This window comes from Pseudomonas sp. Z1-14 (assembly GCF_051132005.1).
Taxonomy (GTDB): Bacteria; Pseudomonadota; Gammaproteobacteria; order Pseudomonadales; family Pseudomonadaceae; genus Aquipseudomonas.
In genome coordinates this window covers 4,431,861-4,543,642 of record NZ_CP071646.1, presented here as the reverse complement: position 1 = coordinate 4,543,642, position 111,782 = coordinate 4,431,861, and the positions used below count along the sequence as shown (strand labels likewise).

The following is a 111,782-nucleotide window of genomic DNA, read 5'->3' as shown; positions in this document are numbered from 1 at the left end:
CGCTCACGTCGATCCAGTCGTTGCGCCGGTTCCAGTGGTTCCAACCTGCCACTATATGATGGGCGGCGTTGCCACCAACATTCATGGCCAGGCAATCACCCAGAACGCCGAAGGCGTGGACGAAATCATCCCTGGCCTGTTCGCAGTGGGTGAAGTGGCGTGCGTATCGGTGCACGGTGCCAACCGCCTGGGCGGCAACTCGCTGCTCGACCTGGTGGTATTCGGCCGCGCTGCCGGTCTGCACCTGGAAAAAGCGCTGACCGACGGTATCGAATACCGCGACGCCAGCGACACCGACATCGACGTGGCCCTCAAGCGTCTGGCCGGTCTCAACGAGCGTACCGAAGGCGAAGACGTCGCCACCCTGCGTCGCGAGCTGCAAAGCTGCATGCAGAACTACTTCGGTGTGTTCCGTACCGGCGAATACATGCAGAAGGGTATTGCCCAGCTGGCGCAATTGCGTGAACGAATCGCCAACGTGAAGATCAACGATAAGTCGCAGGCGTTCAACACTGCCCGTATCGAAGCGCTGGAACTGCAGAACCTGCTGGAAGTGGCCGAAGCCACCGCCATCGCGGCTGAAGTGCGTAAAGAGTCCCGTGGTGCCCATGCCCGCGAAGACTTCGAAGACCGTGACGACGAAAACTGGCTGTGCCACACCTTGTACTTCCCGGGTGAAAAACGCGTCGCCAAGCGTGCCGTGAACTTCTCGCCGAAGACTGTTCCGACTTTCGAACCTAAAGTCCGGACTTATTAAGGGTGACCGCTATGTTGCAAGTCAGTGTGTATCGCTACAACCCTGATCAGGACGCCGCGCCGTTCATGCAGGACTTCCAGGTCGATACCGGTGGTAAAGACCTGATGGTGCTGGACGTGCTGGCCTTGATCAAAGAGCAGGACGAAGGTTTTTCCTATCGTCGCTCGTGCCGCGAGGGCGTTTGCGGCTCCGACGGCATGAACATCAACGGCAAGAACGGCCTGGCCTGCATCACGCCGCTGTCGGCGGTAGTCAAGGGCAACAAGCTGATCGTTCGGCCGCTGCCAGGTCTGCCGGTCATCCGTGACCTGGTCGTCGATATGAGCATCTTCTACAAGCAATACGAGAAGGTGAAGCCATTCCTGCAGAACAACACGCCGGCTCCGGCCATCGAGCGTCTGCAGTCCCCTGAAGAGCGTGAAAAGCTCGACGGTCTGTACGAGTGCATCCTGTGCGCCTGCTGCTCGACCTCGTGCCCATCGTTCTGGTGGAACCCGGACAAATTCCTGGGCCCGGCCGCCCTGCTGCAAGCGTATCGCTTCCTGGCAGACAGCCGTGACACCAAGACGTCCGAGCGTCTGGCCGCACTGGATGACCCGTTCAGCGTATTCCGCTGCCGCGGGATCATGAACTGCGTCAACGTCTGCCCGAAAGGCCTGAACCCGACTAAGGCCATCGGTCACGTACGTAACATGCTGCTGCAAAACGGCGTGTGATTCAGCTGCTGTACCCGTAGAACCGCTGTACCCGTAAAGGCGAGGGCGTGGGCTTCAACCCACGTCCTGGCTATAACCAGAGCAGCCACTCACAAAGCGGCCGTTCTTATTTTGAAGAAATGAGACAAGCAGGGGCATCCGGGCTGGTACCCGGACTATCAGCGTGATCCTAAGTGGCTTGTTTTAGTCGCTGCACTCGGACTTCTGCAAGTTTGCTCGGTGTTTTCGCCGGTGGTGTTCCCCTAATCGAGGGTGACCAAGCATGCAAGAAAGCGTGATGCAGCGCATGTGGAACAGTGCCCACCTCTCCGGTGGTAACGCTGCCTATGTGGAAGAGCTCTACGAGCTCTACCTGCACGACCCTAACGCTGTGCCAGAAGAATGGCGCACCTACTTTCAGAAGTTGCCGGCTGACGGTAACTCTGCCACCGATGTTTCGCACTCGACGATTCGCGATCATTTCGTGCTGCTGGCAAAGAACCAGCGCCGCGCCCAACCGGTGTCTGCCGGCAGCGTGAGCTCCGAGCATGAGAAGAAGCAAGTTGAAGTACTGCGACTGATCCAGGCCTACCGGATGCGCGGCCACCAGGCAGCCCAGCTGGACCCGCTGGGGCTGTGGCAGCGTCCTGCACCTGCAGACCTGTCGATCACTCATTACGGCTTGACCAATGCCGATCTTGATACGACCTTCCGTGCCGGCGACCTGTTCATCGGCAAAGAGGAAGCGAGCCTACGCGAAATTCACGAAGCGTTGCAGCAGACATATTGCCGCACCATCGGCGCTGAATTCACGCACATCACCGATTCCGAGCAGCGCCAGTGGTTCCAGCAGCGTCTGGAAAGCGTTCGTGGCCGTCCGACGTACTCCGCCGACATCAAGAGCCACTTGCTCGAGCGCGTCACCGCCGGTGAAGGTCTGGAGAAATACCTGGGTACCAAATACCCGGGCACCAAACGTTTCGGCCTGGAAGGCGGCGAAAGCCTGATTCCGATGCTCGACGAGCTGATCCAGCGTTCCGGCTCCTACGGTACCAAGGAAGTCGTCATCGGCATGGCCCACCGTGGTCGCCTGAACGTACTGGTCAATACCTTCGGCAAGAACCCGCGCGAGCTGTTCGACGAGTTCGAAGGCAAGAAGAAGGTCGAGCTGGGTTCCGGTGACGTGAAATACCACCAGGGCTTCTCGTCCAACGTGATGACCACCGGTGGCGAAGTCCACCTGGCCATGGCCTTCAACCCGTCCCACCTGGAAATCGTTTCCCCGGTGGTCGAGGGTTCGGTCCGTGCCCGCCAGGATCGTCGCAACGACCCGACCGGTGAAAAGGTCCTGCCGATTTCCATCCACGGTGACGCGGCATTCGCCGGTCAGGGCGTGGTCATGGAAACCTTCCAGATGTCGCAGACCCGCGGCTTCAAGACTGGCGGTACGGTTCACATCGTCATCAACAACCAGGTCGGTTTCACCATCAGCAACCCGCTGGACTCGCGTTCCACCGAGTACGCTACCGACGTCGCGAAAATGATCCAGGCGCCGATTCTCCATGTGAATGGTGATGACCCGGAAGCCGTGCTCTTCGTGACCCAGCTGGCCATCGACTACCGCATGCAGTACAAGCGCGACGTGGTGATCGACCTGGTCTGCTACCGTCGTCGCGGCCACAACGAGGCCGACGAGCCAAGCGGTACCCAGCCACTGATGTACCAGCAGATCGCCAAGCAGCGCACCACCCGCGAGCTGTACGCCGATCGCCTGACCCAGAGCGGTGTTCTGGATGCCGCACGTATCCAGGAAAAAGTCGATGAATATCGCAACGCCCTGGATAACGGCCTGCACGTTGTAAAAAGCCTGGTCAAGGAACCGAACAAGGAACTGTTCGTGGACTGGCGTCCTTACCTGGGTCACGCCTGGACCGCGCGTCACGACACGCGCTTCGACCTCAAGACCTTGCAGGAACTGTCGGCCAAGCTGCTGGAAATCCCGGAAGGCTTCGTGGTCCAGCGCCAGGTTGCGAAGATCTACGAAGACCGCCAGAAGATGCAAGCCGGCGGCCTGCCGATCAACTGGGGTTACGCCGAAACCATGGCGTACGCGACCCTGGCGTTCGAAGGTCACCCGATTCGCATCACCGGCCAGGACGTAGGCCGCGGTACTTTCTCGCACCGCCACGCGGCGCTGCACAACCAGAAAGACGCCAGCACCTACATCCCGCTGCAACACCTGTACAAAGGCCAGCCACGTTTCGACCTGTACGATTCGCTGCTGTCCGAGGAAGCCGTCCTGGCGTTCGAATATGGCTATTCCACCACCGAGCCGAATGCGCTGGTGATCTGGGAAGCCCAGTTCGGCGACTTCGCCAACGGTGCCCAGGTGGTGGTCGACCAGTTCATCACCAGCGGCGAGCACAAGTGGGGTCGTCTCTGCGGCCTGACCATGCTGCTGCCACACGGTTATGAAGGGCAGGGGCCGGAGCACTCTTCGGCACGTCTGGAGCGTTACCTGCAACTGTGCGCCGAGCACAACGTCCAGGTTTGCGTACCGACGACCCCGGCGCAGATCTACCACCTGCTGCGTCGCCAGGTCATCCGTCCGCTGCGCAAGCCGCTGATCGTGCTGACGCCCAAGTCGCTGTTGCGCCACAAGCTGGCGATTTCCACGCTCGAAGACCTGGCCGAAGGCTCCTTCCAGACCGTTATCTCGGAAATCGATACCCTGGACGCGGCGAAGGTGACTCGCCTGATCCTGTGCAGCGGCAAGGTCTACTACGATCTGCTGGAAAAACGTCGTGCCGAAGGCCGCGAAGACATCGCCATCGTGCGTATCGAGCAGCTTTACCCGTTCCCGGAAGACGACCTGATGGAGGCCATTGCGCCTTACACCAACCTCACCCACGTGGTGTGGTGTCAGGAAGAACCGATGAACCAGGGCGCGTGGTACAGCAGCCAGCATCACCTGCGTCGCAGCATTGGCAACCATAACAAGGCCCTGGGCCTGGAGTACGCCGGTCGTGATGCTTCTGCCGCCCCTGCGTGTGGTTATGCGTCGATGCACGCCGAGCAGCAGGAAAAACTGCTGCAAGATGCCTTCACTGTTTAACGCCTTCGTGCTGACTGAAACCGAATTTTAAGGACCCACAGATAATGGCTATCGAAATCAAAGCCCCGTCATTCCCGGAATCGGTTGCCGATGGCACCGTTGCCACCTGGCACAAGAAACCAGGCGAGGCCGTCAAGCGTGACGACCTGATCGTCGACATCGAGACCGACAAGGTCGTGCTGGAAGTATTGGCCGAAGCCGACGGCGTGCTGGGCGCAATCATTGCCGAAGAGGGCGCCACCGTTCTGTCGAACCAGGTCCTGGGCTCGATCGAAGAGGGCGGCGCTGCCGCCGCCGCTCCAGCCGCTGCTGCTGCACCGGCTGCCGCTCAGGCCGCTGCTCCTGCTGCATCGGGCGAAGACGATCCAGTCGCTGCCCCTGCTGCTCGCAAGCTGGCTGAAGAGAACGGTATCAACATCGCTTCCGTTGCCGGCACCGGCAAGGGTGGTCGCGTGACCAAGGAAGACGTGGTTGCAGCTGTTGCCGCCAAGAAAGCCGCACCGGCCGCAGCACCAGCCAAGCCTGCCGCGCCTGCCGCTTCCGCACCAGTGTTCGCTGCCGGCGACCGTGTGGAAAAACGCGTTCCGATGACCCGCCTGCGTGCCAAGGTTGCCGAGCGTCTGGTCGAAGCCCAGTCGAACATGGCGATGCTGACCACTTTCAACGAAGTCGACATGACCGAAGTCATGGCCCTGCGTTCGAAGTACAAGGATCTGTTCGAGAAGTCCCACAACGGCGTACGCCTGGGCTTCATGTCGTTCTTCGTCAAGGCTGCCACCGAAGCGCTGAAACGCTTCCCGGCCGTCAACGCGTCGATCGACGGTTCCGACATCGTCTACCACGGCTACGCCGACATCGGTGTCGCGGTCTCCAGCGACCGTGGCCTGGTGGTTCCGGTACTGCGCAACGCCGAACTGATGAGCCTGGCCGAAATCGAAGGCGGCATCGCCACCTTCGGCAAGAAGGCCCGTGACGGCAAGCTGTCCATCGAAGAGATGACCGGCGGTACGTTCACCATCACCAACGGTGGTACATTCGGTTCGATGATGTCGACCCCGATCGTCAACCCGCCACAGGCGGCTATCCTCGGCATGCACAACATTCTGCAGCGTCCGATGGCGATCAATGGTCAAGTCGTGATTCGTCCGATGATGTACCTGGCACTGTCCTACGATCACCGCCTGATCGACGGCAAAGAAGCCGTGACGTTCCTGGTAACCATCAAGAACCTGCTTGAAGATCCGGCTCGTCTGCTGCTGGATATCTGATTTTCGCCGCGAGGGCCGGTCTGTTGACCGGCCTCTTGCTGAAACAACCGGTTTCGTCCCTCGACGGTCACCACAAGTGACCGTCCGGTTTGATTCGAAAAGGAATGACTCATGACTCAGAAATTCGACGTGGTAGTGATTGGTGCGGGCCCTGGCGGCTACGTAGCGGCCATCAAGGCTGCGCAACTGGGCCTTACCACTGCCTGCATCGAGAAATACACCGACAAGGAAGGCAAGCAAGCCTTGGGCGGTACTTGCCTGAACGTCGGTTGCATTCCTTCCAAGGCGCTGCTGGACAGCTCCTGGAAATACAAGGAAGCGAAAGAAAGCTTCAACGTTCACGGTATCTCTACCGGTGAAGTGAAAATGGACGTCGCCGCGATGGTTGGCCGCAAGGCCGGCATCGTCAAGAACCTGACCAGCGGTGTTGCCACCCTGTTCAAGGCCAACGGCGTGACTTCCATCGAAGGCCACGGCAAGCTGCTGCTGGGCAAGAAAGTCGAAGTGACCAAGCCGGACGGCTCGGTTGAAGTGATCGAAGCCGAAAACGTCATCCTGGCGCCAGGCTCGCGTCCGATCGACATCCCGCCGGCTCCGGTCGACCAGAATGTCACCGTCGACTCCACCGGTGCCCTGGAATTCCAGACCGTGCCAAAACGCCTGGGCGTGATCGGCGCTGGCGTGATCGGCCTGGAGCTGGGTTCGGTATGGTCGCGCCTGGGCGCTGAAGTGACCGTGCTCGAAGCCCTCGACACCTTCCTGATGGCCGCCGACACCGCGGTTTCCAAGGAAGCGCTGAAGACCCTGACCAAGCAAGGCCTGGACATCAAGCTGGGCGCTCGCGTGACCGGCTCCAAGGTCAACGGCGAAGAAGTCGTGGTCAACTACACCGACGCCAACGGCGAACAGACCATCACGTTCGACAAGCTGATCGTAGCGGTCGGCCGTCGTCCGGTGACGACTGACCTGCTGGCCGCCGATTGCGGCGTGGAAATCGACGAGCGCGGCTTCATCGCGGTCGATGACCATTGCGCAACCGCCGTACCGGGCGTCTTCGCCATCGGTGACGTGGTTCGCGGCATGATGCTTGCGCACAAGGCGTCCGAAGAAGGGATCATGGTTGTCGAGCGCATCAAGGGCCACAAGGCCCAGATGAACTACGACCTGATCCCATCGGTTATCTACACCCACCCGGAAATCGCATGGGTCGGTAAAACCGAGCAGGCCTTGAAAGCCGAAGGCGTTGAAGTTAACGTCGGCACCTTCCCGTTCGCCGCCAGCGGCCGCGCCATGGCAGCCAACGACACCGGCGGTTTCGTGAAAGTCATCGCCGACGCCAAGACCGACCGCGTATTGGGCGTTCACGTCATTGGCCCAAGCGCTGCCGAGCTGGTACAGCAAGGCGCGATCGGTATGGAATTCGGCACCAGCGCTGAAGACCTGGGCATGATGGTCTTCTCCCATCCGACCCTGTCCGAAGCCTTGCACGAAGCGGCCCTGGCCGTGAATGGCGGCGCCATCCACGTGGCCAACCGCAAGAAGCGTTAACGGATAATAAGAAACCACGGCGGTGCGGCCCGTCGCGAGCCTTGCGTGCAAGACTCACCGCGGAATGTCCGCTGGACGCAGTCTTGCGTAGCGGCACCGGTTAACCGGAACGCTACGCAAGCAGCAGTCACAGGTGGTGCGGCACCACAACGGTGCAGCACCGAATGCGCAGTACCTAACGAAGACGGTAATAAGCATGAATCTTCACGAGTATCAGGGTAAGCAGCTGTTCGCTGAGTACGGCCTGCCAGTATCCACCGGTTACGCGGTAGACACCCCGGAAGCGGCAGCAGAAGCTTGCGACAAGATCGGCGGCAGCGAATGGGTTGTCAAAGCCCAGGTTCACGCCGGTGGTCGCGGTAAAGCGGGCGGCGTCAAGCTGGTTCGCAGCAAAGAAGACGCCAAAGCCTTCGCGCAGCAGTGGCTGGGCAAGCGTCTGGTGACTTACCAGACTGACGCCAACGGTCAGCCAGTCACCAAGATCCTGGTTGAATCGTGCACTGATATCGCTAAAGAGCTGTACCTGGGCGCTGTCGTTGACCGTTCGAGCCGTCGTATCGTGTTCATGGCTTCCACCGAAGGTGGCGTGGACATCGAGAAAATCGCTCACGACACCCCTGAGAAAATCCTCAAGGCCACCATCGATCCACTGGTTGGCGCACAGCCATTCCAGGGTCGCGAGCTGGCTTTCCAGCTGGGCCTGGAAGGCAAGCAGGTTGCCCAGTTCGCCAAGATCTTCGTGGGTCTGGCCAAACTGTTCCAGGATCACGATCTGGCCCTGCTGGAAGTGAACCCGCTGGTGATCAAGGCCGACGGCGATCTGCACTGCCTCGATGCCAAGATCAACATCGACGCCAACGCCATGTACCGTCAGCCTAAGCTGAAGACTTTCCACGATCCGTCGCAGGACGATCCGCGCGAAGCGCACGCTGCCAAGTTCGAACTGAACTACGTAGCGCTGGAAGGCAACATCGGCTGCATGGTCAACGGTGCCGGCCTGGCCATGGGTACCATGGACATCGTCAACCTGCATGGCGGCAAGCCAGCCAACTTCCTCGACGTGGGCGGCGGTGCTACCAAGGAACGCGTTACCGAAGCGTTCAAGATCATCCTGTCCGACTCCAACGTCGCTGCAGTACTGGTCAACATCTTCGGCGGCATCGTTCGCTGCGACATGATTGCCGAAGGCATCATTGGCGCCGTGAAAGAAGTCGGCGTGAAAATCCCGGTTGTTGTGCGCCTTGAAGGCAACAACGCTGAACTGGGCGCTAAAGTACTGGCAGAAAGCGGTTTGAACATCATCGCTGCTACCAGCCTGACCGACGCTGCTCAACAAGTCGTCAAAGCTGCGGAGGGCAAATAATGAGCGTCCTGATCAACAAAGACACCAAGGTTATCTGCCAGGGCATTACCGGTTCGCAAGGTAGCTTCCACACCCAGCAAGCCATCGAATACGGCACCCAGATGGTCGGCGGTGTAACGCCGGGCAAAGGCGGTACCGAGCACCTGGGCCTGCCAGTGTTCAACACCGTGAAAGACGCTGTAGCTGCCACTGGCGCCACCGCCAGCGTGATCTACGTTCCAGCTCCTTTCTGCAAGGACTCCATCCTGGAAGCAGCATTCGGCGGCATCAAGCTGATCGTTTGCATCACCGAAGGCATTCCTACCCTGGACATGCTGGATGCCAAGGTCAAGTGCGACGAACTGGGTGTTACCCTGATCGGCCCTAACTGCCCAGGCGTGATCACTCCAGGCGAATGCAAGATCGGCATCATGCCAGGTCACATTCACTTGCCAGGCAAGGTCGGTATCGTTTCCCGTTCCGGCACCCTGACCTACGAAGCCGTGAAGCAGACCACTGACGCCGGTTTCGGTCAGTCCACTTGCGTCGGCATCGGCGGTGACCCGATCCCAGGCTCCAACTTCATCGACATCCTGAAGCTGTTCCAGGAAGACCCGAAGACCGAAGCGATCGTCATGATCGGTGAGATCGGCGGTTCCGCTGAAGAAGAAGCCGCTGCCTACATCAAGGCAAACGTGACCAAGCCGGTCGTTTCCTACATCGCTGGTGTGACTGCCCCTGCGGGCAAGCGCATGGGCCATGCGGGTGCAATCATCTCCGGCGGCAAAGGCACTGCGGACGAGAAGTTCGCTGCGCTGCAAGACGCAGGCGTGAAAACCGTGCGTTCGCTGGCAGACATCGGCAAGGCCCTGGCCGAGCTGACTGGCTGGGAAATGAAGAAGTAAGCTTCGGCTGACCCTTCGTTCCAGCAACAAAGGCCACCTTCGGGTGGCCTTTGTCGTTTCTGGTTCGCTCTTGTGGCGAGGGAGCTTGCTCCCGCTCGGCTGCGTAGCAGTCGTAAACTGGACAGCGCATTTTTGTCTGCATAAATACAGGCGCCTGAATGAGGGCTGCTGCGCAGCCCAGCGGGAGCAAGCTCCCTTGCCACGGGGTGCATTGCTGCGGCCTGTTGGAAAAATAGATACGTAAATGCGACACAGCAATGTCGTGTATCGGATAGTTCGCCCTGTAACAGTGCGTTTTATCGCTAAATTCGTTAGGCTAGCAGCCATTTTGCGACCGCTGCCCACAAGGAAGCGACGCGCTAAACGGGTCGGTCTCATACGGATCGGCAGCATTTCCCTCACCCATAAGGGAAATCCCTCTCTAAATTCCGATTCAGTAGTGTGGTTTCCTTAATGAAAGTGTTGAAAGGCCAGGACATCCTGGCGCTTGGTTTCATGACATTTGCCCTGTTCGTCGGGGCCGGCAACATCATCTTCCCGCCTATCGTCGGTTTGCAGTCCGGGCCTCATGTCTGGATGGCGGCGCTGGGCTTTCTCATCACGGCGGTCGGGCTGCCGGTGATCACGGTCGTTGCGCTGGCCAAGGTCGGTGGCGCGATGGACGCCTTGAGCAGCCCCATCGGCAAGATCGCCGGTGGTTTGCTGGCAGCGGTGTGCTACCTGGCGGTCGGCCCGCTATTCGCCACCCCGCGAACCGCCACCGTATCGTTCGAAGTCGGCCTGGCACCGCTGACCGGCGAGAGCCCGTTGGCGTTGTTCCTGTACAGCGCGGTGTACTTTCTGGTGGTGTTCTTCATCTCGCTTTATCCGGGCCGCTTGCTGGACACCGTCGGGCGCTTTCTCGCGCCGCTGAAAATCATCGCCCTGGCGGTGCTGGGCATCGCCGCGTTTGCCTTGCCGGCGGGCGATATCGGCGTGGCGACTCCCGAATACGTGGCGGCGCCGTTTTCCCAAGGCTTCATCAATGGCTACCTGACCATGGATACCCTCGGTGCCTTGGTGTTCGGCATCGTCATCGTCAACGCCATCCGTTCCCGAGGGGTCGAGTCTCCGGCCTTGATCACCCGCTACGCCATCATCGCCGGGCTTATCGCCGGGGTGGGGCTGGCGCTGGTCTATGTCAGCCTGTTCCGCCTGGGTTCGGGCAGCCATGAAGTCGCCGCGGGCGCGACCAACGGCGCGGCCGTCCTGCATGCCTACGTGCAACATACCTTCGGCAGCCTGGGCAGCGGCTTCCTTGCGGTACTGATCTCCCTGGCGTGCCTGGTGACGGCGGTTGGCCTGACCTGCGCCTGCGCCGAGTACTTTAGCCGCGTCCTGCCGCTGTCCTACAAGACGCTGGTGATCATCCTGGCGGCGTTTTCGCTGCTGGTGTCCAACCTCGGGCTGACCAAGCTGATCGCTTTCTCGATTCCGGTCCTCACCGCGATCTATCCACCTTGCATCGCATTGGTCGCCCTGAGCTTCTGCAAAGACTTCTGGCATGAGCAGGGGCGGATCGTCGGCCCGGTCATGCTGGTGTCGTTCCTGTTCGGCTTGATCGACGCCCTCAAGGGCGCCGGGCTGGCGGATTGGCTGCCGACGCAGTTGGCCCACCTGCCGTTGAGCGACCAGGGCCTGGCCTGGCTGGTCCCTTCGGTCATGACCCTGGTGGTCGCGGTGGTCTGCGATCGACTGCTGGGCAAGCGCAGCGAAGCGTTGGCGTAAGCGGCTTCCAGCAGGCCCATCGGTAAAACGAAATGCCCCGTATCAATCGATGCGGGGCATTTTTTATTGGGACAGTGTCTTTTTCCGTGGACCTGTGGGAGCGAGCCTGCTCGCGAAAGCGCCCGAATTGCTGACATAGAAGTGAAAGTTATATCGCTATCGCGAGCAGGCTCGCTCCCACAGGGTTCGCTGATATTATTGCCGCAGGTTTTGTTTCATCACAGGGAACTGCATGTCATTCATCCAAGCCAACCTGATCCATCTGCTCGCCGCCGTCTGGTTCATCATCTGCTGGGCCGGCTATACCCGTTACGCCTCCTGGAAGGCCCGCGACACGGCGTGCCTGGCCAGCGTGATGCACCTGTACCGCGAAGACTGGATGCGTCGCATGCTGCTGCGCGACAACCGCATTGCCGATGCCAGCGTGATCGGCAACCTGGAGCGCAACGCGTCCTTCTTCGCCTCCAGCACGCTGATCATCCTGGCCGGTATCCTGACCGTGCTCGGGGCGTCTGACCGCGCGGTATCGCTGCTTGCGGACCTGCCGCTGGTACAACAGGCCTCCCAGGGCATGGCGGAAGTGAAGCTGCTGTGTCTTGCGCTGGTGTTCGTCTACGCGTTCTTCACGTTCAGCTGGTGCATGCGCCAATACAACTTCGCCGCGGTCCTGGTAGGTTCTGCGCCGATGATCGGCGAGCGGCATGTGTCCGAGCTGGAGCGCAAGGCCTTTGCTTCGAGGGCGGCGCGGGTCATTTCGATGGCGGCCAACCAGTTCAACTTCGGCTTGCGTGCCTATTATTTCGGCATGACCATGCTGGCATGGTTCGTCAGCCCCTGGCTGTTCATGCTGATGAGCGCCGGCGTGGTGTTTGTGTTGTATCAACGCGAGTTTCATTCGGATGTGCTGGACGTGATGGTCTACACGCCTACCGAAGCGCCGGTGCCCGAAACCGGCAAGGAAGCGGCTTGATCGCAGCTTTCTCAAATCGCAGGCAAAAGAAAACCCGCACCAGGCGGGTTTTCTTTTACCACTGAAACCGTATCAGTTGGTTTTAGGCGCGGTAGCAGGGGCTTGTTCCTGCTGGGCGGCACTGTTCGATTCAGACTGAGCTTTGGCAGCTTCGGCGTTTTCTTTCGCCGCGTCGTTCACTTTATCCTGTGCTTTGTTCATGTCTTGCTGAGCTTGTTCAGCGTGTTGGTTGGCATCTTGAGCCTTGTCCTCGGATTTTTTATCGCAGGCAGCGAGACCGAGGGAGGCGGCCAACATCAAGGCAATAGCAAAAGTCTTACGCATGGGGTGTTTCTCCTTATGGATATAACTACTGGCCTTTTGAGCGCGCCCCCTCGGGTTAAGTTCCTCTTTTGCTCTAGATATATAACTTTGCAGCGCAGCGGAACTTTATGTCCCACGGTGGTTGTTGGGCTTCTTCATACATAAGGGCATTAACACAAATGGCTGAGGATTCCGTTTTTGAGCGTGCGACACGCTTCTTATCCGCGCTAAGGCATTGCCAGGTGCTGGGTCTGACATTGCACAGCGCCAGTTCCGAAGGTTTGACCGTGATGTTGCCCTACAGCCCATCTATCGTTGGTAATCCGCTGACAGGCATCGTCCATGGCGGAGCGCTGACCACGCTGATGGATACCGCTTGCGGCATGTCGACCTTGTGCGTGCTGCCGCAATTCGAGGTCTGCCCGACCCTGGATCTGCGCATCGATTACATGCACGCGGCCATGCCTGATAAAGCCATCTATGGTTTCGCACAGTGCTATAGGGTCACGCCGGACGTGATTTTCAGCCGGGGTTTTGCCTACCAGGATGATCCCGGGCAACCCATCGCCCATGTGGTGGGCACTTTCATGCGCCTGGGCGATAGCGCTCGGGGAATGGGAAAGGGTGGCCTGACGGCTGCGGTGCAAAAGCCATGACCGATATCACCGTGGAACAATTGCGCCAGGCCTGCGAGCATGGCGACTACGCGCTGCTGCTGGCCTCGATCCCCTATGCGCGCCTCATCGGCGTCGAATGTTCTCGTCAGGGCGACGAGTTGCTGTTTTGCCTGCCGGCCAACAAGGACAACATTGGTAACCCTTTACTGCCCGCGATCCATGGCGGGGTGATTGCCGGTTTCATGGAGCTGTCGGCCGCCGTTCATCTGCTGATTGCGACCCGTGCGACCGGGGTGCCGAAGATCATCGATTTTTCCCTGGATTACCTGCGCGCCGGGCAGTTTCGTGACACCTATGCCCGGTGTCAGGTCTGGCGCCAGGGCCGGCGCGTGGCCAATGTGGCGATCACCGCCTGGCAGGAATCCGAAGCCGAACCGATTGCCACGGCTAGGGCCCATTTCAAGATCCCTGCACCCTCCAGGCCGACCGCCCCTTGAAATCATCACCGGTGCCCCCACCTTGTGGACATCCCGCCGCCAATCTCAGCGAGGCGGACACCACCATCCACTTGGAGTTTGATGACCATGAGCGTGGAAACTCAAAAGGAAACCCTGGGCTTCCAGACCGAGGTGAAGCAGCTGCTGCACCTGATGATTCACTCGCTGTATTCGAATAAGGAAATTTTTCTTCGCGAGCTGATCTCGAACGCCTCTGACGCAGTCGACAAATTACGTTTCGAAGCGCTGTCCAAGCCAGAACTGCTGGAAGGCGGCGCGGAGCTGAAAATCCGTGTGAGCTTTGACAAGGACGCGAAAACCGTCACGCTCGAAGACAACGGCATCGGCATGAGCCGCGACGAGGTGATCACGCACCTGGGCACCATCGCCAAGTCCGGCACCGCCGATTTCATGAAAAACCTGTCGGGCGACCAGAAGAAGGATTCCCATCTGATCGGTCAGTTCGGCGTCGGTTTTTATTCCGCGTTCATCGTTGCCGATCAGGTCGAAGTGTTCAGCCGCCGTGCCGGCCTCGCAGCGAGCGAAGGCGTGCACTGGTCCTCCAAGGGCGAAGGCGAATTTGAAGTCGCGACCATCGACAAGGCTGAGCGCGGTACCCGCATCGTCTTGCACCTGAAGTCCGGTGAAGAAGAGTTCGCCGATGGCTGGCGCCTGCGCAACATCATCAAGAAATATTCTGACCATATCGCGCTGCCGATCGAGTTGCCGAAGGAAGTCACCGCTGCCGAAGGCGAAGAAAAACCTGAAGTGGAATGGGAAACCGTCAACCGCGCCAGTGCCCTGTGGACCCGTCCTCGTACCGAGATCAAGGACGAGGAATACCAGGAGTTCTACAAGCACATCGCCCACGACTACGAGAACCCGCTGAGCTGGAGCCATAACAAGGTCGAAGGCAAGCTGGAATACAGCTCGCTGCTGTACGTGCCGGCCCGTGCGCCATTCGACCTGTACCAGCGCGAAGCACCACGCGGGCTGAAGTTGTACGTGCAGCGCGTGTTCGTGATGGACCAGGCCGAATCGTTCCTGCCGCTGTACCTGCGCTTCATCAAGGGTGTGGTGGACTCCAATGACCTGTCGCTGAACGTTTCGCGGGAAATCCTGCAGAAAGATCCGATCATCGACTCCATGAAGTCGGCGCTGACCAAGCGCGTCCTCGACATGCTGGAAAAGCTGGCGAAGAGCGAGCCTGAGCAATACAAGAGCTTCTGGAAGAACTTCGGCCAGGTGATGAAAGAAGGCCCGGCCGAAGATTTCGCTAACAAAGAGAAGATCGCCGGCCTGCTGCGTTTTGCCTCGACCCAGAGTGACGACGGCGAGCAGAGCGTCAGCCTGGCCGATTACCTGGCCCGCGCCAAGGAAGGCCAGGACAAGATCTACTACCTGACCGGCGAAACTTATGCGCAGGTCAAGAACAGCCCGCACCTGGAAGTCTTCCGCAAGAAAGGCATCGAAGTGCTGCTGCTGACCGACCGCATCGACGAGTGGCTGATGAGCTACCTCAACGAGTTCGACGGCAAGAGCTTCGTCGATGTGGCCCGTGGCGACCTCGACCTTGGCAACCTGGATTCGGAAGAAGACAAGAAAGCCGCCGAAGAAGTCGCCAAGAGCAAGGAAGGCCTGGTCGAGCGGATCAAGACTGCGTTGGGCGATGCCGTCAGCGAAGTGCGTGTCTCGCACCGCCTGACCGACTCCCCGGCCATCCTGGCCATCGGCGAGCAGGACCTCGGCCTGCAGATGCGCCAGATCCTTGAGGCCAGCGGCCAGAAGGTTCCGGATTCCAAGCCGATCTTCGAATTCAACCCGGCTCACCCGCTGGTGGAAAAACTCGACAACGAGCAGAGCGAAGAGCGTTTTGGCGACCTCTCGCACATCCTGTTCGACCAGGCGGCCCTGGCGGCTGGCGACAGCCTGAAAGACCCGGCGGCCTATGTCCGGCGTTTGAACAAGCTGCTGGTTGAGCTGTCAGCTTGATCAAGTGAATACAAAACCCGCTCAGGCGGGTTTTGTCATTTCTGGTGTTCAGTCAATAAAGGAGTCCGTCATGAGTCAGGTTACGGTTCGTTCACTGGTGTATCAGATCGATGGGCAAAGCTATGAAGGTCGCCTGGCCTTCGACGTCAACCAGCAGGGCCCGCGTCCGGGGTTGCTGATGGCGCCGAACTGGATGGGCGTGGGGGTGGGGGCCGAGGACATTGCCAGGTTGGTGGCCGCCAACGGCTACGTGGTGCTGATCGCCGACCTGTACGGGCAGACGCTGCGCCCGAGCAACGCCGACGAGGCGGGAGCGGCAATGATGCCGCTCAAGAACGACCGGGCCTTGTTGCGCAAGCGCATGCAGGTAGCGCTGGAGCAATTGCAGAACCAGGGCGAAGCGCAGGTCGACACGGCGAAACTGGCCACGTTCGGCTTCTGCTTCGGTGGTTGCTGTTCACTGGAGCTGGCTCGCAGCGGCGCACCGCTCAAGGCTGCGATCTCGTTCCACGGGACCCTGGATACGCCGAACCCGGCCGATGCGCAGAATATCCAGGGCGCCGTCCTGGTGATGCATGGCGCCTCCGATCCGCTGGTGCCGAAAGAACAGTTGCCGGCCTTCGAGGAGGAGATGAACGCCGCTGGGGTGGACTGGCAATTGCTGAGTTATGGCGGCGCGGTGCATTCCTTCACCGATCCACAGGCCAATGTGCCGGGCAAGATGATGTACAACGCCAAGGTCGCCGGGCGGGCGTTCCGGTCGATGCATAATTTGCTGGATGAGGTGTTCAAGGGCTGATTGCCCTGGCTTCTGTCATATTGCTTTCGCGAGCAGGCTCGCTCCCACATTGAATCGAGTTGTACGCGAGACCTGCGAACCGCGCCGATCCAGTGTGGGAGCGAGCCTGCTCGCGATGGCTGCATATGAGACACCCCTGAAATCAGGGCAATTCGATCCGCTCGCTTTCCCCCGGCACAGTCGGCCAGTCCCCGGCCGCCCAGCGCCGGCGGGCTTCATCGATACGGGCCGGGTCGCTGGCGACGAAATTCCAGTTCATCCGCCGTGGCCCGTCCAGCGGTGCCCCGCCGAACAGCACGGCATGGCAGTCGCTGCTGGCGAACAGGGCCATCTCTTCTCCGGCCGGCAGGATGACCAGCGAGTGAGGCTCCAGCGGCTCACCGTCCAGTTGCGCCTCGCCGCTCAATACATACAGTGCACGCTCTTCATGCTCGGTGGGAATCAACAATGTCGTCGCGGTTTGCAGGTTCAGTTCGGCATACAACGTAGGCGAGAGCACCGGTACTGGCGACTCCAGGCAAAAGCCTGACCCGGCAATCATGCGGATGCTGACGCCCAGGTTCTCGCTGACCGGCAGGGTCGGTGCCGGATGATGGCTGTAGTGTCCGGGCCCCTGCTCATGAGGCTGGGGCGAGGCCAGCCAGACTTGCAGGCCATGCATCACAAAAGCGCTGCCCAGCAACGATTGCGGAGTGCGCTCGACATGGGCGATCGCGCTGCCCGCCGTCATCCAGCTGACATCCCCGGCATCCACTACCTGGTCGGAACCCAGGCTGTCCTTGTGCTGGAGTTTCCCTTCGAACAGGTAGGTGAGGGTGGATAACCCGATGTGCGGGTGCTGGCGGATGTTCATGCCTTTGCCTGCCGGGTAGGTGTTTTGCAACATATGGTCGAAAAACACGAAAGGCCCGACGCTGCGGCATTTGGCGGACGGCAGCGGGCGAAGAATCGGCTGGCCCTCCACGTCTTCTGCGCGGGGACGAACGATCAGGGGAGCGGTCATGGTGTCTTCCAGGTTGAACGACGAATGCGCAAAGCATAACCCGAGGCTACAGCGGACGGCAGCGCTGGCTGAACCCAGGCGGGACGGATGGGTCTATGCTGCTTATGGCTTTTCGGAGACTGCCTGTGCCCTTGACCCGTTTGATCTTCATTTGGCTGCTGGCTGTTTCGAGCACTGGCGCTGTGGCTCGCGAATACACCTACAGTGATGCGCACCTGCACTACGTCGACTTCTTCCAGGAATCGGCCGGCATGCCCAAGTTGCTCAAGGCCATGGCGGACAATCGCATCGAGCATGTGATGATCTCCGGCGTGCCGGTGGCCAAGAAATGGCATGAAGACGAACCCAAGCGCCCGCGCTATTACGCCGGTGACGATGCCGACGCCTATTGGTACAGCGCCACCGATGTGATTGTGGCCGCCGCGGTAAACAAACTGCCCGCCGAACAGCGGCAGTACTTCCATCCGTTCCTGTCCGGCTTCAATCCCAATGACAAGAACTCCGACGCTCATATCCAGCGCATGCTCGACCTGTATCCGGGGCTGTGGCAAGGCATCGGCGAAGTCTTCACCCGCCATGATGACCTGACGGCGCTGACCTCCGGCGACACACCGCGCGCCAACAACGAAGCGATGACGCGGATTTATCACCTCGCGGCGGAAAATGACCTGCCGGTGATGCTGCATTCCAACATCACCTCCAAGCGTGAGAAAAATCCGCTGTACCTGGCGGAGGTCGAAGAGCCGTTGCGCAATCATCCCCATACGCGATTCATCTGGGCTCATGCCGGCACCAGCATGGAAATCCATCGGCACCAGACTCGGCTGGATTTCCTGTTGCCCACCCTGACGCGGATGCTTGAGTCTTATCCCAATCTGTTCATCGACCTCTCCTGGAGCATGCTCACGCCGTATTTGCTCGACGAGGCGGGTAAGCCCCGCGAGGAATGGATAAAACTGGTGGAGCGCTTCCCGGAGCGCTTCATGCTCGGCTCTGACGTGGTCGGACGCTTCAACAAGCTGGGCAAGGAGCTGCACAGCTTCGACCCGTTCCTTGACGCCTTGCCGGAAGATGTCGCGAGGAAAGTGGCGCGGGATAACTTCCTTTCGGTATTGCCGCGCTCAGTGACCCGCTAAGTCCGTTTTTGTGGCGAGGGAGCTTGCTCCCGCTGGGCTACGCAGTAGCCCCAAAATCTGGCGACTGCTGCGCAGCCGAGCGGGAGCAAGCTCCCTCGCCACAGGTCTGCCAATCCCTGGGCTATCGGTGGCATGGCGAACATCGCTTTGTCATCAGGCTGTCACTCCCGCGTCATACCCTCGCGCTCATCTCAATCAAGGAGCGCACTATGCATCTCACCCGTTCAAGCGCACTGGTCGCGCTGTTGTTGACCTGCGGCCTGGCACAGGCCGAAGTCCGTGTCGAAGGTCCGGTGGAATACGGTGTCTTCGAAGGGCCGCAAGCCGAGTTGCAATCGGGCGAGCGGGTCTTGCGGCGCAGCAATGAGCAGATCCGCCAGACCGAGAGCGTACCGGCAAAGCTGGGCACCAAATTTGGCATGCGCTACCAGTTGGCCGGCAAGGTCGCGGATGACCAGCCGTTGACCCTGTTGTATTTCACCCCGGGCATCCGTACCCCCGATGGCGTGCGCCATGACAAATTCGAAGTCATCCAGAAGCTGGTGCCTGGCGCGCCGCAGGATGTGATGGCCTACGAATTCACCGAAAGCCACGAAGTGGTGCCGGGGGAGTGGCGATTCATGGTGTTCCAGGGTGATCGGTTGCTGACGCAGCAGCGGTTTGTCGTGCGCTGAACCTTCATTTGCGCAGATCGAAAATGTGGGAGCGAGCCTGCTCGCGAAGGCGGTGTGACAGTCAGGGAATCGTTGCCTGACACGCCGCTTTCGCGAGCAGGCTCGCTCCCACATTGTGAACCCAGGCATATTTGCCAGACAAAAAAACGCCCCGAACCAGTCGGGGCGTTTTTTTGTGCGGCGTAGCAGCGGGGCTTACTGGCCCTGCCAGCGCTTCATCACCAGGGTAGCGTTGGTGCCACCGAAGCCGAAGCTGTTGCTCATCACGGTGTTGATGGTGGCATTTTCGCGAGTCTTGGTCAGGATTGGCAGGTCGGCCACTTCCGGGTCCAGCTCGTCGATGTTGGCCGAACCGGCCATGAAGTTGCCTTCCATCATCAGCATGCAGTAGATCGCTTCATGAACGCCGGCGGCGCCCAGGGAGTGACCCGACAGGCTCTTGGTGGAGCTGATGGCCGGGGCCTTGTCGCCGAACACTTCACGTACGCCTTTCATCTCCGCGACGTCGCCGACCGGAGTCGAGGTGCCGTGGGTGTTCAGGTAGTCGATTGGCGTATCGACGGTGGACATGGCCATCTGCATGCAGCGCACGGCACCTTCGCCGCTTGGCGCGACCATGTCGTAGCCGTCGGAAGTGGCGCCGTAGCCGACGATTTCCGCATAGATTTTCGCGCCACGGGCGAGGGCGTGTTCCAGCTCCTCGACCACGACCATGCCGCCACCGCCGGCGATGACAAAACCGTCACGGTCGGCATCGTAGGCACGGGAAGCTGTCTGCGGAGAGTCGTTACGCTTGCTGGACAAGGCGCCCATCGCGTCGAACAGGAACGACTGGCTCCAATGTTCTTCTTCGCCGCCACCGGCGAAGACGATGTCCTGCTTGCCCATCTGGATCTGCTCGACCGCGGTGCCAATGCAGTGGGCACTGGTGGCGCAGGCGGAGGAGATCGAGTAGTTCAGGCCCTTGATCTTGAATGGCGTGGCCAGGCAGGCCGACACAGTGCTGCCCATGGTCCGCGTGACGCGGTACGGGCCGACGCGCTTGACGCCTTTCTCGCGCAGGATGTCCAGCGCTTCCATCTGGTTCAGGGTCGACGCGCCACCGGAACCGGCGATCAGGCCGGTGCGCACGTTGGAAACCTGCTCGTCGGTCAGGCCGGAGTCAGCGATGGCGTCCTTCATGGCCAGGTAGGCATAAGCTGCCGCGTGGCCGACGAAACGGTAGATCTTGCGATCGATCAGCTCTTCGAGATTGAGGTCAATGGAGCCGGAAACCTGGCTACGCAGACCCATTTCGGCGTATTCCGGGTTGTACCGGATGCCAGGGCGACTTGCACGCAGGTTAGCGGAGACGGTCTCTTTGTCATTGCCCAGGCACGAAACGATGCCCAGACCAGTGATAACGACGCGGCGCATGCGGATAACCCTTAGAAGTTGTCAGTGGAGGTGAAAACGCCGACCCGAAGGCCTTCGGCGGTGTAGATCTCGCGACCGTCGACAGCCACCGAACCATCGGCAATGGCCATGTTCAGCTTGCCCTTGAGGACGCGTTTGATATGGATGTTATAGGTAATCTTCTTCGCGGTCGGGAGCACCTGACCGAAGAACTTCACCTCGCCCGAACCCAGGGCGCGACCGCGACCCGGCAGGCCCTGCCAGCCAAGGAAGAAGCCGACCAGTTGCCACATGGCATCCAGGCCCAGGCAGCCCGGCATCACCGGGTCACCTTCGAAATGGCAGGCGAAGAACCACAGGTCCGGAGTGATATCCAGCTCGGCGACCAATTCACCTTTGCCGTACTTGCCACCCTCGTCGCTGATATGGGTGATGCGATCCACCATCAGCATGTTCGGGGCGGGCAGTTGCGCGTTACCTGGGCCGAACAGCTCACCGCGACTGCAGCGCAGCAGATCTTCCCGGGTAAAGGCGTTTTGTTTGGTCATGCGAGCTCCTCAATAGTCCCATGCGGCAGGGTGGGGCAAATCTTCCCGGCCGATCGAAGCGTTCATGCCTCGAGTCGGCAGCCTACTCATAGACTATTGCGTTGTAGTGAAAGTCACAGCACACGGGAAAATGAATGTACACCTGTGCACTGAAATTGTTATTCGTTTCCCGATCGAGTCTTGTCCGGGTGCTTAAGACTGCCGCACTTTCGCCTTTCACGCCAGTCACAGATGGTCCGGGGCCCCGGATCAACGTACCCAGCGCTGCAAAATCTGCTGCAGGTCAATTCTTTTGAATGGCTTGGCCAGGTAATCGTTCATGCCTGCGGCCAGGCAGGCTTCACGGTCGCCCTGCAACGCGTTGGCCGTCAGGGCGATGATGGGCACCTCGGCACAGCCCGGCAACTGACGGATCTGTCGCGTGGCTTCGTAGCCGTCGATCACCGGAAGCCGGCAGTCCATCAGGATCACTTCGAAAATCAGGCTTTCGGCGCTGCGCACGGCCTGGGCGCCATCGGTGGCGACGCTGACCGTGAAGCCCAGGCTGCGCAGCATGGCTTCGATCACGGTCTGGTTGACCGGATTGTCTTCCACCAGCAACACATTGCGGCCCTCGCCATCGCTGCTGCCACCGGGCGCGCGCGGGGCCAGGGTCGGTGGAGACTGCCGGGACAGCGCGAGCGGGATTTCCAGGGTGAACACCGAGCCTTGGCCTTCCACGCTCTGGGCCCGCAGTGTGCCGCCCATGCGTTCGGCCAGGGTACGCGCGATCGGCAGGCCCAGGCCCGTGCCGCCATAGCGCCTGGAAATCGAGCTGTCGGCCTGCTGGAACGCATCGAACATGCGCTCCAGGCTGTCCGCCGGGATGCCGATCCCGCTGTCGCGTACCGTGCAGGTGAACCACAGCAGTTCATGATCCAGCGCCTGCCACTGGCATTGCACGGTGACGCGCCCCTGGTCGGTGAACTTCAGTGCGTTGCCGATCAGGTTGACCAGGATCTGGCGGATCCGCGTCGGGTCGCCTTGCACTTGCAGGGCCCGCATGTCGTCGGGGATCAGCAGGTCCAGGCCCAGCTTGCGTTGCGCGGCGCTGTGCTGGAACGACTGGGCGCAGCTGCCGACCAGTTCCGCCAGGTTGAAAGCGATATGTTCCAGTTCCAGGGCCGAACGTTCGATGCGCGAGAAGTCGAGAATGTCGTTGATCACCTTCAGCAGGTGCTCGGTGGATTCCGAAGCCAGCGCGGTGTACTCGTGCTGCTCGTCGGTCATCTGGGTGGTTTCCAGCAACTGCAACATGCCCAGGACGCCATTCATGGGCGTGCGCAGTTCATGGCTCATCATCGCCAGGAATTCCGATTTGGCGCTGTTGGCCTTTTCCGCTTCCTCCCGGGTCTGGATCAACTGCGCCATGGCTTGCTGCTGTTCGCGGCTTGCCTGTTCGAGGCCGTCGGCCAGATTGTTGATGTGCCGCGACAGAGCGCCCAGTTCGCCGTCGTCGACGATTGGCAACGGGGTGCTGTAGTCGCCTTGCTGGATCGCCTTGACCGCATTGCCGATGTCGCGGATCGGCTGTGACAGGCTGGCGGCCAGTCGGCGCGCCACCAGGAAGGTAAAGAGCAGGGCGAACAACGCCAGGATCGCGGCCTTGAGCAGGATCTCCTGCTGGCGCTCGCTGAAGGCATCACTGGACATGCCGACGATCACGCGGCCCAGGTAGTCTTCACCGGGCGCCTCGGTGGACGGGCTGGTGCCTTGCAGGAAGTCATTGTTCAGCGCAATGCGTTGCAGGCGAACCGGAGCCTGGAACACTTCTACCTGCCGCGAGTGGTTGCGCGTCTGCGCCGGTTGCTCGACGTACACGAGGATCCGCTCCGTGCGGTCCTGGACTTCCAGGAAGCGTACATGAGGGGTGGCCAGGGTGGCGGTGAGCAAACTTTCCAGCACCTCGTTGTTGCCGGAAATCACCCCGTATTCCGCAGCCGGAGCCAGCTGGTTGGCGATCAGTTGCCCGGTGTGGTTGAGCTCCTGGCGCAAGTCCTGGATTCGCACGAAGGTAAAGAAGCTGATCAACAGCACGGTCAGCAACAATGCCGGGCCGAGGGCAATGAGCTGGGTGCGGGTATTGATATCCCAACGTCGACGCAAGGTCATGGGCGGTGTTCTCCTTCTGCCAGCTGCGCAGCGACGGCTTCGGCATCAATCGGTTCAATGCCCAGCGAGCGGGCGACCTGCTGGTTACTCATGACTTTGAAACGGACCGGATACAGCGTGCGCGGCCAGCTGGCGGTGGGACGGTCGAGCAATTCGTCGAGGATCGCCAGCCAGTCGTCCTGGTCGCTGTAGGTGCTGGCCAGGCTGCCGGCCCTGACAAACGCGGCGCTTGGCCCGATCAGCGCGCGTTGCCGGGCGTAGCTGCTGAGCAGCAGGTTTTTCACGGTCTTGGGGTTGTAAAGGTCGGGGTCATCGAGGCCCAGCAGTACGTCGCTGCGGCCCAGCAGGTTCTGCAAGGGACGGTTGTCACTGCTGTCGTCCCAGCGTTCGCTGACGATTTCCAGGCCCAGCGGCCTGGCTGCCTGCTGGATGTCCTTGAGCAGGAATTCGCTGTGCCGGTCGAACAGCACGCCGACCCGCCGCACTTGCGGCAGCACCCTGCGGATCAGTTGCAGTTGCCGCGCCATGGGCGGATCGCTCCACAGCAGGCTCAGACGCTCAGGCGTTGCCTCGCCCAGGCGTTCGTATGCCTGCAAGCGACTGATGCGCAGGACCAGCGTGGCCGGGCCGTGGTTTTTTTGCAGGCGCCAGTCGAGGCTTGGCGGATCAAGCAGGACCAGGCGCACATCGCCGGGCAGACGGTCCGGCGACGGCAGGCTGGCCAATGGCGCGAACCGCACGTTGTCTTGCGGGCGTCGGGCTTGCAGGGCCTGGGTGAACGATTGCACGCCGGGGCTATCCTGGGCGCCGGTCAAGAGAATCTCGGCGGCCCGGGCATCGAGGGTCGTCAGCAGACTGACAAACGCCAGGCACAGGAGTAGCGGCAGGCGGCCGCGGAGGGGCGTCTTGCGCGGTTGGTCCGCAGACATCTAGAACGACAGCTCCGCGCTGAAATACAGGACGTGACGGGCGTCGTAGCGATTGTCGGCGAACGTGGTCGGCTGGTTATCGAGGCGCTGCTGCACGATACCCGCCAGCTCCAGGCTGGCCTTGCCCAGGGGGATCCGCCTGGCGACGCGGGTATCGACCCGCTCGTAGCGGTAGCCATTGAGATCGTCGGCCCCGTAATAGAAAACCGCGCTGTTCCAGCCCTGGCCCCAGTCGTGCAGCCATCCGGCCGAGCCGCTGTTGCGGGCGGTCAGTTGTTCGTCGAGAGGATTGCTGGCCTGGGCATCGACGTAGGCATAGGTCAGGCGCAGGCGATCGGCGCTGGTCAGGCGCCAGTCGAGCTGGGTCTCGGCACCGTCGAACTGCGAGTCGTTGGCATTGCTGGCGATGTACTGGTTGTTGCGCAGCGGTTCGCTGATCATGCCGGTGATTTCGTCATGGAACAGCTTCACATCCACCGTCAGGCCCAGGTCCATGAAATAACCGTTGTAGCCCAGCTCTCGCGAGCGCATATGCTCCTGCTCGAGGTTCCCCGGGCCGCGAGTGCGGACGAAATAGCGCGCGCTGTCCTGGCCGAACGCGGCGGGCCGCAGGTTGGTGACCTGGTAGCTCCAGTTGACGTTGTTCTCGAACATGTCTGGCGAGCGCACCGCTTCGGAGTACACCGCCCGAAGCCCGTGTCGCGGGTTGATCAGGTAATTGACCGCGACTCGTGGGGTCAGTGAGCTGCCGGTCAGGCGGGTGTCTTCGAACATCGCCCCACCCTGTAGCAGCCAATGCTCGCTGGCGCGCCATTCGAGTTGGCCGAACAGACGCCAGGTGGTGTCGTCCAGCGTGCCGTTGAAGTACGTCTCGGAGTCGGCCCGGTCGTAGCGATAATTCGCCCCGGTGACCAGGCGCAGGCTATCGGACAGGCTCAGGGTGTCCTGGATTTCCAGGTCGTAACGTGACTCCCGGGCGCTCTGGTCGATGTCGCCGCACAGGGTTCGCGAGGCACCGTTGCGCCATTGATCGATCACCTGGTTGGCCAGCGCCTGCTCCTGCGCCGTGCCGGCAGGTGCCCCTGTGCCAAGGAAGCTTGGAATATTGCGCGCCAGCTTCTCGGCGTAATTCGGGTTGAGCTGCCAGAGGTCGGTCAGTTGCGGGCTGAAGGACACCTCGGCATCGCAGGCGCGCCAGGTCTGCTGGCGATCCCAATGCTGGATCGAGCCTTGTACATAAAGACTGTGGTTGGGGTCCAGGTCGAGGTTCCAGCGCAACGAACCGGCGTAGTCCTTGGCAATGACATCGGAGTTGTCCCCGGCCGCGGTTATCCCGGCGAAAACCGGGCGATAGGTATAGGGCCGCTGGTTGCTGCCCTCCTTGGCGCTCAGTTGCCAATCGATGCTCTGCCATTCGTCCAGGGCCTGGCTGACGGAGAGGTTGATGCGGTTCAGGCGCCGACTGTCGCGGTAGTCCGCGCCGTTGCGGTCACTGTCGAAACCGTCGTCTTCCTGGCCGGACAAGGACAGGCGCATATCGCCATTTTCCCAACCGCTGCCCTGGCTGGCGTACCAGTCGCTGATGCCACGCTGGCCCCGGGTCATTTTCAACCGGGTGCCGTGGCTACCCGCCGGGGCGCGGGTGATGATATTGACGACTGCCATCAGCGCGTTGGCGCCGTAGCTGACGGTGTTGGGGCCGCGGAAGACTTCGATCCGGTCGATGTCTTCCATGGCGACCGGAATGTCACTCCAGTCCACCGTGGCGAGGCCGGCGCGGTACACCGAGCGGCCGTCGATCAGCACTTGCATGCGTCGCGCTTCGCTGGCGTTGGTGCCGTGGTAGTTCACCGTGGCCTGGTTGCCGCTGAGGTTGCCGACCATCATGCCCGGCACCAGGCGCAACAGTTCGCTGATGTCCCGGGCACCGCTGGCCTTGATCAACTCGCTGTCAAGCACGGTCATGCTGCCCGGCACCGCCGCCGGCGACTGTTTCAGGCGCGTGGCGGTAAGTACCTGGGGCAGGGGCTGGTTGTCCACGAACAGATCATCGGCCACCACGGAGGGGCTGATGACCAGCGCCAACAGCAGTGATGAACCTGGACGGGAAGGGCCAACGAACACGGCACAGCCTTTGATTGAAGGAGGGATGGCGGGCATGTTAACCGAGCCGTGCGACTTTTCCATTCACGTTGGCAGCATTTTCCTCGCAATTGATTGTCAGCTTGCTACTGCCATCGGTAATTGCTGACGGGGCTGGTCGCGGTTCGGCTGCTCCGTATAATGCCGGGCATTGCCACTTGGTATGGAAGAGCGGATTGCATATGACTGAACAGCGCCCGATCGCGGTCCTGGGAGGCGGGAGTTTCGGCACCGCCGTGGCTAACCTGCTGGCGGAGAACGGCCACGCGGTGCGCCAGTGGATGCGTGACCCGGAGCAGGCCGAGGCCATCCGGCTCAACCGGGAGAATCCGCGTTACCTCAAAGGCATCAAGGTTCGCCCTGAAGTGGAGCCGGTCACCGATTTGCAGGCCACGCTCGAGGGCAGCGATCTGTTCTTCGTTGCCTTGCCTTCCAGCGCCCTGCGCTCGGTGCTGGCGTCCCACGCCGAACGCCTGAGCGGCAAGTTGCTGGTGAGCCTGACCAAAGGCATCGAGGCGCAGACCTTCAAGCTGATGAGCGAGATTCTTGAGGAAATCGCCCCCAAGGCGCGCATCGGCGTGATTTCCGGGCCGAACCTGGCGCGGGAAATCGCCGAGCATGCGCTGACCGCCACCGTGGTCGCCAGTGAAGACGAGGAGCTTTGCCAGCGGGTCCAGGCCGCCCTTCATGGCCGAACCTTCCGGGTCTATGCCAGCGCCGATCGTTTCGGCGTGGAGCTGGGCGGGGCGCTGAAGAACGTCTACGCGATCATCGCCGGCATGGCGGTCGCGCTGGGCATGGGCGAAAACACCAAGAGCATGCTGATCACCCGGGCGCTGGCGGAGATGACCCGTTTTGCCGTCAGCCAGGGTGCCAACCCGATGACATTCCTCGGGCTGGCCGGAGTGGGCGACCTGATTGTCACCTGCTCTTCGCCCAAGAGTCGCAACTACCAGGTCGGCTTCGCCCTCGGCCAGGGCCTAAGCCTGGACGAGGCCGTGTCGCGCCTGGGCGAAGTGGCCGAAGGGGTCAATACTCTCAAGGTCCTCAAGGCCAAGTCCCAGGAGACCGGGGTGTATATGCCGCTGGTCGCGGGACTGCACGCCATTCTGTTTGAAGGGCGCACGCTGGAGCAGGTCATCGAACTGTTGATGCGTGGCGAACCGAAGACCGATGTCGATTTCATTTCCACCAGCGGTTTCAACTGATTCCGATCGACCGCAAGCAGGAGCGAACCATGAACGATCCGAAAGGGCAGCCACAATACGAATCCATCCTGCTGCGTGTGCTGTGGATGGTGATTTACCTGCTGGTCTGGCAGGTGGCGCAATTCATCCTCGGCGCCGTGGTGCTGGTGCAATTGGTTTATCGACTGATCTACGGCGCACCCAGCGCCAGCCTGATGAATTTTGGCGACAGCCTGAGCCAGTTTCTCGCGCAGATCGGCCGCTTCGGCACTTTCCACAGCGACCAGAAACCCTGGCCCTTCGCTGACTGGCCGACCCCGCGGACACCGGAAGGCGAAGCGCCTCACACCGTGGCGCCGGCGCCGCACCCGGTCCGTGACGAGGAGCCGAAACTATGAAACTGTGGGTATTGCGTCACGGTGAAGCAGAGCCGCACGGGGCTCGTCCGGACCCTGAGCGGGTATTGACGGTCCATGGCCGCGAAGAGGTGCTGCGCAGCGCCGGGCAGTTGATGGCTGAGCCGTTGCGGGCCATTTATGCCAGTCCCTACGTGCGTGCCCAGCAGACCGCGCAACTGGTGCGTGAAGCCCTGGGGTTCGAGCCTGAGTTGATCACGGTCGACTGGCTCACCCCGGAGACCCGGCCGGCCGATGTGTTGAAACATCTGGAGGACCAGGACGACGTGCTGCTGGTCAGCCACAACCCGCTGGTGGGCAGCCTGTTGGGCTTGTTGCAGCACGGCCACCTGCAGCAACCTGAACAGGTGCAAACGGCTGGTCTGGCAGAGCTGGAAGGCGACCTGCCGTTGGCCGGCTCGATGAACCTCAAGAGCCTCAAGCATCCCTGAGAAACCGCTTCCGGGCGGGCAAAACAAAAAAATCACGAAGGAAGGGCACGATGAGTCTTTGGCGCACCACCCCCAACATCGAACAACTGAACGCCGCCGGTAAAAATACCATCAGCGAAGTGCTGGACATCCGTTTCGAATCCTTCGATGACGAATCCCTGACCGCGAGCATGGTGGTGGATCATCGCACCCACCAACCGTTCGGGTTGCTGCACGGCGGCGCTTCGGTGGTGCTGGCCGAAACGGTCGGGTCCATGGCCGCCTACCTGTGCGTGGACACCAGCAAGTTCTATTGCGTCGGCCTGGAAATCAACGCCAACCACCTGCGTGGCGTGCGCAGCGGGCGGGTCACCGCGACGGCTCGCGTGGTTCACCTGGGCCGCACCACGCAGGTCTGGGACATTCGCCTGGTCAACGATGACGGCAAGGTCAACTGTGTATCGCGCCTGACCATGGCGGTAGTGCCGCTGGGCGAGCAGCCGCCGGCGCGTTGATGCCTACGGGGACGTCTTCGTGGCGAGGGAGCTTGCTCCCGCTGGGCCGCAAAGCGGCCCCCGGTCAATTGACTCGCGCAGCCTGACATACCGCGTCGCCTGGCTTCGGGCCTGCTGTGCAGGCCAGCGGGAGCAAGCTCCCTCGCCACGGGTGCAGCGGGGCAGGGCGCCATATCCCAACCCCGACTGTCATCATTCCTGTCAGTTACGGTCATTGCCGGGCTATCGGGTTCTGCGGACAATCGGTGGCAGTTCTCGCAACGGATCGGCCAACATGTCGCAACAGGTGTTTTTCGCCCACGCCAATGGTTTCCCCTCGGCCACCTACGGCAAGCTGTTCGCCGCGCTGGCGCCGCAATATGAGGTTGCGCACCTCGAACTGCACGGTCACGACCCACGGTTTCCGGTGGACGACAACTGGAACAACCTGGTGGACGAGCTGATTCATCACCTGGAGCAGCAACCGGAACCGGTGTGGGGCGTCGGGCACTCCCTGGGCGGTGTGTTGCACCTGCACGCGGCGTTGCGTTGCCCTCGGTTGTATCGCGGCGTGGTCATGCTCGATTCCCCGGTGCTGACCCGCGCCGACCGATGGCTGATCCTGGCCGCCAAGCGCATGGGGTTCATTGATCGCCTGACCCCGGCCGGGCGGACCCTGGGACGGCGCGAGGAATTCAGCGACCTGGCGTCGGCGCGGGCCTATTTTGCCGGCAAAACGCTGTTTCGCGGTTTCGACCCGGAATGCTTTGAAGCTTATCTGCAACATGGCTTGCAACCCCTCGGTGACCGGTTGCGGCTGCGCTTCGACCCGGCCACGGAGATCAGCATCTACCGTGGCGTGCCCCATACCCGCCCCGCGAGGGCTGGAACACTCCAGGTTCCGCTGGCGGTAGTACGGGGCCGGCAGAGTCGCGTGGTGATGCGTCATCACACGCGTGTGGTGGGGCGCATGCCGCAGGGTGAATCCCTGACCATGCCCGGTGGCCACATGTTTCCCCTCGAATATCCCCAGGACACGGCGAACCTGCTCAAGGACCTGCTCCAGCGCTGGCAAGGGCCTGACGCATGAACGCCGTCGAAGAGGTTCGCCTGAGCTTGCCCCATATCGAACTCGCCGCCCACCTGTTCGGACCGGAGGATGGCCGGCCGGTGATCGCGCTGCATGGCTGGCTGGACAACGCCAACAGCTTCGCCCGGCTCGCCCCACGGCTGGAGGGTGTGCGGGTGATTGCCCTGGACATGGCCGGCCACGGTCATTCCGGACACCGCCCGCCCGGGGCCGGTTACGCCCTGTGGGACTACGCCCATGATGTGCTGCAAGTGGCCGAGCAATTGGGTTTGAAACGTTTCGCGCTGTTGGGGCACTCGATGGGCGCCATCGTTTCGCTGGTGCTGGCCGGCTCCCTGCCGGAGCGGATCACGCACCTGGGCCTGATCGACGGGGTGATTCCGCCTACAGCCAAGGGCGACAATGCGGCGGAGCGGATGGGCATGGCCCTGCAGGCGCAGCTGGATTTGCAGGAAAAGCGCAAACCGGTCTACACAACCCTCGACCGGGCCATCGAAGCGCGTATGAAAGGGTTGGTGGCGGTCAGTCGCGAGGCCGCCGAGTTGCTCGCCCAGCGCGGACTGATGCCAGTGTCGGGCGGCTATACTTGGCGCACCGACAACCGCCTGACCTTGCCATCGCCACTGCGCCTGACCGATGAACAGGCCATGGCGTTCGTGGCCCGAGTCGCCTGTCCAGCGCACCTGGTGGTGGCAGCTGACGGCATGCTGGCCCAGCATCCGGAGTTGCTGGAACGGCTACCCTTCAGTCATGAGCGGTTGCCTGGCGGTCATCATTTGCACCTGAACGATGAGGTCGGTGCGGCTCTTGTAGCAGACTGTTTCAATCGGTTCTTCAGCGTTTCTTGACTTGCGCCGGGCAACTGTCGAGGCTTGGCGGGTGGAAAGGGAGCCAACCATGACAGAAAACCGTACATTCGCCTTGCTGCGCATCAGCATTAAAAGACGCCTTCGCGTCGCGCGGGTCCAGGCACAGTCGATCCGATGAAACTATCCATGTATTCATTCGCCCTGCTGACGCTGGCCGCTTTCGGTCCGGCCGCCCTGGCCGCCGATGTGCCCGGCAGCCAGGACCTGGCGCGCGTGCCGCGGATGCCCGACGCGCAAATCGCCGATTACAAGCAAACCAGCGACCTTGAGCGTATCTACCCGATGGGCTCGATCCGCAGGATCAGCGGCCAGCTGCGCTTCGATGGGCAGGTCGACGCCCGTGGCAACGTCACGTCGGTCACCTATGAATTACCGCCGGAGCACACCGCCACCCAGGCTTTTACCGCTGCTCGCGAAGCACTGCAGAAGCAGGACGCCGAGCTGCTTTTCTGGTGCCAGGCGCGTGATTGCGGTGAGAGCAGCCTGTGGGCCAACCAGGTGTTTGGCAATGCCAAGCTCTATGGTGCCGACAGCGGCCAGGCCTATCTGCTGTTGCGCCTGGCGCCGCCGGCGGACAACACGCTGATCGCGCTGTATGCCATTACCCGCGGCAACCGCAAGGCCTACCTGCACGTCGAACAGTTCGAAGCGAACGCTCCCCTGGGGGATCTGCTGCCGACATCTGCGACGTTGCTGCGCCAGCTCAAGGACACCGGCGTGCTGGATCTGCCGCGTCTTGCCGGCGAACCGGACGACGCCTGGCTGCGTTTGCTCTCCCGGGCGCTGAACCTGGACACCGGCCTTCGGGTCAGCATCGCCGGCCCGCAGGCCGAGGTGTGGCGCCAGGCCCTCATTGGCCAGGGTGTGCGGGCCGCGCGCATGGAGACGGCCAGCGATGACGCGAAGGGTCTGCACCTTGAACTGTTGCGGTAAGCTGTTTCAGGGATGCACCCCACGCCGTTGACCGGCCCCGTTAATTTTTCGAGACCTTTCATGCTCAATAACGATCGGCTATTGGTGCAGATCCTGCTGTTGGTGTTGTTCGGCGCAAGCCTCTGGGTGATGGCGCCATTCTGGTCGGCGCTGTTCTGGGGCGCCGTGCTGGCTTTCGCCAGCTGGCCGCTGATGCGCTTGCTGACCCGCTGGGTCAACGGGCGTGACTCCCTCGCCGCGGCGTTGCTGACGGTCGGCTGGATGTTACTGGTGGCGGTGCCGCTGGTGTGGCTGGGGTTCAACCTGGCCGATCATGTGCGCGATGCCACGGCGTTCATCAGGGATGTCCAGGTCGACGGCCTGCCCGCAGCGCCGGAATGGCTGGCTGGTGTGCCGCTGGTAGGCGGGCGGCTGGTGACGCTCTGGGACAGCATCGACCAACAGGGCGCGGCGATGATGGTGTCCATCAAGCCATACCTCGGAAGGGTCGGCAATTGGTTGCTGGCCCGTAGCGCGCAAGTAGGCGGCGGTATTCTCGAACTGACGTTGAGCATCGTGTTCGTGTTCTTTTTCTACCGTGACGGCCCGCGCCTGGCGGCCTTTGTCCAAGGCTTGCTGGAGCGGTTGATTGGTGACCGTGCCGGGTACTACGTCGACCTGGTGGCCGGTACGGTGCAGCGGGTGGTCAACGGCGTGATCGGTACCGCGGCGGCCCAGGCCGTGCTCGCGCTGATCGGGTTCCTGATCGCGGGCGTGCCGGGAGCACTGGTGCTTGGTATTGTCACTTTCCTGCTCAGCCTGATTCCCATGGGCCCGCCGCTGGTCTGGATCCCCGCCACGGCCTGGCTGGCGTGGAAGGGCGAATACGGGATGGCGGTGTTCCTCGGTATATGGGGCACCTTCATCATCAGCGGCGTGGATAACGTGCTCAAGCCTTACCTGATCAGCCGCGGCGGAAACCTGCCGCTGGTCATCGTGCTGCTGGGGGTTTTCGGCGGGTTGATCGCCTTTGGTTTCATCGGCCTGTTCATCGGTCCGACGCTGTTGGCGGTGGCGTACAGCTTGCTGACGGATTGGAGTAAGAGCCACGCGCGTCAGGACTGAAGGTCACCTGTGGCGTGGGGCGGTTAATCAGCCCGTTGATGGAGAACAAAGCCGGGACCGGAGACGATTTACGATCATCGGGTCCCGCACAGGCGCTGGTTCCGCTACAATGCTCGCCGATTTCGACTTGCCTGAGAGCCCGCTCATGTCCGCCTGCCAGACGCCTATCATCGTCGCCCTGGATTTCCCTACCCGTGACGCCGCCCTGAAGCTGGCCGACCAGTTGGACCCCAAGCTCTGCCGGGTCAAAGTCGGCAAGGAACTGTTCACCAGTTGTGCTGCGGAAATCGTCGGTACCCTGCGGGACAAGGGCTTCGAGGTCTTCCTCGACCTGAAATTCCACGACATCCCCAACACCACCGCCATGGCCGTCAAGGCCGCTGCGGAGATGGGCGTGTGGATGGTCAACGTGCACTGCTCCGGTGGCCTGCGCATGATGGCGGCGTGCCGGGAAGTGCTGGACCAGCGCAGCGGTCCGAAACCGCTGCTGATCGGCGTGACCGTGCTGACCAGCATGGAGCGCGAGGACCTGGCGGGAATCGGCCTGGACATCGAGCCCCAGGAGCAGGTGTTGCGTCTGGCGGCGCTGGCGCAGAAGGCCGGCATGGACGGTCTGGTCTGTTCGGCCCTGGAAGCCGGCGCCCTGAAGACTGCCCATCCGTCGCTGCAACTGGTGACCCCGGGGATTCGTCCTGCGGGCAGCGCCCAGGACGACCAGCGTCGTATCCTGACGCCGCGCCAGGCACTGGATGCCGGTTCTGACTATCTGGTGATCGGCCGTCCGATCAGCCAGGCCGCCGATCCGGCCAAGGCCTTGGCGGCGGTGGTGGCCGAACTGGCCTGACGCCCACCTGTGGTTCAAATCTGCTCACCCCATCTGTGGGAGCGAGCCTGCTCGCGAAAGCGGTATGTCAGTCAAGCTGATATTGACTGACACGGCCCCTTCGCGAGCAGGCTCGCTCCCACAGTTGCTTCCTGTCAGACCTTCAACACCAACTTCCCGAAGTTCTCCCCGCTGAACAGCTTGGTCAGCGTCTCGGGGAAGGTCTCCAGCCCTTCGACGATGTCTTCCTTGCTCTTGAGCTGCCCCTTGGCCATCCAGCCGGCCATTTCCTGCCCGGCGGCGGCGAATTGCGAGGCGTAGTCCATGACCACGAAACCTTCCATGCGTGCGCGATTGACCAGTAGCGACAGGTAGTTGGCCGGTCCTTTCACCGCTTCCTTGTTGTTGTATTGGCTGATCGCGCCGCAAATCACCACGCGGGCCTTCATATTCAGGCGGCTGAGCACCGCGTCGAGGATGTCGCCGCCGACGTTGTCGAAATACACATCCACGCCTTTGGGGCATTCGCGCTTGAGGCCGGCATGGACGTCTTCGCTCTTGTAGTCGATGGCGCCGTCAAAACCCAGCTCATCAATGAGAAACCGGCATTTATCGGCACCGCCGGCAATGCCGACCACGCGGCAGCCTTTGATCTTGGCGATCTGCCCGGCGATGCTGCCCACCGCCCCGGCGGCTCCCGAGAGCACTACGGTTTCGCCGGCCTTGGGGGCGCCGACATCCAGCAGGGCGAAATAGGCGGTCATGCCGGTCATGCCCAGCGCGGACAAATAACGCGGCAGCGGCGCCAGTTTCGGATCTACCTTGTAGAAACCTCGTGGCTCGCCGAGAAAATAATCCTGCACGCCCAATGCACCGTTGACGTAGTCCCCGACCGCAAAGCCCGGATTATTCGACGCGACCACCTGGCCTACGCCCAAGGCTCGCATGACTTCACCGATGCCGACCGGCGGGATATAGGACTTACCCTCGTTCATCCAGCCACGCATGGCCGGGTCCAGAGACAGGTATTCGTTCTTCACCAGGATCTGACCGGCTGCCGGTTCGCCGACCGGCACTTGTTGATAAGTGAATGTCTCGCGGGTCGCGGCGCCTACCGGGCGTTTGGCGAGCAGGAACTGGCGATTGATCTGAGCAGTCATGGCTGGGACTCAAGATGAATGAAGCCTTGTTGATAGACCCTCGGCGGGTTGACCGCAAGGTTTGCCGACACAGCGAATGCACGTCGATCCAACCCGGTGATGATGCGGGCGGGGCTGTTATCACTGGCATCCATGGATATCCAACCGGCATTTGCATAGTGCTGCCGTAGTAGCGCGGACGATGACTATATTCAGTGACTCCCGTAATTCTTCGAGGCATTGACGATGAGCATGACGTTTTCCGGACAGGTTGCCGTGGTCACGGGCGCGGCAGCAGGCATTGGCCGCGCCACCGCCCAGGCGTTCGCGGCGCAAGGCCTGAAAGTGGTCGCGGCGGACCTGGACGTGGCGGGCGGCGAGGGTACGGTGCAGTTGATTCGCGATGCCGGTGGCGAGGCGGTTTTCGTGCGCTGTGACGTGACCGTAGAAAGCGATGTGCAACGTCTGATGGACGAGGTGATCAGTGCCTACGGTCGCCTGGATTACGCATTCAACAACGCCGGCATCGAGATCGAGAAGGGCAAGCTGGCCGATGGCACGCTGGACGAGTTCGACGCGATCATGGGGGTCAACGTCAAAGGCGTCTGGCTGTGCATGAAGTATCAATTGCCGTTGCTGCTGGCCCAAGGGGGCGGCGCTATCGTCAATACGGCCTCGGTGGCCGGGCTAGGGGCCGCGCCGAAAATGAGCATCTATGCAGCCTCCAAGCACGCGGTGATCGGGCTGACCAAGTCGGCTGCCATCGAATACGCCAAGAAGAAAATCCGTGTGAACGCGGTCTGCCCGGCGGTCATCGACACCGATATGTTCCGGCGCGCCTACGAGGCGGACCCGAAGAAAGGCGAATTCGCCAATGCGATGCATCCCGTGGGGCGTATTGGCAAGGTCGAGGAGATCGCCAGCGCGGTGCTGTACTTGTGCAGCGACGGGGCGGCATTCACTACAGGGCATTCGCTGGCCGTGGACGGTGGGGTCACGGCGTTCTGATCGTCATGGTTGCACCCTGCATGCAGGACGAAGCCCGCACTGGATGCGGGCTTCGTTTTTTTCGGAGGCAGGTGCGCTCGATTGACCGACCAATGTATTTCAAAGGATGAGAAACAGGCGTTTTCACGTCTTTGGCTTACATCGTCCGACTCGGCCCTGTGCTTAACTCTTTCGAACGTAAAACATTCGCTTAGGAGCTTGGTTACTCATGGAGTTGAGAATCGACCGGCAGGCCCTGGTGCCTGTCGTGCAGCAAATTGTCGACGCGCTGGCCAGCCGGATCCGCCAGGGTGTGGTGCCGCCAGGGGCCCGCCTGCCATCGATCCGGCGGCTCGCGCGGGAAAACCTGCTAAGCCAGGCGAGTGTCCACGAAGCCTGCCAGCGGCTGGTGGCCCAGGGGCTGCTGGCCTCTCGTCATGGCTCAGGTTTTCTGGTCGCCTCAGGCCCTTTGGCATGGCATGAGCCGGTCGATCAGTTTTGGCCGCCGGGCATTTCTTACCAGCAGGCGGGGTTGGGGGACGGTTCGCCAGGGGCTCTGGAACTGGGGGGCGGCGGGTTGCCCGAGAGCTGGCGTGAAAGCGACGACCTTGGTTATGCGATCCGCCAGGTTACCCGCACCGATATGGCGGGGTTGTTCAACTACAGCACGCCGATGGGGCTGCCGGCCTTGCGAGAGCAATTGTCCAGGCGCCTGAAACAGTTCGATATCGATGCCGATGAAAACCTGATCCTGACCACGACGGGGGTAAGCCACGGGCTGGACCTGATCGTGCGCACACTGCTGCAACCAGGGAGCTGCGTCGTGGTGGAAAGCCCGGGTTATTCGAAGCTGTTCGACCTGCTCAGGCTGCACAGGATCGACATGATAGAACTGCCGAGAACACCGCACGGCCCGGACATCGCTGCGCTCGAATGTCTGTTGGCGATGCATCGCCCCAACGCCCTGTTCATCAACAGTGCCTGCCACAACCCTACCGGCAGCAATCTTTCCCTGGCTGTAGCCCAGCGTTTGCTTGAGTTGGCGAAAGAGCACGCCATGCTGGTTATCGAGGACGATGTCTATGCCGATTTCCAGGGTTCGACGCGAGTTCGCCTGGCCGCTCTGGATGCCGATGTGATCTACCTCGGCAGTTTCTCGAAAACCCTCAGCAGTTCGTTACGAGTCGGCTTCGTGGTGGCCGGGCCCTGCGTTATCGCGCGATTGAGCGAGGTCAAGGGAATAACCAGCATGGGCGGGTCGCGATTCTCTGAAGCGGTACTGACCAATCTGTTGGCCAACGGTGCCTACCGAAAACTGGTCCAGCGCCAGCGGCAGCGGCTGAATGCCGATATGGCCATGACGTTGCAGTTGCTCGACGAGGCCGACTGGGAAGTTTTTGGCAAACCGGCAGGGGGGCTGTTCATTTGGGCGCGCCCGCCCATTTGCGACTACGGCAGGTTGCAGCGTCTGGCCAGGTACTCCGGCATCCAGCTGTCCTCGCGTACGGCGTTCAGTCCTTCAGGCACCGACACTGACTGGTTGCGGATCAACGTGGCCCATGCCCGAGACCCCAAGGCGTTGGCGTTTTTCCATGCCACGGCTCTGGATCGACCTCAAGTGTCCTGAAAACGACGCGGCTGTAGCTTTTTGCCATTATTCCGACGCAGGCATCTTGTGTTGCGAGGTGTCTCGTTGCGAATCTGCAAGCAACACACACTGGCAGAGGACTGGGCGCAATGATTACGGCCGTGCAAGGACGTTTCGCCAACCTCGGTATGGCGAAAAAACTGGGCATCGGGTTTTTCCTGGTGTTGCTGCTCACTGCGTTGGTGGCGGCCATCGGTGTCTGGTCGCTGCAAACCATCAGTCAGCGTTTCGATGGTTTGAAACAGATGTCGTCCCTCAACAGCGGGTTGCTCAAGGTCCGGTTGCTTGAGCAGGAATACGCCTCGCGCTCCGACCCCAAGACGGCCGATGCCTTGCGCCAGGGTGTCGATGCATTGGTTGCCCTGGCGAATGAGCTCAAGGCGCAATCGGCTGCCAATGTACCAGTGATGAATGAAGTGGAGCAGGCTCTGGCGACGTATCGCAAGGCATTCGATGAGTTTGTGGATCTGAGCCAGAGCAAGGACCTGGCCCTGGAAATGGCCAGTTGGTCTGTTTCCAGTGTCGCCAACAACCTGGATGTGTTGCAGGCGGGTCTGGCCGATGACGGCGCCTATACCTTGAAAGAGTCCGAAGGCAAGGACGGTGCGGAATTCATCGAGCAGGCCAACCAGGTCAGCGAGGTCTCGCGGCTGATGCTGCAGGCCATGAACGAAGCGCGGGTTCGCCTGGACCAGAGCCGTAAAGGCAGCGAGGAGAACGCCGGGCAAGGCAACATCGAACAGGCCGAGCAGGCCATGAAACTGGCCGAAGTACTCAAGGGCGCGGTCAAGGATCCGGGTTACCAGACCGTACTCAACGAAGTGGCCGGGCACATCGGCGGATTCAATCAGCAGTTGGCCGAATACACCGGTTTGCTGGCCAAGGAGAAAACCGTCTACCAGCAATTGCATGAGCGTGCCGACCAGGTTGTGGCGCGGGTCGACCAAGCCTACAACGCCGAAGACAGTGCAATGCAGGCGGAGCTGAAGAAAAATTCGCTGATGATCGTCGGTTCGTCGGCCCTGGCCCTGCTGGTGGGATTGATCGCTGCCTGGCTCATCACCCGGCTGATCGTTACGCCGCTGCGCAGTGTCATTCGCGTCGCCCAACAGATTGCTTCAGGTGACTTGAGTGCCAAGGTCGATGTGACCCGTAGGGATGAGATCGGCCAGTTGATGCTGGCCATGCAGCAGATGGCGGCCGGCCTGAGCAGCATCGTCAGCGGTTTGCAGGCCGGCATCGAGCAATTGGCCAGCTCGGCACAGTCGCTGTCGTCCGTGACCGAGCAGACCAACCTTGAAGTCAGCAGCCAGAAGGAGGAAACCGAGCAGGTGGCCACGGCCATGAACCAGATGACCGCCACCGTGCATGACGTGGCGCGCAACGCCGAAGAGGCCGCGCGAGCAGCCCAGACCGCCGACGACAAGGTTGAAAGCGGCCAGCGGGTGGTGCGCCAGAGCATGGTGCGTATCGAACAACTGGCTGATTCGGCGACGTCGGCCAGCACCAGCATCGAAAGCCTCAGCGCCGAGATACAGAACATCGGCACGGTGCTGAGCGTGATCAAGAGCGTCGCCGAACAAACCAACCTGCTGGCGCTCAACGCCGCTATCGAGGCGGCCAGGGCGGGCGAGCAGGGCAGGGGTTTTGCCGTGGTGGCCGATGAGGTACGAGCCCTGGCCAAGCGTACGCAACAGTCCACTGAGGAAATCGAGCGATTGGTCAGCGCCCTGCGCTCGGCCGCCCAGACCTCCGTACAACAGATCCAGAGCAGCGGCGAATTGGTCAAAATGGCCGTCAGCGATGCGCTGCAGACTGAAAGCGCATTGGGCAGCATCGCGGCGGCGGTGTCGTTGATCCAGCAGATGAACCAACAGATCGCGGCGGCAGCCGAGCAACAGAGTTCGGTGGCTGAAGAGATCAACCGCAGTGTTACCAGTATCCGTGCCAGCGCCGATCAATCGTCCATGGCCATGCAGGGCAATGCCGCTTCAAGCATCGAGCTGGCACAGCTGGGGAGCGAGTTGAAGGGGATGGTGGGGCATTTCAGGCTGTGAGTGTGGGGCTGCACTTAGCGCCTTCGCGAGCAGGCTCGCTCCTACATTGAATCTTCGGTATGCGCTGCATCATGTGCGACACCAGACCCTGTGGGAGCGAGCCTGCTCGCGAAGGCGGCGTGTCAGGCGCTGAGATGCTGGATGTGCTGGCCTCTTCGCGAGCAGGCTCGCTCCCACCCACCCACAGAGAAATGTGTTTGCACAAGAAACGGGCGGGCTATCAGTCCGAACTCAATCGTAGACTTTCTTTTTCTTCCACTCGTCGTTCGCTTCGTCTTCCTTCAACCCTTCAGTCAACTGGTTAACCTCGCCCTCGACCGGCTGGGTGCTGGCCAGGACCTGGGCATTGGCGCGGGCCAGAAGCTTCTCCAGATAAGCCAACTGTTCGGCATAGACCTGCGGCTCCTGCTGTTTGCGCAGGTATTGCACGCCTCGCTCGAATGCCAGGCGGGCCTGCCCCGGTTGCTCCTGTTGCAAGGCTTGCTGACCGAGATTGTTGAAGAACTCGATGTGCAGCAGCACCAGCAGGTGCCGCACTTCACGGATCCAGCGCTTGGCCTCGTTGGGCGGCAGGAAGCCATCCTGCGCGGCGCGGGTGATCTGGCCGTGCAACGCTTCGAGCAGAAACCGCACATCCTTGGCCTTGGCCTCGGTTTGTATCGGTGCCGGCGGGTTGCTTACCGGAATCGACTCACCCTGAGCAGCCAATGCGGACAGTTCATCCAGGCGAGCCTTGACCGCAGCGTTGGACTTTTCAAGATTGAGCAAGCGCTGGCAGACATTCATCTCCAGGCGCGTCATCAGCAACTTCAGCGCCGGGGTCATCAACTGGCCGGGGAAAGTTTCCGTGAGCTCGCCGCAACGCCGCAAGCGGTCGTTGAGTTCGACTTTGGTGCGGGCCTTTTCCAGCTTGTTGTTTTCCACCACATGGTTCATGTAGCCAATGGCGATCAACAGTGCGATCCCGGCTACGACGAGCAGGGTGATCATGAGTGGTGTCACCGGTAAGACCTCTTTATTAGCGTTCGCATGTCATGAGTGTAGTGGCTTGGCTTTTAAGCGCATAGGCCCGAGCGACGCGATTAGACGGGCGACGTACTGTTCACGCGGCGCGTAGCGGAGTAGATGCACATTGCCACTATTTGTCGGGCGCGACTATAACCCCTTGGCGGGCGACAGAATATAGGCGCCAGAGAGCGGACGGGGAAAATCCGAGAATCCTCCTCAAACCGGGCGAAGTCATTGATTTAAATAAATTTATATTCGGGGGTTGACGACCCTCCAATCCATCCATAGAATGCGCGCCACTTACAGCGTAAAGCACTCAGCCAAACGCGATAAGCAGTGAATGTTGTACGTGTGTCCCCTTCGTCTAGTGGCCTAGGACACCGCCCTTTCACGGCGGTAACAGGGGTTCGAGTCCCCTAGGGGACGCCAATGCGGGAATAGCTCAGTTGGTAGAGCACGACCTTGCCAAGGTCGGGGTCGCGAGTTCGAGTCTCGTTTCCCGCTCCAATTTAAACAGCGTTGCTTTCGGGCAGGGCTGAGTGAAACCAGAGCCGACATCTTCGGATGCGGATTTGGGCACTGGGATACACACCATGTGTTCCAGTTAGCGTGTCCCCTTCGTCTAGTGGCCTAGGACACCGCCCTTTCACGGCGGTAACAGGGGTTCGAGTCCCCTAGGGGACGCCATTTGCGGGAATAGCTCAGTTGGTAGAGCACGACCTTGCCAAGGTCGGGGTCGCGAGTTCGAGTCTCGTTTCCCGCTCCAAATTCAAAAAAACGCCGCTCATTGAGCGGCGTTTTTTTATGCGCGTGAAAAAAGTCTTTTTCAGCCCTCAAGGCTAAGTACCACGCGCGCACTGCCAGACCTGGCTCGATAAAAGATCAAAAAAAGACCCGCAGAGTTTTTAAGCCATGCGGGTCTTGGTCGTGCTGTTTGCAATCAGTGCTTGCTGTCCTGATCCGACATGGCCAGCAATTGTTTTTCCTGGTTCCAGTCGAACGGCTCGTCGTTTTGCTCGGCTTCGAAACGACGTTCCTCGAGGGCCTGGTACAGGGCGATCTCTTCGTCGGGCATGTAGTGCAGGCAATCGCCGCCGAAATACCACAGCAGGTCTCGGGGCACCAGGTGGGCGATCTGTGGATAACGCACGATCACCTGGCACAGCAGGTCCTGGCCCAGGTACTGGCTTTCGATCGGGTCGACTGGCAGTTGCGCGCGCAATTCGTCAAAGCGCTCCAGGAACAGCGCATGGCTTTCTTCGGGAACCTGTTCGGCCTCACCCACGGCGACCAGGATGCTGCGCAAGTGGTCAAGCAAGACGAGGTGATCGGCAACGACGTTGGACACGAGATAAGTCCTCAAGAGCAAAACGGGCGCAGGAGTATAAAGCTCCTGCGCCCGCTTTTACATGCTATCGATCAGATCGCTGCCAGCATCACCGCACCTTGGCCTCGGCGAGGGTCAGTTCCTCCTTGTCGAAATCATCCACATCAATGACCTTGCGGCGTGCCGCTTCGGCTGCGCGCAGGGTCTGCGCCTCACCGGCTTGCAGGACACCCGCCTCCAGGGCCGCATCGATGATAGGTTCGCCGGGCGCCGGGTTGAGTTGACCCTGCTTGAACGCTCCATGGAGCTTTTTGTGAAGCGGCTGGGCGGCGGCCAGCAGGTCGGCGGCATGTTGCAGCGCACCCACCGGGTCCTCTTCCGACTGCGGGCGATAACAGCCTTGGAGCAGCTCTTCCAGAGTCGGATCGCCCTTGGCGCGGCCGATAACGGCGGCCACCTCGGCGTCCAGCCTGTCGCTCGGTCCCTTGTGACGGCGGCCGAAAGGAAACACCACCACTCGCAAGAGGCCGCCCAGCAGCCGGTTCGGGAAGTTGACCAGCAGTTCGTCCAGTGCCCGCTCCGATTGTCCCAGGCTTTCCTCCATGGCCCAGCGAAACAGCGGCGCCATATGGTCTGGCGAGTCAAGGTCGTGATAGCGCTTGAGCGCCGCCGAGGCCAGGTAAAGGTTGCTCAATACATCCCCCAGGCGGGCCGACAGGCGTTCGCGACGTTTGAGTTCGCCACCCAGCAGCATCATGCTCAGGTCCGCCAGCAAGGCGAACGCCGCCGCCTGCCGGTTGAGGGCACGGAAATACCCTTGGCTCAGGGCATTGCCCGGCACGTTGTCGAAGTGCCCCAGGCCGAGGTTCAGGACCAGGGTGCTGGCGGCGTTGCCGATGGCAAAACCGATGTGCTTGAGCAGCAACTCGTCGAATTCGACCAATGCCTGGTCTTTGTCTTCTCGAGTTGCCAGGGCCATTTCCTTCAATACGAACGGATGGCAGCGAATCGCCCCCTGGCCGAAGATCATCAGGTTGCGCGAGAGGATATTCGCGCCTTCGACCGTGATGAAAATCGGCGCACCTTGCCAGCTGCGGCCCAGGTAATTGTTCGGCCCCATGATGATGCCCTTGCCGCCGTGCACGTCCATGGCGTGGCTGATGCACTCGCGGCCGCGCTCGGTCAGGTGGTACTTGAGGATGGCAGACAGTACCGAAGGCTTTTCGCCGAGGTCCACCGCGTTGGCGGTCAGCATGCGTGCGGCGTCCATCAACCAGGCATTGCCGCCGATACGTGCCATGGCTTCCTGGATGCCCTCGAAGGCGGACAACGGCACGTTGAATTGTTCCCTTACCTGGGCGTACTGGCCGGTGACCAGGCTGGTGAACTTCGCCGCGCCGGTCCCTACCGCTGGCAGGGAAATCGAGCGCCCGACCGACAGACAATTCATCAGCATCATCCAGCCCTTGCCGAGCATGGCCTGGCCGCCGATGAGGAAGTCCAGCGGGATGAACACGTCCTTGCCCCAGTTCGGTCCGTTCATGAAGGCGGCGCCAAGAGGCAGGTGACGGCGACCGATATTGACCCCGGGCGTATCCGTGGGGATCAGCGCCAGGCTGATCCCCAGGTCTTCTTCGTCACCTAGCAGATGGTCGGGATCATAGGCTTTGAAGGCCAGGCCGAGGAGGGTGGCGACGGGGCCGAGGGTGATGTAGCGTTTTTCCCAGTTCAAGCGCAGGCCGATGGTTTCCTGGCCTTGCCATTCGCCTTTGCAAATGATCCCGGTGTCGGGCATCGCCCCCGCATCGGAGCCAGCCAGCGGCCCGGTCAGGGCGAAGCAGGGAATATCGTCACCCCGGGCCAGTCGCGGCAGATAATGGTTGCGTTGTTCATCGGTGCCGTAGTGCAGCAGCAGTTCCGCCGGGCCGAGGGAGTTGGGGACCATCACGGTGGACGCCAGGTCGCCACTGCGGGTGGCAAGTTTCATCGCCACCTGGGAGTGGGCATAGGCGGAAAATCCCTTGCCGCCGTATTCCTTCGGAATGATCAGGGCGAAGAAACCATGTTCCTTGATATGGGCCCAGGCTTCGGGCGGCAGGTCCATGGCCTGGCCGATCTGCCAGTCGCTGACCATCGCGCAGAGTTCTTCGGTCGGACCGTCGAGAAATGCCTGCTCTTCGTCAGTCAGTTTCACTTTTGGGTAGGCCAGCAGCATGTCCCAGTCCGGCCGACCGCTGAATAATTCCCCGTCCCACCACACCGTGCCGGCATCAATGGCATCGCGCTCGGTCTCGGACATCGGTGGCAAGGTTTTCTGGAACCAGTCGAACATCGGCGCGCTGAAATATCTACGGCGCAGGTCAGGTAGCAACAGCGGGGCTGCAACGGCGGCGAGTACCAGCCATAGGACAAGCAGCAGCCACCCGGACGCATGGCTGAAGATCCCCATCGCCAACAGGTAGACCGCAACGATGCCCAGCGCTGGCAGTGGGGCGGTGCGGCGGTGTGCCAGCCAGGCTATCCCGACGACCAGAACCAGTATCCACAACAACAGCATAAATAATCCTCCGTGAACCAGGGCAAGACCGACCCTCAGAGCTTAGACGTCCTCTGTAAAACCGGCGGTCGGCGCGATGTGATTGATTTCGTGGGAAACCTTGGATGCATAACGCCAGTCTGGTTGGCAACACCGGTAGGAAATCGTTCGTTGGTCAGGTGAGAAAACGCCATTGTTTGGCTGAAACGCCGTTATTGCTCGGCGACGTGCAGGGTGATTTGAGTCGCGGTTGATCCGGCGTATGCTGCTGCGGCATTTATCCATTGAGGAAGCCGTGATGCTGAAGATCTGGGGTCGGAAGAATTCGTCGAACGTGCGCAAGGCGCTGTGGTGTGCCGAAGAGCTGGGGCTGGCCTACGAGGCCATCGACGCGGGCGGCGCGTTTGGCGTGGTGGATACGCCCGAGTACCGCGCGAAAAATCCCAACGGCCGGGTTCCGATGATAGAAGACGACGGCTTCGTGCTCTGGGAATCCAATACCATCGTGCGTTACCTGGCGGCTCGCCATGCCTCAGGCTCGGCCTGGTATCCCGATGACATACAGGCCCGCGCCAGCGCTGAAAAATGGATGGACTGGACCACGTCCAGCTTTGCCGCTCCGTTTCGCACGGTGTTCTGGGGCGTGCTGCGCACCCCGGCCGAGCAACAGGACTGGCCGGCCATCAATGCGGCAATCAAGGAGTGCGACCAGTTGCTGGCAATGGTGGAGCAAGCCCTGGGCGAACAGCCTTACCTCTGCGGTGACGAAATCGGCATGGGCGACATTCCCTTGGGCAGTTTCATTTATGCCTGGTTCGAGATGCCCATCGAGCGCGCCGCATTGCCTCGGCTGGAGGCCTGGTACGCGCGGCTCCAGCAGCGTCCGGCTTATCGCAAGGCCGTCATGACCGCGTTGACTTAATACTTACTATCGACACACTTCACTGTACTTGTGCGGCGACGCCACGCACCATTGCCTTCATGCGCCGTGGTTGTATTGCTCGCCGCCGGCCCTTATCTATTCTTCTTCCTCCCCTTCTTGGTGCGTAATCCGATATGAGTTCCGCTCTGTCCATACGGCAGCTAACCAAAACCTACGGCAACGGTTTCCAGGCCCTGAGTGGTATCGATCTGGATGTCGCCGAAGGTGATTTTTTTGCCTTGCTGGGCCCCAACGGTGCCGGCAAATCCACCACCATCGGCATTCTTTCCACGCTGGTGAACAAATCCGGCGGGACGGTGAACGTCTTCGGCCATGACCTGGACCGCGAGCCCGCCGCGCTCAAGCGCTGCATCGGCGTGGTGCCCCAGGAATTCAACTTCAACCAGTTCGAAAAGACCTTCGACATCGTCGTGACCCAGGCCGGCTACTACGGCATCCCGCCGAAGATCGCCAACGAGCGCGCCGAGCAGTATCTGACCCAGCTTGGCTTGTGGGACAAGCGCGATGTGCCGTCCCGTTCGTTGTCCGGCGGCATGAAGCGACGCCTGATGATTGCCCGCGCGCTGGTGCATGAACCGCGCCTGCTGATCCTCGACGAACCCACCGCCGGCGTGGACATCGAGCTGCGTCGTTCGATGTGGACCTTCCTCACCGAGCTGAACCAGAAAGGCATCACCATCATCCTCACCACGCACTACCTGGAAGAGGCCGAGCAGCTGTGCCGCAACATCGGCATCATCGACCACGGCACCATCGTCGAGAACACCAGCATGCGGCAGTTGCTGAGTCAGCTGCATGTAGAAACCTTCCTGCTGGATCTCAAGCATGACCTGAGCGCCGCGCCGCAGCTGGTGGGTTATCCGGCTCGCCTGCTCGACGGCCATACCCTGGAAGTCCAGGTCGACAAGTCCGCTGGTATCACCGGGCTGTTCACCCAGCTGGCCGTGCAAAACATCGAAGTGCTGAGCCTGCGCAACAAGACCAATCGCCTTGAGGAGTTGTTCGTGTCCCTGGTGGAAAAAAACCTGGCGAAGGTGGCGGTATGAGTATGAGTTCGGAACTGCGCCCCAACCTCATCGCCCTCAATACCATTGTTTATCGTGAAGTCCGACGCTTCATGCGGATCTGGCCGCAGACCCTGCTGCCCCCGGCGATCACCATGGTCCTGTACTTCGTGATTTTCGGTAACCTGATCGGCCGGCAGATCGGCGACATGGGCGGTTTCACGTACATGGACTACATTGTGCCGGGGCTGATCATGATGTCGGTGATCACCAACTCCTACGGCAACGTGGTATCGAGTTTCTTCGGCAGCAAGTTCCAGCGCTCCATCGAAGAGCTGATGGTTTCACCGGTTTCACCCCATACGATCCTGATCGGCTTCACCCTGGGTGGCGTGCTGCGCGGGCTGGCGGTCGGCCTGATCGTGACGCTGCTGTCGCTGTTCTTCACTAATCTGCAGGTGCATCACCTGGGGGTGACGATCCTGGTGGTGGTCCTGACGGCGACGATCTTTTCGCTGCTGGGCTTCATCAACGCGGTGTTCGCGCGAAACTTCGATGACATCTCCATCATCCCGACGTTCGTGCTCACGCCGCTGACGTATCTGGGCGGGGTGTTCTACTCGATTTCCCTGCTGCCACCGTTCTGGCAGACCGTATCGCTGGCCAACCCGGTGCTGCATATGGTCAATGCTTTCCGCTACGGGATCCTTGGCGTTTCGGACATTCGCATCAGTATTGCAATTACCTTCATGCTAGTGGCGACCGTGATGCTTTATGTGAGCTGTGCACGGTTGCTGGTGAGTGGGCGAGGGATGCGTACCTGACACTGTCCGTGTCTGAAGTGTCGTACCTGTGGGAGCGAGCCTGCTCGCGAAGGCTAAACATCATCCGATGCAGATGTCGGATGTGATGGTCTCTTCGCGAGCAGGCTCGCTCCCACAAGGACTTCGGATTACCCCCGAATGTCGTGTCTGGGGGTGAAACGCGGTCAGTCCAGCTTTTCTCTCATCCGGCTGCGCTTGCGCCGCCGCCACTGCCTGGCAACCCACCATCGCCAATACGCCATGGTGACGAAATAAGCCAAGACTCCAAGCACCAACCCAGTGACCACCGACCCCAGCAAAAACGGCTGCCACAACGTTGACAGCTGGTTGGTGATCCACTCCCAGGTCAATTCGTCCGGCAGCGTCCGGGCTGGAACGTCCATCAGCCAGGCGCCGGTCTGATAGGTGCAGAAGAATACCGCGGGCATGGTGATGGGGTTGGTCAGCCAGACCAGGCTTACCGCGATCGGGATGTTGCCGCGAACCGTGACGGCCAGCGCGGCGGCCAGGAGCATTTGCAGCGGTATCGGCAGAAAAGCGGCGAACAGGCCAACGGCCATCGCCCGCGCCACCGAATGACGATTGAGGTGCCAGAGGTTGGGATCGTGCAGCAGGGTGCCGAGAAAGCGTAAGGATTTATGTTCCCGAATGCTCGCGGGGTCAGGCATGTAACGTTTGAATAATCGCCGGGGCATAAGGCTTCTCGGTCGGGTCAAAGCTGTAAGGCCGCAAGTATGTCCGGATTCTACAACCGGGAGATTCAGACTTTGTGACAATTGTTAACGCCCACGGTGCCCCGCACCGGCTAAGCCTGGAGAGGGACTCTCAAGGATGGGCTTATGCGCACGGCAATGGTCGCGCTTGCACTGGGGCTGCTGGCTCCGGTTTTTCTACCGGTACTGCCGTCGCCATGGCTGATCGCAGCCATGGCGACGCTGGCGTTGATGGTACTGCCGTTTCGCCTGTACCCGGCGGGTTGCTTCCTCTTCGGGCTGGTCTGGGCGAGCCTCGCCGCACACCATGCACTGGACGGACGGTTGCCCTCCGCACTGGACGGCGAGACGCGCTGGGTCGAAGGGCGGGTCGTCGGTTTGCCGCAACACGGCGATGGAACGGTGCGTTTCGAATTGGCCGACATCCAGTCAAGGCGCACGCGCTTGCCAACGTCGATGCGCCTGGCCTGGTATGGTGGGCCGCCGGTCAGCAGCGGTGAGAAATGGCGCCTGGCGGTGAAGCTCAAGCGACCCGCGGGGCTGCTCAATCCCCATGGCTTCGACTATGAGGCGTGGCTGTTGAGCCGCGGCATTGGCGCGACCGGCAGCGTCAAGCAAGGGCGACGCCTGCAACCGGCCCAGGGCGCCTGGCGCGACGGGGTGCGCCAGGCATTGGCGAAAGTCGATGCCCAAGGGCGTTCCGGGGCGCTGATGGCATTGGTCCTTGGCGATGGCTCCGGGTTGAGTCGCGAAGATTGGCAGGTGCTGCAAGACACCGGCACGATCCATCTGCTGGTCATTTCCGGGCAGCACATCGGCCTGTTCGCCGGCCTCGTATACCTGCTGGTCGCCGGCGCGGCGCGTCATGGTGTCTGGCCGGCGTGGTTGCCATGGCTGCCCTGGGCGTGCGTGCTGGCGTTCACCGCGGCGCTGGGTTACGGCCTGCTCGCCGGTTTCGAAGTGCCGGTGCGGCGGGCCTGTGTGATGATCGGACTGGTGCTGCTGTGGCGCTTGCGCTTTCGCCAGGCCGATCCTTGGAAAGCCTGGCTGTTGGCGCTCCTGGCAGTGCTGCTGCTCAATCCGCTGGCGAGCCTGCGGCCGGGGTTCTGGTTGTCGTTCGCCGCGGTGGCCGTTCTGATGTTTACCTTCGGCGGTCGCCTGGGCCCCTGGCGCTGGTGGCAGACCTGGACCCGCGCCCAGTGGCTGATTGCTCTCGGGCTGTGCCCGCTCCTCTTGATCCTCGGGCTGCCGGTCAGCCTCAGCGGTCCGTTGGTCAATCTGCTGGCGGTGCCCTGGGTCAGTCTGCTGGTGTTGCCTTCGGCCTTGCTTGGCACCGCGTTGCTACCGATACCGTTCATAGGCGAGAGCCTTCTCTGGATTGCCGGCGGCTTGCTCGATCTGCTGTTCAAGGCGCTCGCGCTGGCAGCCGGGCAGATGCCAGCCTGGGTGCCTCCCGCGGTGCCGCTGTGGGCCTGGTGCGTGGCGGCGCTCGGCACTGCGCTGCTGTTGCTGCCCAAGGGCGTACCGCTGCGGATCCTCGGCTGGCCGATGCTGATGCTGATGGTTTTTCCTCCACGGGAAGAAGTACCCCACGGGCAAGCCGAAATCTGGCAACTGGACGTCGGCCAGGGGCTGGCGATCCTCGTGCGTACCCAGCGGCACGTCTTGCTTTATGACGCGGGGCCGCGTTTTGGCGACGCCGATGCGGGCGAGCGCGTGGTGGTGCCGACCTTGCACAGGCTCGGTGTGCGTACCTTGGACATGCTGCTGCTCAGTCACGCCGATGCCGATCACGCCGGCGGTGCACAAGCCGTACGCAACGGATTGCCGACCCGTCGGGTGGTCAGCGGCGATCCCGAGGCGCTGCCCGTCGATCTGCAGGCAGGTGCGTGCGATAGCGGCGAAAGCTGGGAATGGGACGGGGTGAGGTTCGAACTGTGGCGCTGGGCATCGGCTGTCGAGAGCAACCAGAAATCCTGTGTCTTGCTGGTCGAGGCCGGTGGCGAGCGGTTGCTGCTGACCGGCGATATCGATACCCATGCCGAACGGGCCTTGCTTGACAGTCCCTTGGCGATGCCGACCCAGTGGCTGGCAGCGCCGCACCATGGCAGCCGCAGCTCATCGTCGATGGCGCTGCTGGCTCGCCTCGAGCCCCATTCGGTATTGATTTCCCGGGGGCGCAACAATGCGTTCGGCCATCCCCATCCGTGGGTGATGGAGCGTTATCGACGCTTGGGCATGGCGATCTACGACAGTGCCGAACAAGGTGCCATTCGTCTGCAACTCGGCGCCTTTATACCTGCGCTTGGCCAGGCGGGCATTCGCCGTTACTGGCGTGATCCGCCGCCCGCCGGGCCAGCGTCGGAGCATTGATCTGGCGCAGCGTTCTTGCCGGGTTGTCGGCAGGGCGGGCCTGCACAGCGAGTCTGTATGATAAAGTGGCGCACTTTTTCGAGGGGGCTGTCACTGTGTGGGAATTGGTCAAATCCGGCGGCTGGATGATGTTGCCGATCATTCTGAGTTCCATCGCGGCACTGGGTATCGTTGCCGAACGCCTGTGGACCCTGCGGGCCAGCCGCGTGACCCCGGAGCATCTGCTCGGGCAGGTCTGGGTCTGGATCAAGGACAAGCAGCTGAACAAGGACAAGCTCAAGGAACTGCGAGCCAGCTCGCCGCTGGGGGAGATCCTCGCGGCAGGCCTGGCGAATTCCAAGCATGGTCGCGAGATCATGAAGGAGTGCATCGAGGAGGCCGCCGCGCGCGTCATCCATGACCTGGAACGCTACATCAATGCCCTTGGGACCATCGCGGCCATGTCGCCATTGCTGGGCCTGTTGGGCACGGTCCTGGGCATGATCGACATTTTCAGCGCGTTCACCGGTTCCGGCATGACGACCAATGCCGCCGTGCTGGCGGGCGGTATTTCCAAGGCACTGATCACTACCGCCGCGGGCCTGATGGTGGGCATCCCGGCCGTGTTCTTCCATCGCTTCCTGCAGCGCCGCGTCGACGAGCTGGTGGTGGGCATGGAGCAGGAAGCCATCAAGCTGGTCGAGGTGGTGCAGGGCGACCGTGACGTGGACCTGGCCGGGGGCAAGAAGTGAAATTCCGCCGCAAACCACGGGAAAATATCGAGATCAACCTGGCGTCGCTGATCGACGTGGTGTTCATCCTGCTGCTGTTTTTCGTCGTGACCACCACCTTCACCCGGGAAACCCAGTTGAAGGTTGAGCTGCCGCAAGCGGTGAGTGGCTCGCCGGCCGAGGACCAGCAGTTGAAAAACCTGGAAGTCACCATCAGCGCCGAGGGCGCGTTCTCGGTGAACAACCAGTTGTTGCCCAAGAGCGACCTGGCGAGCCTGATCGAGGCCCTGCAAAGGGAGTCGGGCGGTGATACCAACCTGCCGCTAGCTATCAGCGCCGACGGCAAGACGCCTCATCAATCGGTCATCACCGCCATGGACGCGGCTGGCAAGCTCGGCTTCAGCCACCTGCGCATGACCACGATCGAGGCGGCGCCGGCACCTTGATGGCCATGTCCGATCGATTGCTTGCCGCGTGGTACAAGGGGCATCCCGCCCTGGTGCTGCTGCGCCCGCTTGAATGGCTGTACCGACGCGTAGTGATCGGCAAGCGCGAGCGCTTCCTGGCGGGCGAGGGCGAGATCTACCAGCCGCCGGTGCCGCTGATTGTGGTGGGTAACATTACCGTCGGCGGCACCGGCAAGACGCCGTTGATCCTCTGGATGATCGAGCATTGCCAGCGCAGTGGCCTGCGGGTCGGCGTGGTCAGCCGGGGTTACGGCGCCAGGCCGCCGCAATTGCCATGGCGAGTCGAGGCCGAGCAGGGCGCCGACATCGCGGGCGACGAACCGCTGCTCATCGTCCAGCGCAGCGGCGTGCCGTTGATGATCGATCCTGATCGCAGTCGCGCAGTCCGGGCACTGGTGGACGCCGAGCCACTGGACCTGATCCTGTCCGACGACGGTATGCAGCATTACCGCCTGGCCCGTGACCTCGAACTGGTATTGATCGACAGTGCCCGTGGCCTGGGCAATCGCCGTTGCCTGCCGGCCGGCCCGTTGCGCGAGCCGGTGGAGCGCCTGCGCTCGGTCGACGCCGTGCTGTTCAACGGCGCCAGCGCTGATCGCGAGGACGGCTTCGCGTTCGAGTTGCGGCCCACCGCGCTGATCAACCTGGCCAGCGGCGAGCGGCGCCCCCTCGACCATTTTCCTCCCGGCCAGGCCCTGCATGCCGTGGCCGGCATCGGCAACCCCCAGCGTTTCTTCAATACCCTTGAAACGCTACACTGGCGGCCTGTACCGCACGGGTTTGCCGATCATGCCGAATACAGTGCCCAGGCCTTCGATTTCGAACCGTCATTGCCAGTGGTCATGACGGAAAAGGACGCGGTCAAATGCCGTGCCTTCGCCGCGCCCGACTGGTGGTACCTCGCGGTTGACGCAGCGCCTTCGCCAGCCTTCGCGGCCTGGTTCGATACGCAGCTGATGCGCCTGTTGCCGGATCGGCTCTTGCCTTAAACGTTATACCCAGGGGAATTTCATGGACACCAAACTGCTCGATATCCTGGCTTGCCCGGTCTGCAAAGGCCCGCTCAAGCTCAGTGCCGACAAGACCGAGCTGATCAGCAAGGGCGCCGGCCTGGCCTATCCGATTCGCGACGGCATCCCGGTGATGCTCGAAAGCGAAGCCCGTACCCTGACCACTGACGAGCGCCTGGATAAATGAGTACAGCTTTTACCGTTGTCATTCCGTCGCGCTTTGCCTCCACGCGCTTGCCCGGTAAACCGTTGCTGCTGATCGCCGGCAAGCCGATGATCCAGCATGTCTGGGAGCAGGCTTGCAAGAGCAGCGCCCAGCGTGTGGTGGTGGCAACGGACGATGCGCGCATCGTAGAGGCCTGCCAGGGCTTTGGCGCCGAAGTGGTGATGACTCGCGAGGATCACAACTCCGGTACTGACCGCCTGGCGGAAGTGGCTGGGAAACTCGGTCTGGCGCCCGACGCAATCGTCGTCAACGTGCAGGGCGACGAGCCGCTGATCCCGCCGAGCGTGATTGATCAGGTCGCGGCGAACCTGGCGGCGCACCCAGAGGCGCGCATGGCCACCCTGGCCGAGCCGATCGAGGACGTGCAGACGCTGTTCAATCCCAACGTGGTCAAAGTGGTCAGCGACCTCGACGGCCTGGCGCTGACGTTCAGTCGTGCCACTTTGCCTTGGGCCCGAGAGGCATTCGCTCAGGACCGCGACGTGTTGCCCGAAGGCGTGCCGTACCGTCGCCATATCGGTATCTATGCCTACCGCGCCGGTTTCCTTCAGGACTTCGTCGCTTGGGGCCCGTGCTGGCTGGAAAACACCGAAGCCCTCGAGCAACTTCGGGCGTTGTGGCATGGCGTGCGGATCCATGTCGCCGATGCGCTGATCGCGCCGCCGACCGGTGTAGACACTCCCGAAGACCTCGAGCGCGTTCGTCGCCTGCTGGAGGCTTGATGCGGGTTCTGTTCGTCTGCCTTGGCAACATTTGTCGCTCGCCCACCGCCGAAGGCATTTTGCGCCATAAGCTGCGCGAGGCCGGGCTGGAGGGGCAAGTGGAAGTCGCCTCTGCCGGTACCGGTGACTGGCACGTCGGCAAGGCCCCGGATAAACGCAGCATGGCCGCGGCCCTGCGACGTGGCTACGATCTGTCGGCCCAGCGGGCCCGGCAAGTCACCCGCGCCGATTTCGCCGCCTATGACCTGATCCTGGCGATGGACAGCAACAACCTGCGCAACCTCAAGGCACTGCAACCGGCCAGTGGCAAGGCCGAGCTCGATCTGTTCCTGCGTCGCTACGAGGCTGAGCTCGATGATGTCCCAGATCCGTACTACGACGGCGAACAGGGTTTCGAGCAGGTGCTCGACCTGATCGAACAGGCCACGGATCGCCTGCTCATCGAAGTGAAGGGGCGGTTATGACCTTGCATGTCCAGGCCGGCGTCAGCCTCAAGCCATTCAACAGCTTTGGCGTGGACGTCGCCGCACGGTTGTTCGCCGAGGCCCACAGCGATGCCGATGTCCGCGAGGCGCTGGCCTATGCCGCCGGGCATGATCTGCCGTTGCTGGTGATCGGCGGCGGCAGCAACCTGCTGTTGACCGATGACATCGACGCGCTGGTGTTGCGCATGGCCAGTCGGGGGATCCGCCTGCTCAGCGACGACGGCGAACGCGTGGTGATCGAGGCCGAGGCCGGGGAGCCCTGGCATCCTTTTGTCCAGCACACGCTGGCGCAAGGTTGGTCGGGGCTGGAGAACCTCAGCCTGATTCCCGGTACGGTAGGGGCGGCACCGATGCAGAATATCGGTGCCTATGGCGTGGAGATAAAGGATGTCTTTGCCGGCCTTACCGCGCTGGATCGCCATACCGGCGAGTTGCGCGACTTCACCCTTGAAGAGTGCGCCTTCGCCTACCGCGACAGCCTGTTCAAGCAGCAGGCGGGGCGCTGGCTGATCCTGCGGGTACGTTTTGCCCTCAGTCGCGTCGCGCATCTGCACCTGGAATACGGCCCGGTCCGCCAGCGCCTGACCGAGCAAGGCATCGATCAGGCAACGCCTTCGGATGTCAGCCGGGCGATTTGCAGCATCCGCAGCGAAAAACTTCCGGACCCCGCCGTACTCGGCAACGCCGGCAGCTTCTTCAAGAACCCGTTGGTGCACGCCACCCACGTGGCCCATCTCAAGCTGCAATACCCCGACCTGGTGGCTTATCCACAGCCTGGGGGGCAGATGAAAATCGCTGCCGGCTGGCTGATCGAACGGGCCGGCTGGAAGGGCTTTCGCGAGGGCGACGCTGGCGTGCACAAGTTGCAGGCACTGGTGCTGGTCAATTATGGCAACGCCACGGGCCTGCAATTGCTGGACCTGGCTCAACGGATCCAGAAGGACATTGTCGAACGTTTCCAGGTCGATCTGGAGATGGAGCCGAATCGATACTGACCTGCGCTTGGCACCCGCGTGAAGAAAAACGCCCTGCATAACCTGCACACGCTCATTCGTGCAGGATTGTGCAGGGCGTTTTGCTTGTTCCTGGGTTAATTTAATTGGCTGACGATGCGAGCATACGCATCCCCAAGGCCCGGTGCAGACGCTGTTGACGTGTGCACAAGAGAGCCGGATCAGCCTGAGCCAGTCTGCGACACCGAACCGATCACCCAACGGCAGATTGCTCGACCCCCATAACTCGAAACGAATGCGGGCGTGCCCATGATTACCCTGAAACTCAATGGAACAGATCATCAACTGGATGTCACCGAGGACATGCCGCTGCTGTGGGCAATCCGCGATGTGGCCGGTTACAACGGCACCAAGTTCGGCTGCGGCATGGGCCTGTGCGGCGCGTGCACGATCCACATCGATGGCGCCCCGGCGCGCAGTTGCATCACGCCGATCGGCTCGGTGAAAGGCCAGAACGTCAGCACGATTGATGCGCTGCACGTCGACCCGGTCGGCCAGGTTGTACAGAAGGCCTGGCTGGACACCGCCGTGGCCCAGTGTGGTTTTTGCCAGGGCGGGCAGATCATGTCCGCCACGGCATTGCTCAAGACCAATCCCAACCCGACGGATGAACAGATCGAGGAGGCCATGGTCGGCAACCTCTGCCGTTGCGGCACCTACAACCGGATCAAGACCGCGATCCGTCAGGCCTCTACTCACCTGAAGGAGGCCAAGGCATGAGCCGCTTGCCGAATGATTTTGTGCTGAGCAACCTCAGTCGTCGGGGTTTCCTCAAGGGCGCCAGCGCCACGGGCGTGCTGGTGCTGGCCGCCAGCTGGGGGCTGCCGGAGGCCTTTGCCGAAGAGAAGAAGTTTGGCGCCGAGGGCATGCCCCATGGTGCAGTCGACGACCCCAAGGTCTACGTGAGCATTGCCGCCGACGGCAGCGTCACGGTGATCTGCAACCGTTCGGAAATGGGCCAGGGGGTGCGCACCAGCCTGAGCATGGTGGTGGCCGACGAACTCGACGCCGACTGGGCGCTCGTCAAGGTCAGGCAGGCGCCGGCTGATGAGGCGCGCTTCGGCAACCAGGACACCGACGGCTCGCGCAGCATGCGTCACTGGTACGAGCCGATGCGCCGCTGCGGTGCCGCCGCCCGGACCATGCTTGAATTGGCCGCCGCTGCCCAGTGGAAAGTGCCGGTGGGCGAATGCCGTGCGCAACTGCATAAAGTGGTGCATCAGCCTTCAGGGCGCGAACTGGGTTATGGCGAGTTGGCCGCCGCCGCCGCGGCCTTGCCGGTTCCGGCCCGCGACAGCCTGCGCCTCAAGCAGCCGTCGGAGTTTCGTTACATTGGCAAGGAAGCGAGCCGTGCCATCGACGGTGCGGACATCGTCAACGGCCGAGCGGTGTTCGGTGCCGACGTGCATTTCGACGGCATGCTCTACGCCGTCGTGGCCCGCCCACGGGTCTATGGTGGCAAGGTCAGGAGCGTGGACAGCAGCGCGGCGTTGAAGGTGCCGGGCGTGATCAAGGTGGTGCAGATCGAAGGACGCCCTTTGCCCTCCGAATTCCAGCCGCTGGGCGGCGTGGCGGTGGTAGCGAAAAACACCTGGGCGGCGATCAAGGGCCGCGAAGCGTTGAAAATCGAATGGGACGATGGCCCGAACGCCGGCTATGACTCCATCGCCTACCGCAAGGAACTGCAAGCGGCTGCGCTGAAGCCGGGCAAAGTCCTGCACAGTACCGGCGACCTTGACGACGCATTGGCCAAGGCCGATTCAACGTTGGAGGCTGCCTACTACCTGCCGCACCTGTCCCAGTCACCGATGGAGCCGATGGTCGCGGCCGCCCGCTTCAAGGACGGTCAATGCGAAGCCTGGGCACCGAGCCAGGCACCCCAGGTCACCCGCGAGCGCGTCGCCGAACGCCTGGGCATCCCTTTCGACAAAGTCACGATAAACATCACATTGCTGGGCGGCGGTTTCGGACGCAAGTCCAAACCCGATTTCGTCGTCGAGGCGGCGGTGCTCGCCAAGGAATTCCCCGGCCAGGCGGTTCGGGTGCAATGGACCCGCGAGGACGACATTCATCACTCGTATTTCCATACCGTATCGGCCGAATACCTGAAGGCCGGCCTGAACAAGGACGGGCTGCCCTCCGGTTGGCTGCATCGCACCGTGGCCCCGACCATCACCGCGCTGTTCGCGCCGGGCATGACCCACGAAGCGCCGTTCGAAGTGGGCATGGGCGTGACCAACATGGCCTATGCCATTCCCAACCTGCGCCTGGAGAACCCCGAGGCGGTGGCCCATACCCGGGTTGGCTGGTACCGCTCGGTGTCGAACATTCCCCATGGTTTTGCGATCCAGAGCTTCATCGACGAACTGGCCCACAAGGCCGGCCAGGACCCGCTCAAGTACCATCTGAAGTTGCTGGGCCCGGACCGCAAGATCAACCCCAACAGCCAGAATGACAGCTGGAACTACGGTGAATCGCCCGAGCGTTATCCCATCGATACGGCGCGGATCCGCACCGTGCTGGAGACTGCGGCGAAGGCCGCTGGCTGGGGCCGTGAATTGCCCAAGGGCCGGGGCTTGGGGCTGGCGGTGCACTACAGCTTCGTCACCTATGTGGCCGCGGCAATTGAAGTCGAGGTCAAGGATGACGGCACGATAATCGTGCACAAGGCGGACATTGCCGTGGACTGTGGGCCGCAGATCAATCCCGAGCGTATCCGCTCGCAGTTCGAAGGCGCCTGCGTGATGGGCCTGGGCAACGCGATGGTTGGGGAGATCAGCTTCAAGGACGGCAAGGTCCAGCAGGACAATTTCCACATGTATGAAGTGGCGCGCATGTCCCTGGCACCCAAGGAAGTAGCCGTGCACCTGGTCACTCCGCCGGGCGAAGTGCCGCTGGGGGGCGTTGGTGAACCGGGCGTGCCGCCGATCGCGCCGGCATTGTGCAACGCAATCTTCGCCGCCACCGGCAAGCGCATCCGTGATCTGCCTGTGCGTTACCAGTTGCAAGGCTGGCAGCAGGCCAAAGCCTGATGGACAGCGTTGATCTGAACGTGCTGCGCAGCGTGCTGGAATGGCGTCGCGCCGGGCAGCGGGTGGTGCTGTTCACCGTGGTCCAGACTTGGGGCACCGCGCCGAGACCTCCGGGGGCCATGCTGGCCCTGCGCGAAGACGGCGTAGTGATCGGTTCGGTATCGGGCGGTTGTGTCGAGGATGACCTGATCGCCCGGCTGCACGACGGCCGGATTCCGGCGGATGGCCCGCCCGTGCAGCTCATCACCTACGGTGTCACCCGCGAGGAAGCGGCGCGTTTCGGCTTGCCGTGCGGCGGCACCTTGCGCCTGACGGAGGAACGAGTCGGCGATCCAGGCTGGATCGCCGAGTTGCTGGCGCGGTGCGAGGCCCACGAAATTGTTGCCCGGGAATTGACCATCGCGACCGGCGCTGTGGTGCTGACACCGGCGAGCAAAAGCGATGCCTTGGTGTTCGATGGCGAAACGCTGCGGGCGATTTATGGCCCGCGCTGGCGGCTGTTGCTGATCGGCGCCGGACAGCTGTCGCGTTACGTGGCGGAAATGGCCCGGTTGCTGGATTTCGAGGTGTTGATCTGTGACCCGCGCAAGGAATTCGTCTACGGTTGGGAAGAGCAGCATGGCCGCTTTGTTCCGGGCATGCCCGACGAGGCGGTGCTGAGCATCGAGACCGATGAGCGCACCGCGATCGTTGCCCTGACCCATGACCCGCGCCTGGACGACATGGCCTTGCTCACCGCCCTGGATTCCAAGGCTTTTTATGTGGGCGCCCTCGGCTCACGGGTCAACAGTCAGAAGCGCCGGGACAACCTCGCTCAGCTAGGCTTGTCAGCACAAGCCATCGAGCGGCTGCACGGGCCCATCGGCTTGCACATCGGCAGCCACACCCCGGCGGAAATCGCCTTGTCGCTGCTGGCGGAAATCGTCGCGATCAAAAATGGCGTCGAATTGCGCCAAAAGAAACCGCTGTAGTCCAGGAGGGAAGGGTATGTCTGAGTCCATTGGCGTGATCATCCTCGCGGCGGGCTCGGGCCGCCGTTTCCGGCAGGCCGCCGGGGCCGACAAGGACAAGCTGCTGGCGGATTGCATAGGCCGTGACGGCGCGGTGCGCTCGGTGATCGAGCACGTGCTGGTCAATCTGCCGGCCTCGCTGGACAAGCGCGTGCTGGTCACCCGCAATGACCGTCCGCAAGCCATTCGCATGGCCCAGGCCTACGGATGCGATTTCGTCGAGCTGGATTCGCCTGGCCTGGGCGACAGCATTGCCGCCGGTGTCCGGGCCTGTCCGGAGGTGGCTGGGTGGATGATCGTGCTGGGCGACATGCCGTTTGTCCTGCCGTCGAGCATCGAAAAGGTGGCGGCAGGGATTCGCGAGGATGGCATCAGCGTGCCGGTTCTTGCCGGGGAGTATGGGCATCCGGTGGGATTTGGTCGTGGGTTTGGCCCCCAGTTGATGGCGTTGTCCGGTGACCGTGGTGCGAAGGTGTTATTCGCCGGGGCGCAAGTCGTCGAGGTGCCGGTGGACGATCCTGGTGTGACCTGGGACATTGATGTGCCGGAGGCATTGATCTTCGGATAGATTTCTTGATGGATTGTAAATTTATGGTGGTTGCAATTCCCCTGTGGGAGCGAGCTTGCTCGCGAAAGCGGTCTGATATTCAACAGTGATGCAAGCTGATCCACCGCCTTCGCGAGCAAGCTCGCTCCCACATGGGTTCTTCAGCGGATATAAATCTCGTGCCAGGCTCTCATAGGGACCTGCAAATCGAAGGCATAAAAAAGCCCCGCCTGGCATCACCAGGCGGGGCTTTTTACTGGGCGGTGGAATCAGGCGTGAGGTTTAGGCTCGTGCTCTTTTTCCAAGGCTTCAGTGTGACGCGGAGCGACTTCTTCTTCAGCACCGTGCTGAGGTTCGTCGATCACCGGGGCCGATTCAGTCGGGGCTTCAGCTACCGGGGCAGGGGCTGCCTCGGCGACTTCTTCCACGACCGGAGCCGGTTCGGCGGCAGGCGCTTGAGTGGCAGCTGCGGCGGCCAGTTCAGCTTCTTTCTGCAGACGCTCGGCTTCACGCTTGCGACGACGCACTTCGCGTGGATCGTTCGGGGCGCGGCCGTTAGGGGTCAGGGCACTGCCCGGTGCAGGCGCTTCAACCGGGGCTGGGGCTTCGGCAACCACTGCTTCGGCAACCACAGGCGCTTCGACCATTGGCGCAGGCTCGACCACTTGCGGTTCGACGGTTACTACCGGCTCAGGTTCAGCAACCGGCGCTGGTGCGGCTGGCTCTGCGTTCCAGTTGAAAGCGGTCTGCTCTTCGCGTACTGGCTCTGGTGCGGTTTCCTCGGTAGGCATTTCAGCGGCAGAAACTTCAACGGCAGGTTCGGCGGCTACCACCGGCTGCTCGACGACCGGGGCAGGCTCGGCGGCGGCTTCGGCTTGCGGCTCGGCTTCACGAACCGGTGCGAGTTCCACTTCTGGCGAAGCAGTGATTTCTACCGGAGTGGTCGCTTCGACAACTGGCGCTTCGACCGCTGCCTCTTCCACCGCAGCGGTGGCCCGTTCGGCCTGCTCGTGTGCCTGGGCCTCGGCTGGGGCGCTGATCGCGCTGCTGGCAACTGCCGCGGTGACGGCCAGGCCGGCGGCCAGGTCGGCAGCGCTAGGCGCTTCGGCGTTCTCGCCGGCTTCGGACTCTTCCGAGCCTTCGATCACGTTGCCGTTGGCATCGCGTTGACGCTCGCGACGGTTGCTGCGACGACGCTGGCCGCGGGAGCGACGACGTGGACGATCGCCCTCGGCGCTGTCCTGACCGTCTTCCTGCAACTGCTCCTCGGTGTTCAGTACTTCCTCTTCGCTGGCTTCGGCGGCTGCCTGCTCGGCGCGCGGCTGACGCTCTTCACGCGGCGGACGCGGTGCACGCTCTTCGCGAGGCTGGCGAGCCGGGCGTTCTGCTGCCGGAGTCGCAGGCGTCGCTGCAACAGCCGGTGCGGCGTCCAGAGGCTCGCGCAATTCGCGAACACGTTCTTCACGCTCGCCACGCGGCTTGCGATCTTCACGTGGTGCGCGTGGCTGGCGCTCTTCGCGAGGCGGACGCGGTGCGCGTTCTTCGCGGGCTACCGCTGGAACTTCCTCACGGGCTTCGCGTGGTTGACGCTCTTCACGCGGCTCACGGGGTGCGCGCTCTTCACGCGGAGCACGTTCTTCGCGCGGCTTGCGCTCTTCGTCACGACGACCGTTGCGGTTGCGGGTCTGCTGGCGACCGTTGCGGCGTTCTTCGTTGCGGGCCGGACGCTCGGTAGCGGCAGGCTTGGCGACAACGGCCGGGGCGGCAGGCTCTTCCTTGGTGGCGAACAGGCTGACCAGGGACTTCACCAAGCCTTTGAACAGGCTAGGTTCCGGGGCTGCGGCCGGGGCGGCAACCGGTGCGGCGGCTTCGGTCGGGACCGGAGCGTTGGCACGGGCCGGCGCGGTCTTGACCGCCGCTTCCTGACGAACCAGGGTGCGGGTGGCGGCAGCTGGCTGGACGTCTTCGACTTCGGCGGCGGCCGCGGCGATTTCGTAGCTGGACTGGTTGGTGTGAGCCTCGGGGCTGTCATCACGCAGGCGCTGCACTTCGAAGTGCGGCGTCTCGAGGTGGTCGTTCGGCAGGATCACGATGCGGGCGCGGGTGCGCAGTTCGATCTTGGTGATCGAGTTGCGTTTTTCGTTGAGCAGGAACGCGGCCACCGGGATCGGCACCTGGGCACGAACTTCAGCGGTGCGGTCCTTCAGGGCTTCTTCTTCGATCAGGCGCAGGATCGCCAGGGACAACGACTCGACGTCACGGATGATGCCGGTGCCGTTGCAGCGCGGGCAAACGATGCCGCTGCTTTCGCCCAGGGATGGACGCAGGCGCTGACGGGACATTTCCAGCAGGCCGAAGCGCGAGATACGACCGACCTGTACGCGGGCGCGGTCGGCTTCCAGGCATTCACGGACTTTTTCTTCCACGGCGCGCTGGTTCTTGGCCGGGGTCATGTCGATGAAGTCGATGACGATCAGGCCGCCGATGTCGCGCAGGCGCAACTGGCGGGCGATTTCTTCGGCGGCTTCAAGGTTGGTCTGCAGGGCGGTTTCTTCGATGTCGCTGCCTTTGGTGGCGCGCGCCGAGTTGATGTCGATGGACACCAGGGCTTCGGTCGGGTCGATGACGATGGAGCCGCCCGACGGCAGTTCGACGACGCGCTGGAAGGCGGTCTCGATCTGGCTTTCGATCTGGAAACGATTGAACAGCGGAACGCTGTCTTCGTAGAGCTTGATCTTGCTGGCGTACTGCGGCATCACCTGGCGAATGAAGGTCAGGGCTTCGTCCTGGGCTTCGACGCTGTCGATCAGCACTTCGCCGATGTCCTGGCGCAGGTAGTCGCGGATGGCGCGGATGATCACGTTGCTTTCCTGGTAGATCAGGAAAGGTGCGGAACGATCCAGCGAGGCTTCCTTGATCGCGGTCCAGAGTTGCAGCAGGTAGTCGAGGTCCCACTGCATTTCTTCGCTGCTGCGGCCCAGGCCGGCAGTGCGCACGATCAGGCCCATGTCGGCGGGTGCGACCAGGCCGTTCAGGGCTTCGCGCAGTTCGTTGCGCTCTTCGCCTTCGATGCGGCGGGAGATACCGCCGGCACGTGGGTTGTTCGGCATCAGGACCAGGTAGCGGCCGGCGAGGCTGATGAAGGTGGTCAGGGCGGCGCCCTTGTTGCCACGTTCTTCTTTTTCGACCTGGACGATGACTTCCTGGCCTTCGCTCAGGACGTCCTTGATGTTGACGCGGCCTTCGGGGGCCTTCTTGAAGTATTCGCGGGAGATTTCTTTGAGGGGCAGGAAGCCGTGGCGCTCGGAGCCGAAATCGACAAAGGCAGCCTCAAGGCTTGGTTCGATGCGAGTAATCCGGCCTTTATAGATGTTGGCCTTCTTCTGCTCGCGTGCACCGGATTCGATATCCAGGTCGTAGAGGCGCTGGCCGTCTACCAGTGCAACACGCAACTCTTCGGGTTGAGTCGCGTTAATCAGCATTCTTTTCATGTAGTACCGTCGGTTTCCGGGCTGCCGGAAACGGCGTTCGGCACACACGACTTCTCACGGTCGGTGTCAGGTGCGTCCTGGCGATGGCGGGGCCATTCCAGTGTCTAGCGAGTTCGACCCAATGATGGCGAAGTCGCGACGGACGCGTCCTGCTTGCTGGTACTCAAGCACTCAGTCAGGAGGAGGAATCAACCGGCGTCTGTGGACGAGATGAAGCGTCTAAATATAAGCCTAGTGCTACACAGTCCGACGGTTGTACATCTCCACCCTACACGTATCCCTGATAATTCGGGTGCTGCCGCGCGCAGAATCCGCAGCGGGTTGGCATTTACCGTGAGCTCCGGAAGGGGAGGTCACGCATCATGGCTCATTTAGGCGTTGTTTCCGAAGCTCTCGCTCGGGGTCGTCTGCGGGCGACTGCACTTTGTGAACTGGCCGTGAATGTGGCGCGCAAGGCGAGTCAAGACTCTGCTTTGCGGCGTATTTCAGGCCTCATGTCACCTGCGCTCGTTACACCCGCGAACTCTACCGTTACGTAGCAAGAGCCCCGTAGGACGGCCTCTCGTCCTCGTGAATTGCGTTGGTCAGGGCCGGTTTTTGACCGCTGGTCCGCTGTCCAGCCACTTTTGGCGGCGTTCGCGACTATAGCAGCAATGATTAAGTGCTTCAATTCCATAAAAAATTGTTATCATCGCCGCCATGACAACTACTGCCCCTTCGACCCCAGGCGTTCAACTGCTTGAGGTCTCGCCGGAATATGCCGGCCAACGAATTGATAACTTCCTGCTTGCCCGGCTCAAAGGCGTGCCCAAGACCTTGATCTATCGCATTTTGCGCAAAGGCGAAGTGCGGGTGAACAAAGGTCGGATCAAGCCCGAATACAAGCTCCAGGCGGGCGACGTCGTGCGCGTGCCGCCGGTTCGCGTGCCCGAGCGCGATGAGCCGGTGCCACTGGCACAAGGCTTGTTGCAACGCCTGGAAGCCGCCATCGTCTTCGAAGACAAGGCGCTGATCGTGGTCAACAAGCCCGCGGGCATCGCGGTCCACGGCGGCAGCGGCCTGAGTTTCGGCGTGATCGAAGCCTTTCGTCAGCTGCGTCCGGATGCCAAGGAGTTGGAACTGGTCCATCGCCTGGATCGGGACACCTCCGGGCTGCTGATGATCGCCAAGAAGCGCAGCATGTTGCGCCATCTGCACGAACAGTTGCGCGGCGACGGCGTCGACAAGCGCTACATGGCGCTGGTCCGCGGTCGTTGGGAAACATCCGTCAAGCAGGTCCGCGCGCCGCTGCTCAAGAGCAACCTGCGCTCCGGCGAGCGCATGGTGGAAGTCAACGAAGAAGGCAAGGAAGCGCTGACCGTATTCAAGGTGCTGCGCCGTTTCGGTGACTTCGCCACCATGGTCGAGGCCAAGCCGGTAACCGGCCGGACCCACCAGATCCGTGTCCACACCCTGCATGCCGGGCATTGCATCGCCGGTGACAGCAAATATGGCGACGATGATTTCAGCAAGGAAATCCGTGACCTGGGTGGCAAGCGCCTGTTTCTCCATGCTTACATGCTGACCGTGCCGTTGCCGGACGGCGGCGAGCTGAAATTGCAGGCCCCCGTGGATGACATGTGGGCCAAGACCGTGGAGCGGTTGAGTGCATCCTGATTACAAGCTGCTGATATTCGATTGGGACGGCACTCTGGCGAACTCCATCGGTCGGATTGTCGAGTCGATGCACATCGCGTCGGATCGTACGGGTTTTGCTCGGCGGGATGATTTTGCGGTGAAGGGCATCATCGGGCTCGGGCTGCCGGAAGCGATTCGCAGCCTGTACCCGGAAATCGCTGATGATGAGCTGAGCGTTTTTCGCCAGCATTATGCCGATCACTACATCGCGCTGGAGGCCGAGCCTTCACCGCTGTTCGACGGCGTGGCGGACACGCTCCAGACCCTGCGGGACGAGGGCTATCAGCTGGCTGTCGCGACCGGCAAGGCGCGGCGCGGGCTGGATCGGGTGCTGAAGTCCCATGGCTGGGACGATTATTTCGACATCACCCGCGCCGCCGACGAAACCGCCAGCAAGCCGCATCCGCTGATGCTTGAGCAGATCCTGGCGCACTGTAATGTGCGGCCCGAGCAGGCGCTGATGGTCGGGGATTCGTCGTTCGACCTGCAGATGGCGCGTAATGCCGGCATGGGCTCTGTCGCTGTCAGTTATGGCGCGCAGACGATCGAGGCGCTTCGGGCGTTTGAGCCGTGCCTGGCCATTGACCATTTTCCCGAATTGCACGCGTGGCTGAGCCAGCGTGCCGGTTGACGTTTTGATGGGGATGCATGCATGACCGATGAATGGAAAGCACCGGCCAAGGCAGATGCCGTGAGCGGTGATGAAAAAAGCTGGAAGCTGTTGGAAAAGACCCTGTTGGCCGGTGTGCAAGAGCAGCGTCGGTCGCGCCGCTGGGGGATCTTCTTCAAGCTGCTGACCTTTGTTTATCTTTTCGTTGCGCTGCTGCTGTTCACGCCGTTGATGAGTATCGAAAAAGGTGCGGTCAGTGGTTCGGCGTATAGCGCGCTGATCGACATTGAAGGCGTGATCGCCGACAAGGAGCCAGCCAGTGCGGATAACATCGTCGGCAGTCTGCGGGCTGCCTTCGAAGATCCGAAGGTCAAGGGCGTGGTGCTGCGCATCAACAGCCCGGGCGGCAGTCCGGTGCAGTCGGGTTACGTCTACGACGAGATCGTCCGGTTGCGCGCGCTTCACCCGAACACCAAGGTCTATGCAGTCATCGCCGATCTCGGCGCGTCGGGTGCCTATTACATTGCCAGCGCTGCGGACCAGATCTATGCCGACAAGGCCAGCCTGGTCGGCTCCATTGGCGTGACGGCGGCCGGTTATGGCTTTGTCGGGACCATGGAGAAGCTCGGTGTGGAGCGGCGGGTCTATACCTCCGGCGAGCACAAATCGTTCCTTGATCCGTTCCAGCCGCAAAAGCCTGAAGAAACCGCGTTCTGGCAGGGCGTGCTCGACACGACTCACAAGCAATTCATTGCCAGCGTCAAGAAAGGCCGCGGCGAGCGCTTGAAGGACAAGGAGCATCCGGAATTGTTTTTCGGGTTGGTCTGGTCCGGGGAGCAGGCTTTGCCGCTGGGCCTGATCGACGGCCTGGGCAGCGCCAGTTCGGTGGCTCGGGATGTGATCGGTCAGAAGGACCTGGTGGACTTCACCATCGAAGAATCGCCGTTTGACCGCTTCTCGAAGAAGCTGGGCGCAAGCATCGCCGAGCATCTGGCGATGTGGATGGGCTTCCAGGGCCCGGCGTTGCGCTGATTCAAGCGTGACGCCTTTGCCCTTGTGGCGAGGGAGCTTGCTCCCGCTGGGCTGCGCAGCGGCCCCAGATTTTTGCGGTCGCTGCGCAACCGAGCGGGAGCAAGCTCCCTCGCCACGGAGGGCGGTTCAGGGAACCTCCACACCCTCAACTAGCAACATGTCCACAAGACGAATCAGCGGCAGGCCGACCAGGCTGGTGGCGTCCGGCCCTTCGGTGCGCTGGAACAGGCTCACGCCCAGGCCTTCGGCCTTGAAGCTGCCGGCGCAGTCGTACGGTTGCTCGGTGCGCAGATAGCGCTCCACGCGAGCCTGATCCAATGTCCGCATGGTTACGGTAAACGGAACGCAATCGACCTGGCAGGCGTCGGTCTGGCTGTTGAGTAGTGCCAGGCCGGTCAGGAAGGTTACCTTGGTCCCGCTGGCGGCCAGCAGTTGCTCGCGGGCGTTCTCGAAGGTGTGGGGCTTGCCCAGGATGCGCTTGCCGAGCACGGCGACCTGGTCCGAGCCAATGATCAGGTGTGCCGGGTAACGGTCCGCCAGGGCGAGGGCTTTTTCCCGGGCCAGGCGTTTCACCAGTTCGAGCGCGGCCTCGCCGGCGCGATGGCTTTCGTCGATGTCCGGTGAGTCGCAGACGAACGGCAGCCCCAGGCGGGCAAGCAGTTCCCGGCGGTAGACCGAGCTTGAGGCAAGTAATAAAGGCAGCATTGGCGTCTCCAGGAGGCAGGAGGGGATTCTAGCGAGGCGTGCAAGTGACGGACAGGGCTGAATTTCCTTTGACATGGCCCGGTGCATCCCTATAATGCTGCGCCTATGTTGAATGACCCGATTCCACCTCACGTTGACCCGCGCAAATTGGCTGACCGTGGCACCACCCTTCAAGGTGAATTGCTGCTGGCCGATTTGAAGAGACTCTGCGACCCGCTTTCCGACGATGTCGGTACGGTCCAGGCCAAATTCGTTTTTGAACGAGATGAACGTAAATCTGTGGTGATCCACAGCTTTATCGACACTGAAGTCAAAATGGTTTGCCAGCGTTGTCTTGAGCTGGTCACCCTGCCGATCCACAGCGAATGCAGTTACGCCGTGGTGAAGGAGGGTGCGAATACCCAGTCGTTGCCGAAAGGTTATGACGTGCTGGAACTGGGCGAAGATCCATTGGATCTGCAGTCACTGATCGAGGAGGAGCTTCTGCTCGCCTTGCCCATTGTGCCTGCTCATCATCCGGAAGAATGCCAGCAGCCGGCGGGAGCAGATGAGCCCGAACCGAGCGAGGACGAGGTAACGCGGTCCAACCCGTTCAGTGTATTGGCGCAGTTAAAGCGTGACCCAAACGTTTAGGAGTTAATCAATTATGGCTGTTCAGCAGAACAAAAAATCCCGCTCTGCCCGTGACATGCGCCGTTCGCACGACGCTCTCGAGGCTAGCACCCTGTCTGTAGAAAAAACCACCGGTGAAGTTCACCTGCGTCACCACGTATCGCCAGAAGGCGTATACCGTGGCCGTAAAGTGATCGACAAGGGCGCCGACGAGTAATCACTTGTCCGCTCAAGTCATCGCGGTTGACGCAATGGGCGGGGACTTCGGTCCCCGCAGCATTGTCCAGGCCAGTCTCGCTTGCCTTAATGCTACGCCCTCGCTGCACCTGACCCTCGTCGGTCAACCCTCCCTCCTGGAAGAATTGCTCAGTGGCTATCCTGCTGCGGATCGCGCGCGCCTGACGATTACCCCGGCGTCCGAAGTCATCGCCATGGACGAGAAGCCTGCCCAGGCTCTGCGCGGCAAGCCCGACGCCTCGATGCGCGTGGCGTTGGAGCTGTTGCGCGACGACAAGGTCCAGGCGTGTGTCAGTGCGGGTAATACCGGGGCGTTGATGGCGCTGTCCCGCTACGTGCTGAAAACCCTGCCGGGGATCGATCGGCCCGCCATGGTCGCGGCGATCCCGACCCAGCGCGGTTTCTGCCAGCTATTGGACCTGGGCGCCAATGTCGACTGCAGCGCCGAGCATTTGCTGCAGTTCGCGGTGATGGGCTCGGTCGCGGCTGAAACCCTCGGCATCGCTCGCCCTCGCGTGGCACTGCTGAATATCGGCACCGAAGACATCAAGGGTAATCAGCAGGTCAAGCTCGCGGCCACATTGTTGCAAAGCGCCCGGGGCATCAATTACATCGGTTTTGTCGAGGGTGACGGGCTATATCGCGGCGAGGCGGACGTGGTGGTATGCGACGGTTTTGTCGGCAATATCCTGCTCAAGTCCAGCGAAGGCCTGGCGACCATGATTGGCGGCCGCATCGAGGCCCTGTTCAAGCAGAACCTGGCTTCCAGGGCGGTGGGTGCGCTGGCATTGCCGCTGATGCGTCGTCTGCAGGCGGATCTGGCCCCGGCGCGGCACAACGGTGCGAGTTTTCTCGGGCTGCAGGGCATCGTGATCAAGAGTCATGGTTCGGCTGGGGTGCAGGGCTTTCAGAGTGCAATCAACCGGGCGGTGATTGAAATCGAGGAAAACCTGCCTGAGCGCCTGCATGGCCGTCTTGAAGATTTGTTAACTTAGGCGTTTTCGTCCGACAATGCTTAAATGTGACCGGTCGGTTCAACCCGCCATCCAACTGTCAGTTTCCTAGCGCCCCCAGGGGCGTCAATTTTTGACGACAAGATCATTAGGGGCTTTGTTTTCATGTCTGCTTCCCTCGCATTCGTCTTTCCAGGACAGGGCTCGCAGTCCCTCGGCATGCTGGCCGAGCTGGGCGCGCAATACCCGTTGATCCTGGAAACATTCAAAGAAGCATCCGATGCACTCGGCTACGACTTGTGGGCACTGACCCAGCAAGGGCCGGAAGAGCAGCTCAACCAGACCGACAAGACCCAACCCGCGATCCTGACCGCCTCCATTGCGCTGTGGCGCCTGTGGCTGGCTGAAGGCGGCGCGCGTCCGGCGTTTGTCGCCGGTCACAGCCTGGGCGAGTACAGCGCCCTGGTTGCGGCTGGCAGCCTGAGCCTTGGCGACGCGGTCAAGCTGGTGGAGCGGCGTGGCCAGTTGATGCAGGAAGCGGTTCCGGCCGGGCAGGGTGGCATGGCCGCTATCCTCGGTCTGGAAGACGCCGATGTGTTGGCAGCCTGTGCCGAAGCGGCGCAAGGTGATGTGGTCAGCGCGGTGAATTTCAACTCGCCGGGCCAAGTGGTCATTGCCGGCGCCAAGGCGGCTGTCGAGCGCGCGATCGAAGGTTGCAAGGCCCGTGGCGCCAAGCGCGCGATGCCCTTGCCGGTCAGCGTTCCGTCGCACTGCGAGCTGATGCGCCCGGCCGCCGAGCGGTTTGCCGAATCCATCGCCGCCATCGACTGGCAGGCGCCGCAGATTCCCGTGGTTCAGAATGTCAGCGCCAACGTGGCGCCGGATCTCGAGACCCTCAAGCGCGATCTGCTGGAACAACTCTACAAGCCGGTTCGCTGGGTCGAATCGGTACAGACCCTGGCAGCCAAGGGCGCGACCGAACTGGTCGAGTGCGGCCCAGGCAAGGTGCTGGCAGGGCTGAACAAACGCTGCGCCGAAGGCGTGTCGACTTCCAATCTCAACACCCCAGACGCTTTCGCTGCCGCTCGTGCAGCGCAAGCCTGAACAGGAGAAGCTTGCATGAGTCTGCAAGGTAAAGTTGCACTGGTGACCGGTGCAAGCCGCGGCATCGGCCAGGCTATCGCACTGGAATTGGGTCGCCAAGGCGCCATTGTCATCGGCACCGCGACTTCCGCTTCAGGCGCCGAGCGTATCGCCGCGACCTTGAAGGAAAACGGTATCCAAGGCACCGGCCTTGAGCTGAATGTCACCAGCGACGAATCTGTTGCGGCGGTTCTGGCAAGCATCCAGGAGCAGTTCGGCGCTCCGGCGATCCTGGTCAATAATGCCGGCATCACTCGCGATAACCTGATGATGCGCATGAAAGATGACGAATGGTTCGATGTGGTCGATACCAACTTGAACAGCCTGTATCGGCTGTCCAAGGGCGTTCTGCGTGGCATGACCAAGGCCCGTTGGGGCCGAATTATCAGTATCGGCTCGGTTGTGGGTGCCATGGGCAACGCTGGCCAAGTAAACTATGCTGCGGCTAAAGCCGGCCTGGAAGGTTTCAGCCGTGCGCTGGCACGGGAAGTCGGTTCGCGCTCGATTACGGTAAACTCGGTTGCACCGGGTTTCATCGACACCGACATGACCCGCGAACTGCCGGAAGCACAGCGTGAAGCTTTGTTGACACAGATTCCGCTGGGCCGTCTGGGGCAAGCTCAAGAAATCGCGTCCGTGGTCGCTTTTCTTGCTTCGGACGGTGCGGCATACGTGACTGGGGCTACAATCCCGGTAAACGGCGGGATGTACATGAGTTAAATGTGACGGATTGCTTCAAAAAAATGTCATACGAGCTGTCTAAAATCCGTTATAAAGCTGCAATCTATTTATAGGCGGCGGGCCCCAGGGTTCGAGGAGTGAAGCTTTCGGTTGAAAAACCGAAAAGTCTTTCTATACACTTACCCACCGGCCAGCTGCCTGAATTTGTCCATTAGGAGTGAAAACAAGGTATGAGCACCATCGAAGAGCGCGTCAAGAAAATCGTTGCCGAGCAACTGGGCGTTAAAGAAGAAGAAGTTGTGAACACCGCTTCCTTCGTCGAAGACCTGGGTGCCGACTCCCTTGACACCGTTGAGCTGGTGATGGCTCTGGAAGAGGAATTCGAGACCGAGATTCCTGACGAAGAAGCTGAAAAGATCACTACTGTACAAGCTGCTATCGACTACGTTACCAGCCACCAGGCGTAATCGTATTCAGTCGTCGCTAGCTGTCATGGAAAAACCGCACTGCCATTTCGGCGTGCGGTTTTTTCTTTAGGCCTGATGCAAAGTCGTCATTTGAAAAAGGAGAGTGCTGTGTCGCGTAGACGCGTCGTAGTCACCGGTATGGGTATGTTGTCGCCACTGGGCACGGATGTGCCGAGCAGCTGGCAGGGCATTCTGGCTGGCCGTAGTGGCATTGGTCTGATCGAACACACCGACCTTTCTGCCTATTCCACCCGTTTTGGCGGCTCGGTAAAGGGTTTCAATGTCGAGGAATACCTGTCGGTCAAGGAAGCCCGCAAGCTTGACCTGTTCATTCAATACGGCCTGGCAGCCGGTTTCCAGGCGGTGCGCAATGCCGGGCTGGAAGTCACCGACGCCAACCGTGAGCGCATCGGCGTGGCCATGGGTTCGGGTATTGGCGGCTTGACCAATATCGAAGAAACCAGCCGTACGCTGCATGATTCCGGGCCGCGGCGTATTTCGCCGTTTTTCGTGCCGGGCTCGATCATCAATATGATTTCCGGTTTCCTGTCCATCCACCTCGGTGCACAGGGACCCAACTACGCCATCGCTACCGCCTGCACCACCGGCACGCACTGCATCGGCATGGCCGCGCGCAACATCATGTACGACGAAGCTGACGTGATGATTGCCGGTGGTGCCGAAATGGCCGCCTGCGGCCTCGGCATGGGCGGTTTCGGCGCGTCCCGTGCGCTGTCGACCCGCAACGATGAGCCGGACCGGGCCAGCCGCCCGTGGGACAAGGGCCGCGATGGTTTCGTACTGTCGGACGGTGCCGGTGCGCTGGTGCTCGAAGAACTTGAGCACGCCAAGGCTCGTGGCGCGACCATCTATGCCGAACTGATCGGCTTCGGTACCAGCGGCGATGCGTTCCATATGACGTCGCCACCGGCCGATGGCGCCGGTGCGGCCCGTTGCATCACCAATGCCTTGCGCGACGCCAAGCTCAATCCAGGGCAGGTGCAGTACATCAACGCCCATGGTACGTCGACCCCGGCCGGCGATCTGGCCGAAGCCCAGGCCATCAAGACTGTGTTCGGCGACCACGCCTACAAACTGGCTGTCAGCTCGACCAAATCGATGACCGGCCACCTGTTGGGCGCGGCAGGTGCGGTGGAAGCGATCTTCAGCGTGCTGGCGATCAACAGCCAGGTGGCGCCGCCGACCATCAACCTTGATGAGCCGGACGAGGGCTGCGACCTCGACTTTGTGCCGCATACCGCCCGCAGCATGGACATCGACGTCGTGTTGTCCAATTCCTTCGGCTTCGGCGGGACCAACGGCTCGCTGGTGTTTCGCCGGTTCGCCGGTTGATGGAAAGCTGGGTCGACGGTCAGCCGGCTGACGCTCTGTCGCTGAAAGATCGCGGCCTGGCCTACGGTGATGGGTTGTTCGAAACCATCGCCGTGCGGGACGGTAAGCTCGTTCTGCTTGAGGGGCATCTGCAACGCCTCGCGTTGGGATGTCGACGGTTGGCAATCAGTGTCGATTGGGCGGTATTGAACGCTGAACTGCAAGCCTATGCGCAGCAGCTTGGCGATGGCGTTCTGAAACTGATCGTGACCCGTGGCGACAGTCTGCGGGGCTATGCCGCCAATCCTTCAGCCCAGGCCCGCCGCATCTTGCAGGGCAGCCCGCCGGCGGCCTATCCGCTGGCCCATGCCGAGCAAGGCGTCCAGCTGTTTCCTTGCACTACACGCCTGTCCGAGCAACCGTTGCTCGCCGGCCTCAAACACCTCAATCGCCTTGAACAAGTGCTGGCCCGCGCCGAGTGGAGCGACACCGAGCATGCCGAAGGCTTGATGCTGGATATGTCCGGGCGGGTGATCGAAGGCGTGTTCAGCAATCTGTTCATGGTGCACGACGGAGCGCTGATCACGGCGGATCTGAGCCGTTGTGGTGTCGCCGGGGTGATGCGCGGGCAATTATTGTTTCAAGCCGAGTCTGATGGCATCGCTACTCAGGTCACTGATATCCGCCTCGAACAGCTGCAGCGGGCCGACGAGGTCTTTGTCTGCAACAGCGTTTATGGCGTGTGGCCGGTACGCGGATGCGGTTCGGCGCGCTGGTCGGTTGGCCCGCTCACCCGTAAACTGCAGACCCTTGCCCGTGCGCTATTGGATGCTTGATTCGTGAGACGTAAATTCTTGCTGCTGCTGGAAGTCGGACTGGTTCTGGCAGGGCTGTTGCTGGGCGCTTCGGCGTGGAAAATTCACTCGGCGCTGCAGCAGCCGTTGAACATCACCCAGGAAGAACTGCTTGACGTACCCAGCGGCACCACGCCGACCGGGACGCTCAATCGCCTGGAAGCCGATGGCCTGATCAAGGATGCATTCTGGCTGCGGGTGTACTGGCGCTTCAACCTCGCCGGCCAGCCCTTGCACTCCGGCGAATACCGGATGGTGCCGGGGATGACGATGGAGGGCCTGATCGGCGTCTGGAAACGTGGTGATGTGGTGCAGTACAGCGTCACGCTGGTGGAGGGCTGGAATTTCCGTCAGGTTCGCGCAGCGCTGGCCAAGGATGAGAAGCTCCAGCAGACCCTCGCCGGGCTGAGCGACAGTCAGGTGATGGACCGTCTTGGTCATTCCGGGATATTTCCCGAAGGCCGGTTCTTCCCGGATACCTATCGGTTCGTGCGCGGTACGTCGGATGCCGATCTGCTGAAGAAGGCCTACGATCGGCTGGAAGAGGTGCTCGCCAAGGAGTGGGCGCAACGAGCCGCCGACGTGCCTTACACCCAGCCCTACCAGGCATTGATCATGGCCTCCCTGATCGAGAAGGAGACCGGCGTGCCCCAGGAGCGTGGCCAGATCGCCGGGGTGTTCGTGCGCCGCTTGCGCCTGGGGATGTTGTTGCAGACCGATCCCACCGTAATCTATGGCCTGGGGGAGCGCTACACCGGCAAGCTCACCCGTGCCCATCTGAAAGAACCGAATCCCTACAACACCTATCTGGTTCCAGGGCTGCCGCCGACGCCGATCGCGATGGTCGGGCGCGAGGCGATTCATGCGGCGTTGAACCCGGCGGACGGCAACAGCCTTTATTTCGTGGCCCGGGGCGATGGCAGCCATGTGTTTTCCGATGACCTGGAAACGCACAACAACGCGGTGCGCGAATACCAGCTCAAGCGCCGCGCCGATTATCGTTCGAGCCCGGCCCCGGTTGCGCCGGACGATGTGGCGCCGATTCCCGCCGCTTCACCGGATACGGCGCCTGAAGCCGTGCCCCAGGTGCCGCCTCAGGAGCCCGCGCCGCAACCTGCCCCCGAAGCGAATGCCAGCGAGCCGCCGAGCCCGCAATGACTCTGATTAAGGATCGCCCGTGACTGGCTTGTTTATAACCCTGGAAGGCCCCGAAGGCGCCGGCAAGAGCACCAACCGCGAATACCTCGCCGAACGTTTGCGGGCTGAAGGCATCGAGGTGGTGCTGACCCGTGAGCCGGGCGGCACGCCATTGGCCGAGAGGATCCGCGAGGTGCTGCTGGCACCCCTTGACGAGGTCATGAACCCCGACACCGAGCTGTTGCTGGTTTTCGCCGCCCGGGCGCAACATCTGGCCGAGGTGATCCGCCCGGCGCTGGCCCGTGGTGCGGTGGTGCTGTGTGATCGCTTCACCGATTCGACCTATGCCTACCAGGGGGGCGGCCGGGGCTTGTCCCTTGAGCGTATCGCCGCGTTGGAAACCTTTGTCCAGGCGGACCTGCGGCCAGACCTGACTCTGGTGTTCGACTTGCCGGTGGACATCGGTCTGGCCCGCGCCAGCGCCCGGGGTCGGCTTGATCGCTTCGAGCTGGAAGGGCAGGCCTTCTTCAACGCCGTGCGCAATGCCTTCCTGGAGCGTGCCCAGGCTGATCCGGCGCGTTACCTGCTGATCGACGCCGCCCAACCGCTGGCACAGGTCCAGCAATCGCTGGATGGTCTGCTGCCGCGTCTGCTGGAGCGTGCCCGTGGCTGAAGCCTATCCGTGGCAGGACAGCCTCTGGCAGCAATTGGCCGGGCGTGCCCAGCATGCCCATGCCTACCTGCTCCACGGTCCGGCCGGGATCGGCAAGCGGGCGCTGGCCGAACGCCTGATGGCGAGCCTGTTGTGCCAGGCCCCGGTGGCCGCGGGCGCCTGCGGCGAATGCAAGTCCTGCCTGCTGCTCAAGGCCGGTAGCCATCCAGACAATTACGTGCTGGAGCCTGAAGAGGCGGACAAGGCGATCAAGGTCGACCAGGTCCGGGACCTTGTGAGTTTCGTCGTCCAGACCGCGCAGATGGGCGGGCGCAAGGTCGTGTTGATCGAACCGGTGGAGTCGATGAACATCAACGCTGCCAATGCCTTGCTCAAGAGTCTCGAAGAGCCTTCCGGGAATACCGTCCTGCTGTTGGTCAGCCACCAGCCGAGTCGGTTGTTGCCGACCATCAAGAGCCGTTGCGTGCAGCAGGCTTGTCCGCTGCCCAGCGAGGCCATGAGCCTGCAGTGGCTGGGCCAGGCCTTGCCTGACAGCAGCGATGAGGAGCGTGTCGAGCTGCTGACCCTGGCCGCCGGTTCGCCACTGGCGGCCGTCAGCCTCCAGGCCCAGGGCGTGCGTGAGCAGCGGGCACTGGTAGTGGACGGCGTCAAGAAGCTGCTCAAGCAACAGCAGTCGCCGACGCAACTGGCCGAGGGCTGGAACGCCATTCCGTTGCTGCTGCTGTTCGACTGGTTCTGCGACTGGTCGAGCCTGATCCTGCGTTATCAGCTCACCGAGGACGAGGCTGGGCTGGGACTGGCGGACATGCGCAAGGTGATTCAGTACCTGGCGCAAAAAAGCAGCCAGGACAAAATCCTGAACATTCAGGACTGGATTCTTGCCCAACGTCAGAAGGTGCTGAGCAAAGCGAACCTCAATCGTGTCCTGTTGCTGGAGGCGCTGTTGGTGCAATGGGCAAGTTTGCCTGGTCGTAACTGACAGGCACACTAGACTCAGCTCAATTGCAGCGGAGATCAGCATGAACGAACCTGTCAGCCCCGGGCCACGCAATGGCATCCTGTCCCTGACCATCAAGGACAAGTCGGTGCTCTACGCCGCCTACATGCCCTTCATCAGGAATGGCGGCCTGTTTATCCCGACCAACAAGAATTATCGCCTGGGCGACGAGGTGTTCATGCTGTTGAGCCTGATGGACGAACCGGAGAAAATCCCGGTCGCGGGCAAGGTGATCTGGCTCACCCCCAAAGGCGCCCAGGGCAACCGGGCGGCCGGGGTTGGCGTGCAGTTCAACGAAGGCGACAACTCGGCCCGCAATCAGATCGAAACCCACCTGGCCGGAACCCTCAAGTCCGACCGTCCTACCCATACGATGTAGCTGGCCCCATATGCTTGTAGATTCCCATTGTCACCTTGATCGCCTCGACCTTGCCGCCCATGGCGGTTCGCTGGACGCCGCGCTGGATGCCGCGCGCCAACGAGGCGTCGGGCATTTCCTGTGCATCGGTGTCAGCGCCGATAACGCCGCCGACGTCAAGGTCTTGGCCGACCGTTATGCGGATGTCGATTGTTCGGTGGGTATCCACCCGCTGGACGTACAGCCCGATGCCGCGCCGGCCCTGGACTGGCTGCTGCACGAGCTCGACCATCCGCGGGTGGTGGCCATTGGCGAGACTGGCCTCGACTATCACTACGAGCCGGAGGCCGCCGAGGTGCAGCAGGCTTCGTTCCGCTTGCACCTGGAAGCGGCTAACCAGACTGGCAAGCCGGTGATCATCCACACCCGCGGTGCCCGCGCCGACACCCTGGATCTGCTGCGCGACGCGGCGTTGCCCCAGGCGGGCGTGCTGCATTGCTTCACCGAGGACTGGGACATGGCCAAGGCTGCGCTGGACATGGGTTACTACATCTCCCTGTCCGGAATTGTCACGTTTCGCAATGCCGACGCCCTGCGCGACGTCGCCAGCAAAGTGCCGGCCGATCGATTGCTGGTGGAGACCGATTCGCCCTACCTGGCGCCAATACCCTATCGCGGCAAGCCGAACCTTCCTCAGTATGTGCGCGAGGTGGCCGAGTTCCTGGCCATGTTGCGCGGTGAATCCTATGAGCGGTTCGCGCAGCAGACCACGGAAAACTTCAAGCGCCTGTTCCCCCTGGCGCATGTCGGTTCGCCGAGGGCCTGAATCACGGACAAAAAAAACCCGGGTTCTGGGGGGTGAATCCGGGTTAAGACCATTAGGAGTAAACAAAGGCACTCGGTCCGTTGGTACCTTTATCGGCGCGTCACTTGGGGGAGATGTCGCGCCGACAGTTCAAGTATTGATCACTGTGGCGATGCGTCCAGTGTGGTTGCGGCGGTTTTTAAACAAATTTGGAATACGCTCGCTTCGGATAGGTTCTCACTGTCCTGTTAACCTGCCAGTACGGTAGGGTGCCAGGTAAACGGAGGAGTCGGGACTGCACGGTTTTCCGCAGAACACTGATCGAAAATGGATGATCCGTGCATTTTTGCGTAATTTAGGCATAATACCCGGCTTCGAATTTTGACCCTTCAGACCTTTTTCTTATGCACAAAGAACCCCGTAAGGTCCGTGAGTTTCGTCGCCGCGAGCAGGAAATTCTCGACACCGCGCTCAAGTTGTTCCTCGACCAGGGTGAAGACAGTGTCACCGTCGAGATGATTGCGGATGCCGTGGGTATCGGCAAAGGCACGATTTATAAACATTTCAAATCCAAGGCCGAGATCTACCTGCGGCTGATGCTCGATTACGAGCGCGATTTGAACGAGTTGTTGCATTCGGCCGATGTGGACAAGGACAAGGAAGCGCTATCCCGGGCCTATTTCGAGTTCCGCATGCGCGACCCGCAGCGTTACCGCTTGTTCGATCGCCTGGAAGAGAAGGTGGTCAAGGGCAACCAGGTGCCGGAAATGGTCGAGGAGCTGCACAAGATCCGCGCTTCCAACTTCGAACGCCTGACCCTGCTGATCAAGGGCCGGATCAGCGAAGGCAAGCTCGAAGATGTGCCGCCGTATTTCCATTACTGCGCAGCCTGGGCGCTGGTGCATGGCGCCGTGGCGCTGTATCACTCGCCGTTCTGGAGCAATGTGCTTGAAGACCAGGAAGGCTTCTTCCAGTTCCTGATGGACATTGGCGTGCGCATGGGCAACAAGCGCAAGCGCGACACCGACGTCCCGAGCAGTTGAGGCATTCAGCTGTCTGATTGCGCCATGTCTGCTTACATGGCGCATTGCCCGAGGAATATACTCAGGCTTGGGTCTTGCAGAAATCTGATTTTTAGGTCAGGTTTTGCGGGCCCGATTCTTCTTTCGCCGGAGTCATCATGATCGTTGACCGTCAAGGCAGGCGTTTTCGCAATTTGCGGATCAGCCTGACTTCAGCCTGCAACTATGCCTGTACCTACTGCGTGCCAGACGGCAAGCGGCTGGTGGCTGCGCAGGATGAACTGTCGGCCGAGGCCATGGCGCGGGGCGTGGCCTATCTGATCGAAGCCGCCGGCATCGAGCGGTTGCGCATCACCGGTGGAGAGCCACTGGTCAGCCCCAAGCTGGAAAGCTTCATGACGGCGGTGGGGCAGATGGGACTGCAGGACATCAGTCTGACCACCAATGGTCAGCTGCTGGCAAAGAAGCTGCCGCTGCTGGTCAATGCCGGTATCCGCCGTATCAACGTCTCCCTCGACACCCTGGATCCCGTGGCGTTTCGCAGCATCGCCCGTGGTGGCGACCTGGCGACCGTGCTGGACGGCATGGAGCAGGCCCGGGCGGCGGGAATGAAGATCAAGGTCAACATGGTGCCGTTGCGCGGGCAGAACCTGGACCAGGTGATGCCGTTGCTCCAGTACTGCCTGGAGCGTGGTTATGAGTTGCGTTTCATCGAGTTGATGCGCATGGGCCACCTGGCCAAGGACTCCAATGCGTTCCTTCAACAGTTCGTCAGCCTCCAGCAGCTGCTGGGCCTGATTGGCGACCGGTACGAATATCTGCAGGCCGATGCGCCGATCGATGCCACGGCCGTGCGTTACGAGGTTCCGGGGTTGGGGCACTTCGGTGTGATCGCCAACGAAAGCGTGCCGTTCTGCCGCACCTGTTCGCGGCTGCGGCTGTCTTCCACGGGCTGGTTGCATGGCTGCCTGTCGTCGAGTAACCGTCACTACGTTGGCGATCTGTTGGACAAACCGCGTCACCAGGCATTGCCGGCGCTCCAGCGGCTGTTGGTCAAGGCCTTGGGGGACAAGCAGGAAGTGGCGTTCTCCGGTGGCGCGACCATCATGAAGATCATCGGCGGCTGAATAAGGCTGTTGTGGCGAGGGGATTTATCCCCGCTGGGTTGCGCAGCAACCCCCGGAACTATCGCCTCGGAGAATCAGGTCGAATATTTCTATCCTTTGGGGGCGCTTCGCACCCAGCGGGGATAAATCCCCTCGCCACAGGAATAGCGAACCATCCACATCAAGCTGGCGCAAAAGCTGCATCCCATGGCCATTCGCCGGTTTTCCGTCACCGGTTTTTGGAGGATAGGATGCGTAGCCTGTTTTTGCTGCTGGCCGTTTTGACGCTGGGTGGCTGCATGAATGTCAGCGACATGGGGGAGGGCGTTCGTTATCACATGAGCGACGCCGGCCTGCTGGACCATAGCGACAGCCGTCGGGTGAACAACCTGCGCATTCAGCCGGATTCCTTTATCTACATTGCCCAGGGTGCTTTTGCTCCGCCAGGCAGCGCTTATCCGCGGCCCAATGTCGTGGCTGAAGAAGCGTTCAACGGTTTCATCGAGTATTTCCCCATGGTTCGTCGCGCCCGGGTCCCGGAAGGCCTCGACCAGGCGATGGGCGAAGCGCGGGCCGCCGGTGCTCATTACTTGCTGTATACCCGGTTCGCCAAGGCGGACAACCGCATCGGCAACACCGACGAATGGCTGGACGAAGAAGCCGTGGATCGACTGGGTGTCGATACCGGTGTCATTCAGATCATGTTGATCGAGACCAGCACCCAGTATTTGATTGATACTGCGCGTATCAAAAGTCGTGGCGGTTTACTGACGTTGCACGACAAACAGCCAGAAGACTTGATCGCCGCCCCACTGCGTGAATATGCCCGCACCTTGCTGGGGATAAGCGACCAGTAAAATTCAAGGAGTCACCATGAGCGGACCGCAAAAAGCCAATGACCTGCTGGGACAGATCCCGAAGACCAAAGGCCTGCCGCCGGTCCACTTGTGGAACCCCGACTTCTGCGGCGACATCGACATGCGCATCGCCCGTGATGGCACCTGGTATTACCTGGGCACGCCGATCGGGCGCAAGCCGATGGTCAAGCTGTTCTCCACCATCATTCGCCGCGACGGCGATGATTATTTCCTGATCACCCCTGTGGAAAAAGTCGGCATCACAGTAGACGACGCCCCGTTCGTGGCCGTGACCCTTGAGGTCGAAGGAGAGGGGGAAGGGCAGTTGTTGCGCTTTACTACCAATGTCGAGGAAACCACCGAAGCCGGCCCCGATCATCCGATGCGGGTGGTCATCGACCCCCAGACCCAGGAGCCTGCGCCGTACGTGCATGTGCGCAGCAACCTCGAAGCGCTGATTCATCGCAACGTGTTTTATCAATTGGTGGAGCTGGCGGTGAGTCGCGAGATCGATGGTCAGCGCTGGTTGGGCGTATGGAGCGGCGGCGTGTTCTTCCCCATCGGCCTTGAGCCCTGAATCCTGCGTGGGAGCGAGCCTGCTCGCGAAAGCGGTGTGTCAGCCAAGACGATGTTGGGCGGGAGCTTTCGCGAGCAGGCTCGCTCCCACAGTGATACTGGTTGTTCACAGGATGTGGGTTTCAACCCAACTCATGTGGGAGCGAGCCTGCTCGCGAAAGCGGCAGCATAGTCGACACCTTTTCATGCAGACCCACCGCTTTCGCGAGCAAGCCCGCTCCCACAGTGGTTATGCAAAATTCAAATTGACACCCAATCATATGATGATTAGCGTGGGCGCCTGATAAGAAAAGCCCACGGGGTAGTCATGTCCAGCAGTTTTCACGCATCGACCGTCGATTGGCTGGGTGGCTGGATTGCCGCCGGCCAGGTCAAGCCTGGGCAAACCATCAAGGTCGAGGCTGATCTGGGCGAGCAACTGGGCGTCAGCCGCACGGTGATCCGTGAGGCAATCAAGACGCTGGTGGCCAAAGGCATGTTGGAAGTCGGCCCGAAAGTCGGCACGCGAGTACTGCCGGTGCGCCGCTGGAACCTGTTCGACCCGCAGGTGGTTGGCTGGCTGTCACGCAGCGGCCTGCCGGAAAACTTCGTCGACGACCTGCTGGACCTGCGGCGCACCATCGAACCGATGGCGGTGCGCTGGGCCTGCGAACGGGCGACCGCTGATCAGGTGCAGGCGATCCGCCTGGCTTATCATGCGCTGGAGCGGGCGGTGGACAGCGGCGCCGATTACAACCTTGCCGACCAGTTTTTCCACGAATGCATTCTCGCCGCCAGCCACAATCAATTCATCGAGCAGATGGTCCCGGCCCTGGGCGCGTTGCTGGCGGTCTCGTTCGAGGTGTCGGCGGCCGATCCGGACGAATTGCGGCGCACCTTGCCGATCCACAAGGATATCGCCGAATCCATCGCCGAGCGCGACGCGGCGCGCGGCGTCTGGGCCTGCATGACCCTGATCGATAACGCTGACCTGGCCATCAAGCGCTTCTACCCCGACGTCATGGCCGGTCGAACAGACAATACCGGGCGAGCCGGGAACGGGAGGTTGCAATGAACTGGACGGCTGTGACGGAACATCGGGCGAAACTGGGCGAGGGACCGTTCTGGGACGAGCCGACCCAGGCGCTGTATTGGGTCGATATCGCCGGCAAGCAGGCGCTGCGGTTGATCGGCGCCAATGTGCAGATCTGGCAGATGCCCGAACACGTTTCCGCCTTCATCCCGACCCAGAGCGGCGATGCATTGGTGACATTGAGCAGTGGCGTCTATCGACTGGACCTGGATTCGCCTGGGCTGGAACCGCGCCTGAAGTTGCTGTGCATGGCCGATCCCCAGCCTGGCAATCGTGCCAATGAAGCGCGCTGTGATGCGCTGGGCCAGCTTTGGCTGGGCACCATGCAAAACAACATCGGTGAAGAGGGCGAGGACCTGCCGATCGAGCGACGTTCCGGCGGCCTGTTCCGTGTCGGCGGCGATGGCCGAGTGATGCCCCTGCTGCGCGGGCTGGGCATTCCAAATACGCTGCTATGGAGCCCCGATGGCACGACGGTGTATTTCGGTGAGAGCCTCGACGGCACGCTGTATCGGCATTTCATCTACCCCGACGGCAAGCTGGCGCCCGCGGAGGTCTGGTTCGGCCCCCATTCCCGTGGCGGGCCGGACGGTTCGGCAATGGATGCGCAAGGTTACATCTGGAATGCTCGCTGGGATGGCAGTTGCCTGCTGCGGCTGCATCCGGACGGCCATGTCGATCGGGTGATCGAGTTGCCGGTCAGCCGTCCCACCAGTTGTGTATTCGGTGGGGACGACCTGCGGACGCTGTACATCACCAGTGCGCAAAGTCCGCTTGGGCATCCGCTGGACGGTGCGGTTCTGTCGATGCGAGTGGACGTGCCGGGCGTGGCTTGTACGAGGTTTGCTGGCTAGATCCCAGAATATGGGATGTAAATATATATATTGAGATTATTTGGCGGTCGGGTTTATAGTCGGCTCCATCAGCAATACGCACTCACACTAAAAAAACAAAACAGGTGAAGCGATGCATCGAATTTCCCCCGAACGCCCCAGCGGCGTTCGCCAGCCACTGTCCGTTCCGCCGTTTCCTGACCGGTCACCCGTGGGTGCCCGGTTTTTCTCGTGTCTTGCCTCGGGAGCCCAGGTTCATGGCTGAAGCGCTTTGCTTGCCACCGGTTCCGGAGCCACCGAAGGGCGAACGGTTGAAAGGCAAGGTCGTGCTGCTGACTGGCGCTGCCCAGGGCATTGGCGAGGCAATCGTTGCTGCGTTTGCTTCACAACAGGCGCGGCTGGTCATCAGTGACATCCAGGCTGAAAAAGTCGAGGCCGTCGCCGCTCATTGGCGTGGGCGTGGTGCGGATGTCCAAGCACTCAAGGTCGATGTTTCAAGCCAGCAGGATCTGCACGCCATGGCCCGACGCGCCGTTGAACTGCATGGTCGCATCGACGTATTGGTGAACTGCGCTGGCGTCAATGTGTTCCGCAATCCGCTGGAAATGACCGAGGAAGACTGGCGCCGCTGCTTCGCCATCGACCTGGACGGTGCCTGGTATGGCTGCAAGGCCGTATTGCCACAGATGATCGAGCAGGGCGTGGGCAGCATCATCAATATCGCGTCGACCCATTCGTCCCACATCATTCCCGGCTGTTTCCCTTACCCGGTGGCCAAGCATGGCCTGCTCGGGCTGACCCGTGCCCTGGGCGTCGAATACGCGCCCAAAGGCGTGCGCGTGAATGCCATTGCGCCGGGCTACATCGAGACCCAGCTGAATATCGATTACTGGAACGGCTTCGCCGATCCCCGGGCCGAACGCCAGCGTGCGCTGGATCTGCACCCGCCACGGCGTATCGGCCAGCCGATCGAAGTGGCAATGACGGCGGTGTTTCTGGCCAGTGACGAAGCACCTTTCATCAACGCTTCATGCATCACCATTGATGGAGGACGTTCGGTCATGTACCACGACTGAATATTCCTGGATTGCAGTGGGAAACTTCGCCTGTAATCCAATCATCATACGATATGACTATTTAGACCTATGCTGTGCAGTAACACGATTTGACCGGCCAGCCTGCGCTTTTCCACCAACGTGGAGCAGATCCCTGGACGTTTGGCTTTCAATAAAAAAAACAAGGAGTCAGCTATGAAACATCGTCGTGGGATCCGTTCCCTGTGTCGCGCCGCCCTGGCGGTTACCGCGTTCAGTCTCAGCAGCCATCTGCTGGCGGCCGATGCGGTAAAAATCGGTTTCCTGGTCAAGCAGGCCGAGGAGCCTTGGTTCCAGACCGAATGGGCGTTCGCCGAGAAGGCGGCCAAGGACAAAGGCTTCCAGTTGATCAAGATTGCCGTGCCTGACGGCGAGAAAACCCTCTCCGCTATCGACAGCCTGGCCGCCAACGGTGCCAAGGGCTTTGTGATCTGCCCGCCGGACGTATCCCTGGGCCCGGCCATCATGGCCAAGGCCAAGCTCAACGACCTCAAGGTGATCGCCGTGGACGACCGTTTCGTCGACGCCAGCGGCAAATTCATGGAAGACGTGCCGTACCTGGGCATGGCCGCGTTCGAGGTGGGCCAGAAGCAGGGCGCCGCGATGGCTGCCGAAGCGAAAAAACGCAACTGGGAGTGGAAAGACACCTACGCGGTGATCAATACCTTCAACGAGCTGGACACCGGCAAGAAGCGCACCGATGGTTCGGTCGATGCCCTGAAGAAGGCCGGTATGCCGGAAGACCATATCCTTTTCACGGCGCTGAAGACCCTCGACGTGCCGGGCAGCATGGACTCCACCAACTCGGCGCTGGTCAAGCTGCCAAGCGCCGCGAAAAACCTGATCATCGGCGGCATGAACGACAACACCGTGCTGGGCGGCGTGCGCGCTACCGAAGCCGCCGGGTTCAATGCCAAGAACGTGATCGGTATCGGCATCAACGGCACCGACGCCATCGGCGAGCTGAAGAAACCAAATAGCGGCTTCTTCGGTTCGATGCTGCCAAGCCCACACATCGAAGGCTACAAGACCGCCGAAATGATGTACGAGTGGATCACCACCGGCAAGGAGCCGCCGAAGTACACCGCCATGGACGAGGTGACGCTGATCACCCGGGAGAACTTCAAGCAGGAACTGGAAAAGATCGGCCTGTGGAATTGACGGCTGGTTGATTCAAAAGCGGCCCTGGTCACAGGCGTGACCGGGCCGCTTGATCTCTGTGAGTTCGAGGTGGTTATGCAAGCGCAAACAGCGACAAGGCAACATAACACTGGCGGCAGCTTGCGATTCAACGGGATCGGCAAGACCTTTCCCGGCGTGCAGGCCCTGGCCAATATCAGTTTCGTCGCCCATCCAGGGCAGGTTCATGCCTTGATGGGTGAAAACGGCGCGGGCAAGTCCACGTTGCTCAAGATCCTTGGCGGCGCCTATATCCCGAGCAGCGGCGACTTGCAGATCGGTGAGCAGACGATGGCGTTCAAAGGCACCGCCGACAGTATCGCCAGCGGTGTGGCGGTGATTCACCAGGAGCTGCACCTGGTGCCGGAAATGACCGTCGCCGAAAACCTGTTCCTTGGCCATTTGCCGGCGCGTTTCGGCCTGGTCAATCGCGGCGTGCTGCGCCAGCAGGCGTTGGCGCTGCTCAAAGGCCTGGCGGACGAAATCGACCCGCAGGAAAAAGTCGGTCGTCTGTCCCTCGGCCAGCGCCAGTTGGTGGAAATCGCCAAGGCCTTATCCCGTGGTGCCCACGTCATTGCTTTCGACGAACCGACCAGCAGCCTCTCGGCGCGGGAAATCGACCGTTTGATGGCGATCATCGCCCGCCTGCGGGACGAGGGCAAAGTGGTGTTGTACGTCAGCCACCGCATGGAAGAAGTCTTTCGAATCTGTGATGCGGTGACGGTGTTCAAGGACGGTCGTTATGTCCGGACCTTCGAAAACATGAGCGAGTTGACCCATGATCAACTCGTCACTTGCATGGTCGGTCGAGATATCCAGGACATCTATGACTACCGTCCGCGTGAGCGTGGCGATGTGGCGCTGCAGGTGAAAGGGCTGCTGGGGCCGGGCCTGCGCGAGCCGGTGAGTTTCGAGGTGCACAAGGGTGAAATTCTTGGCCTCTTCGGGCTGGTCGGCGCCGGTCGTACCGAGCTGTTTCGCTTGCTCAGTGGCCTGGAGCGCCAGAGCGAGGGAAGCCTTGTCTTGCACGGCAAGGAACTGAAACTGCGTTCGCCACGGGATGCCATCGCCGCTGGCGTGCTGCTCTGCCCGGAGGACCGCAAGAAGGAAGGCATCATTCCGTTGGGCAGTGTCGGCGAGAACATCAACATCAGCGCGCGTCCGTCCCATTCGACCCTCGGCTGCCTGCTGCGCGGCGAATGGGAGCGGGGCAATGCCGACAAGCAGATCAAGTCGCTGAAAGTGAAGACCCCCGCGGCGAGCCAGAAAATCATGTACCTGTCCGGCGGTAACCAGCAGAAGGCGATCCTCGGGCGTTGGCTGTCGATGCCGATGAAGGTCCTGCTGCTGGACGAGCCGACACGGGGCATCGACATCGGTGCGAAAGCCGAGATCTACCAGATCATCCACAACCTGGCGGCCGATGGCATCGCCGTGATCGTGGTGTCCAGCGACCTGATGGAAGTGATGGGCATTTCCGACCGGATCCTGGTGCTGTGCGAAGGGGCCATGCGCGGCGAGCTGCCGCGTGACCAGGCCAACGAATCCAACCTGCTGCAACTGGCGCTGCCGCGCCAACGCGTTGCCGACGCGGCGAACTGAGAGGTAATCATGACCATTCAAAACAATGCACTGCCAACGGCACGCAAGCCCCTCGACCTGCGCCGCTTCCTCGACGACTGGGTCATGCTGCTGGCGGCTATCGGGATCTTTGTGCTCTGCACCCTGATGATCGACAACTTCCTGTCGCCGCTGAACATGCGGGGCCTGGGCCTGGCGATTTCCACCACCGGCATTGCCGCCTGCACCATGCTTTATTGCCTGGCTTCCGGGCACTTCGACCTGTCGGTGGGCTCGGTGATTGCCTGTGCCGGCGTGGTCGCTGCCGTGGTAATGCGCGACACCAACAGCGTGTTCCTCGGGGTCAGCGCGGCGCTGGTGATGGGGCTGATCGTCGGTCTGATCAACGGCATCGTCATCGCGAAACTGCGAGTCAATGCGTTGATCACGACGCTGGCGACGATGCAGATCGTTCGCGGCCTGGCGTATATCTTCGCCAACGGTAAAGCGGTCGGCGTGTCCCAGGAATCGTTCTTCGTCTTCGGCAACGGCCAGCTGTTTGGCGTGCCGGTGCCAATCCTGATCACGATTGTCTGCTTCCTGTTTTTCGGCTGGTTGTTGAACTACACCACCTACGGGCGCAACACCATGGCCATCGGCGGCAACCAGGAAGCGGCGTTGCTGGCGGGGGTGAACGTTGATCGCACCAAGATCATCATCTTCGCCGTGCATGGCGTGATTGGCGCGTTGGCGGGTGTGATCCTGGCGTCGCGCATGACCTCGGGCCAACCGATGATCGGCCAGGGCTTCGAGCTGACGGTGATCTCGGCCTGTGTATTGGGCGGGGTTTCGCTGAGTGGCGGGATCGGCATGATTCGCCACGTCATTGCGGGTGTGCTGATCCTCGCGATCATCGAGAATGCGATGAACCTGAAGAATATCGACACGTTCTACCAGTACGTCATCCGTGGTTCGATCCTGTTGCTGGCGGTGGTGATCGATCGGTTGAAGCAGCGCTGAAGATCGCTGGCGACTGACCTACCGCTATCGCGAGCAAGCTCGCTCCCACAGGTTGCGTGCCAGGCCTCGTTACCTTGGCATAGCGCAGACCAGTGTGGGAGCGAGCCTGCTCGCAAAGAGGGCAGCAGATCCGATATCTACTTGGCAGACCCGCCGCTTTCGCGAGCAGGCTCGCTCCCACAGGGTTGTGCCGGGCGCAGAAACACTAGCGCACCGCAGATCCTGTGTGGGAGCGAGCCTGCTCGCGAAGGCGTGCTTGCTGACGCCAACTATTATTACCCAGCCTTGCGCAACGCCTCGACCAACTCCTGCTTGCGCATCTTAGAGCGTCCGGGAATGTTTTTCGTCCGGGCTTCCTTCATCAGGCTGTCCACCGTCTGAGCCTCATGGGAGGCTTTGCTGGTGCGCGGGTGGCCTTCACGCGACTTGACGGCGCGCCGGGCCGATTCCTTGCGATCGGATTGCTTGGCCTCGGCGGGTTTTTTCTTGCCGGACCCACCGGAGCGTTCGCCACCCCCGGACTGCTTATTGACGGTCGCCCAGGCCCGAGCTTCGGCCTTGCCCTCCGGCACGCCTTTTTGCTCATAACTCTCTTCGATGTGCTCGGCCTTGCGCTTTTGCTTGTCGGTGTATTTGTCTTTGCTTCCACGAGGCATGAACTGTTCCTCCTCTGGCGTGTGAGCAGAGTCACCTGCGAGCCAGGCTATTGGTTGGCGCCACCTTCCGAACCGGAACCGCCGGTGGTGGTTTTCGAACCCACGCCGGTGTCGGCGTTATCCGGAGCGGTGGAGTCCGGGGTGTTCATGCCGCCCTGGCGACCGGTGTCATTACCCTGGACCCGTGGATCGGTGCCCGTGGCGGGCGGCTGGCCATTGTTCAAGGTGCCGCCGGTGCCGTCGGTATTCAGCTTGGGCAAGCCTTGGGTGGCGGGCGAATTCGGTGCCTGTACCGGATCGGTCGGGCCGGTCCCTGAAGTCGTGGCCGCGAAAGCCGCCGAGGACAACAAAGCGGCAAATGTGAACGCAGTCAGCCTGGAACTGATCATGGTGTAGCCTCCGTTTTAGGAATGCTTGCCTGATTTTTGGCCGCGCGGGAGCGGGGTTGGTGCCTTGATGGCGACGAACGGCGCTATGAAAGTTGTCTCCAGAAGATGTGACGAGCGCCGCGCAGCGGCTTAGTATGGTGCTTTCAATTGGCTACAAGGCCCGTTCATGTCGATCGAGATCCGTCCTGCGCAACCCAGCGATGCGCCGCAAATCCTTGCCTTCATCACTGAGCTTGCCGATTACGAAAAAGCCCGCCACGAAGTCATCGCCAGCGTTACCGATATCGAGCGCAGCCTGTTCAGCGAAGGCGCAACCGCCCATGGGTTGATGTGCCTGCGTGATGGCGTGCCGATCGGCTTCGCAGTGTTTTTCTTCAGTTACTCCACCTGGCTGGGCAGCAATTGCCTGTACCTCGAAGACCTCTATATCACTCCCGAACAACGCGGCGGCGGGGCGGGCAAGACGTTGTTGCGGCATCTGGCGAAGATCGCCTGCGACAACGACTGCGGTCGCTTCGAGTGGAGCGTCCTGGATTGGAACACCCCGGCCATCGAGTTCTACAAATCCCTTGGCGCGCAACCCCAGGAAGAATGGGTGCGCTACCGCATGGATGGCAAGGTACTGCGGGATTTCGCCAACGGCAATTGAGGCTTACGAGTAGGCGCTGGATGCGTACTCGGCAAATCCGGGACGCTGTTCGAGCCGCTTGCAATATGCGGCCACGGCTGGATAGTCCGGACGCTCCATGGGCGTCTGGCGCCAGCGGTGCGCGGACAGGCCGATAAGCACGTCCGCCAGGGAAAATTTCGCGCCGGCCACATAGGCGCCGGTGTGATTCAACTGCTGCTCGAGCAACCCCATCTTCTCGTTCCAGCCTTTAACCCCGGCAGCGATGAGCTGTGGGTCCTGGAAATCCGGATGTTTGCGCACCAACCCATAAAACGCATCCCCCCACGACGGATTGAGCTCCGTGGCTTGCCAGTCCATCCACTGCTCGACGCGCGCGCGGGCGGCAGGTTCGATGGGCAACAGGTCGTCGCGCCCATGCTTGCCAACCAGGTAGCGGCAAATAGTGTTCGACTCCCAGAGCACGCCGTTCTCATCAATGATCACCGGCACCTGGGCGTTGGGGTTGAGGGCCAGGAATGCAGGATCATGGGTCGACGCAAAGCCGATACCCCAATCTTCGCGTTCGTAAGGGATGCCCAGTTCCTGACAGGTCCAGAGTACTTTTCTGACGTTGATCGAAGAGGTGCGGCCGAGGATCTTCAGTGAGTGTTCCATTTTTTTGTCCCTGATGTTTGGCGTCCGGTCAAAAAACGTAGCAGGGTCTCATGCAGATAGCGATGGTTTTACGGGATGCTTTTATATCCCAATATATGGGAGTGATATTTATATATTGAGATTTTCCGGCGCCCGGGTTTATATTCCGCTTCACTCACTGCCAATAAACAAAACAGGTGAAGCGGATGCAGGCGCAATTGATAGCGCTCGATTGGGGTACGACCTCATTACGAGCTTACAAACTTGCCGCTGGAGGCGAGGTGCTCGAACAGCGTTCGCTGTCGTCGGGGATCATGCAGTTGCCGTCCGGGCCGCGCACGGTTGCCGGCCAGGCGTGCAACAACGGTTTCGAACTGGCCTTCGATGAAGCCTGCGGCGACTGGCTCGATGCGCAGCCAGGTTTGCCCGTCATCGCTTGTGGCATGGTCGGCAGCGCCCAGGGCTGGCGTGAAGCGCCTTACTGCGACACGCCGGCAAACGTCGCCAACCTCGGACATTCCCTACAGGTCATCCGCAGTCTTCGCGGAGTCGATGTGCACATTGTGCCGGGAGTGATCCAACGTTCCCGGCTGCCCAATGTCATGCGCGGCGAAGAAACCCAGGTGCTCGGTGCGTTGGCCAGCCTGCCGAACGAAGCGGTGCTGATCGGCCTGCCGGGCAGCCATTCGAAATGGGTGGAAGTGGCCGATGGCTGCATCGTGCATTTCGACACCTTCATGACCGGCGAGATCTTCGCCGTGCTCAGCGACCACAGCATTCTCGGCCGCACCCAGCAACGCGGTGTGGCGTTCGACGGCGCGGCGTTTGATCGTGGCGTGCAGGTAGCGCTGTCGGTAGACGGCCAGATCGGCCCGCTGTCCACGGTATTCAGCGCCCGCAGCCTGGGCTTGACCGGCGAACTCGGTGCCAGCGCCCAGGCCGACTATCTTTCCGGCCTGCTCATCGGCCATGAACTGACCGCCCTGGCCGCCGTGCAGCGGCAGCGACGCAACAGCGTGCATCTGCCAACGGTGGTGCTGATCGGCAACTCTCAACTATGTGCCCGCTATCAACGGGCTCTCGACGCCTGCGGGTTCGCCCGCGTGACCCTGGCCGAACAGGCCACCGAACGCGGGCTGTGGCAACTGGCCGTGGCGGCCGGGCTGCTCGATTCCACCGCATCGCGCTAAACCTCACTGGAGACTTGAAATGCTCACCCAAGCACTGGCGCAAAACGGGCTGATCGCGATCTTGCGCGGCCTACGTCCCGAAGAGGCGGCCGCTATCGGCGAAGTCCTTTATGACGCCGGATTTCGCGTCATCGAAGTACCGCTCAATTCTCCTGAGCCGTACGAAAGTATCCGCATCCTGCGCAGCACGTTGCCCGCCGATTGCCTGATCGGTGCCGGCACAGTGCTCACACCGGAGCAGGTCGAGCAGGTGAAAGCGGCTGGCGGCCAGGTGATCGTCATGCCCCACAGCGATCCAAAGGTGCTGCGCGCGGCGAAAGCGGCGGGCCTGTACCTGTCGCCCGGCGTCGCCACGCCCACCGAAGCCTTCGCTGCGCTGGCCGAGGGTGCTCATGTGTTGAAGATGTTTCCGGCCGAGCAGATGGGCCCGGCAGTGGTGAAGGCCTGGCTTGCGGTGTTGCCGGCCGGGACCGTGCTGGTGCCGGTGGGCGGGATCACGCCGGACAACATGGCGGTGTTCATCGAGGCTGGCGTCAAGGGTTTCGGCCTCGGTTCCGGGCTGTTCAAGCCGGGCCTGACAGTGGACGAAGTGGCGGTGCGCGCCAAGGCCTACGTGGCCGCATGGAACGCTTTGAGCTGAAGACTTTCCCAGCGCCCCGCGCGCTGCATCCGACAAGAGAGACAAGAAGATGAAAATCACCAAGTTGACCACCTTTATCGTTCCGCCGCGCTGGTGCTTCCTCAAGGTCGAGACCGACGAGGGCGTGACGGGTTGGGGCGAGCCGGTGGTCGAAGGCCGTGCCCACACGGTGGCGGCCGCCGTCGAGGAATTGTCCGACTACCTGATCGGCAAAGACCCGCGCAACATCGAGGACATCTGGACCGTGCTCTATCGCGGCGGTTTCTACCGCGGTGGTGCCATTCACATGAGCGCGCTGGCCGGTATCGATCAGGCGTTATGGGACATCAAGGGCAAGGCCTTGGGCGTGTCGGTCAGCGATCTGCTGGGCGGCCAGGTGCGCGACAAGATCCGCGTGTATTCGTGGATCGGCGGCGACCGCCCGGCGGACACCGCCCGAGCGGCGAAAGAAGCCGTTGCACGGGGCTTCACTGCGGTGAAGATGAACGGCACCGAGGAGCTGCAATTTCTCGACACGTTTGAAAAAGTCGACCTGGCCCTGGCCAACGTGGCGGCGGTGCGCGATGCGGTCGGGCCGAACGTCGGCATTGGGGTGGACTTCCACGGCCGCGTGCACAAGCCGATGGCCAAGGTACTGATGAAGGAGCTCGACCCTTACAAGTTGATGTTCATCGAGGAGCCGGTGCTCAGCGAAAACTACGAAGCGCTCAAGGAACTGGCACCCCTGACCAGCACGCCGATCGCCTTGGGCGAACGGTTGTTCTCACGCTGGGACTTCAAACGGGTGCTCAGCGAAGGCTACGTGGACATCATCCAGCCGGATGCCTCCCACGCCGGCGGCATCACCGAAACCCGCAAGATCGCCAACATGGCCGAGGCCTATGACGTGGCGCTGGCGTTGCACTGCCCGCTGGGCCCGATCGCGCTGGCGGCGTGCCTGCAGCTGGACGCGGTTTGCTACAACGCGTTCATCCAGGAGCAGAGCCTGGGCATCCATTACAACGAGAGCAACGACTTGCTGGATTACATCAAGGATCCGCAGGTGTTCGACTATGACAAAGGCTTCGTGAAGATCCCCAACGGCCCGGGCCTGGGCATCGAGATCAACGAGGAATACGTCATCGAGCGCGCGGCCATCGGCCACCGCTGGCGCAACCCGATCTGGCGCCATGCCGATGGCAGTTTTGCCGAGTGGTGAATGCCTGGCCGCCCACTTTCCCCCGTGGCGAGGGAGCTTGCTCCCGCTGGGCTGCGCAGCAGTCGCACAAGCATCAACTCATAAACCCAGGGGCTGCTACGCAGCCCAGCGGGAGCAAGCTCCCTCGCCACGGTAGTGACGTGACCGCTCAAGAGTTTCACCCTCAATAAACATAAAAAGAGGCACCTCACATGCAAGCGCACACCCTGAGCGCGCAGGCGTCGTTGGTGACGCCCAGCCGCAAACGTTTTTTCATCATGGTCCTGCTGTTCATCACCGTGGTGATCAATTACCTGGACCGCAGCAACCTCTCGATTGCCGCCCCCGCACTGACCAGCGAACTGGGGATCGATCCGATCCATGTCGGGCTGATTTTCTCGGCGTTCGGCTGGACCTACGCCGCCATGCAGATTCCCGGTGGCTGGCTGGTGGACCGCGTGCCGCCACGCATTCTCTACAGCGTGGCGCTGCTGCTCTGGTCGGTGGCCACGGTGATGCTCGGTTTCGCTGCCAGCTTCATCGCGCTGTTTGTCCTGCGCATGGCCGTCGGCGCCCTGGAGGCGCCGGCTTATCCGATCAATAGCCGCGTGGTCACCACTTGGTTTCCCGAGCGTGAACGGGCCACGGCAATCGGTTTTTATACGTCCGGGCAATTTGTCGGCCTGGCATTCCTGACGCCGGTCCTGGCCTGGCTGCAGCATGCCTTCGGCTGGCACATGGTGTTCGTCGTGACCGGTGCCGTCGGCGTTCTCTGGGCGGTGATCTGGTACGCGGTGTATCGCGAGCCGCGGGATTTCAAAGGCGCCAACGCCGCTGAAATCGAACTGATCCGCGAAGGCGGCGGGCTGGTGGATATCCAGGCCGAGACGGCCAAGGCCAAGGCGAAATTCAGCTGGACCGATCTCGGCATCGTCCTGACCCAGCGCAAGCTCTGGGGGATTTACCTGGGCCAGTTCTGCCTCAACTCCACGCTGTGGTTCTTCCTGACGTGGTTTCCGACCTACCTGGTGAAATATCGCGGCATGGATTTCATCAAATCCGGCTTGCTGGCGTCGCTGCCGTTCCTCGCGGCGTTTGTCGGCGTGTTGTGTTCCGGGTTCTTCTCCGACTGGCTGATTCGTCGCGGCGCCACAGTGGGGTTCGCGCGCAAGCTGCCGATTATCGGTGGTCTGTTGATTTCCACGGCAATCATCGGCGCCAATTTCGTCGAGTCGACGCCGCTGGTGATTGCATTCCTGGCCCTGGCCTTCTTCGGCAACGGCCTGGCGTCGATCACTTGGTCGCTGGTATCGACTCTGGCGCCGGCACGGCTGTTGGGGTTGACCGGTGGGGTGTTCAATTTCATCGGCAACCTGGCGGCCATCGCCACGCCGATCGTCATTGGTTTTCTCGCCAGCGGCGATTCGTTTGCCCCGGCCATCACCTACATCGCCGTTCTGGCGTTGATTGGCGCGCTGTCCTACATTCTGCTGGTCGGGAAAGTCGAGCGCATCGAGTTGTAGTCCCGAGGGGCGGGCGACCATAATGCCGCCCGTTCCCCCGCTCACTGTGAAAGGCCGGATATGCAGCAAGACGATCCAAAAATCACCAAGGACGCCGCGCCTACAGGCACCCAGACATTGCTGCGTGGCCTGGGCGTGGTCCAGGCGGTCGCCAGCGGCGCCCGTGACTTGAAGGAAATCGCCCGGCTGATCGGCACCACCCGCAGCACCACCCATCGCCTCGCCAGTTGCCTGGTGGACGAGCGTTATCTGCGCGTGGTGCCGCAAGTGGGCTATCTGCTGGGGCCGAAGCTGATCGAGCTGGGTTTCCAGGCGCGGGAAGAACTGCCGTTGGTGAGTCTGGCGGGGCCGTACCTGGACGAGCTGTCGGCGCTCACCGGAGACACCGTCCACCTGGCGATTCGCGAGGGCGACGAGGTCCTGTACCTGTTGAAGAATCCGGGCCGCAACGGACCGGAAATGCGCTCACGGGTGGGCCACCGCATGCCACTCGCGCGCACCGGGATCGGCAAGGCGCTGATGCTCGATGACTCCCAGGAACAATGGAAAAGGCTGTACGAGATCAGCCTTCCGGCGGGTGGGAAGAATCAGTTCTGGCCCCAGCATCAGGAACAGTCCTGGGAGCAGTTCCAGCAACGAATGGTGGAATACGTAGCAGGCGGCTATGCCTTCGACCTCGAAGACAACGAACCGTCGATTCGTTGCGTGGCGGCACCGATCCGCGACGCCGGCAAGCGTATCGTCGCCGGTATCAGCATCGCCAGCACCGTGCCATACATGCCGCTGGAAAAGATGGCCGAGCTGATTCCCCTGGTCAAAGGCGTCACCGCGCGGCTGTCGGCGGAGCTGGGCGCCAAGGTCTGACGGCCGTCACTCATGGTGTTGGGGTGTTTTTTGATGGCAGGCAACAAAAAGGCCCCCATTCGGGAGCCTTGATGTTCAGCGGATCGGCTTACATGTTCGGGTAGGTCGGTCCGCCGGCGCCTTCCGGCGTGACCCAGGTGATGTTCTGTGCAGGGTCCTTGATGTCGCAGGTCTTGCAGTGAACGCAATTCTGGGCGTTGATCTGGAAGCGCTTCTCACCGTCTTCCTTGGTGATCACTTCGTACACGCCGGCCGGGCAGTAGCGCTGGGCCGGTTCGTCGTACAGTGGCAGGTTCTTGCCGATCGGGATGCTCGGGTCGGTCAGCTTCAGGTGGCAAGGCTGTTCTTCTTCATGGTTGGTACCGGAGATGAACACCGAACTGAGCTTGTCGAAGCTGATCTTGCCGTCCGGTTTCGGGTAGTCGATCTTCTTGCAATCGGCCGCCAGTTTCAGGCACGCATAGTCCGGCTTGGTATCGCGCAGGGTGAACGGAATCTTGCCGCCGAAGATGTTCTGGTCGAGCCAGTTGAAGCCGCCTCCGACGATCGCGCCGTATTTGTGGATCGCTGCGCCGAAGTTGCGACTGGCGAACAGTTCTTCGTACAGCCAGCTGCTCTTGAAGCCATCGACATAGGCGGTCAGTTCGTCACCGCCTTCGGACTCGGCGAACAGGCGATCGGCCACTGCTTCGGCAGCGAGCATGCCGGACTTCATTGCGGTGTGGCTGCCCTTGATCTTGGCGAAGTTCAACGTACCGAGGTCGCAACCGATCAGCGCGCCGCCCTTGAAGACCATTTTCGGCAACGAATTCAGGCCGCCCTTGGCGATGGCGCGAGCACCGTAACTGACGCGCTTGCCACCTTCCAGGTACTGCTTGAGCACCGGGTGATGCTTGAGGCGCTGGAACTCGTCGAACGGCGACAGAAAGGTGTTGCTGTAGGAAAGATCGACGATCAGACCGACCACCACCTGATTGTTTTCCAGGTGATAAAGGAACGAGCCGCCGGTGTTTTCGGTGCCCATGATGTCCAGCGGCCAACCGGCGGTGTGCACCACCAGGCCAGGCTGATGCTTGGCCGGGTCGATTTCCCAGATCTCTTTCAGACCGATGCCGTAGTGCTGGGTGTCGGCCTCGCTGTCCAGGTTGAAGCGCTTGATCAGTTGCTTGCCGATGTGACCACGGCAGCCTTCGGCGAACAGCGTGTACTTGCCACGCAGTTCCATGCCTGGGGTGTAGAGGCCTTCCTTCGGGTTGCCTTCACGGTCGACACCCAGGTCGCCGGTGATGATGCCGCGAACCACGCCGTTTTCATCGAACAGTGCTTCCTGGGCGGCGAAGCCAGGGTAGATTTCCACGCCCAGGTTCTCGGCCTGCTGGGCCAGCCAGCGGCACAGGTTGCCCAGGGAAATAATATAGTTGCCTTCGTTGTGCATGGTCTTGGGCACAAAGAAGTCGGGGATTTTGCTCGCCGCCTCGGCGTTTCGCAGGACATAAATGTCATCGCGCACCACCGGCGTGTTCAACGGCGCGCCGAGTTCTTTCCAGTCCGGGAACAGTTCGTTCAGGGCACGCGGTTCGAACACCGCGCCGGAGAGAATGTGCGCACCGACCTCGGAGCCTTTTTCGACCACGCAGACGCTGATTTCCTTACCGGCTTCGGCGGCCTTCTGTTTCAGTCGGCAAGCGGCAGACAGGCCAGCGGGGCCGGCACCGACGATGACCACGTCGAATTCCATGTATTCGCGTTCCACAGGCTATCTCCTACTCAAGGCTCTACAGTTTTTTCTAATTGGAGGTTTGGCGTTGCATCCGTTATTTCCTTCGCCGAGCGACGAAAGCGACAATGGATGACCCGCGCTTCTCTCTCTGAGCGGCGCATTATATCTACACCACTCTTGGGGTCCAATACAAACGTTCGTTTGAAATTGCCGCAGCCCAGATAAATCACTGACGTACGGCTTATGAACGACCATTTTGCCGTATTGACCGGAATAGGCGTTCCGGTCAAGATACGGGCGGTTTTGCGCTCGCCGTAGGCTGACTGTTGGTTTCAAGAGCACCTCTAAAGACAGGGCGAAGGCAGCACAAAGTGACGAGGTGCGCGGTTCGGACGCGCAGTTTACACGCCGCGATAATGAATGACTCATCGGTCATCACTGACGAATGGTCTTCACTCCCGTGAGCAAGGTCATGTGTGGTTCATGCCGGCGTTTTTAGAGGTGCCCTTGCGCCCATGATCATCAACCGCCAGGTTCGCCCAGGCGACTTTCTTTTCACCGGAGAGTAACGAGGAATCCATGAAGGTTCTTGTAGCTGTCAAACGAGTGGTCGACTATAACGTCAAGGTTCGCGTCAAGGCGGACAACTCCGGCGTCGACCTCGCCAACGTCAAGATGTCGATGAACCCCTTCTGCGAAATCGCCGTGGAAGAAGCCGTACGCCTGAAGGAAAAAGGCGTGGCGACCGAGATCGTCGTCGTCTCCATCGGCCCGACCACCGCCCAGGAGCAACTGCGTACTGCGCTGGCGCTGGGTGCCGATCGCGCCATCCTCGTCGAATCCGCCGAAGAGCTGACTTCCCTGGCCGTTGCCAAACTGTTGAAAGCCGTTGTCGACAAGGAACAGCCACAGCTGGTGATCCTCGGCAAGCAGGCCATTGACAGCGACAACAACCAGACCGGCCAGATGCTCGCGGCATTGAGCGGCTACGGCCAGGGCACCTTCGCTTCGAAAGTCGAAGTGTCCGGCGACAGCGTTGCCGTGACCCGCGAGATCGACGGCGGCGCGCAGACGGTTTCCCTGAAACTGCCGGCCATTGTCACCACCGACCTGCGTTTGAACGAGCCGCGTTATGCGTCCCTGCCAAACATCATGAAAGCCAAGAAGAAGCCGCTTGAAGTGCTGACTCCGGATGCTTTGGGCGTTTCCACCGCCTCCACCAACAAGACCCTGAAGGTCGAAGCGCCGGCTGCACGCAGCGCGGGCATCAAGGTCAAGTCGGTGGCTGAACTGGTCGAGAAACTGAAAAACGAAGCGAAGGTAATCTGACTATGACTATCTTGGTAATCGCCGAACACGATAACAAGGCGCTGGCTCCGGCCACGCTGAACACCGTTGCTGCCGCGGCCAAAATCGGTGGCAATGTGCACGTGCTGGTGGCCGGGCAGGGCGCAAGTGCCGTTGCCGAAGCTGCTGCTAAAATTGCCGGCGTGGCAAAAGTACTGTCGGCTGACAACGCCGCCTACGCACATCAGCTGCCGGAAAACGTTGCTCCGCTGGTGGCCGAGCTGGGCAAGGGCTACAGCCACATCCTGGCTGCCGCTACCTCCAACGGCAAGAACATCCTGCCGCGCGTGGCTGCCGCACTGGACGTCGACCAGATCTCCGAAATCATCTCGGTGGAAAGCGCCGATACTTTCAAGCGCCCGATCTACGCCGGCAACGCCATCGCCACCGTACAATCGACCGCTGCGATCAAGGTCATCACCGTGCGCGCCACCGGTTTCGACCCGGTTGCCGCCGAAGGTGGCTCGGCTGCCGTTGAAGCGGTAGGCGCTGCTCATGACGCCGGCATCTCCAGCTTCGTCAACGAAGAGCTGGCGAAATCCGATCGCCCTGAGCTGACCGCTGCCAAGATCGTCGTTTCCGGCGGTCGCGGCATGCAGAACGGTGACAACTTCAAGCACCTGTACGCCCTGGCCGACAAGCTGGGCGCTGCCGTCGGCGCTTCCCGCGCCGCGGTCGACGCAGGGTTTGTGCCCAACGACATGCAGGTCGGCCAGACCGGCAAGATCGTTGCGCCACAGCTGTACATCGCCGTCGGTATCTCCGGCGCGATCCAGCACCTGGCCGGCATGAAAGACTCCAAGGTGATCGTTGCGATCAACAAGGACGAAGAAGCGCCGATCTTCCAGGTGGCCGATTATGGCCTGGTGGCTGACCTGTTCGAAGCCATCCCCGAGCTGGAGAAGCTGGTCTAATCCGGCGTCTTCACTTATAAAGAGCCCGGCCTTTGGCCGGGTTTTTTATTTCTGCTTCCGGGGAGCGTAGCGCCATGGATCTTCGCCATTTGGCCAGTTGGTCGTTGTTGTGGGCATTGGCTTGCATGCCGGGCCTGTCTGTCGCCGCTGGCAAATGTGAGCGTCTGGTCGCCACTGGCAGCCCCGATGCGCCGCCTTACCTTTGGCAAGACCCCCAGGACCCCAAGCACCTGATCGGCGCTGGCGCCGAACTGCTGGAGCAGGTGGCTAAGGCGCTGGGGATCAAGATCGAGCTGCTCTACGCCGGCAAGCGTGCCCAGGCATTGGACGAGGTGCGCAGCGGGCGCATGGACCTGCTCACCGATGCTCCGCTGACCACGAACGGGCTGGAAAGCCTCGATTACGTGCATCCGGCCTTGCTGGAAAATGATTACCTGGTCTGGACCCGCAAGGATTCGACGTTGCTCATCACCCGGCCCGAGGACCTTCACGGACATCCCGGAGCCTTGTCGGAGAAGGCCCAAATGACCCAGGGATTCAGCGTCTTTGCCGAGCAGAATCTAACCCTGACCCGGACACCCAACCTGACCCAGGCCTTTCAGAAATTGCTGCTGGGTGAAGTGGAATATGTCTTGGCAGGACGCTACTCGGGCATGGCGATGGCGCAGACATTGGGGATGGCCAACGATCTGCAGGCGGCACCGCAACCGGTGGATAAACCGGGATTGTTCCTCGCGGTTTCCCATAACTCCGCCTGCAACGACCCATGGTTGCGCGGACAGCTGGCGCAAAAGATGACAGAATTGGCCGCGTCCGGCCTGACGGAGGCTGTGTTGCAGCGCAATCTGGAGCGTTGGAGAACACAGTTGCAGCCAACTGTCAGTGCCCCAAAACAGTAGGGAACATTAGTGACTATTCGACCTCTTTTCGCTGCCCTGGCCGTTCTGGCTCTGGCGGGTTGTGCAGCCGATCCGGCGCCGAATGAACAGCTGCGCCTGACTGAGCAGGCCATCGAGCAGGCCCATGCGGTGGGCGCCACCGCCGATGACGTGCCTGAACTTAAACTCGCCGAAGAAAAATTCGCCCGCGCCAAGAGCAACATGGCCGACGAATCCTACAAGAAGGCACGCATGCGCGCCGAGCAGGCCGAGCTGGACGCCCGCCTGGCCGAAGCGAAGGTGCTCAGTCTCAAGCGCCAGGAGCAGTTGAACGTGCTCGATACTCGAATCAAGCGCTTGCGCAAACAGTTGAGGGATGATGCCCAATGAAGCCGTCCCATGTATGTGGCAGCCTGGTCCTCGCGGGCCTCGCCAGTTTGTATGGCTGCGCCGGCCAGCGTAGCGAAGCGGCGCTGGAACAGGCCAGCGCCAGCTTCCAGAAGGTCAAAGAAGACGCTAATGTCCTGCGCGCCGCGCCCAAGGATGTCATCCGCGCCGGCGAATCCCTGGCCCGGGCCGATCGCCTGTCCAGCTATTGGGGCAGCGGCGAGGATGTCCAGCATTACGCTTACCTGAGCCAGCGCTACAGCGAGATCGCGCGGGAACACAGCAATCAGTTGCTCAACGAAGAGCGCGCGGCGAAGCTTGAGCTGGAACGCCAGCGCCTGCAATTGGCCTTGCGCGAATCCAAGTTGCTGAGCGTCCAGCAGCAAGGCAAGTGGCTGGAAGAACAGATCATGGCGATGGCCACCACCCAGACTGATCGCGGCTTGGTGATGACCCTGGGTGACGTACTGTTCGACACCGGCGAAGCGGAACTGAAGAACTCGGCCAACCGCGTGGTGCTCAAGATCGTGCAGTTCCTGCAGCTCAATCCCAAGCGCGTGGTGCGTATCGAGGGCTACACCGACAGCACCGGTGGCAAGCAGGAGAACGTCAAGTTGTCCCGTGATCGCGCGCAGGCGGTGGCGGACGTGCTGGTGGACCTGGGGATCGATGAAAAACGCATTCAGGTCGAAGGCTACGGCGATCAATATCCGGTGGACGTCAACGCTTCCGAGCGTGGCCGGGCCCAGAACCGTCGTGTGGAAATCGTCTTTTCCGACGAGAAAGGCCAGCTCGGCGCCGCCCGCTGAGGGTTGCGTCACTGGAAAACCCGGCCCCTGCCAAGGCGCCGGGTTTTTTTTGGCCTGAGATTGCGAGGAATGGGTACAGTTTGGGGGTGTCACTGCACTGTGCTGTCAAGTAATCTGGCAACTGTCCCAGTACACTTCTAAACTGTTCCGGTAATATTTCCCACAAGAATAAAATGCCCGTGAAATCGAGTGCTGCGTCATGACCAACCTCCTGCTCTACCAACGTATTGCTCAACAACTGGCTGAAGATATCCGGCGCGGTGTCTATCAGCCCGGCGAACGCGTGCCGTCGGTGCGCAAGATGAGTTCGCAGCTCAACGTCAGCCATGCCACTGTGTTGCAGGCCTATGCCAACCTGGAAGACCAGGGGTTGATCCGGGCGCGGCCGCAGTCGGGTTACTACGTGCACCAGACGCCGGCCCTGACCGCGCCGACGCCGGACATCGCCCGGGTCGAGCGCCCCGGCCTGGTGACGCGCAGCAGCATTATCCAGCAGGTGTTAGTCGAGTCGCGCCGTGAAGGGGTCTTCCCGCTGGGCGCGGCGGTGCCGAGCGTCGATTATCTGCCAGTGCGGGCGTTGCACCAGCAGTTGGCCAAGGTCACACGGTTTCACAGTCCGCGGGCCTTCAGCTACATGTTCAGCCCCGGCTTCGAGCCGTTACGGCGCCAGGTGGCGATTCGCATGCGTGATGCCGGAGTCGTGGTCGACCCCTCCGAAGTGGTGATTACCCATGGCTGCGTCGATGCGTTGCAAATGTCGCTGCGCGTGCTGACCCGGCCGGGGGATTTGATCGCCGCCGAGTCGCCGACCTATTACGGTTTGCTGCAGTTGGCGGACCTGTTGGGGCTCAAGGTAATTGAGATCCCCAGCGATCCGGTCACCGGTATGAGCCTTGAAGCCTTGCAGCTGGCGGCCAACCAATGGTCGATCAAGGCGTTGGTCCTGACCACGCGCCTGAGCAATCCCCTCGGCGGCACGATGCCTGAGGAGCGGCAAAAACAGCTGCTGCGCCTGGCGTCGGATTTCGACATTCAGATTGTCGAGGACGACATTTACGGCGAACTGATGTTCGAGCAGGGGCGTACCAAGGCACTCAAGGCCTACGACCGCCTGGATCGGGTGATCTACTGCTCGAGTTTTTCCAAGACTTTATCGCCGGGTGTGCGCATCGGCTGGATGATCGCCGGCAAGTTCCAGCAAGAGATCCAGCGGCTGCAAACGTTCAGCACTCATTCGGCGTGCAGCGTCACGCAGATGGGCATTGCGGCGTACCTGGAAAACGGCGGCTACGACCGGCATCTGCGCTACATTCGCCAGGAGTACCGCAAGAACCTCAGCGCCTTTCAACTGGCTGTGCAGCAGTATTTTCCCGAAGGCACGCAAATGAGTCGTCCTACCGGGGGCTTCATCCTTTGGGTCAGCCTGCCGGGACGGGTCAATACCCAGGAGTTGCACGTGCGGGCGCTGCAGCAGGGCATCAGCATCGCCCCCGGGCTGATCTTCAGTAACACCGAGCAGTTCAACCACTGCATTCGCCTGAACTGCGGTACGCCCTGGAACCGCGAGGCAGAGCGGGCTCTGATGACGCTGGGGCTGTTGGCCACCCAGCTGTGCCAGGAGACCGCGAGCGGGCTCCTTTAAATTCAAGCGCTTGGATGGACATGCTTGTCAGCGCTCGATTAACAGGCGAGCATGGGGCTTGTGTCGTAACTGCCATCGAGTCCAATGAAAGCCATTGTCCCTGCCGTCTGGGTTTTGCTTGGCCTGTTGACTGCCTTCCATTCAGGAGGCGTCGTGGCGGCTGCGGCACAGGAAAAACCCGCGGCCAGCGCTACGAAGAATCCTGGCAAGGCACCCGCAGCGGTGAAAAAAGCCCCCGCGAAGAAAGCCGCGAATACCAGAAAAAAACGTGCCCCCGTCGCCTCCAAAAGCAAATCTGCTCGCGAAATTGCCAAGACCCGACTGCCGCCGGCGAAGCTCGATTTGAGCTTGCCCAATGAAATGGTCGAGGAGCTGAAGCCCCCGGGAACTGTGCCGCTGCCCAAGCGTGAGCCGTTGTTGCCGCCCATGTTCGGCGATAAGCCTGGGCCGTTCCAACTCAACGGACGTTTGCTGAGCAACGAAATGCAGCTGCCGTTGCGCAACCAGGAGCGCAACGAAGTGGAAGGCGCAGCGCTGGAGTTCGAATTCAAGCAGTAGGCATTCATTGCGCCTGCAACTCCTCACTGACTGCTCGGTCATCGCGTCATGAACAAAAAAACACCCATCCAGTAATTTGAAACGTTCGTTTTAGCCGTTACTCTCTGTCCTGTTATCAACCATTACCTGCCGCGAGGACGTTTTCGTCATGAAATGCCGCGAGGGCTGTGGCGCCTGCTGCATCGCCCCCTCCATCAGCTCACCCATCCCGGGGATGCCTCAAGGCAAGCCGGCGGGCGAGCGTTGCGTGCAGTTGTCGGTCGACAATCTGTGCCAGATATTCGGCCGGGCCGATCGCCCCGCGGTGTGCTCGGCGTTTGAGGCTGACATCGAGGTCTGTGGCGACAGCAGCGAAGAAGCCATTCGCTTGATCGGTTGGTGGGAGCAAGTCACGGCAGCGTAATGCGTCAAGATCGGAACTTCGAAAACAAGGAAAACAACTATGGGTTCGCTGCATCGTATGGCTGTGTTGTGTGGTTTGACCGTGTTGCTGGCGACGGCTACCGCCCAGGCTGAGGATTGGCAGGTTGCCAAGGAAAAGGACGGCATCAAGGTTTCACTCAGTGAAGTCAGCGGTTCCAAGTACAAGGCCTACCAAGGCGTGACCGTGATGAAGACGACCATGGCGAAGTTGCGCGCCTTGCAGGAGGACGTATCGGGTGCCTGTGCCTGGATTCATGAATGCAAGAGCCAGAAGCTGCTCAAGCACGAGGGCGACAAGAGCTGGACCTACACTCGATTCAACACGCCGTGGCCGGTTACGCCGCGTGACTCCGTGCTGGAAGTTACCACCGTCGAAGGCGCGGATGGCAGCCTGACCCGCAATCTCAAGGGCGTGCCCACTTACGCTCCTGAAGAAAAGGGTTTCGTGCGAGTGGCACAAGTCGACGGTTTCTGGAAATTCACTCCCAAGGGCGCGGATCAGGTCGAGGTGATTTACCAGGTCCATACCGAGCCGGGTGGCGACGTTCCGTCCTGGCTGGCTAACAAGTTCGTGGTGGATGCGCCGTTCAATACCCTGAAAGCGTTGAAAGAACGCGCCGAAAAATAGCCCTGGTCACTCCGAGAAAAACCGCCCTTGAGGCGGTTTTTTCGTATGTGCCGTCAACGAACTCAGCGGAACGATTGTTTCGCCGCCAATGTCGAGATAGAGGTAAGCCCGGCCATTCCATCGATCAAGGAGACATTGATGCAAAAGTGGGAAATCACCTTCGTTGACGATCACGGCGAAACGATTGCCGAGCAGTTTGATTACGCCCAGGAGCCCACGATGGAACAAGCGGCACAACTGATTCGGGAAAAGCTGGTACCTCTCTCGAAAGAGCTGGACCTCAACGACCTGGAGGGCCGCACCGACGACCCCACGGTCAAGAGCCTGAAAACCCAGAACAGCATTGAGATCATCAGCATTAAACCGATTTCATGAAATTCATTGTCTGGTCCCGCTTGGCAGTCGCACTGACTTGACGCTACTCTGCAATCGAGATCAGCGAAAGGATCGCGAAGGTCCGGTCTTGTCAGCTACATGCTTGTGTCCCGACGGTCATTTGATGCCGTATCGCTTGTAACCGCTGGTTGCATGCACGGGAAGACGGAAAGTCTATCCATCGGTTCTGAGGAGGACGTTTCATGAGCACAGCCTATCAAGAAGATGTCAGCACCAGCGTGTTGCGCCGCATGAAAGAAGGCGGTTTCGATTTCTCCCAATTCCATCCCATCGAGTTCTACGCCATTTTTCCCGACGAGGAACGGGCGCGCAGGGCGGCAGGTCATTTTCGGGGAGAATCGTTGAACGCGCAGATCAGCGCTCGGGAAGATGGTGCCTGGTCACTGGAACTGAGCCGGGTGATGTACGCCACCTATGATGATATCGGCGACTTCGAACTGAACTTCGAGGCGGTGGTGGAGCCACTGGGTGGCATCATTGAAGGGTGGGGCGTCAAGCAGGAGATCCGTCGCCTGCAGGCCTGACACTTACACTTTGCAGCACAGCAACGGCTGACCTTTGTGTCGGCCGTTTTCATGTAGCGCTCTTGTGGCAATTCAGCATCTACGGCTGCTTGCGTCCCGCCATATGCTTCAAATATCCCACCAGCAAATCAAGCTCCGCATCCGGCAGCACCGCCGCCGAGAACCCCGGCATCTTCCCTTGAGGCCAGCGCCGCAGGCTCTGCGGATCCCGTATGTAACGCTTGAGAAAATCCCCCGAGAAGTACTCGGTTGGATTGAAGGGAATGTTCAGGTCCGGGCCGAACTGGGCATCGCCTGCACCGTTGAGGCGGTGGCAGGCCAGGCAGTTTTTCTGGAACAGCGCAAAACCCTGATTGATCGGATCCTCCTTGGTCAGGTCTGGGGCGGGCAGCAGGGCCGGGAAGCGCTCGGCCACCGCGGACAGGCGCTTGATGCTCGCCAGCGCGTAGGGCCACTGTTCGGGGCTGATATGGCCCGCCTGGGGATCGGTCCAGACCAAGTAAAAGGGCCCGGCACTGCGCTTGCCCTCGCCCAGCGACGGCCAGGGGGCTGCTGGGTCTTCGATCGCCAGCCACGCACGGGCGCCACTCTGGTTGAGCAACGGTGCAGCGGGCATTTCGGCGGCAAAGCCATCCAGCGCCACGGCCTGCAAATGGTCATCCGGCTGGACGCCGGTCAACAACGCCGTGAGGGGGACGGCGCGATAGCTCATGGGTTTCTTGTAGGAAACATCTTCATTGATCCGGACCGTTCGAGCTTCAGGATGCTTGAGCAGTTCCTCGGTTTGCCAGGTGCGTGCCTGCGTGCCCAGTTCAAGCACGAGTTGCGCGGCAAATAGAGGCGTGCTGAGCAGCAGCGCCCCGATCGCAATGAGAGCTTTCAATGAATCGCCTTCCATGTCGAGAGGGAAGCGCAAAGGGTGGCACAGCCACCGTCGCTTGAACAACGACCCTCGTGCATTTGCTGGCGATGGCACCACGCGCCGGATTCAGCCGATGACCTTGGTAATGTTCGGCAAAATCAACAGCAGCGTAGTGGCAAAGAGGATGAGTCCGGCTTGGCGAACTTTCGAATGTTTGAACATGGCTGACCCGCCTTTTTTGTTATTTCCTGAGGCCAGCCTGCGTAGCTCCGTGGCGGCTGGCGTTGCACTTCCTGTTTGAAACTGGCTGACAAGCGCCTCGGCAAAACCCGACGACTCTCTTGTACAGGGTTTACATTAGGGGCCGCAGCCGCATTGGCTTAGATCCAATTCATATGAGTTTTAAGCTGATAGCTATTAAACAGGCATGAGGCCTATTGCCAGCTACTTGCCGGCCCTCTTGCTAGACAGCTTGCTCACCTGAAACGGTTAACCCGATAGCACGCTACCGTTCGTCTGAGCGTGGCTGTCAATGCCGTTGAGCGCTGGGGTCATTGAATCCGGCGCCGCTGGGCTTAAGGTTGGAGGTGTTCGCATTACGTCGATGATGGTTCGAGGATGTCATGACCCAAGCTTTGATTTTCGATGCATTACGCACGCCCCGCGGCAAGGGCAAGGCCGATGGCGCCCTGTACACCGTCAAGCCGGTGAACCTGGTCGCCGGCCTGCTCGACGCGTTGCGCCAGCGCATGGACCTGGACACCCGTCACGTCGATGACATCGTGCTCGGCTGCGTGACTCCGGTAGGCGACCAAGGCGCCGACATTGCCAAGACGGCGGCCCTGGTGGCGGGCTGGGACGTCAGCGTGGCGGGCGTGCAACTCAACCGTTTCTGCGCCTCGGGCCTTGAGGCGGTGAACCTGGCGGCGATGAAGGTGCGCTCCGGCTTCGAGGACCTGGTGGTGGCCGGCGGCGTGGAGTCGATGTCGCGGGTACCGATGGGCAGCGATGGAGGCGCATGGGCGCTGGACCCACAATCGAACCTGCAGGGGCATTTTGTCCCCCAGGGCATTGGCGCGGACCTGATCGCTACCCTGGAAGGCTTCAATCGCGAAGAGGTCGATACCTTCGCGTTGCAATCCCAGCGCAAGGCCGCTCGGGCTCGGGACGACGGATCGTTTGCTAAATCCCTGGTGGCGGTGCGGGACCAGAATGGCATCGTGCTGCTGGACCACGACGAATTCATCCGTGGCGACTCGACCCTTGAAGGGCTGGGCAAGCTTCGGCCGAGTTTCGAGGCGATGGGCCAGATGGGCTTCGACGCGACGGCGTTGCGTGTCTACAGCCATGTCGAACGAATCAACCATGTGCACACCCCTGGCAACAGCTCGGGCATCGTCGACGGCGCGGCGCTCATGCTGATAGGCACCGAGGCAAAGGGCCGCGAGCTGGGCCTGGAGCCCCGGGCGCGAATCGTCGCCACTGCGGTCACCAGCACCGAGCCGACCATCATGCTCACTGGCCCGGCCCCGGCCACCCGCAAGGCCTTGGCGAAAGCCGGGTTGCGGGTGGAAGACATCGATCTGTTCGAGGTCAACGAAGCCTTCGCCTCGGTGGTGCTCAAATTCATCAAGGACATGGCCATCGATCCCGCAAAGGTGAATGTCAACGGCGGTTCTATCGCCATGGGGCACCCACTGGGTGCCACCGGGTGCGCAATTCTTGGCACTTTGCTCGATGAGCTGGAGGCGCGTCGCCTGCGTTACGGCCTGGCGACGCTGTGTGTCGGCGGCGGAATGGGCATCGCCACCATCATCGAACGCCTCTGAGCCCTCGACACCAAGGAACACTTTTCATGACCGAAGCCATTCGTTACGAAACCGGCCAGGACCGGATCGTTCTCCTGACCCTGGACATGCCGGGCCAGAGCAGCAATACCATGAACGCGACCTATCGCGAGGCGATGGCCGCCTGCGTGGCGCGTCTGTTGGCCGAAAAAGATTCGATCGCCGGAGTGATCATCACCTCGGCCAAGAAAACCTTTTTTGCCGGTGGCGACTTGAACGAGCTGGTCAGGGTCGACCCATCCGAGGCCCAGGCGTTCTATCAGATGGTCCTGGGGCTGAAAGCGCAACTGCGCGCCCTCGAAACCCTCGGTGTACCCGTCGTCGCGGCGATCAATGGTGCGGCCTTGGGCGGCGGCTGGGAAATCTGCCTGGCGTGTCATCATCGCGTAGCGCTGGACCATCCATCGGTGCAGATCGGCTTGCCGGAGGTCACCCTCGGCTTGCTGCCGGGCGGTGGCGGTGTGGTGCGGATGGTGCGGGTGCTGGGTTTGGAAAAGGCTTTGCCGTATCTGCTCGAGGGCAAGCGACTTGGCCCGCAGCAGGCGTTGCAGGCCGGCTTGATCGACGAGCTGGCGGCGGATCGCGACGAGCTGCTGGCCAAGTCCCGAGCCTGGATTCTCGCCCATCCGGATGCGATCCAACCTTGGGACGTGAAGGGGTATCGGCTTCCAGGCGGGACCCCGTCCGACCCGAAGGTCGCCCAGATGCTGGCGATCGCGCCTTCGATCCTGCGCAACAAGACCCAGGGCTGCCTGCCGGCCCCGGAAAAGATTCTCTGCGCTGCGGTAGAGGGCGCGCAGGTGGCGTTTGACGCGGCGCATCTGATCGAGACGCGCTATTTCACCGAACTCGCCACGGGACAAGTGGCGAAGAACCTGATCGGCACCTTCTGGTTTCAACTCAACGAAATCAAGGCCGGCAGATCCCGCCCACAGGGTGTTGCGCCTTATCTGACAAAAAAAGTCGGCGTGCTCGGTGCGGGCATGATGGGCGCCGGTATCGCCTACGTCAGCGCGGTGGCTGGCATAGACGTGGTGCTCAAGGACATCGACCTGGCCGCCGCACAGAAGGGCAAGGCACGCTCGGCGGCGTTGCTGGACAAAAAAGTCGCGCGCGGCCAACTCACCGAGGAACAACGCGACGCCACGCTGGCGCGGATTCACCCTACCGACAACGATGCCGAGCTGGCCGGTTGCGATCTGATCATCGAGGCCGTCTTCGAAAACCGTTCCCTGAAAGCCCAGGTATCGTCAGCAGCCCCAGCGGCAGCGGGGCCTGCGGCGGTGATCGCTTCCAACACCTCGACTCTGCCCATCACTGGCTTGGCCGAGGCGGTGCCGGACGCGAGCAGATTTATCGGGCTGCACTTCTTCAGTCCGGTGGAAAAAATGCCGCTGGTGGAAATCATCAAGGGGGCCGGGACCAGTGATGAAACCCTGGCCCGGGCTTTCGATTTTGCCCGGCAGATCGACAAGACGCCCATCGTGGTCAAAGACAGCCGTGGTTTTTTCACTTCGCGGGTGTTTGGCACCTTCATCAACGAAGGCATTGCGATGCTCGGCGAGGGCGTGAGTGCGCCGATGATCGAAACCGAAGCGCGCAAAGCCGGGATGCCGGTCGGGCCCCTGGCTGTTTCGGACGAAGTTTCCCTCGGTTTGATGAGCCATATCCGCGCTCAAACCGCCAGAGACCTGCACGCAGAAGGGAAAGCGCCGAAAGAACATCCTGCATTCGCCGTGATCGACCTGCTCCTTGATGAGTACAAACGACCAGGCAAAGCGGCCGGAGCCGGTTTTTATGACTATCCAGCCCAAGGGCAGAAGCATCTCTGGCCGGAGCTCAAGAGCCGTTTCGAAAAAGCCGATGGGCAAATCCCCGCGCAGGATATCCGCGATCGCCTGCTGTTCATTCAGGCCTTGGAAACTGTTCGCTGCGTAGAAGAAGGCGTCGTCACTTCGACGCCGGATGCCAATGTCGGCTCGGTGTTCGGCATCGGTTTCGCGGCCTGGACAGGTGGGACGTTGCAGTTCATCAACCAGTACGGTTTGCCGGCATTTATCGCTCGTGCCCAGTACCTGGCCGAGCAATATGGCGAACGTTTCTCACCGCCGGCCCTGTTGCTGGAAAAAGCCGCCAGCCGGGCGACGTTCTGACGGGGAGGGGGCTTGCCTTGGAGCGGTGTTTCAAGGCAGGCTCTGGGGTGTGCAATATTCCCATCATCGTGTCAGGTATTTTTTATGTCGTTACGCATCTGCATTCTGGAAACCGATATCCTGCGTCCGGAACTGGTCGAGCAATATCAGGGTTACGGGCAGATGTTCCAGCGCCTGTTTTCGCAACAGCCCATTGCGGCCGAGTTTGTCGTATACAACGTGGTGGAAGGGCAATACCCCAGCGATGACAAGCAATTCGACGCCTACCTGGTGACCGGCAGCAAGGCCGACTCCTTTGGCAGCGACCCCTGGATCCAGACCCTCAAGACCTATCTGATGGACCGCTACCAGCGTGGCGACAAACTGCTGGGCGTCTGCTTTGGTCATCAGTTGCTGGCCTTGTTGCTGGGCGGCAAGACCGAGCGCGCCAGCCAGGGATGGGGGGTTGGCACCCATCGTTACAAACTCGCGGCAAAGGCGCCCTGGATGAGCCCGGTGATGGAGGAACTGACTTTGTTGATCAGTCATCAGGACCAGGTCACCGAGCTGCCGGAAAATGCCACGGTCATCGCCTCAAGCGATTTCTGCCCATTCGCGGCCTATCACATCAATGATCAGGTCCTGTGCTTCCAGGGCCACCCGGAATTCATCCATGATTATTCCCGGGCCCTGCTGGAAATTCGCCAGCAACACCTCGGCGAGCAGATCTACAGCCAGGGCGTGGCGAGCCTTGAACAGGAACATCACGGCACGACGGTAGCGGAGTGGATGATGCGTTTCGTCGCCCACAAACCCCAAGCTGAAGCCGCCCAAGGCTGATTATCCGGGCATCCCACATTTGATCAACAGATCAAATGTGGGAGCGAGCCTGCTCGCGAAGTCGGCCACGCAAATCCCACCGGCAAATCCTACAACCATCCCGATCGCTTGAAACTGGCCCACAACGACGTACATCCCACCCCGATAAACCCGAGCACCAGGAAATACCCGTAGTGCCAGGTCAACTCCGGCATGTTTTCGAAGTTCATCCCATAGATCCCGGCCACCGCGGTCGGAAACGCCAGGATCGCCGCCCACGCTGCGAACTTGCGCTGCACCACGCTCTGGCGCGAGGCCTCCAGCAATACGCCGATCTCGATGGTCTGGCTGGCAATGTCCGCCAGTGTCGCCAGGTCTTCCATCTGCCGGGTGACATGAATCTGCACATCGCGGAAATACGGAGTCATGTTCTTGTCGATGAACGGAAAG

Annotated in this window: 108 protein-coding genes, 4 tRNA genes and 1 pseudogene (2 of these 113 cut by a window edge); 93 read left to right on the top strand and 20 right to left on the bottom strand. The window is 61.3% G+C overall.

The features are described from left to right. From sdhA to J3P89_RS20855, 9 genes are all read left to right on the top strand, one after another. A protein-coding gene (gene sdhA, locus J3P89_RS20895; RefSeq protein ID WP_434653260.1) for a succinate dehydrogenase flavoprotein subunit crosses the window boundary here: on the top strand, positions 1–757 show its final stretch. It extends 1,016 nt beyond the left edge of the window; 757 of the gene's 1,773 nt are visible here — the last part of the coding sequence; its start codon lies off the left edge, out of view; its stop codon occupies positions 755–757. An 11-nt stretch (positions 758–768) separates the two neighbouring features. After that, positions 769–1,473, top strand: a complete 705-nt coding sequence (locus tag J3P89_RS20890; protein WP_434695530.1) for a succinate dehydrogenase iron-sulfur subunit — start codon at positions 769–771, stop codon at positions 1,471–1,473. A 262-nt stretch (positions 1,474–1,735) separates the two neighbouring features. Next, on the top strand, positions 1,736–4,567 hold the full coding sequence (locus J3P89_RS20885) for a 2-oxoglutarate dehydrogenase E1 component (RefSeq protein WP_434625240.1): 2,832 nt from the start codon (positions 1,736–1,738) through the stop codon (positions 4,565–4,567). A gap of 44 nt (positions 4,568–4,611) precedes the next feature. After that, positions 4,612–5,835: a 2-oxoglutarate dehydrogenase complex dihydrolipoyllysine-residue succinyltransferase gene (gene odhB, locus J3P89_RS20880; RefSeq protein ID WP_305496107.1), complete on the top strand. Its 1,224-nt coding sequence runs from the start codon at positions 4,612–4,614 to the stop codon at positions 5,833–5,835. A 111-nt stretch (positions 5,836–5,946) separates the two neighbouring features. After that, on the top strand, positions 5,947–7,383 hold the full coding sequence (lpdA, locus tag J3P89_RS20875; protein ID WP_434695529.1) for a dihydrolipoyl dehydrogenase: 1,437 nt from the start codon (positions 5,947–5,949) through the stop codon (positions 7,381–7,383). A 196-nt stretch (positions 7,384–7,579) separates the two neighbouring features. Next, on the top strand, positions 7,580–8,746 hold the full coding sequence (sucC, locus tag J3P89_RS20870) for an ADP-forming succinate--CoA ligase subunit beta (RefSeq protein WP_305496105.1): 1,167 nt from the start codon (positions 7,580–7,582) through the stop codon (positions 8,744–8,746). Beyond that, positions 8,746–9,630 (top strand): succinate--CoA ligase subunit alpha, encoded by an 885-nt coding sequence (sucD, locus tag J3P89_RS20865; RefSeq protein WP_305496104.1) that lies wholly within the window; start codon positions 8,746–8,748, stop codon positions 9,628–9,630. The genes sucC and sucD overlap by 1 nt, the downstream gene beginning before the upstream one ends. Positions 9,631–10,083: 453 nt before the next feature. Then, positions 10,084–11,397, top strand: a complete 1,314-nt coding sequence (gene brnQ / locus J3P89_RS20860; RefSeq protein WP_305496103.1) for a branched-chain amino acid transport system II carrier protein — start codon at positions 10,084–10,086, stop codon at positions 11,395–11,397. 232 nt (positions 11,398–11,629) lie between these two features. Then, positions 11,630–12,367, top strand: a complete 738-nt coding sequence (locus tag J3P89_RS20855) for a DUF599 domain-containing protein (protein WP_434603187.1) — start codon at positions 11,630–11,632, stop codon at positions 12,365–12,367. Between the two features lie 72 nt (positions 12,368–12,439). Here J3P89_RS20855 and J3P89_RS20850 read toward each other — a convergent pair whose 3' ends face one another. Next, entirely contained in the window at positions 12,440–12,691 is a 252-nt protein-coding gene (locus tag J3P89_RS20850) for a hypothetical protein (protein WP_030138335.1), read from the bottom strand. A gap of 158 nt (positions 12,692–12,849) precedes the next feature. Between J3P89_RS20850 and J3P89_RS20845 the strand changes: the two genes are divergently transcribed. From J3P89_RS20845 to J3P89_RS20830, 4 genes are all read left to right on the top strand, one after another. Next, positions 12,850–13,326 carry a PaaI family thioesterase gene (locus J3P89_RS20845; RefSeq protein WP_434695528.1) on the top strand — a complete coding sequence of 159 codons (477 nt, stop codon included), beginning with the start codon at positions 12,850–12,852 and terminating at the stop codon, positions 13,324–13,326. Beyond that, positions 13,323–13,784 carry a PaaI family thioesterase gene (locus J3P89_RS20840; protein WP_434695527.1) on the top strand — a complete coding sequence of 154 codons (462 nt, stop codon included), beginning with the start codon at positions 13,323–13,325 and terminating at the stop codon, positions 13,782–13,784. Before J3P89_RS20845 ends, J3P89_RS20840 begins: the two co-directional genes overlap by 4 nt. Before the next feature lie 87 nt (positions 13,785–13,871). Then, complete coding sequence (gene htpG, locus J3P89_RS20835; protein WP_305496099.1) at positions 13,872–15,776, top strand: molecular chaperone HtpG; 1,905 nt, start codon at positions 13,872–13,874, stop codon at positions 15,774–15,776. A gap of 70 nt (positions 15,777–15,846) precedes the next feature. Next, the gene (locus J3P89_RS20830; protein WP_434695526.1) at positions 15,847–16,575 is read left to right on the top strand and encodes a dienelactone hydrolase family protein; all 729 of its coding nucleotides are present in this window, start codon (positions 15,847–15,849) and stop codon (positions 16,573–16,575) included. Positions 16,576–16,717: 142 nt separating this feature from the next. Here J3P89_RS20830 and J3P89_RS20825 read toward each other — a convergent pair whose 3' ends face one another. Continuing rightward, positions 16,718–17,578: a pirin family protein gene (locus tag J3P89_RS20825; protein WP_434695525.1), complete on the bottom strand. Its 861-nt coding sequence runs from the start codon at positions 17,576–17,578 to the stop codon at positions 16,718–16,720. 119 nt (positions 17,579–17,697) lie between these two features. Here J3P89_RS20825 and J3P89_RS20820 point away from each other — a divergent pair, with 119 nt between their 5' ends. Together J3P89_RS20820 and J3P89_RS20815 are read left to right on the top strand one after the other, a co-directional pair. Continuing rightward, the gene (locus J3P89_RS20820; protein ID WP_434698038.1) at positions 17,698–18,714 is read left to right on the top strand and encodes an amidohydrolase family protein; all 1,017 of its coding nucleotides are present in this window, start codon (positions 17,698–17,700) and stop codon (positions 18,712–18,714) included. Positions 18,715–18,923: 209 nt separating this feature from the next. Further along, on the top strand, positions 18,924–19,388 hold the full coding sequence (locus J3P89_RS20815) for a DUF3859 domain-containing protein (RefSeq protein WP_018610122.1): 465 nt from the start codon (positions 18,924–18,926) through the stop codon (positions 19,386–19,388). Positions 19,389–19,583: 195 nt separating this feature from the next. Here J3P89_RS20815 and fabB read toward each other — a convergent pair whose 3' ends face one another. From fabB to J3P89_RS20790, 5 genes are all read right to left on the bottom strand, one after another. Beyond that, positions 19,584–20,804, bottom strand: a complete 1,221-nt coding sequence (gene fabB / locus J3P89_RS20810; RefSeq protein WP_434569400.1) for a beta-ketoacyl-ACP synthase I — start codon at positions 20,802–20,804, stop codon at positions 19,584–19,586. 11 nt (positions 20,805–20,815) lie between these two features. After that, positions 20,816–21,331: a 3-hydroxyacyl-[acyl-carrier-protein] dehydratase FabA gene (fabA, locus tag J3P89_RS20805; protein WP_030138344.1), complete on the bottom strand. Its 516-nt coding sequence runs from the start codon at positions 21,329–21,331 to the stop codon at positions 20,816–20,818. Positions 21,332–21,580: 249 nt separating this feature from the next. Then, a complete protein-coding gene (locus J3P89_RS20800) occupies positions 21,581–23,482 on the bottom strand; it encodes an ATP-binding protein (protein ID WP_434695524.1) in 1,902 nt (633 codons plus the stop codon). Then, positions 23,479–24,411 carry an ABC transporter substrate-binding protein gene (locus J3P89_RS20795; RefSeq protein WP_305496092.1) on the bottom strand — a complete coding sequence of 311 codons (933 nt, stop codon included), beginning with the start codon at positions 24,409–24,411 and terminating at the stop codon, positions 23,479–23,481. The genes J3P89_RS20800 and J3P89_RS20795 overlap by 4 nt, the downstream gene beginning before the upstream one ends. Beyond that, the gene (locus J3P89_RS20790; protein WP_434695523.1) at positions 24,412–26,571 is read right to left on the bottom strand and encodes a TonB-dependent receptor plug domain-containing protein; all 2,160 of its coding nucleotides are present in this window, start codon (positions 26,569–26,571) and stop codon (positions 24,412–24,414) included. 164 nt (positions 26,572–26,735) lie between these two features. On the opposite strand from J3P89_RS20790, the gene J3P89_RS20785 reads away from it, so the two are divergent. The 9 genes from J3P89_RS20785 to pyrF all read left to right on the top strand — a co-directional run bounded on the left by J3P89_RS20785 (position 26,736) and on the right by pyrF (position 33,900). Then, positions 26,736–27,761 (top strand): NAD(P)H-dependent glycerol-3-phosphate dehydrogenase, encoded by a 1,026-nt coding sequence (locus J3P89_RS20785; RefSeq protein ID WP_434625219.1) that lies wholly within the window; start codon positions 26,736–26,738, stop codon positions 27,759–27,761. A 29-nt stretch (positions 27,762–27,790) separates the two neighbouring features. After that, on the top strand, positions 27,791–28,138 hold the full coding sequence (locus J3P89_RS20780; protein WP_434569395.1) for a DUF4389 domain-containing protein: 348 nt from the start codon (positions 27,791–27,793) through the stop codon (positions 28,136–28,138). Next, positions 28,135–28,587 (top strand): phosphohistidine phosphatase SixA, encoded by a 453-nt coding sequence (gene sixA, locus J3P89_RS20775; protein WP_434695522.1) that lies wholly within the window; start codon positions 28,135–28,137, stop codon positions 28,585–28,587. The genes J3P89_RS20780 and sixA overlap by 4 nt, the downstream gene beginning before the upstream one ends. Before the next feature lie 50 nt (positions 28,588–28,637). Further along, positions 28,638–29,081, top strand: a complete 444-nt coding sequence (locus tag J3P89_RS20770; protein ID WP_434569393.1) for a hotdog fold thioesterase — start codon at positions 28,638–28,640, stop codon at positions 29,079–29,081. Between the two features lie 274 nt (positions 29,082–29,355). After that, on the top strand, positions 29,356–30,150 hold the full coding sequence (locus tag J3P89_RS20765) for an alpha/beta fold hydrolase (protein WP_434695521.1): 795 nt from the start codon (positions 29,356–29,358) through the stop codon (positions 30,148–30,150). Beyond that, positions 30,147–30,998: an alpha/beta hydrolase gene (locus J3P89_RS20760; protein ID WP_434569391.1), complete on the top strand. Its 852-nt coding sequence runs from the start codon at positions 30,147–30,149 to the stop codon at positions 30,996–30,998. The genes J3P89_RS20765 and J3P89_RS20760 overlap by 4 nt, the downstream gene beginning before the upstream one ends. A gap of 147 nt (positions 30,999–31,145) precedes the next feature. Then, positions 31,146–31,952: a DUF4892 domain-containing protein gene (locus tag J3P89_RS20755; protein WP_434695520.1), complete on the top strand. Its 807-nt coding sequence runs from the start codon at positions 31,146–31,148 to the stop codon at positions 31,950–31,952. Between the two features lie 60 nt (positions 31,953–32,012). Continuing rightward, entirely contained in the window at positions 32,013–33,056 is a 1,044-nt protein-coding gene (locus J3P89_RS20750) for an AI-2E family transporter (RefSeq protein ID WP_434695519.1), read from the top strand. A gap of 145 nt (positions 33,057–33,201) precedes the next feature. Then, positions 33,202–33,900, top strand: a complete 699-nt coding sequence (pyrF, locus tag J3P89_RS20745) for an orotidine-5'-phosphate decarboxylase (RefSeq protein WP_434569389.1) — start codon at positions 33,202–33,204, stop codon at positions 33,898–33,900. Positions 33,901–34,034: 134 nt separating this feature from the next. On the opposite strand, the gene J3P89_RS20740 is transcribed toward pyrF, so the two are convergent. Continuing rightward, the gene (locus tag J3P89_RS20740) at positions 34,035–35,039 is read right to left on the bottom strand and encodes an NADP-dependent oxidoreductase (protein WP_434695518.1); all 1,005 of its coding nucleotides are present in this window, start codon (positions 35,037–35,039) and stop codon (positions 34,035–34,037) included. Between the two features lie 225 nt (positions 35,040–35,264). Here J3P89_RS20740 and J3P89_RS20735 point away from each other — a divergent pair, with 225 nt between their 5' ends. The 4 genes and pseudogenes from J3P89_RS20735 (at position 35,265) to J3P89_RS20720 (ending at position 39,710) form a co-directional block, all read left to right on the top strand. Then, positions 35,265–36,026: an SDR family oxidoreductase gene (locus tag J3P89_RS20735; protein ID WP_434603215.1), complete on the top strand. Its 762-nt coding sequence runs from the start codon at positions 35,265–35,267 to the stop codon at positions 36,024–36,026. 208 nt (positions 36,027–36,234) lie between these two features. Continuing rightward, the gene (locus tag J3P89_RS20730; protein WP_434695517.1) at positions 36,235–37,632 is read left to right on the top strand and encodes a PLP-dependent aminotransferase family protein; all 1,398 of its coding nucleotides are present in this window, start codon (positions 36,235–36,237) and stop codon (positions 37,630–37,632) included. Between the two features lie 110 nt (positions 37,633–37,742). Continuing rightward, a pseudogene (locus tag J3P89_RS20725) lies at positions 37,743–38,849 on the top strand (HAMP domain-containing protein); the annotation flags it as partial. Next, positions 38,829–39,710: a methyl-accepting chemotaxis protein gene (locus tag J3P89_RS20720; RefSeq protein WP_434698037.1), complete on the top strand. Its 882-nt coding sequence runs from the start codon at positions 38,829–38,831 to the stop codon at positions 39,708–39,710. The pseudogene J3P89_RS20725 and the gene J3P89_RS20720, both read left to right, overlap by 21 nt. Before the next feature lie 231 nt (positions 39,711–39,941). On the opposite strand, the gene J3P89_RS20715 is transcribed toward J3P89_RS20720, so the two are convergent. Next, positions 39,942–40,700 carry a hypothetical protein gene (locus J3P89_RS20715; RefSeq protein ID WP_305496076.1) on the bottom strand — a complete coding sequence of 253 codons (759 nt, stop codon included), beginning with the start codon at positions 40,698–40,700 and terminating at the stop codon, positions 39,942–39,944. Between the two features lie 371 nt (positions 40,701–41,071). On the opposite strand from J3P89_RS20715, the gene J3P89_RS20710 reads away from it, so the two are divergent. The 4 genes from J3P89_RS20710 (at position 41,072) to J3P89_RS20695 (ending at position 41,484) form a co-directional block, all read left to right on the top strand. Then, positions 41,072–41,147, top strand: a tRNA-Glu gene (locus tag J3P89_RS20710). Positions 41,148–41,149: 2 nt separating this feature from the next. Further along, a tRNA-Gly gene (locus J3P89_RS20705) sits at positions 41,150–41,225 on the top strand. A gap of 104 nt (positions 41,226–41,329) precedes the next feature. Then, positions 41,330–41,405, top strand: a tRNA-Glu gene (locus J3P89_RS20700). A gap of 3 nt (positions 41,406–41,408) precedes the next feature. Then, positions 41,409–41,484: transfer RNA gene (locus tag J3P89_RS20695), tRNA-Gly, on the top strand. 174 nt (positions 41,485–41,658) lie between these two features. Here J3P89_RS20695 and J3P89_RS20690 read toward each other — a convergent pair. Together J3P89_RS20690 and J3P89_RS20685 are read right to left on the bottom strand one after the other, a co-directional pair. Next, complete coding sequence (locus J3P89_RS20690; RefSeq protein WP_305496075.1) at positions 41,659–42,066, bottom strand: PA2817 family protein; 408 nt, start codon at positions 42,064–42,066, stop codon at positions 41,659–41,661. 88 nt (positions 42,067–42,154) lie between these two features. Continuing rightward, positions 42,155–44,602: an acyl-CoA dehydrogenase gene (locus J3P89_RS20685; protein WP_434695516.1), complete on the bottom strand. Its 2,448-nt coding sequence runs from the start codon at positions 44,600–44,602 to the stop codon at positions 42,155–42,157. 277 nt (positions 44,603–44,879) lie between these two features. On the opposite strand from J3P89_RS20685, the gene J3P89_RS20680 reads away from it, so the two are divergent. The 3 genes from J3P89_RS20680 (at position 44,880) to J3P89_RS20670 (ending at position 47,352) form a co-directional block, all read left to right on the top strand. Next, on the top strand, positions 44,880–45,503 hold the full coding sequence (locus J3P89_RS20680; RefSeq protein WP_434695515.1) for a glutathione S-transferase family protein: 624 nt from the start codon (positions 44,880–44,882) through the stop codon (positions 45,501–45,503). A gap of 134 nt (positions 45,504–45,637) precedes the next feature. Next, complete coding sequence (locus tag J3P89_RS20675) at positions 45,638–46,570, top strand: ABC transporter ATP-binding protein (protein WP_305496072.1); 933 nt, start codon at positions 45,638–45,640, stop codon at positions 46,568–46,570. Positions 46,571–46,572: 2 nt separating this feature from the next. After that, positions 46,573–47,352 carry an ABC transporter permease gene (locus J3P89_RS20670; RefSeq protein WP_434698036.1) on the top strand — a complete coding sequence of 260 codons (780 nt, stop codon included), beginning with the start codon at positions 46,573–46,575 and terminating at the stop codon, positions 47,350–47,352. Positions 47,353–47,516: 164 nt separating this feature from the next. Here the strand turns inward: J3P89_RS20670 and J3P89_RS20665 are convergent, their stop codons facing one another. Beyond that, positions 47,517–48,047: a DUF2062 domain-containing protein gene (locus J3P89_RS20665; protein ID WP_434569369.1), complete on the bottom strand. Its 531-nt coding sequence runs from the start codon at positions 48,045–48,047 to the stop codon at positions 47,517–47,519. 144 nt (positions 48,048–48,191) lie between these two features. On the opposite strand from J3P89_RS20665, the gene J3P89_RS20660 reads away from it, so the two are divergent. The 12 genes from J3P89_RS20660 (at position 48,192) to J3P89_RS20605 (ending at position 59,681) form a co-directional block, all read left to right on the top strand. Then, a complete protein-coding gene (locus tag J3P89_RS20660) occupies positions 48,192–50,438 on the top strand; it encodes a DNA internalization-related competence protein ComEC/Rec2 (RefSeq protein ID WP_434695514.1) in 2,247 nt (748 codons plus the stop codon). A 95-nt stretch (positions 50,439–50,533) separates the two neighbouring features. Beyond that, positions 50,534–51,169, top strand: a complete 636-nt coding sequence (locus J3P89_RS20655; RefSeq protein WP_305496069.1) for a MotA/TolQ/ExbB proton channel family protein — start codon at positions 50,534–50,536, stop codon at positions 51,167–51,169. Continuing rightward, positions 51,166–51,594, top strand: a complete 429-nt coding sequence (locus J3P89_RS20650; RefSeq protein WP_434569368.1) for an ExbD/TolR family protein — start codon at positions 51,166–51,168, stop codon at positions 51,592–51,594. Before J3P89_RS20655 ends, J3P89_RS20650 begins: the two co-directional genes overlap by 4 nt. Further along, a complete protein-coding gene (lpxK, locus tag J3P89_RS20645) occupies positions 51,594–52,604 on the top strand; it encodes a tetraacyldisaccharide 4'-kinase (protein ID WP_434695513.1) in 1,011 nt (336 codons plus the stop codon). The genes J3P89_RS20650 and lpxK overlap by 1 nt, the downstream gene beginning before the upstream one ends. A 22-nt stretch (positions 52,605–52,626) precedes the next feature. Continuing rightward, positions 52,627–52,812 (top strand): Trm112 family protein, encoded by a 186-nt coding sequence (locus J3P89_RS20640; RefSeq protein ID WP_003179363.1) that lies wholly within the window; start codon positions 52,627–52,629, stop codon positions 52,810–52,812. Continuing rightward, entirely contained in the window at positions 52,809–53,573 is a 765-nt protein-coding gene (gene kdsB / locus J3P89_RS20635; protein ID WP_434603243.1) for a 3-deoxy-manno-octulosonate cytidylyltransferase, read from the top strand. Before J3P89_RS20640 ends, kdsB begins: the two co-directional genes overlap by 4 nt. Continuing rightward, positions 53,573–54,037: a low molecular weight protein-tyrosine-phosphatase gene (locus J3P89_RS20630; RefSeq protein ID WP_434695512.1), complete on the top strand. Its 465-nt coding sequence runs from the start codon at positions 53,573–53,575 to the stop codon at positions 54,035–54,037. Before kdsB ends, J3P89_RS20630 begins: the two co-directional genes overlap by 1 nt. Then, positions 54,034–55,053 (top strand): UDP-N-acetylmuramate dehydrogenase, encoded by a 1,020-nt coding sequence (gene murB, locus J3P89_RS20625; protein ID WP_434695511.1) that lies wholly within the window; start codon positions 54,034–54,036, stop codon positions 55,051–55,053. Before J3P89_RS20630 ends, murB begins: the two co-directional genes overlap by 4 nt. A gap of 267 nt (positions 55,054–55,320) precedes the next feature. After that, positions 55,321–55,791 carry a (2Fe-2S)-binding protein gene (locus tag J3P89_RS20620; RefSeq protein ID WP_434574256.1) on the top strand — a complete coding sequence of 157 codons (471 nt, stop codon included), beginning with the start codon at positions 55,321–55,323 and terminating at the stop codon, positions 55,789–55,791. Then, positions 55,788–58,103 (top strand): molybdopterin cofactor-binding domain-containing protein, encoded by a 2,316-nt coding sequence (locus tag J3P89_RS20615; protein ID WP_434695510.1) that lies wholly within the window; start codon positions 55,788–55,790, stop codon positions 58,101–58,103. The genes J3P89_RS20620 and J3P89_RS20615 overlap by 4 nt, the downstream gene beginning before the upstream one ends. Continuing rightward, entirely contained in the window at positions 58,103–59,074 is a 972-nt protein-coding gene (locus J3P89_RS20610; RefSeq protein ID WP_434695509.1) for an XdhC family protein, read from the top strand. The genes J3P89_RS20615 and J3P89_RS20610 overlap by 1 nt, the downstream gene beginning before the upstream one ends. Before the next feature lie 16 nt (positions 59,075–59,090). After that, positions 59,091–59,681, top strand: a complete 591-nt coding sequence (locus tag J3P89_RS20605) for a nucleotidyltransferase family protein (protein ID WP_434695508.1) — start codon at positions 59,091–59,093, stop codon at positions 59,679–59,681. A 248-nt stretch (positions 59,682–59,929) separates the two neighbouring features. On the opposite strand, the gene rne is transcribed toward J3P89_RS20605, so the two are convergent. Next, positions 59,930–63,151: a ribonuclease E gene (gene rne / locus J3P89_RS20600; protein WP_434695507.1), complete on the bottom strand. Its 3,222-nt coding sequence runs from the start codon at positions 63,149–63,151 to the stop codon at positions 59,930–59,932. A 699-nt stretch (positions 63,152–63,850) separates the two neighbouring features. Here rne and rluC point away from each other — a divergent pair. From rluC to J3P89_RS20585, 3 genes are read left to right on the top strand one after another with little or no spacing between them, the layout of a single operon-like run. Then, positions 63,851–64,807 (top strand): 23S rRNA pseudouridine(955/2504/2580) synthase RluC, encoded by a 957-nt coding sequence (rluC, locus tag J3P89_RS20595; protein ID WP_434695506.1) that lies wholly within the window; start codon positions 63,851–63,853, stop codon positions 64,805–64,807. Continuing rightward, on the top strand, positions 64,797–65,459 hold the full coding sequence (locus J3P89_RS20590; RefSeq protein WP_434695505.1) for an HAD-IIIA family hydrolase: 663 nt from the start codon (positions 64,797–64,799) through the stop codon (positions 65,457–65,459). Before rluC ends, J3P89_RS20590 begins: the two co-directional genes overlap by 11 nt. Before the next feature lie 21 nt (positions 65,460–65,480). Further along, a complete protein-coding gene (locus J3P89_RS20585) occupies positions 65,481–66,470 on the top strand; it encodes a S49 family peptidase (protein ID WP_434695504.1) in 990 nt (329 codons plus the stop codon). Positions 66,471–66,596: 126 nt separating this feature from the next. Here the strand turns inward: J3P89_RS20585 and J3P89_RS20580 are convergent, their stop codons facing one another. Further along, positions 66,597–67,175, bottom strand: a complete 579-nt coding sequence (locus J3P89_RS20580; protein WP_434695503.1) for a Maf family protein — start codon at positions 67,173–67,175, stop codon at positions 66,597–66,599. Between the two features lie 105 nt (positions 67,176–67,280). On the opposite strand from J3P89_RS20580, the gene J3P89_RS20575 reads away from it, so the two are divergent. The 23 genes from J3P89_RS20575 to araH all read left to right on the top strand — a co-directional run bounded on the left by J3P89_RS20575 (position 67,281) and on the right by araH (position 87,743). Next, positions 67,281–67,808 carry a YceD family protein gene (locus tag J3P89_RS20575; protein WP_003204262.1) on the top strand — a complete coding sequence of 176 codons (528 nt, stop codon included), beginning with the start codon at positions 67,281–67,283 and terminating at the stop codon, positions 67,806–67,808. Positions 67,809–67,821: 13 nt separating this feature from the next. Continuing rightward, positions 67,822–68,004, top strand: a complete 183-nt coding sequence (rpmF, locus tag J3P89_RS20570) for a 50S ribosomal protein L32 (RefSeq protein ID WP_003179396.1) — start codon at positions 67,822–67,824, stop codon at positions 68,002–68,004. A 4-nt stretch (positions 68,005–68,008) separates the two neighbouring features. Next, positions 68,009–69,019 carry a phosphate acyltransferase PlsX gene (plsX, locus tag J3P89_RS20565; protein WP_434695502.1) on the top strand — a complete coding sequence of 337 codons (1,011 nt, stop codon included), beginning with the start codon at positions 68,009–68,011 and terminating at the stop codon, positions 69,017–69,019. Positions 69,020–69,142: 123 nt separating this feature from the next. Continuing rightward, a complete protein-coding gene (fabD, locus tag J3P89_RS20560) occupies positions 69,143–70,081 on the top strand; it encodes an ACP S-malonyltransferase (RefSeq protein ID WP_434625165.1) in 939 nt (312 codons plus the stop codon). Between the two features lie 15 nt (positions 70,082–70,096). Next, a complete protein-coding gene (fabG, locus tag J3P89_RS20555; protein ID WP_018613558.1) occupies positions 70,097–70,840 on the top strand; it encodes a 3-oxoacyl-ACP reductase FabG in 744 nt (247 codons plus the stop codon). 191 nt (positions 70,841–71,031) lie between these two features. Next, positions 71,032–71,268 (top strand): acyl carrier protein, encoded by a 237-nt coding sequence (acpP, locus tag J3P89_RS20550; RefSeq protein WP_003175607.1) that lies wholly within the window; start codon positions 71,032–71,034, stop codon positions 71,266–71,268. 108 nt (positions 71,269–71,376) lie between these two features. Next, on the top strand, positions 71,377–72,621 hold the full coding sequence (gene fabF, locus J3P89_RS20545; protein WP_305496054.1) for a beta-ketoacyl-ACP synthase II: 1,245 nt from the start codon (positions 71,377–71,379) through the stop codon (positions 72,619–72,621). Continuing rightward, positions 72,621–73,436 carry an aminodeoxychorismate lyase gene (gene pabC, locus J3P89_RS20540; protein WP_434695501.1) on the top strand — a complete coding sequence of 272 codons (816 nt, stop codon included), beginning with the start codon at positions 72,621–72,623 and terminating at the stop codon, positions 73,434–73,436. Before fabF ends, pabC begins: the two co-directional genes overlap by 1 nt. Before the next feature lie 3 nt (positions 73,437–73,439). Further along, complete coding sequence (gene mltG, locus J3P89_RS20535; protein ID WP_434695500.1) at positions 73,440–74,612, top strand: endolytic transglycosylase MltG; 1,173 nt, start codon at positions 73,440–73,442, stop codon at positions 74,610–74,612. Between the two features lie 19 nt (positions 74,613–74,631). Then, complete coding sequence (tmk, locus tag J3P89_RS20530; protein WP_434625158.1) at positions 74,632–75,264, top strand: dTMP kinase; 633 nt, start codon at positions 74,632–74,634, stop codon at positions 75,262–75,264. Next, positions 75,257–76,243 carry a DNA polymerase III subunit delta' gene (locus tag J3P89_RS20525; protein WP_434695499.1) on the top strand — a complete coding sequence of 329 codons (987 nt, stop codon included), beginning with the start codon at positions 75,257–75,259 and terminating at the stop codon, positions 76,241–76,243. The genes tmk and J3P89_RS20525 overlap by 8 nt, the downstream gene beginning before the upstream one ends. A 40-nt stretch (positions 76,244–76,283) precedes the next feature. After that, a complete protein-coding gene (locus tag J3P89_RS20520) occupies positions 76,284–76,640 on the top strand; it encodes a PilZ domain-containing protein (protein WP_305496049.1) in 357 nt (118 codons plus the stop codon). Positions 76,641–76,650: 10 nt separating this feature from the next. Next, positions 76,651–77,445: a TatD family hydrolase gene (locus J3P89_RS20515; protein WP_434695497.1), complete on the top strand. Its 795-nt coding sequence runs from the start codon at positions 76,651–76,653 to the stop codon at positions 77,443–77,445. A gap of 383 nt (positions 77,446–77,828) precedes the next feature. Beyond that, positions 77,829–78,467 (top strand): TetR/AcrR family transcriptional regulator, encoded by a 639-nt coding sequence (locus J3P89_RS20510; protein ID WP_003204240.1) that lies wholly within the window; start codon positions 77,829–77,831, stop codon positions 78,465–78,467. 137 nt (positions 78,468–78,604) lie between these two features. Beyond that, the gene (locus J3P89_RS20505) at positions 78,605–79,573 is read left to right on the top strand and encodes a GTP 3',8-cyclase MoaA (protein WP_434695495.1); all 969 of its coding nucleotides are present in this window, start codon (positions 78,605–78,607) and stop codon (positions 79,571–79,573) included. A gap of 230 nt (positions 79,574–79,803) precedes the next feature. Next, on the top strand, positions 79,804–80,409 hold the full coding sequence (locus J3P89_RS20500) for a DUF4823 domain-containing protein (RefSeq protein ID WP_434569347.1): 606 nt from the start codon (positions 79,804–79,806) through the stop codon (positions 80,407–80,409). A gap of 16 nt (positions 80,410–80,425) precedes the next feature. After that, positions 80,426–80,986, top strand: coding sequence for a DUF1285 domain-containing protein (locus tag J3P89_RS20495; RefSeq protein WP_434695494.1), 561 nt, complete (start codon positions 80,426–80,428; stop codon positions 80,984–80,986). A 306-nt stretch (positions 80,987–81,292) separates the two neighbouring features. Next, positions 81,293–82,039 carry a FadR/GntR family transcriptional regulator gene (locus tag J3P89_RS20490; protein WP_434695492.1) on the top strand — a complete coding sequence of 249 codons (747 nt, stop codon included), beginning with the start codon at positions 81,293–81,295 and terminating at the stop codon, positions 82,037–82,039. After that, positions 82,036–82,911 (top strand): SMP-30/gluconolactonase/LRE family protein, encoded by an 876-nt coding sequence (locus tag J3P89_RS20485; protein ID WP_434569345.1) that lies wholly within the window; start codon positions 82,036–82,038, stop codon positions 82,909–82,911. Before J3P89_RS20490 ends, J3P89_RS20485 begins: the two co-directional genes overlap by 4 nt. 236 nt (positions 82,912–83,147) lie before the next feature. Next, on the top strand, positions 83,148–83,966 hold the full coding sequence (locus tag J3P89_RS20480; RefSeq protein ID WP_434695491.1) for an SDR family oxidoreductase: 819 nt from the start codon (positions 83,148–83,150) through the stop codon (positions 83,964–83,966). A 174-nt stretch (positions 83,967–84,140) separates the two neighbouring features. Beyond that, entirely contained in the window at positions 84,141–85,145 is a 1,005-nt protein-coding gene (locus J3P89_RS20475; RefSeq protein ID WP_434695490.1) for a substrate-binding domain-containing protein, read from the top strand. Positions 85,146–85,220: 75 nt separating this feature from the next. Then, positions 85,221–86,765 carry an L-arabinose ABC transporter ATP-binding protein AraG gene (gene araG, locus J3P89_RS20470; protein WP_434695489.1) on the top strand — a complete coding sequence of 515 codons (1,545 nt, stop codon included), beginning with the start codon at positions 85,221–85,223 and terminating at the stop codon, positions 86,763–86,765. A gap of 9 nt (positions 86,766–86,774) precedes the next feature. Continuing rightward, the gene (gene araH / locus J3P89_RS20465; protein WP_305496039.1) at positions 86,775–87,743 is read left to right on the top strand and encodes an L-arabinose ABC transporter permease AraH; all 969 of its coding nucleotides are present in this window, start codon (positions 86,775–86,777) and stop codon (positions 87,741–87,743) included. Positions 87,744–88,018: 275 nt separating this feature from the next. Here araH and J3P89_RS20460 read toward each other — a convergent pair whose 3' ends face one another. Both J3P89_RS20460 and J3P89_RS20455 read right to left on the bottom strand, forming a co-directional pair. Further along, the gene (locus J3P89_RS20460; RefSeq protein ID WP_434695488.1) at positions 88,019–88,399 is read right to left on the bottom strand and encodes a Rho termination factor N-terminal domain-containing protein; all 381 of its coding nucleotides are present in this window, start codon (positions 88,397–88,399) and stop codon (positions 88,019–88,021) included. A gap of 47 nt (positions 88,400–88,446) precedes the next feature. Then, the gene (locus tag J3P89_RS20455; RefSeq protein ID WP_305496037.1) at positions 88,447–88,788 is read right to left on the bottom strand and encodes a hypothetical protein; all 342 of its coding nucleotides are present in this window, start codon (positions 88,786–88,788) and stop codon (positions 88,447–88,449) included. Between the two features lie 166 nt (positions 88,789–88,954). On the opposite strand from J3P89_RS20455, the gene J3P89_RS20450 reads away from it, so the two are divergent. Beyond that, positions 88,955–89,437, top strand: a complete 483-nt coding sequence (locus J3P89_RS20450) for a GNAT family N-acetyltransferase (RefSeq protein ID WP_434569340.1) — start codon at positions 88,955–88,957, stop codon at positions 89,435–89,437. Between the two features lie 3 nt (positions 89,438–89,440). Here the strand turns inward: J3P89_RS20450 and J3P89_RS20445 are convergent, their stop codons facing one another. Continuing rightward, complete coding sequence (locus J3P89_RS20445; RefSeq protein WP_434695487.1) at positions 89,441–90,073, bottom strand: glutathione S-transferase family protein; 633 nt, start codon at positions 90,071–90,073, stop codon at positions 89,441–89,443. Between the two features lie 185 nt (positions 90,074–90,258). On the opposite strand from J3P89_RS20445, the gene J3P89_RS20440 reads away from it, so the two are divergent. The 5 genes from J3P89_RS20440 to J3P89_RS20420 all read left to right on the top strand — a co-directional run bounded on the left by J3P89_RS20440 (position 90,259) and on the right by J3P89_RS20420 (position 95,446). Beyond that, entirely contained in the window at positions 90,259–91,242 is a 984-nt protein-coding gene (locus J3P89_RS20440; protein WP_434695486.1) for a 2-dehydro-3-deoxygalactonokinase, read from the top strand. 19 nt (positions 91,243–91,261) lie between these two features. Continuing rightward, positions 91,262–91,882, top strand: a complete 621-nt coding sequence (locus J3P89_RS20435; protein ID WP_434653189.1) for a 2-dehydro-3-deoxy-6-phosphogalactonate aldolase — start codon at positions 91,262–91,264, stop codon at positions 91,880–91,882. 49 nt (positions 91,883–91,931) lie between these two features. Next, a complete protein-coding gene (gene dgoD / locus J3P89_RS20430; RefSeq protein WP_003179439.1) occupies positions 91,932–93,080 on the top strand; it encodes a galactonate dehydratase in 1,149 nt (382 codons plus the stop codon). 191 nt (positions 93,081–93,271) lie between these two features. Then, positions 93,272–94,582 carry an MFS transporter gene (locus tag J3P89_RS20425; protein ID WP_434695485.1) on the top strand — a complete coding sequence of 437 codons (1,311 nt, stop codon included), beginning with the start codon at positions 93,272–93,274 and terminating at the stop codon, positions 94,580–94,582. 60 nt (positions 94,583–94,642) lie between these two features. Then, on the top strand, positions 94,643–95,446 hold the full coding sequence (locus J3P89_RS20420) for an IclR family transcriptional regulator (RefSeq protein WP_013693986.1): 804 nt from the start codon (positions 94,643–94,645) through the stop codon (positions 95,444–95,446). Between the two features lie 88 nt (positions 95,447–95,534). On the opposite strand, the gene J3P89_RS20415 is transcribed toward J3P89_RS20420, so the two are convergent. Then, positions 95,535–97,199, bottom strand: coding sequence for an electron transfer flavoprotein-ubiquinone oxidoreductase (locus J3P89_RS20415; protein ID WP_434625132.1), 1,665 nt, complete (start codon positions 97,197–97,199; stop codon positions 95,535–95,537). 546 nt (positions 97,200–97,745) lie between these two features. On the opposite strand from J3P89_RS20415, the gene J3P89_RS20410 reads away from it, so the two are divergent. From J3P89_RS20410 to J3P89_RS20360, 11 genes are all read left to right on the top strand, one after another. After that, positions 97,746–98,495: an electron transfer flavoprotein subunit beta/FixA family protein gene (locus tag J3P89_RS20410; protein WP_024776877.1), complete on the top strand. Its 750-nt coding sequence runs from the start codon at positions 97,746–97,748 to the stop codon at positions 98,493–98,495. A 2-nt stretch (positions 98,496–98,497) separates the two neighbouring features. After that, on the top strand, positions 98,498–99,427 hold the full coding sequence (locus J3P89_RS20405; RefSeq protein WP_434695484.1) for an electron transfer flavoprotein subunit alpha/FixB family protein: 930 nt from the start codon (positions 98,498–98,500) through the stop codon (positions 99,425–99,427). A gap of 74 nt (positions 99,428–99,501) precedes the next feature. Beyond that, a complete protein-coding gene (locus J3P89_RS20400; protein ID WP_434695483.1) occupies positions 99,502–100,326 on the top strand; it encodes a substrate-binding periplasmic protein in 825 nt (274 codons plus the stop codon). Positions 100,327–100,335: 9 nt separating this feature from the next. After that, positions 100,336–100,695: a DUF4398 domain-containing protein gene (locus J3P89_RS20395; protein ID WP_434603286.1), complete on the top strand. Its 360-nt coding sequence runs from the start codon at positions 100,336–100,338 to the stop codon at positions 100,693–100,695. Further along, positions 100,692–101,501, top strand: coding sequence for an OmpA family protein (locus tag J3P89_RS20390; protein WP_434695482.1), 810 nt, complete (start codon positions 100,692–100,694; stop codon positions 101,499–101,501). Before J3P89_RS20395 ends, J3P89_RS20390 begins: the two co-directional genes overlap by 4 nt. A gap of 199 nt (positions 101,502–101,700) precedes the next feature. Continuing rightward, the gene (locus J3P89_RS20385) at positions 101,701–103,143 is read left to right on the top strand and encodes a PLP-dependent aminotransferase family protein (protein WP_305496026.1); all 1,443 of its coding nucleotides are present in this window, start codon (positions 101,701–101,703) and stop codon (positions 103,141–103,143) included. An 84-nt stretch (positions 103,144–103,227) separates the two neighbouring features. Beyond that, positions 103,228–103,701, top strand: a complete 474-nt coding sequence (locus J3P89_RS20380; protein WP_434569331.1) for a translation initiation factor 2 — start codon at positions 103,228–103,230, stop codon at positions 103,699–103,701. A 148-nt stretch (positions 103,702–103,849) separates the two neighbouring features. Then, positions 103,850–104,104, top strand: a complete 255-nt coding sequence (locus J3P89_RS20375; protein ID WP_434603288.1) for a YkgJ family cysteine cluster protein — start codon at positions 103,850–103,852, stop codon at positions 104,102–104,104. 39 nt (positions 104,105–104,143) lie between these two features. Beyond that, positions 104,144–104,752 (top strand): START domain-containing protein, encoded by a 609-nt coding sequence (locus J3P89_RS20370; protein ID WP_434695481.1) that lies wholly within the window; start codon positions 104,144–104,146, stop codon positions 104,750–104,752. Between the two features lie 138 nt (positions 104,753–104,890). After that, the gene (locus J3P89_RS20365) at positions 104,891–105,127 is read left to right on the top strand and encodes a hypothetical protein (protein ID WP_039593688.1); all 237 of its coding nucleotides are present in this window, start codon (positions 104,891–104,893) and stop codon (positions 105,125–105,127) included. A gap of 203 nt (positions 105,128–105,330) precedes the next feature. After that, complete coding sequence (locus J3P89_RS20360; RefSeq protein WP_434569327.1) at positions 105,331–105,672, top strand: ribonuclease E inhibitor RraB; 342 nt, start codon at positions 105,331–105,333, stop codon at positions 105,670–105,672. A gap of 79 nt (positions 105,673–105,751) precedes the next feature. Here J3P89_RS20360 and J3P89_RS20355 read toward each other — a convergent pair whose 3' ends face one another. After that, complete coding sequence (locus tag J3P89_RS20355; RefSeq protein WP_434698035.1) at positions 105,752–106,570, bottom strand: c-type cytochrome; 819 nt, start codon at positions 106,568–106,570, stop codon at positions 105,752–105,754. 587 nt (positions 106,571–107,157) lie between these two features. Here J3P89_RS20355 and J3P89_RS20350 point away from each other — a divergent pair. From J3P89_RS20350 to J3P89_RS20340, 3 genes are all read left to right on the top strand, one after another. After that, positions 107,158–108,363, top strand: coding sequence for an acetyl-CoA C-acetyltransferase (locus J3P89_RS20350; protein WP_434695479.1), 1,206 nt, complete (start codon positions 107,158–107,160; stop codon positions 108,361–108,363). A gap of 26 nt (positions 108,364–108,389) precedes the next feature. Beyond that, the gene (locus tag J3P89_RS20345) at positions 108,390–110,534 is read left to right on the top strand and encodes a 3-hydroxyacyl-CoA dehydrogenase NAD-binding domain-containing protein (protein WP_434695478.1); all 2,145 of its coding nucleotides are present in this window, start codon (positions 108,390–108,392) and stop codon (positions 110,532–110,534) included. Between the two features lie 84 nt (positions 110,535–110,618). Then, positions 110,619–111,353, top strand: coding sequence for an amidotransferase (locus tag J3P89_RS20340; protein ID WP_434695477.1), 735 nt, complete (start codon positions 110,619–110,621; stop codon positions 111,351–111,353). Between the two features lie 89 nt (positions 111,354–111,442). Here J3P89_RS20340 and J3P89_RS20335 read toward each other — a convergent pair whose 3' ends face one another. Then, positions 111,443–111,782 carry the final stretch of a magnesium and cobalt transport protein CorA gene (locus tag J3P89_RS20335; RefSeq protein ID WP_434603299.1) on the bottom strand. It continues 632 nt past the right edge of the window, so 340 of the gene's 972 nt are visible here — the last part of the coding sequence; its start codon lies off the right edge, out of view — the gene reads right to left on this strand; the stop codon is at positions 111,443–111,445.

What these genes read in the sequence shown, in the direction of transcription:
- J3P89_RS20815 (WP_018610122.1), top strand. Translation starts at nt 18,924, where the DNA reads ATGCATCTCACCCGTTCAAGCGCACTGGTCGCGCTGTTGTTGACCTGC.
- J3P89_RS20620 (WP_434574256.1), top strand. Translation starts at nt 55,321, where the DNA reads ATGATTACCCTGAAACTCAATGGAACAGATCATCAACTGGATGTCACC.
- fabG (WP_018613558.1), top strand. Translation starts at nt 70,097, where the DNA reads ATGAGTCTGCAAGGTAAAGTTGCACTGGTGACCGGTGCAAGCCGCGGC.
- kdsB (WP_434603243.1), top strand. Translation starts at nt 52,809, where the DNA reads ATGAGTACAGCTTTTACCGTTGTCATTCCGTCGCGCTTTGCCTCCACG.
- J3P89_RS20420 (WP_013693986.1), top strand. Translation starts at nt 94,643, where the DNA reads ATGCAGCAAGACGATCCAAAAATCACCAAGGACGCCGCGCCTACAGGC.
- htpG (WP_305496099.1), top strand. Translation starts at nt 13,872, where the DNA reads ATGAGCGTGGAAACTCAAAAGGAAACCCTGGGCTTCCAGACCGAGGTG.
- J3P89_RS20355 (WP_434698035.1), bottom strand. Translation starts at nt 106,570, where the DNA reads ATGGAAGGCGATTCATTGAAAGCTCTCATTGCGATCGGGGCGCTGCTG.
- J3P89_RS20585 (WP_434695504.1), top strand. Translation starts at nt 65,481, where the DNA reads ATGACCGATGAATGGAAAGCACCGGCCAAGGCAGATGCCGTGAGCGGT.
- J3P89_RS20485 (WP_434569345.1), top strand. Translation starts at nt 82,036, where the DNA reads ATGAACTGGACGGCTGTGACGGAACATCGGGCGAAACTGGGCGAGGGA.
- J3P89_RS20450 (WP_434569340.1), top strand. Translation starts at nt 88,955, where the DNA reads ATGTCGATCGAGATCCGTCCTGCGCAACCCAGCGATGCGCCGCAAATC.
- J3P89_RS20380 (WP_434569331.1), top strand. Translation starts at nt 103,228, where the DNA reads ATGAAAGCCATTGTCCCTGCCGTCTGGGTTTTGCTTGGCCTGTTGACT.
- J3P89_RS20365 (WP_039593688.1), top strand. Translation starts at nt 104,891, where the DNA reads ATGCAAAAGTGGGAAATCACCTTCGTTGACGATCACGGCGAAACGATT.
- J3P89_RS20830 (WP_434695526.1), top strand. Translation starts at nt 15,847, where the DNA reads ATGAGTCAGGTTACGGTTCGTTCACTGGTGTATCAGATCGATGGGCAA.
- sixA (WP_434695522.1), top strand. Translation starts at nt 28,135, where the DNA reads ATGAAACTGTGGGTATTGCGTCACGGTGAAGCAGAGCCGCACGGGGCT.
- J3P89_RS20735 (WP_434603215.1), top strand. Translation starts at nt 35,265, where the DNA reads ATGAGCATGACGTTTTCCGGACAGGTTGCCGTGGTCACGGGCGCGGCA.
- J3P89_RS20340 (WP_434695477.1), top strand. Translation starts at nt 110,619, where the DNA reads ATGTCGTTACGCATCTGCATTCTGGAAACCGATATCCTGCGTCCGGAA.
- J3P89_RS20520 (WP_305496049.1), top strand. Translation starts at nt 76,284, where the DNA reads ATGAACGAACCTGTCAGCCCCGGGCCACGCAATGGCATCCTGTCCCTG.
- J3P89_RS20390 (WP_434695482.1), top strand. Translation starts at nt 100,692, where the DNA reads ATGAAGCCGTCCCATGTATGTGGCAGCCTGGTCCTCGCGGGCCTCGCC.
- J3P89_RS20795 (WP_305496092.1), bottom strand. Translation starts at nt 24,411, where the DNA reads ATGTCTGCGGACCAACCGCGCAAGACGCCCCTCCGCGGCCGCCTGCCG.
- J3P89_RS20670 (WP_434698036.1), top strand. Translation starts at nt 46,573, where the DNA reads ATGAGTTCGGAACTGCGCCCCAACCTCATCGCCCTCAATACCATTGTT.
- J3P89_RS20435 (WP_434653189.1), top strand. Translation starts at nt 91,262, where the DNA reads ATGCTCACCCAAGCACTGGCGCAAAACGGGCTGATCGCGATCTTGCGC.
- sucC (WP_305496105.1), top strand. Translation starts at nt 7,580, where the DNA reads ATGAATCTTCACGAGTATCAGGGTAAGCAGCTGTTCGCTGAGTACGGC.
- J3P89_RS20445 (WP_434695487.1), bottom strand. Translation starts at nt 90,073, where the DNA reads ATGGAACACTCACTGAAGATCCTCGGCCGCACCTCTTCGATCAACGTC.
- J3P89_RS20460 (WP_434695488.1), bottom strand. Translation starts at nt 88,399, where the DNA reads ATGCCTCGTGGAAGCAAAGACAAATACACCGACAAGCAAAAGCGCAAG.
- pyrF (WP_434569389.1), top strand. Translation starts at nt 33,202, where the DNA reads ATGTCCGCCTGCCAGACGCCTATCATCGTCGCCCTGGATTTCCCTACC.
- J3P89_RS20840 (WP_434695527.1), top strand. Translation starts at nt 13,323, where the DNA reads ATGACCGATATCACCGTGGAACAATTGCGCCAGGCCTGCGAGCATGGC.
- rne (WP_434695507.1), bottom strand. Translation starts at nt 63,151, where the DNA reads ATGAAAAGAATGCTGATTAACGCGACTCAACCCGAAGAGTTGCGTGTT.
- J3P89_RS20640 (WP_003179363.1), top strand. Translation starts at nt 52,627, where the DNA reads ATGGACACCAAACTGCTCGATATCCTGGCTTGCCCGGTCTGCAAAGGC.
- J3P89_RS20575 (WP_003204262.1), top strand. Translation starts at nt 67,281, where the DNA reads ATGTTGAATGACCCGATTCCACCTCACGTTGACCCGCGCAAATTGGCT.
- J3P89_RS20610 (WP_434695509.1), top strand. Translation starts at nt 58,103, where the DNA reads ATGGACAGCGTTGATCTGAACGTGCTGCGCAGCGTGCTGGAATGGCGT.
- J3P89_RS20755 (WP_434695520.1), top strand. Translation starts at nt 31,146, where the DNA reads ATGTATTCATTCGCCCTGCTGACGCTGGCCGCTTTCGGTCCGGCCGCC.
- lpdA (WP_434695529.1), top strand. Translation starts at nt 5,947, where the DNA reads ATGACTCAGAAATTCGACGTGGTAGTGATTGGTGCGGGCCCTGGCGGC.
- lpxK (WP_434695513.1), top strand. Translation starts at nt 51,594, where the DNA reads ATGGCCATGTCCGATCGATTGCTTGCCGCGTGGTACAAGGGGCATCCC.
- J3P89_RS20855 (WP_434603187.1), top strand. Translation starts at nt 11,630, where the DNA reads ATGTCATTCATCCAAGCCAACCTGATCCATCTGCTCGCCGCCGTCTGG.
- J3P89_RS20825 (WP_434695525.1), bottom strand. Translation starts at nt 17,578, where the DNA reads ATGACCGCTCCCCTGATCGTTCGTCCCCGCGCAGAAGACGTGGAGGGC.
- fabA (WP_030138344.1), bottom strand. Translation starts at nt 21,331, where the DNA reads ATGACCAAACAAAACGCCTTTACCCGGGAAGATCTGCTGCGCTGCAGT.
- murB (WP_434695511.1), top strand. Translation starts at nt 54,034, where the DNA reads ATGACCTTGCATGTCCAGGCCGGCGTCAGCCTCAAGCCATTCAACAGC.
- J3P89_RS20660 (WP_434695514.1), top strand. Translation starts at nt 48,192, where the DNA reads ATGCGCACGGCAATGGTCGCGCTTGCACTGGGGCTGCTGGCTCCGGTT.
- J3P89_RS20685 (WP_434695516.1), bottom strand. Translation starts at nt 44,602, where the DNA reads ATGCTGTTGTTGTGGATACTGGTTCTGGTCGTCGGGATAGCCTGGCTG.
- J3P89_RS20440 (WP_434695486.1), top strand. Translation starts at nt 90,259, where the DNA reads ATGCAGGCGCAATTGATAGCGCTCGATTGGGGTACGACCTCATTACGA.
- J3P89_RS20770 (WP_434569393.1), top strand. Translation starts at nt 28,638, where the DNA reads ATGAGTCTTTGGCGCACCACCCCCAACATCGAACAACTGAACGCCGCC.
- J3P89_RS20760 (WP_434569391.1), top strand. Translation starts at nt 30,147, where the DNA reads ATGAACGCCGTCGAAGAGGTTCGCCTGAGCTTGCCCCATATCGAACTC.
- araH (WP_305496039.1), top strand. Translation starts at nt 86,775, where the DNA reads ATGACCATTCAAAACAATGCACTGCCAACGGCACGCAAGCCCCTCGAC.
- J3P89_RS20410 (WP_024776877.1), top strand. Translation starts at nt 97,746, where the DNA reads ATGAAGGTTCTTGTAGCTGTCAAACGAGTGGTCGACTATAACGTCAAG.
- J3P89_RS20675 (WP_305496072.1), top strand. Translation starts at nt 45,638, where the DNA reads ATGAGTTCCGCTCTGTCCATACGGCAGCTAACCAAAACCTACGGCAAC.
- J3P89_RS20845 (WP_434695528.1), top strand. Translation starts at nt 12,850, where the DNA reads ATGGCTGAGGATTCCGTTTTTGAGCGTGCGACACGCTTCTTATCCGCG.
- J3P89_RS20750 (WP_434695519.1), top strand. Translation starts at nt 32,013, where the DNA reads ATGCTCAATAACGATCGGCTATTGGTGCAGATCCTGCTGTTGGTGTTG.
- J3P89_RS20405 (WP_434695484.1), top strand. Translation starts at nt 98,498, where the DNA reads ATGACTATCTTGGTAATCGCCGAACACGATAACAAGGCGCTGGCTCCG.
- J3P89_RS20885 (WP_434625240.1), top strand. Translation starts at nt 1,736, where the DNA reads ATGCAAGAAAGCGTGATGCAGCGCATGTGGAACAGTGCCCACCTCTCC.
- J3P89_RS20790 (WP_434695523.1), bottom strand. Translation starts at nt 26,571, where the DNA reads ATGCCCGCCATCCCTCCTTCAATCAAAGGCTGTGCCGTGTTCGTTGGC.
- sucD (WP_305496104.1), top strand. Translation starts at nt 8,746, where the DNA reads ATGAGCGTCCTGATCAACAAAGACACCAAGGTTATCTGCCAGGGCATT.
- J3P89_RS20385 (WP_305496026.1), top strand. Translation starts at nt 101,701, where the DNA reads ATGACCAACCTCCTGCTCTACCAACGTATTGCTCAACAACTGGCTGAA.
- J3P89_RS20455 (WP_305496037.1), bottom strand. Translation starts at nt 88,788, where the DNA reads ATGATCAGTTCCAGGCTGACTGCGTTCACATTTGCCGCTTTGTTGTCC.
- J3P89_RS20615 (WP_434695510.1), top strand. Translation starts at nt 55,788, where the DNA reads ATGAGCCGCTTGCCGAATGATTTTGTGCTGAGCAACCTCAGTCGTCGG.
- rpmF (WP_003179396.1), top strand. Translation starts at nt 67,822, where the DNA reads ATGGCTGTTCAGCAGAACAAAAAATCCCGCTCTGCCCGTGACATGCGC.
- J3P89_RS20475 (WP_434695490.1), top strand. Translation starts at nt 84,141, where the DNA reads ATGAAACATCGTCGTGGGATCCGTTCCCTGTGTCGCGCCGCCCTGGCG.
- J3P89_RS20850 (WP_030138335.1), bottom strand. Translation starts at nt 12,691, where the DNA reads ATGCGTAAGACTTTTGCTATTGCCTTGATGTTGGCCGCCTCCCTCGGT.
- J3P89_RS20345 (WP_434695478.1), top strand. Translation starts at nt 108,390, where the DNA reads ATGACCGAAGCCATTCGTTACGAAACCGGCCAGGACCGGATCGTTCTC.
- brnQ (WP_305496103.1), top strand. Translation starts at nt 10,084, where the DNA reads ATGAAAGTGTTGAAAGGCCAGGACATCCTGGCGCTTGGTTTCATGACA.
- dgoD (WP_003179439.1), top strand. Translation starts at nt 91,932, where the DNA reads ATGAAAATCACCAAGTTGACCACCTTTATCGTTCCGCCGCGCTGGTGC.
- J3P89_RS20730 (WP_434695517.1), top strand. Translation starts at nt 36,235, where the DNA reads ATGGAGTTGAGAATCGACCGGCAGGCCCTGGTGCCTGTCGTGCAGCAA.
- J3P89_RS20720 (WP_434698037.1), top strand. Translation starts at nt 38,829, where the DNA reads ATGCTGGCCATGCAGCAGATGGCGGCCGGCCTGAGCAGCATCGTCAGC.
- pabC (WP_434695501.1), top strand. Translation starts at nt 72,621, where the DNA reads ATGGAAAGCTGGGTCGACGGTCAGCCGGCTGACGCTCTGTCGCTGAAA.
- fabD (WP_434625165.1), top strand. Translation starts at nt 69,143, where the DNA reads ATGTCTGCTTCCCTCGCATTCGTCTTTCCAGGACAGGGCTCGCAGTCC.
- J3P89_RS20350 (WP_434695479.1), top strand. Translation starts at nt 107,158, where the DNA reads ATGACCCAAGCTTTGATTTTCGATGCATTACGCACGCCCCGCGGCAAG.
- J3P89_RS20665 (WP_434569369.1), bottom strand. Translation starts at nt 48,047, where the DNA reads ATGCCCCGGCGATTATTCAAACGTTACATGCCTGACCCCGCGAGCATT.
- rluC (WP_434695506.1), top strand. Translation starts at nt 63,851, where the DNA reads ATGACAACTACTGCCCCTTCGACCCCAGGCGTTCAACTGCTTGAGGTC.
- araG (WP_434695489.1), top strand. Translation starts at nt 85,221, where the DNA reads ATGCAAGCGCAAACAGCGACAAGGCAACATAACACTGGCGGCAGCTTG.
- J3P89_RS20400 (WP_434695483.1), top strand. Translation starts at nt 99,502, where the DNA reads ATGGATCTTCGCCATTTGGCCAGTTGGTCGTTGTTGTGGGCATTGGCT.
- J3P89_RS20375 (WP_434603288.1), top strand. Translation starts at nt 103,850, where the DNA reads ATGAAATGCCGCGAGGGCTGTGGCGCCTGCTGCATCGCCCCCTCCATC.
- J3P89_RS20370 (WP_434695481.1), top strand. Translation starts at nt 104,144, where the DNA reads ATGGGTTCGCTGCATCGTATGGCTGTGTTGTGTGGTTTGACCGTGTTG.
- J3P89_RS20765 (WP_434695521.1), top strand. Translation starts at nt 29,356, where the DNA reads ATGTCGCAACAGGTGTTTTTCGCCCACGCCAATGGTTTCCCCTCGGCC.
- J3P89_RS20515 (WP_434695497.1), top strand. Translation starts at nt 76,651, where the DNA reads ATGCTTGTAGATTCCCATTGTCACCTTGATCGCCTCGACCTTGCCGCC.
- J3P89_RS20495 (WP_434695494.1), top strand. Translation starts at nt 80,426, where the DNA reads ATGAGCGGACCGCAAAAAGCCAATGACCTGCTGGGACAGATCCCGAAG.
- J3P89_RS20780 (WP_434569395.1), top strand. Translation starts at nt 27,791, where the DNA reads ATGAACGATCCGAAAGGGCAGCCACAATACGAATCCATCCTGCTGCGT.
- J3P89_RS20715 (WP_305496076.1), bottom strand. Translation starts at nt 40,700, where the DNA reads ATGATCACCCTGCTCGTCGTAGCCGGGATCGCACTGTTGATCGCCATT.
- J3P89_RS20630 (WP_434695512.1), top strand. Translation starts at nt 53,573, where the DNA reads ATGCGGGTTCTGTTCGTCTGCCTTGGCAACATTTGTCGCTCGCCCACC.
- J3P89_RS20680 (WP_434695515.1), top strand. Translation starts at nt 44,880, where the DNA reads ATGCTGAAGATCTGGGGTCGGAAGAATTCGTCGAACGTGCGCAAGGCG.
- J3P89_RS20510 (WP_003204240.1), top strand. Translation starts at nt 77,829, where the DNA reads ATGCACAAAGAACCCCGTAAGGTCCGTGAGTTTCGTCGCCGCGAGCAG.
- J3P89_RS20580 (WP_434695503.1), bottom strand. Translation starts at nt 67,175, where the DNA reads ATGCTGCCTTTATTACTTGCCTCAAGCTCGGTCTACCGCCGGGAACTG.
- J3P89_RS20605 (WP_434695508.1), top strand. Translation starts at nt 59,091, where the DNA reads ATGTCTGAGTCCATTGGCGTGATCATCCTCGCGGCGGGCTCGGGCCGC.
- J3P89_RS20490 (WP_434695492.1), top strand. Translation starts at nt 81,293, where the DNA reads ATGTCCAGCAGTTTTCACGCATCGACCGTCGATTGGCTGGGTGGCTGG.
- acpP (WP_003175607.1), top strand. Translation starts at nt 71,032, where the DNA reads ATGAGCACCATCGAAGAGCGCGTCAAGAAAATCGTTGCCGAGCAACTG.
- J3P89_RS20800 (WP_434695524.1), bottom strand. Translation starts at nt 23,482, where the DNA reads ATGACCTTGCGTCGACGTTGGGATATCAATACCCGCACCCAGCTCATT.
- J3P89_RS20505 (WP_434695495.1), top strand. Translation starts at nt 78,605, where the DNA reads ATGATCGTTGACCGTCAAGGCAGGCGTTTTCGCAATTTGCGGATCAGC.
- J3P89_RS20480 (WP_434695491.1), top strand. Translation starts at nt 83,148, where the DNA reads ATGGCTGAAGCGCTTTGCTTGCCACCGGTTCCGGAGCCACCGAAGGGC.
- J3P89_RS20425 (WP_434695485.1), top strand. Translation starts at nt 93,272, where the DNA reads ATGCAAGCGCACACCCTGAGCGCGCAGGCGTCGTTGGTGACGCCCAGC.
- odhB (WP_305496107.1), top strand. Translation starts at nt 4,612, where the DNA reads ATGGCTATCGAAATCAAAGCCCCGTCATTCCCGGAATCGGTTGCCGAT.
- J3P89_RS20740 (WP_434695518.1), bottom strand. Translation starts at nt 35,039, where the DNA reads ATGACTGCTCAGATCAATCGCCAGTTCCTGCTCGCCAAACGCCCGGTA.
- J3P89_RS20890 (WP_434695530.1), top strand. Translation starts at nt 769, where the DNA reads ATGTTGCAAGTCAGTGTGTATCGCTACAACCCTGATCAGGACGCCGCG.
- J3P89_RS20360 (WP_434569327.1), top strand. Translation starts at nt 105,331, where the DNA reads ATGAGCACAGCCTATCAAGAAGATGTCAGCACCAGCGTGTTGCGCCGC.
- J3P89_RS20500 (WP_434569347.1), top strand. Translation starts at nt 79,804, where the DNA reads ATGCGTAGCCTGTTTTTGCTGCTGGCCGTTTTGACGCTGGGTGGCTGC.
- J3P89_RS20785 (WP_434625219.1), top strand. Translation starts at nt 26,736, where the DNA reads ATGACTGAACAGCGCCCGATCGCGGTCCTGGGAGGCGGGAGTTTCGGC.
- fabB (WP_434569400.1), bottom strand. Translation starts at nt 20,804, where the DNA reads ATGCGCCGCGTCGTTATCACTGGTCTGGGCATCGTTTCGTGCCTGGGC.